Here is a 111,359-nt window from a genome sequence, read left to right as displayed (position 1 = left end):
ATGGTTCAGCTCTTTCAGTGCGAAATCATCCTCGCCCTGCGGATTGGGCAGATAGGAATGGGCCAGATTGTCGAGGGTGATTTTTGCCATCGCGCGCTCCTCCTCAGGCCGCCAGCGCATAGGCGGCGGGCGCGATCAGCCCACCGTCTTCGCCGAAAATGTAGACATGCTTAGGATCGAGATAGACCGGCAGATCTGAGCCGATCGTCAGGTCATGCACCCCGTGCAACAGCCCGACCCAGCGTTCACCATGGTGGTTGAGGTGGACAAAGGTTTCCGAGCCGGTCAGCTCGGTCACCGCCACCTGGGCGGTGAATTCCATCGCCTCGGCGCTGTGTCGGGTGATTTCCAGATGGTTGGGGCGGAACCCGGCGGCATAGCGGCCATCGGGCAGCTTGGACAGATTGCCGGTGGCCGGGGTCGATTGGCCCTTGCCGAACATCAGCCTGGCGCCGGTCTTGCTGATCTGCAGGAAATTCATCGGCGGGTCGCTGAACACCCGGGCGGTGATCGCATCGACCGGCTGGCGATAGACGATTGGTGTCAGTCCGAACTGGGTGACCCGGCCCTCCCAGAGGGTGGCGGTGTTGCCGCCCAGCAGCAGCGTTTCTTCGGGCTCGGTGGTGGCATAGACAAAGATCGACCCGGCCTCTTCGAAAATCTTGGGGATCTCGACGCGCAATTCCTCGCGCAGCTTGTAATCGAGATTGGCCAGCGGCTCGTCGAGCAGCACCAGACCGGCGTCCTTGACCAGGGCCCGCGCCAGCGCACACCGCTGTTGCTGACCGCCCGACAATTCCAGTGGCTTGCGTTTCAGCATCGGTGTCAGCTGCATCAGATCGGCGGCCTTGTGCACCGCAGCGTCAATCTCGGCCGTTGATTTACCCATCAGCCGCAGTGGCGAGGCGATATTGTCGTACACCGTCATTGACGGGTAATTGATGAACTGCTGATAGACCATCGCCACCTTGCGGTCCTGCACCCGCATCCCGGTGACATCGGTGCCATTCCAGATCAGCCGCCCGGTCTGCGGCACATCCAGCCCTGCCATCAACCGCATCAGCGAGGTTTTGCCCGATAGGGTCGGTCCGAGCAGCACATTCATGGTGCCGCTCGCCAGTTCCAGATTGGTCGGATGGATATGTGTCTGGCCCTCCACGACCTTTGACACATTCTCCAATATCAAACTCATTCCCAGTCCTCCCCGACGGGTAAGTTTTTTTATCCGCGCTTTTGGCGGGTATTCTCCACGTCGTTATTCTGCAGCCATTGTTGTGCCATTTCCATTGCCCTTGGCCATCCATTTTTTCAATTCTTCAATTTGTTCGGCGCTCATTCTCAATCCCAGTTTGCTGCGCCGCCAAATCACATCATTCACGCCGCGTGCAAATTCGCGGCTGATTTGCCAGCGCACTTCGGCTTCGGTCAATGTTGCGCCGAAATCCTGGCCGAGATCGGTGAAGCTGTTGGCCTTGCCCAGAACCTGCCAGGCCTCGGTGCCATAGGCGCGGATCAGCCGTTCGGCCCAGAACCCGGTCAGGAATGGATAATCGTGGCGCAGCCGGGCCAGCAGATCGGGGCGCTCGGCCACCGCGAAATCACCGCCGGGCAGGGCGATGCCTGCGGTCCAGGGACCAGACAGGTCGGGCAGGTATTCCGCCACCTTGTCCAGCGCGCTTTCGGCGAGTTTGCGATAGGTGGTGATCTTGCCACCGAAAACGTTCAGCACCGGCGCACCGCCATTGGCATCGGCGACCAGGGTATAATCGCGGGTGGCGGCGGTGGCCGAACTGGCGCCATCGTCAAACAGCGGTCGCACCCCGGAATAGCTCCAGACCACGTCATCGCGGCTGAGCTGGCGCTGGAAATACTGATTCACGAAATCGATCAGGTAGTTCTGCTCGGCGGCACTGCAGACCGGCGCCGTTGAGGGGGCGTCATGGTCTTGATCGGTGGTGCCGATCAGGCTGAAATCCTGCTCATAGGGAATGACAAAGATGATGCGCCCGTCGCGGCCTTGCAGGAAATAGCATTTGTCGTGATCATAAAGGCGCCTGGTGACGATATGGCTGCCACGCACCAGGCGCACGTCACCCTGGGTGTTGCTGCGAATGGTGCTGCGCAGGATGTCACCAACCCAGGGGCCGGCGGCATTGACCAGAATCCTTGCGTGATGAAACCGGCGCTGACCGGTGTCCTGATCCTCGGTCTCGATCCGCCACAGGTCGCCGTCGCGATCCGCCAGCACCACCTTGCTGCGCACCATGATCTTGGCGCCCCGCGCCGCGGCGTCGCGGGCGTTGAGAATCACCAGGCGGCTGTCTTCGACCCAGCAATCGGAATATTCATAGGCCTTGATGAAATGCTTTTTCAGCGGCGCGCCCTCTGGTCCCCGGGTCAGGTCCAGCGTGGTGGTCGCGGGCAGGATGTGACGCCCGCCTATGGTGTCATAGATGAACAATCCCAGCCGGATCAGCCAGGCCGGGCGCCGCCCCTTCATCCAGGGCATCACCGCTTTCAACAGTTTCGAGGTCGGGGTTTCGCTTTCGAAGCGCATATCCCGGTGGTAGGGCAGTACGAACCGCATGGGCCAACTGATATGCGGCATCGCCTTCAGCAGGGTTTCCCGCTCCATCAGCGCCTCGCGGACCAGGCGGAATTCGAAATATTCCAGATAGCGCAGCCCGCCATGAAACAGCTTGGTCGAGGCGCTGGAGGTGGCCGAGGCGAGGTCGTTCATCTCGGCCAGCGCCACCCGCAGACCGCGCCCGGACGCGTCGCGCGCAATCCCACAGCCGTTCACCCCGCCGCCGATGACGAAGAGATCGTAGACATTGGATGTGGCGGACTCCGACACGCAGCCCTCTCCTCGAAGCGCGATGTTGTGCGATTTGTAGTGAATTTTGGGTAAAACGAAAAGAAGTTTGTTTTCGTTTGAGTTCGGTTTTGGTAAGTATACGCATTCATTCACGAAAGTTTCGGGCGCATTGATCTCGAAACGGCGCGGATTGCCCTGGCTGGGCAGAAAAACTCTGCATCGTCGCGAAAACTGCCAAAGCGAATCGAACAGGTTTGCGAATTCGGTGCGACTCGCGCATCTGCCGCTGTGCTCTGGTTTCCGTCCGGTCCAAATCGAAGGGATTTCAAGTATCCGCTGACTTCGCCGCCAGCGTGGGGCGGGGCGTCAGATCGTGCTAGAGAGATCCGACCGCGAAGTGGCACCAGCATCCTCGGGAGGAACGTGCAATGGAAACGAATCGCTTTTGGACCCTGTCAGAGGTGCCGGTGCGCGAGACGCCGGTGCCTGCGAATTTCAACTTCAACGAGGCGCCGATTCCGCAGCCGGGACCGGGCCAGGCGCTGACCCGCACGCTCTATATCTCGCTCGATCCCTACCAATGGGGCTATCGGGTGCGCGGGCTGGAAAAGCCGGGCGAGCTTTGCCATGCCCGCACCGTTGCGCAGGTGATCGAAAGCAATAGCCCGGCCTGGGCCGTGGGCGATTATGTGCATTGCCTGAACGGTTGGGCCGAATACGGGCTGATCGGCGAGGGCATTCCCGAGCATCCCTACATGAAGACTCGCAAGATTGACCCGGATCTCGGCCCGGTGTCGACAGCGCTGGGGGTGCTGGGGATGAACGGGCTGACCGCCTATGCCGGGCTGATGGTGCAATGTCAGCCGAAACCGGGTGAAACCGTGGTGGTTTCGGCAGCCACCGGCGGCGTCGGGCAGATCGTCGGCCAGATTGCCAAGGTCCAGGGCTGCCGCGCCGTCGGCATCGCCGGTCGGCCGGAAAAGCTGCGGGTTGCGGTTGACGAGCTGCGCTATGACGCCTGCGTGTCGCATCTGTCGCCAACTCTGGCCGAGGATCTGGCCGCTGCCTGCCCGGACGGGGTCGACGTCTATTATGAGAATGTCGGCGGCGCCCTGTTCGATGCGACATCGGCATTGTTCAACCAGAACGCTCGCATGACGATTTGCGGACTGATCGGCGAACGGCCTGAGGGCAAATCGGCGCTGGGTAAGGTGGCGATTATGGAACGTTCGGCTGCTCTGCGGGCCGAACGCAATGTCACCGTGCATGAATTGTCGGTGGGCAATTTTGTCGACAGCCATTTCGACCAGTTCCTGCGCGAAATGTCAGCCTGGTATCGGGCCGGGCAGATCACCTACCGCGAGGATATTCGTCGCGGCATCGAAATCGCGCCGGAGTCCTATATCGACATGATGGCGGGCGGCAATCTGGGCAAGACCCTGGTGCAAACCGCCGACGCCATCTGAGTTCCAACCATTAGAACCGCGTGGCCCGTGACCGGGCGGCGCGGTCATTCCTGATTTATCGGCGCCAAGCGCCGCAGACCCGTGCCCGGCTGACCGGTGCGCGGCGTTTTGCATTGTCTGAAGGGGGCAAAAGAAAACGGCGACGCCAGGGAGGAGGAGAGGCGCCGCCGTTCATTTTACGGACGCTCAGGGAGGAGGAGAGAGCGGCCGATCAGTTTGGGTCCTTGCGGGCCCTATGTCTGGCAGAACCGACAGTGTCAGGGAGGAGGAGAGACACTGTCGGCCTTGCAGACGCCAACCAGGGAGGAGGAGAGGTTGGCGAATTCGCGGGGCGTAACCCAGCCCCGGGGAGAAGAGGCGGCAGCGCTGAGGGAGGATCGCGCTGCCGCTAGTTCACAGAAGACCCAGGGAGGAGGAGAGGGCCATCTGATCTCGGAAATTACACCGGGCGGTAAGCCGCCTCGTGGGCCATCGACCGGATCATCGAACGATTGGCACCAATGTCTTTCAGGTCGCGGTCAGACAGGACCGCAAGCTCGGCCAGGTTGCGCCGGTAGGCGGCGTAGTTGTGCAGCCGGGTCGAAATGGTTGCGATCACGCGGCTGAACAAACCCGAACTATGGGTTGCGCCTGCGTGGGTGTCGGTCAACATGGTCATTGTCTTTGCCTTTCATCGTCTGCCGCTGGTGAACCCCTTGGCTCTGCGGCGTCTGTTGATCTAAAGATACGCTAATGCTGCACCTGCACAATGCCCGGTTCGGCAATGCTGCTATGCAGCAATTGCATATGAAGTGTTGACCTAACGGCAATTGAAAACGTTGAGTTTTTTCAGTTCTGTTTGGAAATTGCCGCGATCTTGAGCATCCGGCCTGTGAACTGCTGAGTGAGGGATCATGACGATCACCAAAGACGAGATTTACGCCACGTTATCGAAAATCGAGCTGCCGACCGGCGGCGACCTGACCGCCAGCGGCATGGTCCGGGCGTTGAGTATAGAGGGCGACAAAGTGCGGTTCGTGATCGAGGCGCCGTCGCCCGGACTCGCGGCGCAGATGGAACCGCTGCGTGCGGCGGCGGAGCGGGCGGTGCTGTCGCTGGACGGGGTCAGCGCCGTGGTGGTCGCCCTGACCGCGCATGGGCCCGCAGCGGCGAAAGCCCCGCCGCCCAGCCTCAAGATCGGCGGCCACCCGACTCCGCAGGCAGGACCGACACGGCCTTCGGGGGTGGATCGTATTCTGGCCGTCGCCTCGGGCAAGGGCGGCGTCGGCAAATCGACGGTCAGCGCCAACCTCGCCGTGGCGCTGGCGCGGGCCGGGCGCCGGGTCGGGTTGCTTGATGCCGATATCTATGGGCCGTCGCAGCCCAAGATGATGGGGGTGAACAAACGTCCGGCCTCGCCCGATGGCAAGATCATCGAGCCGCTGCATGCCCATGGCGTCACCCTGATGTCGATCGGACTGATGATGGAGGAGGGCAAGGCGGTGGTCTGGCGTGGTCCGATGCTGATGGGGGCGTTGCAGCAGATGCTGGGGCAGGTGGCCTGGGGCAAGCTGGACGTGCTGATCGTCGATCTGCCGCCGGGCACCGGTGATGTGCAGCTGACCCTGTGCCAACGCACCCAGATGACCGGGGCGCTGGTGGTGTCGACGCCGCAGGACGTGGCATTGATCGACGCCCGCAAGGCGATCGACATGTTCAATACGCTGAACACCCCGGTTCTGGGGCTGATCGAGAACATGGCCAGCTTTACCTGCCCGAACTGCGGCCATGAATCCCATCCCTTTGGTCAGGGCGGCGTGGCGGCCGAGGCGGCGCGGATCGGGGTGCCGTTCCTGGGCGAACTGCCGCTCGACCTGGACACAAGACTGGCCGGGGATGCTGGCACCCCGATTGCGGCAGGCGACGGGCCGATGGCCGAGGCCTATGCGCGACTGGCCGAACGGCTGGTGCAGGGCGGCATAGCCTGACCCGGCGCGTCCTGCACGCCCGGCGCTCATCCGGCTGATTATCGTCCTTTCCGGGGCCAAGATGGCAAAGACCGCCGCTTTGGCCCCGGAAATCCGGCGCAACCGCTGACTCTCCGGTTGGCTGGGATTGCAGGGGATTTTCCAGTCACACCCCCGGTGCCCGGCCTGATCCCGCCGTTCGCGGACGAATCACGGCCGCGTGATTCGCCGGATTCGGCCGGATTCGGTCTGAAAACCGGGGGCGACAGGTCGATTTTCAGCCGCTGCGACCACTCAAACCACAATATTTTGGGAATGCTTGGCCTTTCTTGGGAATGGCCTGGGAATGCCGATTTGCAACTACATGTAGCGTTCTGCCTTCAAACGCCATCCATATAAGCCGGAATTGGCCGCTGTTTGCCATGGATCGCTATCCCCGGATTTCCCCTGTTTCCCCTGATCTCCCAAAGAAAACCGTTGTCACCCAGTAAATCCCATGGAATACATAGTGACAGAGGACGGGAGACGGGGCGGCAGACAAATGACCCCGAAAAACTTCCCTAGAGGCAGTGTTCATACAGGCATACCCCCTTCCTCGTAAAAAGAAGAGTTCCGTGGCGTGCGGCGCAGCAGACATCCCCCCAGGTGGCTACGCGCAAACGGACCAACCCCGGAGACGGGACGAGGGCGGCGGATAGGGCAGTGGCAGCAGCACCTATCCGCCGTTTTCCGTTTTAGGGTCCCCCAAAAGGGAAATCACTTCAAGGGGGGCAAGAGGAACGGTCGAACGCAGTGGCCCAGGCAAGTTTCAGAGGTGAACACCATCTGAAGATGGACGGAAAGGGGCGCATCTCGATCCCTGCCGATTTCCGTCGGGTGCTTGAGTCTGGCGATGCCGACTGGTCCTCGGATCAACCGTCCCGCATGGTCATCAATTACCGAGACGAGCTCGCTGGCGGGTTTGAGATCAACACATACGATGGCCAGGCCGAGAATGAGGCGCTGGTCGCCGCCCTGCCCAAGGGCTCGCTCAGCCGCAAGATGGCGCAGCGCGACTTTATCACCAAAACCAAGGACCTGTCGCTCGACGACACCGGCCGGATCGTGATGCCGCAGTTTCTGCGTGACCGGCTAGGCCTCGCCGAGGGGATGACGATCCTGGCGCTGGGTCTGGGTGAGACCTTCCAGATGTGGAACCCGGACACCTACGAAGCCGTCCATGGCGCTGCATTGGACGATTTCATCGAAGAACAAGGCGAGGATTTCAATTCCGAGATGTTGCTGGAAGAGGGTCGCAAGATCCTGGAGGCGCGTATGCGCCGGGATGCGCGGGAATGAGCCATGGGGCAAGGTGAGCCAAAGGTCGACCAGCCCCATATTCCTGTCCTCCTGCGTCCGCTCATTCGGGCGGTTGCGCCGGTGACCGGGACCTGGCTGGACGGCACCTTCGGGGCCGGGGGCTATTCCCGCGGATTGCTGGCGGCAGGGGCTGACACGGTGATCGGTGTGGATCGCGATCCGATGGTGTTCAAGATGGCCGCGGATTGGGCGGATGACTACGGCGACCGACTGAAGCTGGTCGAAGGCGTGTTTTCCGCGCTCGACACCTACAGCGACGGGTTGCTGGATGGTGTGGTGCTCGATCTCGGGGTCTCTTCCATGCAGCTCGATATCGCAGAGCGCGGCTTTTCCTTTATGAAGCAAGGGCCGCTGGACATGCGGATGGGCGCCAGCGGGCCAAGTGCCGCCGATCTGGTCAACACCGCCTCCGAGGTCGAATTGGCCGATATCCTCTATTTGTATGGTGAAGAGCGCGCCAGCCGACGGATCGCCCGGGCGATCGTCGCGGCCCGCGCGGACAAGCCGTTGGAAACCACGCTGGATCTGGCGCAGATCGTCAGCGCTTGTCTGCCGCGCCCGAAGCCCGGCCAATCGCATCCCGCCACCCGGTCGTTCCAGGCGATCCGCATCGCGGTGAATGACGAATACGGCGAACTGGCCGCCGGGCTTGAGGCGGCGGAACGGGCATTGAAGCCAGGCGGCAAGCTGGCGGTGGTGACCTTTCACTCGGTCGAGGACCGGATGGTGAAACGGTTCCTGCAACAGCGTTCGGGCGGGGCCGGGCGGGCCAATCGCTACGCCCCGGCAACCGAAGAGGACGCGCCGCGCTTTAAGGTGCTGACCCGCAAGGCGGTCGGCGCGGATGAGGATGAATTGGCGCAGAACCCACGCGCGCGCTCGGCCCGGCTGCGGGTGGCGCAACGCACGGAGGCCCCGGCAGGGCCGGTGGACAGATCGGCATTGGGAATGCCGCAATTGAGGGGATCAGCATGAAAAGCCTGCTTTATGTGATGGCCGCCCTGGCAGTTATCGGCCTGGCATTCTGGGCCTATCGTGAGAATTACGAGACTCAGCGGGTGCTGACCCGCGCCGAAAAGGCCCAAAGGCAGATTGGCGATGCAAGGGCGCGTCTGGCGATGCTCAAGGCCGAATGGGCCTATCTGAACCGCCCCGACCGGCTGCGTGATCTGGCCGAGATCAACTTTGGCTCGCTGGCGCTGCTGCCGCTGCGCCCCGATCAATTCGGACGTATCGATCAGGTCGCTTTCCCCGAGGAAGACTCCAAGATCATCTTTAACGCCCCGGTCGAAGTTTCCAGCGATGGGGCAAGCCAATGATCCGCACCCCGCTGCGCCCGCTCGCCCGGATCATTCAAGCCCGCGCCCGGGGGGAAAACCCCGACGCGATCGAGCGTGAAAACCTGCGCCTGCGCCATGAAGAAATGCATGACCGCGACCGCAGCCGCGCCGAAGGGCGGTTGCTGGTGCTGGGGGCGATGTTCTTTTGCGCCTTTACCCTGATCGGTTTCCGGATGGGCGCGCTGGCAAGTTCGGAACCGGCTGAGCCGCGCGCCTCGGCTGCCGGGGCGACGATCCTGGCCGGGCGCGCCGATATCGTTGACCGCAACGGCCGTATTCTGGCAACCAATATCGAAACTCATGCGCTTTATGCGCATCCGCACCAAATGATCGACCCGCAGCGCGCGGCCCGCGAATTGGCTCAGATTTTCCCCGATCTGGATGCCGCCCGGCTGGAACGGGATTTCACCGGGAGCCGCAAGTTTCTGTGGATCAAGAAACGCCTGAGCCCGGAACAGCAGCAAGCGGTGATGGATATCGGTGATCCCGGCCTGTTGCTGGGCGCGCGCGAGATGCGGCTCTACCCGAACGGTCGGATCGCCGCCCATGTGATGGGTGGCTATGGCTTTGGCGAAGAGGGCGTCGCCTCGGCCGAAGTGATCGGTGTCGCCGGGGTCGAGCGCAAGTTCGATTCAAGGCTGCGCGATCCGGCGCAATCGGACAAGCCGCTGGTGCTGTCACTCGACCTCGGGGTGCAGGCGGCGGTGGAACGGGTGCTGCATGGCGGCATGAAACTGATGAACGCCAAGGGTGCGGCGGCGGTGCTGATGGATGTCAAGACGGGTGAGGTGATCTCGCTGGTGTCGCTGCCGGATTTCGATCCCAATGATCGGCCCACCCCGGCGCTGAAAGGCCATCCCGCCGACAGCCCGCTGTTCAACCGCGCCGCCCAGGGGCTTTATGAGCTTGGCTCGACCTTCAAGATTTTCGCCGCCGCGCAGGCCATCGACCTGGGGCTGGTCAATGCCCGGACCGAAATCAACACCGCACCGCCGCTCAAGGTCGGCGGCTATACGATCGGTGAATTCCACAACAAGAATTACGGCAAGCTGTCGGTGGAGCAGATCATCGTCAAGAGCTCGAACCGGGGCAGCGGCAAGCTGGCCCTGGCCATCGGCCATCTGCGCCAGCGTGAGTTCCTGAAATCGCTGGGCTTTCTTGAGCCGTCCCCGGTGGAATTGTCCGAAGCCTCGGGCAGCAATCCGCTGATTCCGGCGCGCTGGACCGAACTGTCCAGCGTCACCATCTCTTATGGTCACGGGCTGAGCTCGACGCCGCTGCACCTGGCCGCGGGCTATGCGACCATCGCCAATGGCGGCATCCGGGTGAGGCCGACGTTGATCAAGCGTGACACCCCGCTCAAGGGCGCGCAGGTGATGTCGAAAAGCACCGCACGGATCGCCACCCAGATGCTGCGCAAGGTGGTCACCGAAGGCACCGCCAGTTTTGGCGAGGTCGAGGGCTATCAAGTGGCAGGCAAGACCGGCACCGCGGACAAGCCAAAACCGTCGGGCGGTTACTACGAGGATAAGGTGATCAACACGTTTGCCGCGATATTCCCGGCCAACGACCCGAAATATGTGCTGGTGTTGACCCTGGATGAGCCCGTGGAAACCAGTGGCCGCCAACCGCGCCGCACCGCCGGATGGACCTCGGTGCCGGTCGCCGCCGAGGTGATCCGCCGGGTGGCGCCGCTGCTGGGGCTGCGGCCACAGATTGAACCCGCCAAGCTGACTGGTATAACGCTGACATCGCAGTAACGCGCAGGGCGCGCAGCCAGGGGCGGACAAGGTATGACGGCAGAGACGCCGGGCAAGACGGCAACCCTGGATCAACTGGGACTGACCGCCATTGGCGGCGCGATGAGAGAGATCAACGCGCTCTGCGTCGATAGCCGCGCGGTTGAACCGGGCAATCTCTTTGCGGCTTTGCCGGGCACTCAGGTGCATGGGGCGCGGTTCATTCCACAGGCGCTGAAATCTGGCGCGGCGGCCATCCTGACCGATGCCGAAGGCGCGCGGATGCATGTGGCGCTGCTGCGCGCCTCGGGTGCCGCGCTGGTCATCGCCGAGGACCCGCGCCAGGTGCTGGCCTATGCCGCCGCCCTCTGGTGGGGCGCGCAGCCGGAAACCATGACGGCGGTGACCGGCACCAATGGCAAGACCTCGGTCGCCACTTTCGCCCGGCAAATCTGGACCTTGCTGGGTCATTCGGCCTGTAATTTCGGCACCACCGGGGTCGAAGGCGCCTATCAGGCGCCGCTGGCCCATACCACGCCGGAGCCGATCACCCTGCACCGGGTTCTGGCCGAGGCCGCCCGCGCCGGCGTGACCCATGGCTGTCTCGAGGCCTCAAGCCACGGGTTGGCGCAGCGGCGTCTGGACGGGGTGCAATTGCAGGCGGCAGCCTTTACCAATTTCAGCCAGGACCACCTCGATTACCACGCGACGTTTGAGGCGTATTTCGACGCCAAGGCCGGGTTGTTCCGCCGCCTGCTGCCGCCTGAGGGCGTGGCGGTGATCAATTTCGACGGGCATCGCGGTGGCGATATGGCGCTGATCGCCGCCGACCGGGGCATTCAGGTGCTTGGCGTCGGTCGCTCGACCCATGCCCAGCTTAGGATGCTGGGGCATCGTTATGAGGCCGATGGCCAGTTGCTGCGCTTTGGCTGGGATGCGCGCGAATACCAGGTGCATTTGCCGCTGATCGGCGGCTTTCAATCGGAAAACGTACTGGTCGCGGCGGGGCTGGCGATTGGCACTGGCGAACATCCTGGTGCGGTGTTTGACACTCTGGCCGAGCTGGAAACCGTGCGCGGGCGGATGCAGCTGGTGGCGCGGCGCGACAATGGCGCGGCGGTCTATGTCGATTTCGCCCATACCCCCGATGCCATCGCCACCGCGCTGAAAGCGATGCGCCCGCATGTAATGGGTCGGCTCATCGCCATTGTCGGTGCCGGTGGCGACCGCGACGCGACCAAGCGCCCGTTGATGGGGCGGGCGGCGGCCGAGAATGCCGATCTGGTCTTTGTCACCGATGACAATCCGCGCTCAGAGGATCCGGCGGTGATCCGTCAGGCGGTGCTGATCGGCGCCCCCGAGGCGATCGAGGTTGGTGATCGGGCCGAGGCGATCCTGCGCGCAGTCGATGCCCTGGGCCCCGGCGACACGCTGCTGATTGCGGGCAAGGGTCATGAGACCGGCCAGGTCGTTGGCGCCAGTGTCTATCCGTTTGACGATGCCGAACAGGCCAGCGTCGCGGTGGCGGCGCTCGACGGGCGGCTGGCATGACGCTCTGGACCGCAGCCGAGGCGGTGGCCGCGACCGGTGGGCGGGCACAGGGCGATTGGTCGGTCAACGGCGTGTCGATCGACACCCGGACCCTGCAACAGGGTGATCTGTTCGTGGCGCTGAAGGCTGTGCGCGATGGCCATGATTTCGTCGCCCAGGCGCTGGAGGCCGGTGCCGGGGCGGCGCTGGTCACCCATCGCCCCGAAGGCGTCGCGGCGGATGCGCCATTGTTGGTGGTGAATGACGTGCTGCGCGCGCTTGAGGCGCTGGGCGTCGCGGCGCGGGCGCGGATGGCGGGCAGGGTGGTGGCGGTGACCGGCTCGGTCGGCAAGACCTCGACCAAGGAAATGCTGCGGGTGGTGCTGGGCCATCAACGCCGCACCCATGTTGCCGAGGCCAGCTATAACAACCATTGGGGCGTCCCGTTGACCCTGGCGCGGATGCCGCGCGACAGCGAACTGGCGGTGATCGAGATCGGGATGAACCATCCCGGCGAAATCGCGCCGCTGGCGCGGATGGCGCGCCCTGATGTGGCGCTGATCACCACGATTGCCCCCGCGCATCTCGAGGCCTTTGCCGATCTGGCCGGGATCGCCCGGGAAAAGGCCGATATCTTTCAGGGCATGGCGCCGGGGGGCGTGGCGGTGATCAATGGTGACCTCGACACCAGCCCGATCCTGCGCGCCGCCGCCACCGCCGCCGGCGCCAGGGTGATCGGCTTCGGCGAGGCGCGCGGCAACCATCACCGGCTGCTGTCGGTTCGCTTTGTTGGCGATGCCACCATCTGCGAGGCGCGCGGCTGGCGGCAACGGCTGCTTTACAAGGTGTCGGCGCCGGGGCGGCATTTCGCACTGAATGCGCTGGCGGTGCTGGCGGTGGCGCAGGCGCTGGGGCTGGACCGGGCGATGGCGCTGGCTGATCTGGCTGGCTGGCACCCCCCCGCCGGGCGCGGCATGCGTGAACGCCTGACCCTCGACCCGCTGGACGCGGCGCAGAGTTTCGAATTGATCGACGATGCCTTTAACGCCAACCCGACGTCGATGCGCGCCGCGCTCGAGGTGCTGGCGGCGGCGCAGCCGCGCGACAATGTCGGTCGGGTGGCGCAGGGCCGCCGGGTGGCGGTCCTGGGCGAGATGCTTGAGCTTGGTCCCGACGAGGCCGCCATGCACCGGGCGCTGGCCGATCTGCCCAGCCTGCGGGCGCTGGATGTGGTGCATTGCGTCGGGGACCGGATGCGCCCCCTCCATGACGCCCTACCCGAGGCGCAGCGCGGCCGTTTTGCCCGAGAAGCCGCCAGCCTGGCCGAGAAGGCGACGCGGCTGGTTGATGCGGGCGATGTGCTGCTGGTCAAGGGATCGAAAGGCAGCCGGGTCAGCCTGGTTGTTGACGCGCTTAGAAAATTGGGCCATCCCGCCGCAGAGTGAACGGGGACACAGCATGCTCTATTGGTTGACCGCATTGTCAGATGGCGGTGATTTCTTTAACCTTTTCAGATACATCACCTTTCGTGCGGGCGGCGCCTTCATGACCGCGCTGATTTTTGGCTTTCTCTTTGGCCGGCCGTTGATCAATGTATTGCGCCGCCGCCAGGGCAAGGGCCAGCCGATCCGCGATGATGGCCCGGCGGGGCATCTGGCCAAGGCCGGCACGCCGACCATGGGCGGGCTGCTGATCGTTGGCGCGCTGGTCACCTCGACATTGCTCTGGGCGCGGCTCAGCAATCCCTATGTCTGGCTGGTGCTGTTCGTCACCCTGTCCTTTGCGCTGATCGGCTTTGCTGACGATTATGCCAAAGTGTCAAAACAGACCACCGCCGGGGTCTCGGGCAAGCTGCGCCTGCTCCTCGGTTTTGTGATTGCCGCAATTGCTGCCGTTTGGGCCACGCATTTCCATCCGCCCGCCTTGCAGATGCAATTGGCCTTTCCGATTTTCAAGGACACGCTGCTCAATCTCGGCTTTCTGTTCGTGCCCTTCGCGATGATCGTGATTGTCGGATCGGCCAATGCGGTGAACCTGACTGACGGGCTCGACGGGCTGGCGATCATGCCGGTGATGATTGCCGCCGCGGCGTTGGGGATCATTGCCTATATGGTCGGGCGGGTCGACTTTTCCGATTATCTCGACGTGCATTATGTGCCCGGCACCGGTGAGATCACCATCTTTGTCGCTGGGCTGGTCGGCGGCGGCCTCGGCTTCCTGTGGTATAACGCCCCGCCCGCAGCAGTGTTCATGGGCGACACCGGATCGCTGGCCCTCGGCGGGGCGCTGGGCGCGATTGCGGTGGCGACCAAGCACGAGATCGTGCTGGCGATCATCGGCGGGCTGTTCGTGGTCGAGGCGCTGTCGGTGATCATCCAGGTGCTCTATTTCAAGCGCACCGGCAAACGGGTGTTCCTGATGGCGCCGATCCATCACCATTACGAGAAAAAGGGCTGGGCCGAGTCGACCATCGTGATCCGGTTCTGGATCATCTCGTTGATCCTGGCGATGATCGGGCTGGCGACGCTGAAACTGCGCTGAACCGCGAACGCGACTGGCGCCAGCCAATCGCGCGCGGCACCCGGTTGAGGTTCTGGAGGCATTCCTGTTTCGCCCGGGGGCACCCCCGGGCGGCGCCCGACCCTCCCCCCGGGAGGGCGCATTGGTGCTGTCGTTTCACGTTCGATCGGCATTTCTATTTCCTGACAACGATCTGACCCCGGATGCGGCGCCAGCGCCCACCCAGGCTCGGGCGCCACCCTTCTCAACGCCATCCGGGTCTCCGTGGGCCAAGAAAACCGCGGCCACTTTTGCGGCCATACCTCGCCAGCCTTCCCCCGTCCTGACCCCAACCCGATCTTGCGCCATCCGGTCCAAGCAGGCAGGTTGCGCGGGATCGGTTCGGGGGCAGGGCGATGATACCAGTGACAGGACTTGACGGCGCGCGGGTTGGCGTGTTGGGGCTGGGGCGCTCTGGCCTTGCCGCCGCGCGGGCGCTGGCGGCGGGCGGGGCGATCCCGGTCTGCTGGGATGACAATCCCGAGGCACGGGGCCGGGCCGAGGCCGAGGGCTTTGCCACCGCCGATCTCAGCCGCGCCAATGCGCTCGATGACATCGCAAGGCTGATCGTCAGCCCCGGCATCCCGCATCTCTATCCCGCGCCGAACCCGGTGATCGCCGCAGCCTATGACGCCGGGGTGCCGGTCGACAATGACATCGGCCTGTTCTTTCGCTCGCTTGCGGTCGGCGGCTGGTCTCGCTTCGACACCGCGCCCAAGGTGATCGCGATCACCGGATCGAACGGCAAATCCACCACCTCGGCGCTGATCCATCACGTTCTTGAGGCCGCCGGGTTCGAGGCGCAGCTGGCCGGCAATATCGGCCGCGGGGTGCTGGATATCGACCCGCCGGGCGATGGCGGTGTCGTGGTGCTGGAACTCAGCAGCTACCAGACCGACCTGGCCCGGGCGCTGACCCCGGATGTGGCGGTGTTCACCAATTTCTCGCCCGATCACCTGGACCGGCACGGCGGCATCGGTGGCTATTTCGCCGCCAAGCGTCGGCTGTTTGCCGAGGGCGGGCCGGACCGCGCGGTGATCGGCGTGGACGAGGATGAGGGGCGCTATCTGGCCGATCAGCTGGGCGAGGGGCCGGGCGATGACCGGGTGATCCGGGTCTCGGTGACCCGCAAGGCGCTGGGGCCGGGCTGGCATGTGGTGGCGCGCAAGGGATTTCTGGCCGAATGGCGCAAGGGGCGGCAGATCGGCTCGATTGATCTGCGCGGCATCGCCGGGCTGCCCGGTGCCCATAATCATCAGAACGCCTGTGCCGCCTATGCGGCGCTGCGCAGCCTGGGGCTGGCGCCACGGGTGATCGAATCCGGGCTGCGCAGCTTTGCCGGTCTGCCGCATCGCAGCCAGGTGATCGCCGACCATGACGGGGTGCGGTTCGTCAACGACAGCAAGGCCACCAATGTCGACAGCGCCGCCAAGGCGCTGGCGGCATTCGAGCGGATCCGCTGGATCTGTGGCGGGCTGGAAAAAGAAGGCGGTCTGGACCCGGTGCTGGCGGTGTCGGAATCGGTGGTGAAGGCCTATGTCATCGGCCGCGAGGCGGCGGGATTCGCCCTGAACCTGCGCGGGGTCGAGGCCGAGGTCTGCGGCGATATGGCGACCGCCGTGCGCCGCGCCATCGAAGATGCGCAGCCGGGTGAAACGGTTCTGCTGGCCCCGGCAGCGGCTTCGTTCGATCAATATGACAATTTCGAACAGCGCGGCGATGATTTCATCGCCCGGGTCCGCGCCCTGGTCGCCTCCTGATCGACGGGCTCATGTCCGGCAAACGGGCGGTTTCGGACTGGCACCAAAGGCCAAAACCGGCTATGCTTGGGGTTGAGACCCCGCAAAGGGGCGAGGCAGAGGCAGCGAGCGGCGGAGTCCCATGACAGATATGGTGCATGGCGCGGTTCCCGTGGCAGCGGGTGAACCGGTATTGCCAAAATGGTGGCGGACGCTGGACAAGTGGACAATGTCCTGTGTCCTGGTGCTGTTCGGTGTCGGAATCCTGCTGGCATTGGCGGCCTCGCCGCCACTGGCGGCGCGCAACCACTTGGACCCTTTCCACTATGTGCAGCGGCAGGCGTTCTTTGGCTCGATCGCGATGATTGCGATGCTCGGCGTCTCGATGATGCCACCGCTTCTGGTGCGGCGGCTGGCGGTCCTGGGGTTCTTTGGCGCCTTTACCGCGCTGGCCCTGCTGCCGGTCTTTGGCACCGATTTCGGCAAGGGCGCGGTGCGCTGGTATTCGCTGGGTTTCGCCAGCGTGCAGCCCTCGGAATTCCTGAAGCCGGTGTTCGTGGTCACCGCCGCCTGGATGATGGCGGCCAGCCATGACCTGAACGGGCCGCCGGGCCGGTTCTGGAGCTTTGTCGTCACCATTGTCATTGTGCTGTTCCTCGCCATGCAGCCGGATTTCGGCCAGGCCTGCCTGATCCTGTTCGGCTGGGGGGTGATGTATTTCGTCGCCGGGGCGCCGATGCTGCTGATGGTGGCGATGGGCGGGCTGGTGGTGCTTGGCGGTATGGTCGCCTATTCCAGCTCTGAACATTTCGCCCGCCGCATCGACGGGTTCCTGTCCAGCGATGTCGATCCGACCACCCAGATCGGCTATGCCACCAATGCCATTCAAGAAGGCGGGTTCTTTGGTGTCGGGGTCGGCGAAGGCCAGGTCAAGATGAGCCTGCCGGACGCCCATACCGATTTCATCATCGCTGTCGCCGCCGAGGAATACGGGCTGCTTCTGGTGCTCTGCATCCTGGCGCTTTACGGCACCGTGGTGATCCGGTCGTTCCTGCGGCTGATGCGCGAACGTGACCCGTTCACCCGGCTCGCCGGCACCGGGCTGGCGGCGGTGTTCGGGGTGCAGGCGATGATCAACATGGGCGTTGCGGTGCGGCTGTTGCCTGCCAAGGGCATGACATTGCCCTTTGTCAGCTATGGCGGTTCTTCGGTGATCGCCAGCGGCATCGCAATCGGCATGTTGCTGGCGCTGACCCGGACCCGGGCTCAGGGCGGCATCGGCGATATCATCGGACGGGGCCGATGAACGACGGCGCTCCACTTCTGATCATTGCGGCAGGCGGCACCGGCGGGCATATGTTCCCGGCGCAGGCGCTGGCCGAGGTGATGCTGCGCCGGGGCTGGCGGGTCAAGCTGTCGACCGACGCGCGCGGCGCCCGTTACACCGGCGGCTTCCCGCATTCGGTCGAGATCGAGACGGTGAGCAGCGCCACCTTTGCCCGCGCTGGTCTGTTGAACAAACTTTTGGTTCCCTTGCGCATCGCCAGCGGCGTGGTGTCGGCGGGCTGGCGGATGCGCCGGGATCGCCCGGCGGCGGTGGTCGGCTTTGGCGGTTATCCGGCAATTCCGGCGATGGCAGCGGCGACCCTGCTGCGGCTGCCCCGGATGATCCATGAACAGAACGGCGTGCTGGGCCGGGTGAACCAGATGTTCGCGCGCCGGGTGCAGGGCATCGCCTGCGGCACCTGGCCGACCGAACTGCCAGATGGGGTCAGTGGCACCCACACCGGCAATCCGGTGCGGATGGCGGTCGCGGACAAGGCCGGTGCGCCCTATATTCCACCGGGCGATTATCCGATGTCGGTGCTGGTGATCGGCGGCTCGCAGGGCGCGCGGATCCTGTCGGATGTGGTGCCGGGCGCGATTGCCGCCTTGCCCGACGGGCTGCGCCGCAATCTGCGGATCAGCCATCAGGCGCGTGAAGAGGATTTGACCCGGGTGGCAGAGGTCTATGCCAATTCAGGCATCGATGCCGAGGTGCAACCGTTCTTTCAGGACGTGCCGCGCCGGATCAGCGAGGCGCAGTTGGTGATCAGCCGCGCTGGCGCCTCGACGATTGCCGATCTGACAGTGATCGGGCGCCCCGCCATCCTGGTGCCGCTGGCCGCCGCGATTCGTGATGAACAGACCGCCAATGCCCGTGGCATGGTCGAGGCGGGCGCGGCGCTGCTGATGCCGGAAAGCCGCTTTGACATCGCGGCACTTTCCGAGCAGGTGGCGCTGATATTGGGTGACCCGGCCGGGGCCGAACAGATGGCCCGGGCGGCGCTGGCATTGGGCAAGCCCGATGCGGCGCAGGTTCTGGCGGATATGGTCGAAGGATTGAGCACAGTGAATTCGAGCTCAGGGAAATCGGGGGAAGCATGAACGCGGCGACGAAACTGCCCGGAGACGTCGGGCCGATCCATTTTGTCGGTATCGGCGGCATTGGCATGTCCGGCATCGCCGAGGTGCTGTTGAACCACGGCTATGTGGTGCAGGGGTCCGACCAGAAACGCTCAAAGATCACCGATCGGCTGGAAGCGCTGGGGGCCCATGTTTTCGAGGGCCAGCGCGCCGAAAACCTTCAGGCGGCCGAGGTGGTGGTGATCTCCTCCGCGATCAAGCCCGGCAATGCCGAGCTGGACGAGGCGCGGCGGCGCGGCTTGCCGGTGGTGCGCCGGGCCGAGATGCTGGCCGAGCTGATGCGGCTGAAATCCAACATCGCGATTGCCGGCACCCACGGCAAGACCACCACCACCACGATGATGGCCGAGGTGATGGTGGCCGGCGGCTTTGACCCCACCGTGGTCAACGGCGGCATCATTCATGCCTATGGCTCAAACGCCCGGATGGGGCAGGGCGAATGGATGGTGGTCGAGGCAGATGAAAGCGACGGCACTTTCAACCGGCTGCCTGCGACGATTGCCATCGTCACCAATATCGACCCCGAACATATGGAACATTGGGGCACTATCGAAAACCTGCGCCAAGGCTTTTTCGATTTCGTCTCCAACATCCCGTTCTACGGTCTGGCGGTCTGCTGTACCGATCACCCCGAGGTGCAGGCGCTGGTCGGGCGCATCGCGGATCGCCGGGTGACGACCTATGGTTTTAACGCCCAGGCTGATGTGCGCGCGCAAAACCTGCGCTATATCAAGGGCGTGGCGCATTTTGACATCGCGCTTCAGGCCGAAGACAAGCTGATCGAGGGCTGCACCCTGCCGATGCCCGGCGATCACAATGTCTCAAACGCGCTGGCGGCGGTGAGCGTGGCCCGGCATCTGGGGATGAAGACCGATGAGATCCGCGCGGCGCTGGCCGCCTTTGGTGGCGTCAACCGGCGCTTTACCAAGGTCGGCGAGGTCAATGGCGTCACCATCATCGACGATTACGGCCATCACCCGGTGGAAATCGCGGCGGTGCTCAAGGCGGCGCGCCAGGCCACCGAGGGTCGGGTGATCGCGGTGCATCAGCCGCATCGCTATTCCCGGCTGCATTCGCTGTTTGACGATTTCTGCGGCTGTTTCAACGAGGCCGATGTGGTGGCGATTTCCGAGGTCTACGCCGCCGGTGAAACGCCGATTCCCGGCGCCAGCCGCGATGACCTGGTCGCCGGTCTGGTGGCGCATGGCCATCGCCATGCCAGTGCCCTGACCAGCGAGGACGATCTGGAACGGTTGATCCGCAAAGAGGCGCGGCCGGGCGATATGGTGGTCTGCCTCGGCGCCGGCACGATTTCCGCCTGGGCCAACAATCTGCCGAAACGGCTGGCAGGCTAAGGCCAACTGACCCAGATCAAGCCATGATCCGGCGCCAGCGGTTAGGTTCGCGTGAATTTGCCAAGGGGACGCCATGACCGATCAACTGAAACGCCGCATCGGGTTGCCGCTGCTGACCGCCTATGGCGTCGGGGTGATGGTCGGCGCGGGGATCTATGTGCTGGTCGGGGTGGTTGCCGGGGCCGCCGGGATCTGGGCGCCGCTGGCGTTTCTGATTGCCGGTTTGGTGGCGCTGCCCTCGGCGCTGTCCTATGCCGAGCTGGCCTCGCGGATGCCCGAAGCGGCGGGCGAGGTCGCCTTTGTCGAGGCCGGGTTTGGCAATCGCACCTTGGGCGAGATTGTCGGGCTTGCGGTGGTTGTGGCGGGGGTCATATCCGCCGCTGCGGTGCTGCGCGGCGGGGTCGGGTATTTCGTGACCCTGGTGCCGCTCGATCCGCGCATCGCCATCGTCGCGGCCGGGGTCTTCCTGACCCTGGTGGCGATCATCGGGGTGCTCGAAAGCCTGACGTTTGCCGCAATCTTTACCCTGGCGGAGGTGGCAGGGCTGTTGCTGGTTGCCTGGGCCGGGTTCAGTGCGGAGCCTTCCGCCGATTGGCTGCTGCCTGCGGCGCCGAACTGGTCCGGTATCGCCGCCGCCGTGGCGCTGTGCTTTTTTGCCTTTATCGGTTTTGAAGATCTTGAAAATTTGGCCGAAGAGGTCCGTGACCCGACCCGGATCATGCCACGCGGCATCCTGCTGGCATTGGCGATCACGGCAGTGCTCTATGCGCTGGTGTCGCTGGCGGCGGTGCGCGCGGTGCCGCTGGCCGATCTCGCGGCCAGTGAACAACCGCTGGCGCTGGTCTGGGAAAACGCCCGTGGCACCGGCGCGGGGTTCCTGTCGGCAATTGCCGTCGCGGCGGCGGTGAACGGGGTGCTGGCGCAGGTCGTCATGGCGGCGCGGGTTCTGTTCGGCCTCGGACGACGGGTGTCTTGGCTGGCGATGTTCACCGAGACCCACCCCCGGTTCGGCACCCCGGTGCGCGCAACCCTGTTGACCGGTGTGGTGGTGATCCTGGCGGCGCTGGCGCTGCCGGTCGCCACCCTGGCCGAAGCGACGGCCTATGTCCTGTTCGCGGTGTTCATTCTGGTCAATATCGCGCTGATCCGGCTGAAGCGACGGCTGCCCGACGCGCCCTTCCGGACGCCATTCTGGGTGCCGGTTGTGGGGCTGGTGCTGGCGCTGGCGGCGCTGACCGCCAGCATCTGGAGCGCGCTGGCATGAGCCTGGCGCTGCTCCTGGGATGTTTCTGGGTGCTGGCGGCGGCCATGGTGGCGCTGCTGCCGATGCGGATGCAATATATCCCCGGGGTGGCGCTGTTGGCCGCCGCGCCGCTGCTGATCGGGGTGATCTGGTGGGATCATGGCTGGTTCTGGGGCGGCTTTGCGCTGTTTGGTTTTCTGTCGATGTTCCGCAATCCGCTGCGCTATCTCTGGGCGCGCTTGAATGGGGGGCCGAAGTGGCGCCCGGATGACAAGGGATGAGCTGGCCGTTGATCCTTGCCTGTCTCTGGGGGTTGATCGCGACGGTGGCGGCGTTGCTGCCGTCACGCGACAATTATTGGAGCCGGGCCTATATGCTGATCGCGCTGGGCCTGCCGATCCTGATCGCGGTGCTCTGGACCGAGGGTTGGGTCATCGGCGCGCTGGTGCTGGCGGGCGGGCTGTCGGTGCTGCGCTGGCCGCTGATCTATCTCGGGCGCTGGCTGCACCGAAAGGTCGGGGCGGGCGGCTGATCCGGAGATGGCGCCGGTCTTGCCGCGCGCCGTCAGAATGACTAACCCAAGGCCACAAAGCGCGGAGACCCGATGACCAGCCCCGACCAGATCGCGACCCGAGGCCGCCTGACCCCGAACCGGGATCTGTCCGAGCTGACCTGGCTCAGGGTTGGCGGCGCGGCGGATTGGATGTTCCAACCGGCAGATATCGACGACCTTGCCGACTTTCTGCGTGCGCTCGACCCGGCGATCCCGGTGTTCCCGATGGGGGTCGGATCGAACCTGATCGTGCGCGACGGCGGCATTCGCGGCGTGGTGATCCGCTTGGGGCGGGGCTTCAACACCATCAGCTGTGACGGATTGCGGGTCAGCGCCGGTGCGGCGGCCCTGGACGCTCATGTTGCGCGCCAGGCGGCCGAGGCCGGGATCGACCTGACCTTTCTGCGCACCATTCCGGGATCAATCGGCGGCGCGGTGCGGATGAACGCGGGCTGCTATGGCAGCTACACCGCCGATCATTTCATTGCGGCAGGCGGCGTGACCCGCGCCGGCGAGATCGTCAGGCTGAAATCCGCCGATATGAGCTTTGCCTATCGTCAGACGAATCTGCCGCCCGACCTGATCCTGACCGGGGCCGAATTCGAAGGCCCCGCAGGCGCGCCTGCCGAGCTGGCGGCGCGGATGGCGGCGCAGCTGGCCAAGCGCGACGAAACCCAGCCGGTGCGCGATCGCACCGCCGGGTCGACTTTTCGCAATCCAGCCGGGTTCTCCAGCACCGGACGGGCCGATGACACCCATGATCTGAAGGCCTGGAAACTGATCCAGGACGCCGGCATGCAGGGGGTGCCGATGGGCGGCGCGGTGATGAATGAGAAACACGCCAATTTTCTGACCAACAGCGGTGGCGCAACCGCCGCAGAGTTGGAAGGATTGGGCGAGGCGGTCCGAAAAAGGGTTTTCCAAAGTACCGGAATAACGCTAGAGTGGGAAATCATGCGTGTCGGCGAACCGGGCTGAAAACCGGACGGCACACTGACCAGCCAAGGCAAGGCTGGAAACCATAAAAAGGGCCAGAACAGGCCCGGGATTTGAGGCACGGAAGTGGGTTTGTCGAGCAGGACAACCCCGTTAGTGGCGGTGCTATTGGGCGGACCCTCGGCAGAACGCGAGGTGTCGCTGTCATCGGGGCGTGAATGCGCCACCGCGCTGCGGGATGAAGGGTTTCAAGTGGTCGAGGTCGATGCGGGCCGCGACCTCTGCACCCGTCTGTCCGAAATCTCTCCTGATGTTGTGTTCAACGCGCTGCATGGCCGTTGGGGCGAAGATGGCTGTGTGCAGGGCCTGCTGGAATGGCTCGGCCTGGCCTATACCCACAGCGGGGTGCTGACCTCGGCCCTGGCGATGGACAAGGCGCGCTGCAAAACCGTCTATGCCGCTGCCGGTCTGCCGATTGCCAGCAGCCTGCTGGTGCCGCGCCAAGAGGTTTCGGCGCGTCACGTCCTGACCCCGCCCTATGTGGTCAAACCCAATAACGAAGGATCCTCGGTCGGAATCTATATCGTCCATGAAAGCACCAACCGCCCGCCGGTCCTGGCCGCCGACATGCCCGCCATCGTGATGGTCGAGGAATACGTTCAGGGGCGCGAGCTGACCACCAGCGTGCTCGGCGACCGGGCATTGGGCGTGACCGACATCATCGTCGACGGCTGGTATGATTACGACGCGAAATACAAGCCCGGCGGCTCGCGCCATGTGATCCCTGCCGATATCCCCGCCGAGATCACCGCCGCCTGTGAGGATTACGCCTTGCGCGCCCATGCGGCGCTGGGCTGTCGTGGCATCAGCCGCACCGATTTCCGTTGGGACGAAAGCCGTGGGCTGGACGGGCTGATCCTGCTGGAAACCAACACCCAGCCCGGCATGACCCCGACCTCGCTGGTGCCCGAACAGGCGGCGGCGGCAGGACTGTCCTTTGGCGCCCTGTGCCGCTGGCTGGTGGAGGATGCGTCATGCGCAAGGTAACCAACCGCGCCGACCCGGCCCCGTCGCGCTGGGCCTTCCGACTGCAACGGATCATGCTGACGCCGACCTATCGGCTGGCGGTGCGGGCCGGTGTGCCCTTTGTGATCTCGGCCGGTCTGGTGCTTGGCTATATGTCCAATGAGGCGCGGCGCGACAATCTGACGATGATGCTGGTCGATCTGCGCCGTGGTTTTGAAACCCAGCCGCAATTCATGGTCAAGATGATGGTCGTCGAAGGCGCCAGCGCCGAGGTTGAAGAGGATATCCGCGAGGTCGCGCAGGTCGATTTCCCGGTGTCCTCCTTTGATCTCGACCTTGAGGGGCTGCGCGCAAGCCTTGCCGAGATTTCGGCGGTCGCCACCTCCAGCCTGCGGGTGCGGACCGGTGGCATGCTGGAAATTCGAGTCAGCGAACGGCAACCGGCGGCGATCTGGCGCTCGTCGGACGGGCTGGCATTGATCGATTCCACCGGGGTTGCCGTGGGCGGTGTGGTCGCGCGCAGCGATCGCCCGGACCTGCCGCTGATTGTCGGCGCCGGTGCCGATGTGGCGGTGTCCGAGGCCCTGGAGATTGCCAATGCCGCTGGTCCGATCAGTGGCCGGGTGCGCGGCATCCAGCGCATAGGGCAACGGCGCTGGGACGTGGTGCTGGACCGCAATCAACGGATCATGCTGCCGGAAACCGACCCGGTGCAGGCGCTGGAACGGGTCATCGCGCTGCATCAGGCCCAAGAAATGCTGGATCGGGATCTGGTCGCCGTCGACATGCGGTTAAGCCGACGTCCGACCATCAGAATGACCGAGGCTGCCGTCGATAACTGGTGGAAAATCAAAGACATCGTAGTGGAGACTAAGGGCGAATGAGGGATCTTTACGAAACCCAACGGGCGATGCGCAACATGCGCAAGGCGGCGATGCAGCGCGGTGTCGTGGCGGTGCTGGACATCGGCAGTTCGAAAATCGCCTGCCTGGTCCTGCGCTTTGACACCACCGAGCGGCGGCAGGGCGGCGACAGTGTCGGCTCGCTGGCCGGGCAGGCCGGGTTTCGCGTGATCGGCGCCGCCACCACCCGGTCGCGCGGCGTTAAATTCGGCGAGATCGACGGGATGCAGGAAACCGAACGGGCGATCCGCACGGCGGTTCAGGCGGCGCAGAAAATGGCCAATATCCGGGTCGATCACGTCATCGCCTGTTTCGCCGGGGCCGGGCCGCGCTCTTACGGGTTGGCGGGCCAGGTCGAGGTCGAAGGCCAGACTGTCAGCGAAAACGATGTCAGCCGGGTTCTGGCCTCCTGCGAGGTGCCCGATTACGGCGAGGGCCGTGAGGTGCTGCATGCGCAGCCGGTGAACTTCGCGCTCGACCATCGCTCGGGCCTGACCGACCCGCGCGGCCAGATTGGCCAGTCGCTGGCCACCGACATGCATATGCTGACCGTTGATTCGTCGGCGATCCAGAATCTGGCGCATTGTGTCAAACGCTGCGACATGGAATTGGCCGGGATCGCGTCTTCGGCCTATGTTTCGGGCGCCTCCAGCCTGGTCGAGGATGAACAGGAACTGGGCGCTGCCTGTATCGACATGGGCGGTGGCGCCACCGGCATTTCGATCTTTTGGCGCAAGCATATGATCTATGCCGATGCGGTGCGGATCGGCGGCGATCATGTGACCGGCGATATCTCGATGGCGTTGCAGATTCCGACCCCGGTGGCCGAACGGATCAAGACCTTTCACGGCGGCGTCATTGCCACCGGCATGGACGACCGCGAAAAGATCGAGATTGGTGGCGACACCGGCGATTGGGAACGTGACCGGCGCACCGTGACCCGGTCGGAACTGATTGGCATCATGCGCCCCCGGGTCGAAGAAATCCTGGAAGAAGTGCGCCATCGCCTTGATGCGGCCGGGTTTGATTACCTGCCCAGTCAGCAGATCGTGCTGACCGGCGGCGCCAGCCAGATCCCCGGACTCGACGGTCTGGCGAGCCGGATTCTGGGCCAGCAGGTGCGGCTGGGCCGCCCGCTGCGGGTGCATGGGTTGCCACAGGCGGCCACCGGCCCGGGATTCGCCAGCGCGGTGGGCATGTGCCTGTTCGCGGCCAATCCACAGGACGAATGGTGGGACTTTGACCTGCCCATGGACCGGTATCCGGCAAGATCCTTGAAACGAGCGGTCAGGTGGTTTCGTGACAACTGGTAGCCGCAACATACGGTGGAATCGGCAAAATCCCGCGTGTCGCGCAGCGGGAACAACCACATTTTGTGGTGTCATGGCAGTTTTTCCGTGACGTTTTTGTTGAGGAACGGTAAAAACAACGCGCGAACTGGCAGAAAAACGCGCCCGACGACCGGGGCGAACATCAGGCGGACAGAAAAATGACATTGAACTTGGGACTGCCGGGAGGCGACGACCTCAAACCCCGGATTACGGTATTCGGCGTAGGCGGCGCGGGCGGCAACGCGGTGAACAACATGATCGAAAAGGCGCTGGATGGCGTCGACTTCGTCGTGGCGAACACCGATGCCCAAGCCCTGGCCCAAAGTCTGGCGCAAAGCAAAATCCAGTTGGGTGTCAAGGTCACCGAAGGGCTGGGCGCGGGCGCCAAGGCTTCGATCGGGGCCGCGGCCGCCGAAGAATCGATTGAACAGATCGTCGATCACCTGGCGGGCGCGCATATGTGCTTCATCACCGCCGGAATGGGCGGCGGCACCGGCACCGGCGCCGCACCGATCATCGCGCAGGCGGCGCGTGAACTGGGCGTTCTGACGGTCGGCGTGGTCACCAAACCCTTTCAGTTCGAGGGTGGCAAGCGGATGCGCCAGGCCGAGGACGGCGTCGAAACCCTGCAAAAGATGGTCGATACGCTGATCATCATTCCCAACCAGAATCTGTTCCGCCTGGCCAATGAGAAAACCACCTTTACCGAGGCGTTTTCGATGGCGGACGACGTGCTTTACCAGGGCGTCAAAGGTGTCACTGATCTGATGGTTCGCCCCGGTTTGATCAATCTCGACTTTGCGGATGTCCGCGCCGTGATGGACGAGATGGGCAAGGCCATGATGGGCACCGGCGAGGCCGATGGCGAAACCCGTGCGATCCAGGCCGCCGAAAAGGCCATCGCCAATCCGCTGCTGGACGAAATCAGCCTGCGCGGTGCCAAAGGCGTGCTGATCAACATCACCGGCGGTCATGACCTGACCCTGTTCGAACTGGACGAAGCCGCGAATCGCATCCGCGAAGAGGTCGATCCGGATGCCAATATCATCGTCGGTTCGACGCTGGATACCGATATGGAAGGCAAGATGCGGGTCTCCGTGGTCGCCACCGGCATCGACGCGGTCGATACCGGGCTCGACATGCCGGTGCCGCGCCGCAAGATGTCACAGCCGCTGAAACAGCCCGAAGCGATGGCACCGCCGCCAGCGCCCGAACTGGTTCAACCGCTGGTTCTCGAATCCGAGTACGAGGATGAAGAGATGGTGCTGGACCGGGCTGAGGAACCGTCGTTCTTCAACGATCTGGACGCCCAGGCCGCCGCCACGGCGGATGAGATGGAAGACATCATGGCCGATGACGGGACCGACGATCTGCCCGCACCCGCCTATCAGCATCAACCGCAGCGCGCCCAGGCGCCCGAAGTGGTCGCTGAAAGCTTTGTCGCACCGCAGCCTCGCAAGGCCGGGACCCCGTCGCCGGAAGCCCTGGCGCGGCTGCAGGCGGCGGTCAATCGTAGCGCTCCGCAATCCGCACCGGTCGAAGCCGAAACCAACGATGGCGAACGCCCGCGCTTTGGGATCAATTCGCTGATCAACCGGATGACGGGCCATGGCGAAGAGCGCGCGGCACCGCAGGCGGCGCGTCCGGCTCCCCGGGTTCAGCCGAGCGTGCAACCGCCCGCCGCGGCACGCTCTGGCGCGCCGAGTTCGGCCGCTGCAACCGCGTCGGAACCACGTCAGCAACCCGCAGCCCGGCAGGTCGATCCCGATCAGGAGCGCATTGAAATCCCCGCCTTCCTGCGTCGTCAGGCCAACTGAGGCGGTAATCCGCCGGTCCTGCTGATCCGCAAGATTTATGAAAGGCCGCTCTTGAGGGCGGCCTTTCTGATTTTCAAACAGCGGCTTGGCGTATCCCGTTCATTCGCGGATCAGATCCGGTCAATCACCGGCTGAGCGTGTTTCAATCAGTTGCAAAGCGTGAATTGAGACGACCGAGCACTGACCCTACCAAGTTATCAGCCCCCGGTTGAAACCGGGCGGGGTGAATTGGGTGTCGGTTTGCAAAACACAGTGAAATCCAGCGTCAGCTTTGCCGGGATCGGTCTGCATAGCGGCCGGGCGGTGCAGGTCACCGTGCATGCGGCCGCGGCCGAGCATGGCTTCTGGTTCCGCCGCTCGGATATCGACCTTGGCGATGCGATGATTCCGGCGCGCTGGGATGCGGTCACCGAGACCCGGCTTTCGACTCGCCTGCAGAACGCCGCCGGTGCGTCGGTCGGAACGGTGGAACATCTGCTGGCGGCGCTGGCCGGTTGCGGCATCCACAACGCGCTGATCGATGTCGACGGGCCCGAGGTGCCGATCCTTGACGGCTCGGCCGCACCATTCGTGCGTGGGCTGCTGGCCCGTGGCCTGCGACCACAGGCCGCGCCTGTCCGGGCCATCGAAATCCTGCGCCCGGTCGAGGTGCAGATCGGCGATGCCAGCGCCCGTCTCGAACCCGCCGCGATGACCGAAATCGACTATCGCATCGAATTCGACGATCCCGGCATCGGGAATCAAGCGCATTTCGTGGCGCTCGGCAACGGCGGTTTCGTCCGGCACCTGTCGGACAGCCGCACCTTTTGTTGTCTGGCGGATGTGGCCGGGCTGCATGACCAGGGGCTGTCGCTGGGCGGCTCGCTCGACAATGCTTTGGTGTTTGACCACGGCCAAGTGCGCAATCCCAGCGGATTGCGGCATCTGAACGAGCCGGTGCGCCACAAGATGCTGGATGCCTTTGGCGATCTGGCGCTGGCCGGGGCACCTGTTCTGGGCCGTTATATCGGCAACCGGGCGGGCCATGCGGTGACTCATGCGTTGCTGCGCGCGGTGTTTTCCGATCCCGCCGCCTATCGGATGGTGGTCTGCACCCGCGAGCAGGCGGCGCGGCTGCCCGGCATCGGCCTGCGCCGGGCCGAGATTCCGGCCGTGGCGTGACTTGGGTGATTCACCTACCATCAAATCCGGCGTAAAGGCGTTTTGCACCGCGATTTTCTGTGCTAGACCAGCGGTCAATCGGGTGTCGCGCGTTGCGCACAGCCATGGAAGAAACGGCAAAAAGGTGAGGGCGAGCATGGCAGGCGGTTTCCGGGCGCGGCTGGCGGCTCCTATTTTGCTAATTGCTTTCTTGTCAGCCTGTGGCGGCGGGCAAAAGAAGGCGACCGAGCTGCCGCTCGAAGATTATACCGCCGAACAGATATTTGGCCGGGGTGAGTATGAACTCAACCGCCGCCGCTATGAGGACGCCTCGGGCTTCTTTGGTGAGGTCGAGCGGCTCTATCCCTATTCAAACTGGGCCAAACGCGCGTTGATCATGAACGCCTATTCGCAGCACAAGGGCCAGAATTACGAGGAAAGCCGCGCCGCGGCGCAACGCTTCCTCGATGTCTATCCGGCGGATGAGGATGCGGCCTATGCGCAATATCTGCTGGCGCTCAGCTATTACGACCAGATCGACGAGATCGGGCGCGATCAGGGCCTGACCTTTCAGGCGCTGCAAGGCCTGCGGGCGGTGATCGAGAATTATCCCGACAGCGAATATGCCCGCTCGGCGATTCTGAAATTCGACCTGGCCTTTGACCACCTCGCCGCCAAAGAAATGGAAATCGGGCGCTACTACCTGCGCCGCGACCATTTCAGCGCCGCGATCAACCGATTCCGGGTGGTGGTCGAGGAATTCCAGACCACGACCCACACCGCCGAGGCGCTGCACCGCCTGGTCGAGGCCTATCTCAGCCTTGGCCTGACCGATGAGGCGCAGACCGCTGGCGCGATCCTGGGCCACAACTTCCGGTCGACCCAATGGTATGAGGACAGCTTCAAGCTGTTGAAAGGGCGCGGGCTCGGGGCTGAGGCGGTGGGCGACAATTGGCTGCGCCAAGTCTATCGCCAGATGATCAAGGGCGAGTGGTTGTAATGGCGGTTCTGCGCCCGGTGCCGGGCGCGGCCGCCGCCAGCTGACAGGGGAACCGGCGGCGATGCTGCGCGGTCTTGAAATCCGCAATATGTTGATCATCGACCGGCTGGACCTCGGGTTTCAGCCGGGGCTCAACGTGTTGACCGGTGAAACCGGCGCGGGCAAGTCTATCTTGTTGGATTCGCTTGGGTTTGTTCTGGGTTGGCGCGGCCGTGCCGATCTGGTCCGCCAGGGCCAGGCGCAGGGTGAGGTCAGCGCCTGGTTCGACATCGGCGCCGATCACCCGGCCCGCGCGGTGCTGGAAGCCGCCGGCCTGCCGGTCGCGGATGAGCTGATCCTGCGCCGGATCAACACCGCTGACGGGCGCAAGACCGCCTGGATCAACGACCGCCGCGCCAGTGGCGAGGTGCTGCGCGCGCTCTCGGATACGTTGGTCGAACTGCATGGCCAGCATGATGACCGTGGCTTGTTGAACCCGCGCGGCCACCGGGCCTTGCTGGATGCTTTTGCCGATCATGACGGGCTGCGTGGCGAGGTGCGGGCCGCCTGGCGGGTGGCGCGGCAGGCCGATACGGCGCTGGCCGAAGCGCGGGCGGTGATGGCTGAACTGGCCAGCGAAGAGGATTTTCTGCGCCATGCGGTGGCTGAGCTGGAGGCTCTGGCGCCAATGCCCGGCGAGGAAGCAAGCCTGGATGCCCGCCGCCGCCAGATGCAGGCCGCTGAACGGCAACGCAGCGACATCGCCCGCGCCGCCTCGGCCCTCGGTCGCGACGGCGCCGAGGGCCCGTTGAACGACGCGTTGCGTTGGCTCGAAGGCGCCTCTGATGCGGTCGATGGGCGGCTTGACGACGCGATTGCCGCTCTGGGCCGGGCTCTGGGCGAATTGGGTGAGGCGGCGGATGGGGTCGAACGCTGCCTGGATGCGCTGGATTTTGATCCGCTGGAACTGGAACGGGTCGAAGAGCGGTTGTTCACGATGCGTGGCCTTGGCCGCAAACATGGTGTTGCCGTCGATGAGCTGGCCGATCTGACCGCGCGCCTCGCGACGCGGCTGGCGACTCTCGACAATGGTGCCCGCGACATCGCCGGGCTGGAACAGGCCGCGGCGGCGGCGCGCGCCGGATTTGATGCGGTCGCCGGGCGACTCAGCGCTCTGCGCCAATCGGCGGCGCAACGGTTGGATCAGGCGGTGGCGGCAGAGCTGGCACCGCTGAAGATGGAGCGCGCCCGCTTTGAAACCCGGCTGAGCGCGGCAGAACCGGGGCCGGAGGGCAGGGACGAGGTGAATTTCACCGTCGCCACCAATCCCGGCGCCCCGGCGGGGCCGCTGGCGCGGATTGCATCGGGTGGGGAATTGTCGCGGTTTCTGCTGGCGCTCAAGGTCTGCCTGACCGGCGGTGGCCGCGATATGACCCTGATTTTCGACGAGATTGACCGTGGCGTCGGCGGCGCCACCGCCGATGCGGTCGGGCGCCGCCTGCGTGCTCTGGCCGATGAAGGTCAGGTGCTGGTTGTCACCCATTCGCCGCAGGTGGCGGCGCAGGCAACACATCACTGGCGGGTGGAAAAACGGGTCAGCGGCGACCAGACCTTTTCCAATGTCCTGGCGCTTGACCTCGACGCGCGGGTTGATGAAATCGCCTGGATGCTTTCAGGTGACAGCATCACCGAAGAGGCCCGCGCCGCCGCCCGCAGCCTGATGGGGTGAGCCGGGAATCGAGGCGGCCCTGCTTTGAAATCCGCCCAGTCTCGAAACCTGCCAGACCCCAGAACCACGGCGTGACTGATAACCAATCAACACGCGGTTTTTAAGAAAACTATGCGCGCCACGGGACCGGCGGCTTGCGACCAAGCCCGGGGTCAGGCTGTGGCTTGGGCCCTCGGCATATCGTTTTCCAAGGCGGTCAGCCCGAACCTGCGTTTCAGCGCCTCGGTTAGCCCTCGGGCCAACGCAATTCCGAGGTGACACCCCCCGCGAACGGCGGCTTGCGCGGCGGCGGGTTGGCCGCGGCTGGCGATGAATTTCAGCCTGCTGGAGGCACCAATTTGCCCGGATTGAGAATCCCCAAAGGATCAAGCGTGGCTTTCAACGCGCCCATCACCTGCCAGGCCTCGCCATGTTCGCGTTGCATATAGCCGCGCTTGCCGATGCCGATGCCATGTTCACCGGTCGCGGTGCCGCCCATCTCCAGCGCCCGGTCGACCATTCGCGCCGCCGCCGCCAGGGCCTGGTCGCGTTCATCTGCGTCACTGGGGTCGAACATCAGGATGGCATGGAAATTGCCGTCGCCGACATGACCCAGGATCGGGCCGTTGACCCCGTGCGCCGCGAGGTCGGCGATGGTCGCCTCGACCGCCTCGGCCAGTCGCGAGATCGGCACGCAGACATCGGTGACAATCGACCGGCAGCCGGGCCGGGCGGCGAGGATTGCGTAATAGGCATTGTGCCGCATATGCCAGAGCGCGGCGCGGTCTTCGGCGCGGGCGGCCCATTCAAAGCCCATGCCGCCATGGTCGGCAACCAGGGCGCCAAAGCTTTCTGCCTGTTCGGCGACGGCGCTGTCCGAGCCATGGAATTCGACCAGCAGATGCGGCAATTCCGGCAGCGCCATCTGCGCATAGGCATTCACCGCCCGGACGCTGGCGGCATCGATGAACTCCATCCGCGCCATCGGAATGCCCATCTGGATGGTCTCGATCACCGTCTGCACCGCATCATCGATCCGCGCGAAGGCGCAGACCGCGGCGCTGATCGCCTCGGGCTGGCCATGCAGGCGCAGGGTCAATTCGGTGATCAGGCCCAGGGTGCCCTCGGCGCCAACGAACAGCGCGGTCAGATCATAGCCCGCTGCGGATTTGCGCGCCCTGGTGCCGGTCCGGATCACCCGGCCGTCGGCCAGCACCACCTCAAGCCCCAGCACATGATCGCGCATGGTGCCATAGCGCAGCGCGGTGGTGCCGCTGGCCCGGGTCGAGGCCATGCCGCCAAGCGCCGCATTGGCGCCGGGATCGACCGGAAAGAACAACCCGGTGGCGCGCAATTCCTGGTTCAGCGCCTCGCGGGTCAGTCCGGGCTGGACGCGCACATCCATATCCGCCTGATTGATCTCCAGAACCTGGTTCATCGCGGAAAAATCCACCACCACGCCCCCCTCGACCGCCTGCGACTGCCCCTCAAGCGAGGTGCCGGTGCCCCAGGCGGTGACCGGGCAGCGGTGTTCGGCGCAGATCCGCAGGATCGCGGCCACCTGATCGGTGGAGGCGGGATAGGCCACCGCATCCGGCAGGGTCAGGGGGAAATGGCTTTCGCTGCGGCCATGCAGGTCCAGATCGGACTTGGACCGGCTGAGTGCATCGCCTAAGACATCAGCAAGTGCGGAGAGGGCGGCGTTATGTGCCATAGTGGCGTTTCCTGAACAATTGGGCGGATCGGATCAAATTAGGGCATGCGCGGCGCGGACGAAAGAGCGGTGAATGACACGGCTGAGGGCGACCAGCCCCCAGGGTCGCGTGGTGCACAGAGTTCGGGGCCGGCTCCGGGACCAATCGCCGCGGCGCTGAGCTTTGCCCTGGCGCATCTGCGACAGGCCTGGAAGGTGCTGCGCTCGCGCGGTCCCAGCCAGTTCCAGTTCTGGCTGATCGCGCTGATCATCGGGATTGCCGCCGGGTTCGCGGCCCTCGGGTTCCGCATGGCGATTGGCTATATCCAGAGCAGCCTCTACGGAGTCGAGGATGTGCATTTGCTGCACTCCTTTGCCGAAACCCTGCCGTGGTTCATGATCCTGCTGATCCCGATCATCGGTGGCCTGCTGGTCGGGGTGATCCTGCATTGGTTCACCCCGGATGGCCGGGTCCGCGCGGTTTCGGACGTGATCGAGGGCGCCGCCCTGCACAAGGGCCGGGTCGAGGGGCGGGCCGGCATCGCCTCGGCTGTGGCCTCGCTGATCACCCTCAGCACCGGTGGATCCTCGGGCCGTGAAGGGCCGGTGGTGCATATGGCCGCGGTGATGTCGACCTGGGTGCTGCGCCGGATTCGCGCCGACGGGGTGACCGGGCGCGATCTGCTGGGCTGCGCGGTGGCGGCGGCGGTCTCGGCCAGTTTCAACGCGCCCATCGCCGGGGCGCTGTTCGCGCTCGAGGTGGTGTTGCGCCATTTCGCCATCCACGCCTTTGCCCCGATTGTCATCGCCAGTGTCGCGGGCACTGTGATCAACCGGCTGAAATTCGGCGGCGTGACCGAATTCGAGCTGCCGACCACTTCGATGTTCGGCTTTTATCAGGAATTGCCGGCCTTTCTGCTGCTCGGGCTGATCTGCGGGATCGTCGCCGGGCTGGTGATGCTGACCATCTTTGCGGCCGAGGATTTTGCCGGCGCCCTGCAAAAACGCGCCGGGATCCCGCGCTGGCTGCGCCCGGCGCTGGCGGGCGGGCTGTTGGGGATGATGGCGATTCCGTTCCCGCATATCATCGGCGTTGGCTATGAGACCACTTCGCTGGCGCTGACCGGCGAATTGCTGTTGTCGCAGGCGATCCTGTTCGCGGTGCTCAAGACCGTGGCGGTGGCGGTCACCTTTGGCGGGCGGATGGGCGGCGGGGTGTTTTCGCCCGCGCTGATGATCGGGGCGCTGACCGGGCTGGCCTTTGGGTATATCGCCACCGGGCTGTTTCCCGAGGTCTCGGGCTCGGCCACCCTCTATGCGCTGGCCGGGATGGGCGGGGTGGCGGCGGCGGTGCTGGGCGCGCCGATTTCGACCACCCTGATCGTGTTCGAACTGACCGGCGACTGGGCCACCGGCCTGGCGGTGATGGTGACGATTTCAACCTCGGTCGCGGTCGGCACCAGGCTGGTCGACCGGTCGTTCTTTCTCAGCCAGCTGGAACGGCGCAATATCCATCTCGCTGCCGGGCCGCAGAGCTATCTGCTGGCGGTTTTTCATGTCTCGGGGACCATGCGCGCGGTCGGGTCAGAGCGGGCCGCGCCCGACGACGCCTGTTGGGAAATGATCGAATCCGGCAGTTATCTGGATGCCTCGGCGACGCTGGAAACCGCGATGCCGATGTTCGAACGCACCGGCGCGGTCTATCTGCCGGTGGTGACACTGGGCGGGGCGGACAAGCCGCCCGAGCTGCTCGGCGCGCTGTTTCATGTCGACGCGCTCAAGGTTTACAACGGTGCGCTGGCGGCGACCGCCGCCGAAGAACACAGCTAGACCCAAAAGCGATGCGCCCAAGGCACATTCCATAACGGAACGCGGGCCGCGCACGCGTCGCTGTTTGTGCCGGCCTGCCGCGCCATTACACTGATCCCATAACAAAAAAATAAATTTACCGAGCAACGGGGTAAGAGCATGTTCGGACTGATGGCGAGAGCCAAGAAGGAGGAGCACCAGCCGCCCGCAGCCTGCTGCATGGGTGTCGATGTGCCCGATTCACCATTTCTCAACGCCAACCGGGTGGCCCGGATCAATGCCGGCCGCTACGAAGAGCAGGAAATCATTGGCGCGCTGCGGGTTGTGCGCGCCGGCGATACGGTGCTGGAACTGGGCGCCGGCCTCGGCATTGTCGGGGCGGTGGTCGCGCGCAACATGCGACCGGCGCGGGTGATGAGCTATGAGGCCAACCCGGACCTGATCCCGCATATTGAGGCCCTTTATACGCGCAACAAGCTGACCGATCGGATTTCGGTGGAAAACCGGATACTCTGGGCCGGTGCGGATCGCCCCGAAGAGGTGACCCTGCATGTGACCAATTCGTTCCTTGGCGCCTCGGTGATCGAGCGGCAAAATCGGGCGACACGCCCGGTCGCGGTGCAGACTGCCGATTTCAACCGCGTCGTCGCCAAGGCCGATGTGCTGATCATGGATATCGAAGGCGCCGAGCTCGACATCCTGCGCAGTGCCGATCTGTCCCGGCTGCGCGCGATGGTTCTGGAATTCCATCCCGAAGCCTATGGTGTCGAAGGCATGCGCGAGGCCAAGGCGATCGTTCGCGACGCCGGGTTCCAGCGCATCGCCCCCTGTTCCAGCCGCACGGTTTGGGCCTGCGAAAAAGTCTACGAAGGATGAGCAAGGCCGCCGTCCAGCCTGCGCTCGATCCTGCCGCTGATCCCGCGGCCGGGGGCCCGGTCCTTGATCCCAGCGATCCGGCGGGCAAGCCCCTGTCGAGTGGTGGCTGGTCAGAGGCCCTGATCCAGCTCGACAATGCCTATGTGGTGCCGCCGCTCGAAAGCGCCTTTGTGCAGCCCGCCGGGGTGTTGCATGCGGATGGGCGCTATTGCCCCGAGGGTGCGCTCTGGCGCAAATGGCGACCGCTGACCACAAAGCCGGAAAAGCCCGGCGGCGCGCTGATCAAGCTCAAGGGCAAGTGGATCTGGGGCGGGGTGCTGTGGCAGCATTTCGGGCATTTCCTGGCCGAAAGCACCACCCGGCTCTGGGCGCTGGATCAGATCGATGACGCTGATGGCATCCTGTTCATTCCAAAGCGACCCGCCGTCGGCGAACATCTGGCCGGGTTTCAGCAGGGGTTTGTCGATCAAATGGGCTGTGACCTGCCGATCCAGGTGGTGACCCAGCCGGTTCGGGTCGAACATCTGTTGGTGCCGGGGCAGGGGTTCGGCCTGGGCGAGATCATTCGTGGCACCGATGCCTATCGGGATGCGGTGCATGCCCGTTTCGCCACCAATATCGCGGCCGAGGGTGGCGAGAAACTCTATATCTCGCGCTCCGAACTCGGGGTTGGTCGCGGCGGGCTGATCGGCGAGACCCGGCTGGAGACCTATCTCGCCGCCGAGGGTTATGAGATTTTTCACCCGCAAAAGCATTCGCTTGACGTGCAGGTGGCGCGCTACAAGGCGGCCACCCATGTGATCGGCGCCGAAGGCTCTGCGCTGCATATGTTCGCGATGGTGGCGCGTCCGCATCAGCATGTGGCGGTGGTCCTGCGGCGCAAATCCTCGGCCTCGAATTTCATCGAACAGCATCTCGCCAGCTTTGGCGGGCGCGAGCCGCTGGCGGTGCAGGCGCTGCGCCGGATCTGGATGCCCGACGGCACCAAGGCCAAGCGGATGGGGCTGGGCGAGCTGGATTTCCCACAGGTCGAACGGGATCTCACGGCGGGTGGGTTCGTCAGCGGCAAAGCCGGTTGGGCGGATATGAGCGACGACGAGGTGGTGGCGCTGATGGGCAAGCGTGCGGAAAAGATGACTGCCGTCGACACCCGAAAACGCCGCCAGCGCCGGGCGCTGCGGGCCGAGTCAGTGGGCGATTCAGCTAGCTGAGCAGCGCCAGAATGCGCTCGGTGACCACCGGCGCAAGCGACACGCCGGGATGTGCCGCCGCGACGTACAGACCTGAAACACCAGCGGTTTCCTCAGCGATCAGACCGGTGTCGGTCTGCGGCATCGGGCGCTGGCCAATGCCGGAACTGGCCACATGCCAATTGCGCAGACCGGGGAACCAGTCCCTGGCGGTCTGGCATTTCTCTTCGGCCAGCGCCTCCAGCGTGGGGCCGTCTTCGCCGCGCAGCGGCGCCGCGACCAGAAAGTGATCCGGGCGCCGGTCCTTGCGGATTTCCAGCCCCGGCCCAGAGAGCGCCAGCGTCGGCGCCGGGCCTTCGGCGGTCAGGGTGATCAGCGCCGAGGGCGAGGTGGTGATCTCCGGGGCGCTGGCGCCCTCGGGCAGCATCCGGTGGGTCATCGCGCCGGTGGCCAGCACCACACTGTCGGCGGGGACGGTGGTTTCGGCCAGATAGACGCCAGTGACCCGGCCGCTCTCGGTGGCAATGCCAAGCGCGGTCTGGTTGGTGACCACCACCGCCCCGGAATCGACAGCGCTATCGGCCAGTCGCCCGGCGGCCATGCCGGGGCGCAGAAAGATGTCATCGGGCGCATGCGCCGCCAGATCGGGAACCACCGCCAGATGCGGCGCCACCCGTTGAATTGCGGCTCGGTCCAGGCCCTGCACATTGGCGCCCAGGGCACGGCGTTCGGCGATCAATGCCTCCGTCGCCTCGGGGCTGTCACGCCAGACCAGCGCGCCGTCGCCGGGCACGAACAGCTTTTCGCGCATTGCGGCGTTCAGCCCGTCATAGGCGCGCCGTCCGGCCAGCAGCAGATCGAATTTCACCTGGGATGGCGGCTGCCATCCGGCCAGCTGGGTGACCCAGCCAAATGACATCGCCGAAACCCCGCGCCCCAGCCCCTGGGTCGCCTCGATCAGGGTCACATCGTGGCGGCCACCCTGCGCCAGCGCGCGGGCGACCATCGTCCCGATCAATCCGGCCCCGATGACCACCACCCGATGTGTCATGTCATGTCACCCTTCGATATGCAGTCAGACCCGTTCGACGGTCACGAATTCACTGGCGTAAAAGGCGAGGTGATCCTTGATCTCGGCGACGCCGGGAAACGGATCCTCATAGCTCCAGGCGGCATTCGCCAGCTCCGTGCTCTTGGTGATGATCGAATAATAGCTGGCATCGCCCTTTTTCGGGCAATGGCTGCTGTGATCGGTCTTGTCCAGAAATGCCATCGCCACGTCACCGCGCGGGAAATAGACCACATAGGGGTGGTCGCCCTCATTCAGTTGCAGCGCGTTGCGGCTTTCGGCGAGAACCGCGCCCCCGGCGCGGACGGTCCAGGTGCCTGCGGCCTTTTGGATCGTGATATCACTCATTTGCTGCCCTCCGCTGAGCCGTCAAAACTTGGTGCCGTGTAAATGTAACAGGCGCATGTCGTGGTGGAAATGCCCGGAAACACGGGCGTTCTGGCCGGTCGTGTCAGATCGGCTCGGTTGCGCGATGCAACCATATTGCAACGCTGTCGTCCAGCCGTGGCGCAATTTTTTCGCGGCAGGCGGCATGGTAGGCGTTGATCCAATCGACTTCGGCGCGGGTCAGCAGGGCCTGATCGATCAGCCTGGTGTCGATTGGTACCCAAGTCAGGGTTTCAAAGTCGAGCATCGCGCGCTTATCGCCGCCGGGCAGGTCCGGTGCGGCTTGCACCACGATCAGGTTTTCAATGCGGATGCCAAAGGCGCCCTCGCGGTAATAGCCCGGTTCGTTGGACAGGATCATCCCCGGTTGCAGCGCCACATCCGACAGCCGCGACAACCGTTGCGGCCCCTCGTGCACGCAGAGATAGGTGCCAACGCCATGGCCGGTGCCATGGTCGTAATCAAGCCCGGCCTCCCACAGCGGGCGGCGGGCGATGGCATCCAGATGCTGCCCCGCCAATCCCCGGGGGAACCGCAGCCGGGAAATCCCGATCATGCCTTGCAACACCCGGGTAAAACAGGCTTTTTCCTCAGGCCCGGGCTGTCCCACCATCAGGGTTCGGGTGATGTCTGTGGTCCCGTCGAGGTATTGGCCGCCACTGTCCAGCACGATCAAATCGCCATCCCGCAGCTGCCGGTTGCTGGCCTGGCTGACCCGGTAATGCGGCAGGGCGCCATTCGGGCCAGAGCCACAGATCGTGTCGAATGAGATATCGCGCAGCGCATTGGTCTCGGCGCGGAACCCTTCCAGCGCGGTGACGATATCGACCTCGTGCAGGGCGGCTTTGTCAGCGGAATCGAACCAGGCCAGCAACCGGCACATCGCCACCGCGTCGCGCAGATGGGCGCTGCGGCTGCCCTCGATCTCGGCGGTGTTCTTGCAGGCTTTGGGCAGGATGCAGGGATCGGCGGCGCGGGCGATGCGGATATCGGCAGCGCCGAGCTGCATCTGCACCCAGACCGGACAGCTGGCCGGGTCAATCCGCACCGGGCCGGTCAGGGCCTGCAGGCGGGGGCCGAAATCGCCGGGCGCGCAGAGGCGAACCCCGGCGCCCAGATGTTCGCGCAGGGCCGAATCCAGTTTTTCCGGGGCGGCGAACAGATCGACGGCACCGGACTCGTGCAAAATCGCAAAGCAATGCGGCACCGGATTGCGCGGAATGTCAGTGCCACGGATGTTCAGCAGCCAGGCGATGCTGTCGGGCAGGGTGATCACCGCCGCGCGATGTCCGGCCTCGGTCAGGGTCCTGGCCAGCCGGGCGCATTTGTCTGCCGCGGTCTCACCGGCGAAGTCCAGCGGGTAGGGGGTGATGGCGCCCAGCGGCGGGGCAGGTTGGTCGGCCCAGCAGCGATCCAGCAGATTTGCACTCGCGCGCAGCCCGATCCCGGATCCGTCCAGCGATCTTTGCAGCGTCTCGATCTCGCTCACCGCATGCAGCCAAGGATCAAACCCGACCACGCCACCGGGCAGCTGGGTCTTGAGCCAGTCGCCCGGCTTGGTCTCGGGCCAGTCGACCGGGGTGAAATGCCCCAGATCGACCTGCGCCTTGACCTGCACCCGGTAACGGCCATCGACAAAGACCCCGGCGACCTTCTCCAGCGCGATGCAAAAGCCTGCCGACCCGGTAAAACCGGTGAGCCAGGCCAGCCGGTCGTCGCGCGGCGCAACATATTCGCCCTGATGCGCATCGGCGCGCGGGATCAGGAAACCCTGCAGACCCTCGTGGGCCAATTCACCGCGTAGTGCGGCCAGACGCGGCGGCCCCGCTTCGGGCGAAGTGGGGCTGTCAAAGCTTTGAAACATCAAGACGCCTTCTTGATCCCCAGGAACCGGGCACGGGCGCGCGGGTCGTGATCGAACAGCGACGCCAGCTGTTCGGTGATCGCCCCGGCCAGCTGTTCGGCATCGGTGATCGTCACCGCGCGTTCGTAATAGCGGGTCACGTCATGACCGATGCCGATCGCCAGCAATTCGACAGCCTTGCGTTTCTCAACCATGGCGATGACATCGCGCAGGTGTTTTTCCAGGTAATTCGCCGGATTTACCGACAGGGTGGAATCGTCGACCGGGGCGCCATCGGAAATCACCATCAGGATCTTGCGGGCCTCGCGGCGGTTGACCATCCGGCGATGCGCCCATTCCAGCGCCTCGCCGTCGATGTTTTCCTTGAGCAATCCCTCTTTCATCATCAGCCCCAGATTGGGGCGCACCCGGCGCCAGGGCGCGTCGGCGGATTTATAGACGATGTGGCGCAGGTCGTTCAGGCGGCCCGGTTGTTGTGGACGGCCATCGGCCAGCCATTTCTCGCGCGCCTGTCCGCCTTTCCAGGCCTTGGTGGTAAAGCCGAGGATTTCGACCTTGACCGAACAGCGCTCCAGCGTCCGGGCCAGAACATCGGCGCAGATCGCCGCGATCGAGATCGGGCGGCCCCGCATCGAGCCGGAATTGTCGAGCAGCAGGGTGACGATGGTGTCGCGGAATTCAGTGTCTTTCTCGACCTTGAAACTCAGCGGCGTGGTCGGGTTGGCGACCACCCGGGCCAGCCGCCCGGCATCCAGCGTGCCCTCTTCGAGGTCAAATTCCCAGCTGCGGTTCTGCTGCGCCTGCAACCGGCGCTGCAGCTTGTTGGCCAGTCGCGACACGGCCCCTTTCAGCGGTTCCAGCTGCTGGTCCAGATAGGCGCGCAGCCGCTCCAGCTCGACCGGGTCGGCCAGATCTTCGGCGTTGATTTCTTCGTCGTTGTGATTGGAATAAACCAGATAATTCGGATCGGCATCCGAGGCGGCGGGCGGCGGCGGCTCCAACGGCGCCTCGCCTTCGGGCATTTCGGTTTCCTCGCCCATCTCCTGATCGGCCATTTCGTCGCTGCTGACGCTGGCCTCGCTCGGATCCTGCTGGTCGTCCTGACTTTCCTCGGGATTGGCCTCGGCCTCGTCATCCTGATCGTCGCTGCCGCTGCTGTCGGGCTGTTCCTCTTCTTCGGCGCCCTCGGTGGCGTCGTCGGGGGCATCATCATCGGTGCCATCCGGGTCTTCACCAAGCTGATCACCAAAGCCCAGATCCTCGATGACCTTGCGGGCGAAGCGGGCGAAATCGGCCTGGCTGGACAGCTTGTCGCCGAGATCATCCAGCGTCTGCCCGGCGTGATCCTCGATAAAGCCGCGCCACAGATCCATCACGTTCTGTGCCCCGGCCGGCATCGGGCGGCCGGTGGCCAGATGGCGCACCAGATAGCCGGCGGCCACCGGCAGTGGCGCATCGGCGGTCTGGGTGATGCTGTCATAGCCCAGGCGCCGGGCCTCGGACAGGATCTTGGCGTCGATATTGCCAGCGGTGCCGGGCATGTCGCGCGCGCCCATCGCTTCGCAGCGGGCGGTTTCCATCGCCTCGTACAGCTCGCGCGCCATCTCGCCGGGGGGGGCAAATTTCGAATGGGTCTTGGCGTCGTGATAGCGGTGGTGCAGGGCCAGCGCATCGGCGGTGCCACGCGCCAGCAGCACCTCGTCACGGGTCATCCGGCGGCTGACCTGGGGCAGGCGCACGGTATCGGCGGTCTTTCCCGCAGGATCAACAGTGTAGGTCACCGTCAATTCGGGATCGTTGGCCATCACCTTGGTGGCTTCGGTCAGCGCCTTTTTGAACGGATCGGCGGGATTGTCATTCGGCTTGTTCATGCCTGAGGTAAAGCACTCCGTACCGCCCCCGGCAAGAGGGGTTTGACGGCTCCAGGGCTGTCCCAGGCCGCTCATTCCGCCTCGCGGGCGTCATAGACGGCGCGGGCGGCGTCGATGCGGCCCAGATTGTCGACGGTCCAACAGGCCAATTGGCTGACCGGCACCTGCAGGCAGCGGCCCAGGTCGGTCAGCGCATATTCGACCTGTGGCGGGCGGGTTGGCGTCACCGTGCGGCTGACAAACCCGTCGCGTTCCAGATTGCGCAGAGTCGCGGTCAGCATCTTTTGGCTGATGTTGCCAATCCCGCGGCGCAGCGCGTTAAAGCGCATCGGTTGTTCGCCGAGATAGGCAATGACCAGCATCGTCCATTTGTCACCGATCCGCGACAGCATGTCCGAAACGGCGGAACAGCTGCCTTCGGGGCCGTGGAAACGCTCCATACTTTGCGCGCAGGGGCGGGTGTCTGTGCCCAGATGCGCAAGCTCTGTGCAGCCAGAGGGGGGAGTTTCGGGCGGTTTCAAAAAGGTGCCTCCTTGCGACTCAAGTCGGGAACCATTGTATCTCAGGTTACCAAAAGAAACCATCTATCCAATGGAGACCGAAATGACCACCCAACCCCGTATCGCCATCATCCTTGGCAGCACCCGCGCCAGCCGCTGGGGCGCGAAGCCCGCCGAATGGATCAAGTCCAAGCTTGATGCAGACGGTCGGATGCAGGCCGATATCCTGGACCTGGCCAGCTATGACCTGCCGTTCTTCGATGAACCGGCGTCGAACAGATGGATGCCATCCAAGGATCCCAAGGCGCTGAAATGGCAGCAGGATCTGGCCAATTATGACGGCTTTGTCTTTGTCGTGGCGGAATACAATCACTCGATTTCCGGCGCCCTGAAAAACGCGCTGGATCAGGCGTTCAACGAATGGAACCACAAACCGGCGGCCGTGGTCGGCTATGGCGGAGTCGGCGCGGCGCGGGCTGTTGAGCATCTGCGCGCCATCGCGGTCGAGCTGCATATGGCGAATGTGCCGAGCGCGGTGCATATCGGTGGCGGTGAGCTGCGTCAGGTGCATCCGATGGCCGGTGGCAGCGCCGAGATCGAAACCATCGAGGACAAGCTGAATGCGCAGGCAATGATCGACGATCTCTACTGGTGGTCTCTGGCGCTGAATGCGGCGCGGGAAGAGGCGGCGCCGAAAGCCGCCTGATCAGAGCAGCAGGGCGTTGCAGGCGGCAAGCTCGCGCCGCGCCAGCCGCGCGGCATAATCCGCCTCGCGACGTTCCGATGAATTCAGGGCGCGGGCCAGCAATTGGGTCTGCGCCTGTTTCGCCTCGATCCGCCAGTTCAGCGCCTGCGGCCCCTGTTCGGGCAACAGCACCGCATCCAGCAGCGCCAGCATCCGCGCCCGCTGGGACCGGGTCGCGTCCGAGGCGGGCGGATCGACGATCCATTGATGTTCCATCTGCGCAGACAGGCGCCCGGTGCAGACGGCAAAGGTCATCACCGGATCCGCAGCCGTGGTCGGCATGGCCCGGGCCGCGCCAGAGATCAGCGGCAGGCTCAGGCCGATGGCGACAAGAAAAGTTTTTGGATCGCCCATAAATAGGACGATACGCAGATTTATGCGCCGATCAATTGTGCGTTTTGAAAACTTTCGCTGATGACATCACGGCGATGGCGGCTTTGCCACAGATGCCTGAGTGGCCTTCGCGTCGGTTCAGCCCATTTCCGGTGTTCGACCTCGGGTCCGATACCCGCAGACAGCGGCGCCTCTCCGATGGCATTCCGACCGGCAGATCGACAAGCGGACCCAGAGCAAGATCATCGGAAAACCGGGGTCATCTGCATAGGCCTGCGCAGATCGGCGACCCCGGGGCGGCAAGGTGATAAGGCTAGACCGGACTGACGGCAACAGCGATGCCGCCAATCAGGTCTATATGCAGGCGCTCAGCTCGCCAGTGAGGCGGCGCTCTCCGGCAGTTCCTCGTCAAAACAGCGCTGATAGAACTCGGCCACCGTCTGGCGCTCAAGCTCGTCACATTTGTTGAGGAAGGTCAGCCGGAAGGCATAGCCGATGGAGCGGAAGATCTCGGCGTTTTGCGCCCAGGTGATCACCGTCCGGGGGCTCATCACCGTCGACAGATCGCCGTTCATAAAGGCGGTTCGGGTCAGGTCGGCGACCGTGACCATCTGCTTGACCGTCCGGCGGCCCTTGTCGTTGTTGTAATGCGGCGCCTTGGCCAGAACGATCGCGGTCTCGGCTTCGATCGACAGATAGTTCAGGGTCGCGACCAGGGACCAGCGGTCCATCTGCGCCTGGTTGATCTGCTGGGTGCCGTGGTAGAGGCCGGTGGTGTCACCGAGGCCAACCGTGTTCGCGGTGGCGAACAGGCGGAAATACTTGTTCGGGGTGATGATCTCGTTCTGATCGAGCAGCGTCAGCTTGCCGTCATGTTCCAGCACCCGCTGGATCACGAACATCACATCGGCGCGGCCGGCGTCATATTCGTCAAACACGATGGCGACCGGGTTGCGCAGCGCCCAGGGCAGGATGCCTTCGTGGAATTCGGTCACCTGTTTGCCGTCGCGCAGCTTGATCGCATCCTTGCCGATCAGGTCGATCCGGGAGATGTGGCTGTCGAGGTTGACCCGCACGCAGGGCCAGTTCAGATGTGCCGCCACCTGTTCGATATGGGTCGATTTGCCGGTGCCGTGATAGCCTTGGATCATCACCCGGCGGTTGTGGCCGAAGCCGGCCAGGATCGCCAGTGTGGTGTCGGGGTCGAACTTGTAGGTCGGGTCGATTTCGGGAACCCGGTCGCTGCGATCCTCAAATCCCTTGACGATCATATCACTGTCGATGCCAAAGACATCGCGGATCGAGACTTCCTCGGTCGGTTTGGCGTTGATATCGATCATTCCCTCAGCCATGGTCGGCCCGTCCTTTTGTCCCGCTCAGAATTGCAGGCCCGTCGTGCCCGATATCTTTGACGGGCACAAGGGTAAGGGCGGAAATGGCCCGGCATGTGGCGCCTGAAGTGGAGATCAGGGAAGCGAATGACCACGCGCGACGAAATCGACGCCCTGATCGCGCGCACCGCCCTTGGGGACCGCGCTGCCTTTGCCGCGCTTTATCAGGCGACATCGGCGAAACTGTTCGGGATCTGCCTGCGTGTCTTGAATTCCACCGCCGAAGCCGAAGACGCTGTGCAGGAGGTTTATGTAAAGGTCTGGCGCAATGCGGATCGCTATCAGGCGGGTGGCTATAGCCCGATGACCTGGCTGATCACCATTGCCCGCAACCATGCGATCGATCGGATCCGGGCGCGGCGCAAATCCGCCGACGGGCTGGACGAAGCCAAAGACCTGCCGGATGCGGCACCGGGACCAGAGGCCCTGGCGGTTGCCTCGGACGAGGCGGCGCGGCTTTATGCCTGTCTGGCGGAATTGCCGGAGGATCGGTGCGACGCCGTGCGCCTGGCCTATCTGCAGGGCGAAACCTATGCCGATCTGGCGACGCGTTTTGATGTGCCGCTGAACACGATGCGAACCTGGTTGCGGCGCAGCCTGCTGAAATTGAGGGAGTGCCTGCTGCGATGAGCGCGCAGGGCGACATAAGCCAAGAGGATCGGGCCCTGGCGGGGGAATACCTGCTGGGGGTGTTGGAACCGCCCGAAGCCCGGGCCTTTGAGGCGCGGCTGAACGTCGAGCCAGCGCTGCGCGCCGAGGTCGCCGCCTGGGCTGACAGCTTTGCCGGGATGACCGAGGCCATCGCGCCGCAGATGCCGCCATCGCGGGTCTGGGACGCGGTGTCGGATGACGTGTTCGGCAAGACCCGCGGCGGCTTCTGGTCGCGGATCGGGGTGATGCCGACGCTGATCGGCGCCGCTGCAGCTGCCGCGATTGCCTTTGCGGTGGTGCAATCCGGTCTGCTGGTCCCCGAATTCGCCCCGGAATTCCGCGCCGAGGTGACGGCCTCTGACACCGACCTGCGGTTCCGCGCCGATTACGATGCCGAGTCCGGGCGTTTGCAACTGACCCATCTGGCCGGTGAGGTCGCGCCCGGCCGCTCGCTGGAACTCTGGCTGATTGCCGCGGACGCGGCACCGGTCTCGGTCATTGTCTGGCCCACCGGCGCCCATCAGGAGGCGATCATCCTGCCCGCCGCAATGGCCGCCGCCCTGCCGGGCGCGCTGCTGGCGATCTCTGACGAACCCGAGGGCGGCTCGCCCACCGGCGCCCCGACCGGCGCGGTTCTGGCCACCGGTGACGTGCGCGCCATCTGACGCCCGCCCCATCCGTTTCGGGCTCACACCGCTGTGATCCACCGTGATCGCGCCTTTCGAAACCATAGCCCTGTTGGCTGCGTAGCTGTTCATGTGACCGGGCGGAAATCCCCCGGCGTTTACATGAGACGGAGAGTATGATGACCTTCAAAACCACCCTGACCGCCGGCGCAGCCGCCCTTGCCATTGCAACCGGTGCCTTCGCCGCCAACCACGCCAGCAACCCGATGGTGGGGGGCGCGGAAATGTTCCCGACCAATAACATCATCGAAAACGCGGTGAATTCCGCCGATCACGAAACCCTGGTTGCGGCGGTCAAAGCGGCGGGTCTGGTCGACACGCTGATGGGCGCGGGGCCGTTCACCGTTTTCGCCCCGACCGATGACGCCTTTGCCAAATTGCCCGCCGGCACCGTCGAAACCCTGCTCAAGCCGGAAAACAAGGACACGCTGGTCAAGATCCTGACCTGCCACGTGGTCGGCACCAATGCGATGTCGGCGGCGCTCAAGGGGATGATCGACGATGACGCGGGCACGCACCCGGTGTCGACCCTGGGCGGCTGCACCCTGCAGGCCAGCTATGAGGGCGACAAGATCATGCTCACTGACGAGGCCGGCAATGTCGCGCATGTGACGATCGCCGATGTGGCCCAATCCAATGGCGTGATCCATGTGATCGACACGGTGATGCTGCCGAAGATGTAAACCTCTGAGACCGGCCTGCGGCGGGGCGCTTGCCCCCCCCCCGCTGCAGGCAGACCCGTTCACAGACTGTTGTGCCTGGCACGCTGGACGCGCCAGGCGCAGCGCAGGCATTCTGTAGCCATCTTCAGGAGACCCGCCATGAACCGCCGCACCGCCATGTTCAGCGCCGCCGCCGCCAGCCTTGTCGGCGCCGCGCCGCTGCGCGCCGCCAACAATTTCGAAATCACCCGCAGCGATGCGGAGTGGCGCAGGATGCTGACACCGCAGCAATATAAGGTGATGCGCCAGGAAGGCACCGAACCGGCCGGATCCTCGCCGCTGAACAAGCTCACCGCAGAGGGGCGCTATCTTTGTCGGGGCTGCGACCTGCCGCTCTATTCCAGCGCCACGAAATACGACAGCGGCACTGGCTGGCCCAGCTTCTGGCAGGCGCTGCCCGGCGCCATTGCCACCAAATCCGACCGCAACCTGTTCCAGCTGCGCATCGAATGCCATTGCCGCCGCTGCGGATCGCACCTTGGCCATATCTTTGACGACGGCCCGAAACCGACTGGCAAACGCCATTGCCTGAACGGCGTCTCACTGAAATTCGCAGCCGCCTGACCCCGAAAAACCGCCTCCGGCTTCCTCTGGTCCAAAATATCCTCGGGGGTGAATGGACCGAAGGTCCAGAGGGGGCAGACAGCCCCCTGCCTGGGCCGGTCGCGGGCGACCGGCCACACACTTGATCCCGCGCAATCCGTTATTTGAAGTTCCGGCTGTCCTTGATCTGGTCCCAAGCCCAGACCACCTGTTGCAGCTGCTCTTCCTGGCTGCGGTCGCCGCCGTTCATATCCGGGTGCAGCACCTTGATCAGCAGCTTGTAGGCCTGGCGCACCTCGGCCTTGGACCAATGATCCTTGGCTTCCAGAATATCCATCGCCTGGCGCTCCTTCGGCGGCAGCCGCCGGGGGCTGCCATTCGACTTGCCGGGATTGCGGGTGGCATTGACCCCCAGCACCTGGTGCGGGTCCTCGATCCCCAGCCGCGCCCAGGCCCGCGCTTCGGGATCGCCCATCGGCTTGGTCTGGCGTTCCCAGACCTTGTCCTGCGACAGCTTCGCGTTCAGCTCTGCCTCGGTGGTGCCGTCAAAGAAATTCCATTTGAGGTTATATTCGCGGACATGGTCCCGGCAGAACCACAGATAATCGTCGAGCACATCCGGCGCCCGCGGCGCGCGGTATTTTCCGGCCTCCTCACAGCCCGGATGCTCGCAGATCCGGGTCGAGGTTTCGGACGCCCCAGACATCCCACGCCGACCGCGCGTGTTCTTCTTCTTGGCAGATGAAACGGACATATCGAATCCGAATGGGTCAGACTTGGCCATAGTGCGTCCTTTCCGAGTCAGGCCCAACAGTTTAAGCTTTGCGCACCAGGTTTGAAGGGGTTGACAGCAAAATATGTCGAGAATTTCCGAAATCCGCAGCCGACTTGAGACCGCCTTCGATCCAAGTCGGCTGGAAGTCGAGGATGAAAGCGAAAAACACCGCGGCCATGCCGGCTATCAGGACGGTGGCGAAAGCCATTTCCGGGTGTTGATGCGTGCCGAGGCGATGGCCGGGCTGGGCCGCCTGGCGCGGCACCGGGCGGTGCATGCGGCGCTGGGCGCCGATCTGATCGGGGCGATTCACGCGCTGTCGCTCGACCTCGACGCGTAAATCAACCGCGCCAGCCCGTCACATCGCGATCAGCGGCGGGCGCGGGTCAATTCTTGCGCGGGGTCTCGTCAGGTTCGGCGCTGGCGCTGCCATTCAGCAATTGCGCGGCACGGCGGCGCAGGGCTTCGGCGAGCGAGGCGTCGACGCGCTCTGACTCGTCCTCGCCGGTGTCAGCGGTGCTGCCGGGCTGGCGGCTGCGGTCAGGCAGGGCCAGCGGGCGCTGTGCATCGCTTTCCAGCAGGCGCGGCTGGAACGGCGCCGGGTCGCTGACTGCCGGACGGCGAAAGATTAGCAGGTTGCGAAAGCTGGTGCTGGTCTGGGTCAGCCCTTGACGTTCCTCTGATGGCAGGGTCTCGGCGCGTTGGTATTCCCAACCCTCGGCCGCCATCTGGTTCATCAGCTCTTCGATCGCATGGGCAAAACGGCCTTCGGGCCCCTTGGCGCCCTTGGCTTTCACTCCGCGAGTCGGGGCGGGAACCACCCGGTATTCATAGCGCGTTGGCATCCTGTGTCTCTCACTGCTCGTGGCCTTGGCGAGTTTGACCCGTTGGCTCTTGTGCGTGAATATCGCCAAGCAAAGCGGCAAGACAATGACGGTCAGGGGGCGGGTTGGTGACAGGGCGCGCCGTCACGCCGGGCTTGCGAATGATCCCCGGGGCCGGGGTTTCAGCCCTTGACCACAGGGGACTCAGCCGCCGCCGGATCCGCCTCGGCGCCAGGGTCGGCAGCAACCACTGCGCGATGCGGATCGTTCAAGGCCGGCACCACATCGCACCAGCCAGCATAGGGCTGCGCCAGCGCGGCCTGCGCCGCGGCGGTCCCGACGCTGACCCCGGGGGCGGCTCACCGCGTCGCCTGCATCGATCCGCGGCCTCAGATCTGAGCCGGGCCGGGGCGCTGCCCGCCGCTATTTGAACTCAGGGTGACGGCGCAGCTCAGGCCGCGTCGAATTTCGGTCGGACTTGCCTTTGCTGGCGGGACCGACGGGCTGAAAAATGCTTGCATCTCGATCATCGCGCGGTTTCCTGGCGAAATGACCAAGCTCATTCTCTTGCACAAGGCTGACTCGATCTATGAGGACGAGCCGGACGTGGTTTACGATTTTCCGCGCTCCTACCTGAAGGCCGCGCAGGAAGCGGTGGGCGACTGGGTCATCTATTACGAGCCGGTCAAGGCGGGTCCGCGCGGCTACTTCGCGGTCGCCAAGATTCAGCAGGTCATTCCGAAACCCGGCGTCGAGGGGCGCTACCTCGCGCTGATCGAGCCGGGCAGTTACCTTCCCTTCGATACCGAGGTGCCGCGCCTTGTGGATGGCCGCCCGCTCGAGGCGTCTTTGACCGAAACGGACGGAACACCGAAGAAGGGCGGGGCAGTGCAACGCGCGGTGCGACGGTTGCCCGAAGCCGATTTTGCCAGGATCGTTGACCTTGGGTTGCCGCAGGACCTCGAGCGCCGCGAAGAGACCCGCTATGACCCGGTGATGGATCACATGGCGGAGGATGCGGCGCCCTTCCAGCGCCCGGTTCTTGAGCGTCTGACGCGGCGCCGCTATCGCGACGTTGCCTTTCGCCGGAAGGTTCGGGCGGCCTATGATTATCGCTGTGCGATGTCCGGCCTGCAGCTCCGCAATGGCGGCGGACGACCCGAAGTCCAGGCCGCGCATATACGTCCGGTGGAGCGGCAGGGGAGCGATTCCACCCGCAATGGGCTGGCGTTATCCGGCACCCTGCACTGGATGTTCGATCGTGGCCTGATTTCGGTCGCCGAGGATTGCGAGACAATTCTCGTGTCGCGCAACAAGGTGCCGGGCGAGGTCGTGAACCGGCTCTTGCGACCGGATGGAAAGCTTTGGAAACCGGCGGCCCGGAAGGATTGGCCGAGCCCGGTGAACCTGAGGTGGCACCGCGAGAATGTCTTTGGCCAGGTGATGAGCGACGCGCCGATCAACTGGGGCTGAGACGTCCCGAAAGGCTTCACCGGGTTGCCTCTGCATGAACCCATGCGCCGAAAGTTCGAATGTGGCTGGGGGCGCTGCCCCCTCGGCCTTTGGCCTCACCCCCGGGATATTTTCGACCAGAGGAAGCCGGGAGCGGTGGTTCAGGTGGCGGGTGGTTTTTCCTTGCTGCCGAACAGCCCGGTCAGGGCACGGCGGATTGTGCCGGTGACCGAGGGGCGGCGACCGGCGCCAAAGGGCAGGGGGCGGCAGACCTCCATCGCGGCGATTCCAACCCGGGCGGTCAGGGCGCCGTTCACCAGCCCCTCGCCAAAGCGGCGCGACAGCCGGGCCAGCATGGTGCCGCCAAGGATCGAGCCGATGGTGTCATCGCCGACCGCGACCACCCCGGTGGCCACCAGATGGGTCATCACCGCCCGGGTCAGCCGCCAGGAGCCGAGGGTGCCGGAGCGGCCACCATAGATCTCGGCGATCCGGCGGATCATGCGCAGATTGGTGGTCAGCGCCACGATCACATCGGCAAAGGCCAGCGGCACCAGCGCGGTGACCGTGGCCACCTGCCGCGCCGCCGCCTCGGCCTCGCGCAGGGCGGCGGCGTCGAGCGGTGTCAGGATCTCGGTCTCGGCCAGCGCGATCAGCGCCTCGGCGTCGAATTGTTCCTCGGCGCGGTCGTGAAACCGTTGCAGGCCCCAGGCCAACTCGCCGCGCCGCCCATAGAGCGCGGTGAGCTGTGTCGTCAGGGCGCGAGCGCCGACAAGGTCTCGATCGAGCAAAACCTGCTTGGCATCCGATTGCAGCCGGTCCATCCGCGACAGGCGCGAGAAGGCGACGATTTCCTTGACCACAATGGCCAGGCAGACCAGCGCAAAGGCGGCGATCAGCGCAGTGACGGCATAGCCGAGCAGCGGAGTCGCCGCGATCAGCCCGGTCACCGCATTCCAGGCGGCCAGCGACAGGAAGGCGCCGAACAGCGCCAATGCCAACCCCCAGAACCAGCGTGCCAGCCGTGACGGGTGCCGGGCGCCCAGGGTGGCGACAATCTGCATCGCGCGCCCGGTTTCGGGGCCGATGTCAGGGGCGAGATCCGGCACCGGCGGCGCCTCGGCCGGGCTGGCCGGTTCGGCGCTGTCGTCGAGGTCGATCAGCACCGGGGCTTTCGACGGCGGCGATTTCGGCGGGGTATCAGGCATTGGTCGGACCTCCTTGCCAGAGGAATTGGATATCGGGCAGGCCTTCGTCATTGCCGGCGCCATCGCTGCGCGCCGCCTCGTGGAATCCCAGCGCCAGATAGAAGGACCGGGCGGCGGCATTGGCCTGAAAGCACCACAGGCTCAGCCGGTCGGTTTCGGCCTGCGCCGCCTCGATCAGCCGCCGTCCGATGCCGCGCCGCCGGGCGGTCGTGGCGAGGTAAAGCGCCACCACCTCTGCGCCATCGCGCGACAGGAACCCGGCGACCCGACCCTCCAGCAGCGCAACCTGTGTCCAGCCAAGGGCGATCAGGCGATCGGCAAAAGCGATCTCTTCGGCCCGGGTGTGGACCCGCGGCATCCAGTCGGTCTGATCGATGAAATCCGACATGATCGCCCCGATGCGGCCCGCATCGAGCGGATAGGCCGGTCGCAGCTGCAGCGCACCGCCACTCACAACCGGTCGCCGATCAGGAATTGCGCCGCCCGGTCGAGCCGGATGTGCGGCGGGCCTTCGCCCGGTTTCAGATGCAGCGCCGCCGGGGCAAAGGCCATGACGTTGTAATCGGCATCCAGCCAGCGCTCGGCCCCGGCCCGGGCCGGGTTCAGCAGGCGGTTGGGATCCTCGGGCAACTCACCGGGATAGAGCGCCGCCTGCTTGCCGCTGGACAAGAGCCGCCCGCGCACGCAATCGAGCTGGGCGCCGTCATGGCGAATGCTGTCCTCGACCGTGGCGCGCAACGCGGCAATCGCCATTGCGGCGGTGGTGGCCCCGGCAAAGGCGGCGCGGTCGACGGCGTCGCGCAGCAGCGCCTGCATGATGGCGCTGAGCCGGTCATGCTGCAGGTGATGCAGGTGATCGGCCTTGGTGGCGGCAAACAGGATCTTCTCGACCCGCTGACCGCTCAGAACCCGGCTGAGGAGGCCGTTGCGCCCGGGCCGAAAGGCGCCGAGGATACCGGCCATGGCGCGGCGCAGCTCCTCTACCGCCTGCGGCCCGTTGTGGATCGCGGTGAGCGCATCGACCAACACGATCTGGCGGTCGATACGGGCGAAATGGGTGCGAAAGAACGGCTTCACCACCCGGTCCTTGTAGGACTCGAACCGGCGCTCCATCTCGCGCCAGAGCCCGCGCCGGGACGGGCTGGCCTCGGAATGCAGCGGCGCAAAGGTGAGGGCAGGCGATCCGGCCATCTCGCCGGGCAGCAGGAACCGGCCCGGGGTGATATCGGCATGGCCAGCATCGCGGGCCGCGATCAGATAGGCGCGATAGGCGCTGGCCAGGGCGGTGGCGGTGGGCTCGTCCCATTTGCCGGTGTCGCGGGCGGCTTCGGCGGCGGCGCTGAACGCGGCGCCGAAGGGGCGTTTCGCGGCCCAGCCCAGCACCTCGGCGGACCAATCGGCATAGCTCTTGTCGAGCAGCGCCAGATCCAGCAGCCATTCGCCGGGGTAATCAACGATGTCCAGATGCAGGGTGCGCGGCCCCTGCAGCCCGCCAAGCAGCCCGGAGGGGCGCAGCCGCAGCGACAGGCGCAGCTCGCTCACTGTGCGGGTGCTTTCGGGCCAGTGCGGATCGGCGGCGGTGATTGCGGCCAGGTGGTCCTCATAATCGAAACGCGGCACCAGGTCGTCGGGCTGCGGCTGCAGATAGGCCCCGAGAATCCGCCCCTCGGCATTCGCTGCCAGTTGTGGCATCCGCGCCCGGTCCATCAGATTGGCAACCAGCGAGGTGATGAACACCGTCTTGCCCGCCCGCGCCAGGCCGGTCACCCCGAGCCGGATCACCGGGTCAAAGAACAGGCCCGAAACCTGATCGCCCACCGCTTCGACCCGGCGGCTCACGCCTTGGGTCAATGTCCCGATCACCACCTTGCCGATCCTGCCGCTGTTTGCCTCGTTCCCCGCAAGATAGACATGCGGCGCGGCACTTGCCAGTGCGGGGCTGGACGGGCTATCCGGGCGCATGCCTCGCTATGCCCTGAAAATTGAATATAATGGCCGGCCCTTCTGTGGCTGGCAGCGCCAGGTCGATCACCCCTCGGTGCAGGCAGTGATCGAGGCGGCGCTGGCCCGGCTGGAGCCGCGGGTGCATAATATCGCCGCCGCCGGACGCACCGACACCGGGGTGCATGCGACCGGGCAGGTGGCACATTGCGACATGGACCGGGACTGGGACCCGTTCCGGCTGTCCGAGGCGCTGAACCACCACCTGAAACCGCATCCGGTGGCGATTCTGGCGGTGGCGCGGGTGGCCGAGGATTGGCATGCCCGGTTTTCGGCGCAGCAACGCCAATATCATTTCCGCCTGCTGATGCGCCGCCCCCCGGCGACGCTGGACCCCGGTCTGGTCTGGCAGGTGAAGCGTCCGCTTGATCCCGAGGCGATGCGCGCGGGCGCCGCCTATCTGATCGGCACCCATGATTTCACCACCTTCCGCAGCACCATCTGCCAGGCCAAAAGCCCGATCAAGACGATGGACCGGATCGAGATTGTCGAGGCGACGGGTATTTCCGGGCCGGAATTGCACTTTCACCTCGCCGCCAGATCGTTTCTGCACAATCAGGTGCGCTCGATTGTCGGCACCCTGGAACGGGTCGGCGCCGGTGGCTGGCGCCCGGAGCAGGTGAAGGCCGCTCTGGCCGCATGCGATCGCGCCGCCTGCGGCCCGGTCTGCCCGCCGCAGGGGCTCTATCTCTCGCATGTCGTCTATCCCGGCGATCCCTTCGCCGATTGACGCCCCTCGCCCCGGTGAAATCTCCCCGCGCTTCCTCTGGTCGAAAATATCCCGGGGGTGAGGCCGCAGGCCGAGGGGGCAGCGCCCCCTGCGACGCCAGGCCCCGGGGCGCAGGCTCTGGACCCCTGCGCCGCAGCAGCCTATAAGCCGCGCATGGTCCGGGACATGGCATATCGCATACGAATTAGCCGCCCGGCGGCCTGACACGCGTCGGGACGCCGGGACAAGGCGCATGGGGTCTCCCGCGCTGCATCCTCCGCCAATCCCCCGAGCAATGAAGGACCGGATATGTCCGCAGACACCCCCGAGACTCTCGATTACAAAGACACGCTGAACCTGCCGAAAACCGGTTTTCCGATGCGCGCAGGTCTGCCCAAACGCGAACCCGAATGGCTGGATCGCTGGGCCAGGATCGGCATCTACGACCGGCTGCGCGAAAAAACCGGGCGCACGCCCTTTACCCTGCATGATGGCCCGCCCTACGCCAACGGCCATCTGCACATTGGCCACGCGCTGAACAAGACGATCAAGGACATGATCGTGCGCAGCCATCAGATGATGGGCCATGACGCGCGCTATGTCCCCGGCTGGGATTGTCACGGCTTGCCGATCGAATGGAAGATCGAGGAACAATACCGCGCCAAGGGGCGGGACAAGGACGCCGTCCCGGTCGTGGATTTCCGCCAGGAATGCCGCAAATTCGCCGAAGGCTGGGTCGATATCCAGCGCGAGGAGTTCAAACGCCTCGGCATCACCGGCAATTGGGCCGATCCCTATCTCACCATGAATTTCCACGCCGAACGCGTCATCGCCGAGGAATTCATGAAATTCCTGATGAACGGCACACTCTACCAGGGCTCGAAACCGGTGATGTGGAGCCCGGTCGAAAAGACCGCGCTGGCCGAGGCCGAGATCGAGTATCACGATCACAAGAGCCACACGATCTGGGTGCCGTTCCGCGCCAGCAATGGCACGGGGGATCTGGATGGCGCCAAGGCGGTGATCTGGACCACGACTCCCTGGACGATCCCCTCGAACAAGGCCGTCGCCTATAATCCCAAGATCGCCTATGGTCTCTATGAGGTTACCGGCACGCCGGACGAATGCTGGTGCGTGGTTGGCGATCGCTACCTCCTGGCTGACACGCTGGCGAGCGAAGTTCTGGGCAAGGCGCGGCTGGAACCAGGCATGTGGACGCGTCTGCGCGACGTGAGCAATGATGAACTCGCCGCTCTGATGCTGTCCCATCCCTTCGCCGGTCTGCCCGGCGCCGATGGCTTCTGGGATTACGATGTCCCGATGATCGACGGCGATCATGTCACCGATGATGCGGGCACCGGCTTTGTCCATACCGCGCCCTCGCACGGCGCCGACGATTACGATTGTTTCGTCAAGCGCAACTGGCTCGACCGGATGACCCATAATGTCGGCGAGGAAAGCGAATTCCTGCCGCATGTGCCGTTCTTTGGCCCGAAGATCCACCCGATCGGCGGCGACGGCGTTGCCCTCAAGGTGTTCGATCGCAAGGGCAAAGAGGGCAAGGCCAATACGGCGGTCATCGACAAGCTGGTCGAGGTCGGCGGGCTGATCGCCCGGGGCCGGGTCAGCCATTCCTACCCGCATTCCTGGCGCTCCAAGGCGCCAGTGATCTTTCGCAACACCCCGCAATGGTTCGCCGCCATCGACCGCCCGCTTGGTGATGGGCTCGACACCTATGGCACCACCATCCGCGAGCGGGCGCTGACCAGCATCGACAAGCTGGTCGACTGGACCCCGCAGACCGGCCGCAACCGGCTCTATTCGATGATCGAGACGCGGCCCGACTGGGTGCTGTCGCGGCAACGCGCCTGGGGTGTGCCGCTGACCTGTTTCGTGAAGAAGGGCGCGTTGCCCACCGATCCTGATTTCCTGCTGCGCGACGCGGGCGTGAATGCCCGGATCGCCGCGGCGTTCGAGGCCGAGGGCGCGGATTGCTGGTATCTCGATGGCGCCAAGGCGCGGTTCATCGCCGATGCCGCCGACCCGGAGGCCTATGAGCAGGTGTTTGACGTGCTCGACGTCTGGTTTGATTCCGGCTGCACCCATGCCTTCGTGCTGCGCGACCGGCCCGATGGCACCCGTGACGGCATCGCCGATGTCTATATGGAAGGCACCGACCAGCACCGTGGCTGGTTCCATTCCTCGATGCTGCAGGCCTGCGGAACCCTGGGCCGCGCGCCCTATCGCAACGTGGTCACCCATGGCTTCACGCTGGACGAGAAGGGCAACAAGATGTCCAAATCGCTCGGCAATACGATTGTTCCCGAGACGGTGATCAAACAATACGGCGCCGACATTCTGCGGCTCTGGGTGGCGCAATGCGATTTCACCGCCGACCAGCGGATCGGACCGGAGATCCTGAAAGGCACCGCCGACAGCTATCGCCGGTTGCGCAATACCATGCGCTTCCTGCTCGGCGCACTCAATGATTTCGACGCCGCGGACAGGGTTGCGCCCGACGACATGCCAGAGCTGGAGCGCTGGGTGCTGCACCGGGTGGCCGAGCTCGATGAACGGGTGCGGTCGGGCTACAAAGCTTACGATTTCCAGGGTACGTTTCAGGCGGTGTTCAATTTCGCCACCATCGAATTGTCGGCATTCTATTTCGATATTCGCAAGGATGCGCTCTATTGCGACGGCGATACGGCGCGGGCACGGGCGGCGCGCTCCGTGCTTGATATCCTGTTCCACCGGCTGACCAGCTGGCTGGCGCCGATCCTGGTGTTCACCATGGAAGAGGTCTGGCTTGAACGCTTCCCGGGCGAGGACAGCTCGATCCATCTGATGGATTTCCTCGACACGCCCGCTGCATGGCGCAACAACGACCTGGCGGCGAAATGGGCCGGGATCCGGCAGGCCCGCCGGGTGGTGACCGCCGCGCTGGAAGTGCAGCGGGTCGACAAGGTGATCGGCGCCTCTCTGGAAGCGGCACCGGTGGTGCATGTCGAGGACAAGGCCCTGCTGGCGGCGCTGAAATCGGTGGATTTCGATGATATCTGCATCACCTCGGCACTGTCGCTGAGCGGCGATCCGGCCCCGTCCGAGGCGTTCCGCCTGCCCGAGGTCGCCGGGCTCGGCGTGGTGTTCGAGATGGCGGAGGGCGAGAAATGCCAACGCTGCTGGAAGATCCTGCCCGATGTCGGCCAGCATGCCCATGCCGGGGTCTGCGGGCGGTGCGACGCGGCGCTGGGCTGAGCCAACCCTCCTGGGGCGCGCGGGGGTGAGGGCCGAGGAGGGGGCGCTGCCCCCACCGCGCTGCGCGCGGCCCCCCGGAATATTTTTGGCAAGATGAAGCCCGGGGGTGGGCTTGCCATCGGCGATGTTGCGGGTCAGGCTGAGGCGATGAATGTGGCGACCCTGGACAGTCCTATCGGGCCGATGTCGATCACCGAAACCGATGGGATGATCACCGATATCGGCTGGACCGAGAGCGGCGGCGCGCGCGGCGCTTCGGCGGTGCTGGATGCGGCTGTGGCGCAATTGACGGAATATTTCGCCGGGGTGCGGCGGGTGTTTGATCTGCCGCTGGCGCTGCAGGGCGGTGAGCTGCAACGTGCTGTCTGCGCCGAGATGCTGGCGATTCCGTTTGGCGAAACCGTGACTTATGGTGATATCGCCAAGCGGCTGGGGGCACCGGCCCAGGCCATTGGCCAGGCCTGCGGCGGCAACCGGATTCCGGTGGTGATCCCCTGCCATCGGGTGCTGGGCGCTGCGGGGCTGGGCGGGTTTTCGGCGCGCGGCGGGGTGGAAACCAAGGTCGCCCTGCTGCGCCATGAGGGCGCGGCCGGGTTGCTGATCTAGGCGTCGGGGAAATGCCGGGCGCGGGCGGCGTCGAGGTCGAGCGTCGCCATGCGCAGCAGCCCCTCGGCCCTCAGCGCCTGGCTGAGCGCCGGGGTGGCGGTGCAGACATGCTCAAAGAAGCGACGCAGCCCGGCCTCGCCCTCAGCCGCCTCGATGCTGGCCAGCATCTGGTGCAGGGTCAGCCCGCCATCCTTGGCCGGGCGCGGCGGTTTCAGATCGGGGCGATAGGAGCCGCGTTCATGCCGGAATCGGTAATGCGCCAGCCAGGTTTCGGCATCGGGCGCATGCATGTGGCAGAGGCCGATCGCAGCCAGTTCGGCATGGCCGGGGTTCTGGGTGCCATCCTGAAACAGGTTGTGAATGCGAAACTCCGCCCCGGCCAGGGTGGTGCGCACAAAGAGCTTGCCCGCCACATGGCTGAGGAAACCGCCATCAAGGCCGCGGGCATAATCCGGGAACAGCCGCTCGGTCTGCGCCCGCCGGGTCGGGCGATCCAGATGCATCGCCTTCAGCGCCCAGAGCGGGCCGGGCGCAGCGCCTGGGGCAGGTGCCAGCGCTTCAAGCGGGCGCATCCGGGCACATTGAATGGTGTCGGGCAGAGCCGCCAGAGTGCTGGCGACCTCCTGATCCGGCAGCAGGAATTCATCGACGTCGATATGCGCCAGCCAATCGACTTCGGCCGGGGTCCGGGCCAGAACCCGGCTGGCGTTCCTGGTCTGGCGGACCTGGTGCTTCACCGGTCGCCGGCCGCCGTTGTTTTGCCAGTAGCGATCACCGGTCTGGGTGACCCTGATCCGTGGATGTGCCTTCAACAGGTGCATCACCACCGGATCCGGGGCGTCGAGATGCAGGTAAATCCGCGCCGCCCCCAGTTCGAGATGCCAGGCGGCGAAATTCGCCACCGCCCGCAGCGGCGCCTTTACGGTGGTGACGATGCCCCAGCTGACCATCTCAGGCGATGTCCGGTGGCAGCGTGCCGAACACATCCTCGACCGCGGCGTCGAGATCCATTTCCACGCTCACCAGCATATCGTGATCGGCGAGTGCCTGCACCAGCCGTGGCGTGGCAGTGCAGACCTCTTCGTAAAAATGGCTGAGGCCGTTTTCGCCCTCGGTCTCGCGCAGGAAATCGATGATGTCGGACAATCGGAAATCGGTGCTGTCCTTCTTGCGATAGGAGCCGTGGTCGAGCCGATAGTCGAGCTTGCTGCGAAAGGCCTCCCAAGTCGCAGCATGGGCATGGCCAAGATAGGTGCCGTTCACCGTCACCCGATTGCTGACGCCCGTGCCGTCCAGGTTCAGGGAATGGATGCCAAGCCGGACCTCGGGAATGCCGGTGCGCACGATGCACTTGCCCTCAAGATGGCTGACATAGCCGCCACGCAGATGGGCGCCATAGGTCGGATAGATCTCGGGCAGCACTGATTTGGTCTGCCCCCCCATCCGCGCGGTGGTCTTGAATCGCGCCGGGGCACCCGGATCGGTGTCCGCCAGGCGCTCCACCGGCGGCACAAGGATCACCGCGATATCCTCAGGTGCTTGGGTCAGAACCTCGGCCAATGGTCTGTCAGGCATCAGAAATTCATCGACGTCGATATGGGCAAGCCAGTGCAGGTCACTGCCTTGATAGCAATGGGTGGCATTGGCGGTCTGGCGCAGTTGATGCGCCTTGGGGCGGCGGCCGATGACCTGCCAATAGAGCGTATTGCAAAGGACCACCTCGACCCCGGGATGCGAGGTCAGCCACGCCGCCTTGGCCTCGTCGGCGTCGTCGAGATAGATCGACACCCGCGCCGCGCCCAGTTGCAGATGCCAGGCGGCAAAGCGGGCGATGTCGGCCAGCGGCGCCATCTGCGTCGAAACCACGCCCCAGCGCAGCAGGCCCGGGTCGGGTTCCACCCTCTCCGGGTTGACCGGGGCCGGGTGTTGCCACAGTTTGGCACGCGAGTTGAACAAGGTCTCTTGCCGTTGTTTCTTCGGGTGTTTCGGCGTCGGGCCGGGATCGGGCCTTGTGCCTTCGCGGGCTTCGCGCATCAGCCGCAGGCGGCGAAACAGGTTGCGGTCATCGCGGTTCAGCGCCTCAAGCAGGTGATGCGCCAGCGGTGCAACAACCGGATCCTCGGCCGCATCCATCCAGATCCGCCCCAGCATGTTCACATCCAACCCGCCGCCAACGATCGCATAAGGATCCATCTGCAAGGGCAGCTTGCTGCTGGATTTCTTGCCCTTCTGGAATATCACTTCCGGGGTCACGCCGGAAAACAGCCGCTCGGTCTCGTACAGCTTCATCGTGTTGAACAACACGCTGAGCACATGGCCGACCCGGCGCTGCGCGTCGGTGGCGCCGTGGTCGCCAAAGGTGGTGATCGATGAGACCAGCCAGCGGGCATCGAGGTTGGCGATCAGGAAGTCTGCATGTTCGCGCCACAGGCGCAGGAACAGCGGCGCGGCTTGTGGCGGTTGATCGCGGCGGCGCAGATTGGCGATCAGCAATCCATTCAGATAGCACAGCGCCGGTTGCCCGGCGAATTCCCGGTGCAATTGTCGGCATTTTGAGCCGAAACCGGATTTCGAGGTTCTCAGCTCTGCCGGGATGGTGCCGATCAATTGGTCGCGCAGCTGGATCAGGTCGCAATCGAGCGGCGGCAGGCCTTCGCCCTCGTCATAGGTCATCGGCTCGCGGCGGCCCTCCATCTGGGCCAGAACCGCCTGAAATCCGCCCGCGTAGGTCAGCCTGCCTTCGGTGTCGTTTCCGTCCTGCATGGGCGCAGAATGCGTGTGGCGGGGACGCCGCACAAGTTGTCGGAGCGGCGGCGCTCAAATGCCTCAGCCGGTGGCGCTTTGGTGCAACTTTGGTGAAAAACCGGAGGCCAGAACGGCGAGGCTGGGGCGCGGGGTCAGCACCGTGACTTCACGCTTTGGTAAGGTCAGGATCGCGTCATATCCATCTGGAGTATAGTGATAAAGCTGGCCATCATGGATCAGATGCGGGGCGTCATTCCAGAGGATGAAACTGCCGGATGGCAGGTCTTGCGCCGGGGCCTGAACGCGGATCTGACTGCGGTCGCGCCGCACCCGATTGGCGTGCAGGGCCTGGTCCATTTCGGGCGCCGAGGGCTGCACGCCGGTCGCGGCACTCCAAGCGGCGCGATAGGCGTTGTAATCGGCGCGGCGGCAATAGGCGCAGGGACGGTGCCCGGCGGCCAGCGCCACCGCCTCGTCCAGAAAGAACAATTCGGTCCAGCGGCCTGGGGTCATCGGGATCCGGTGGACATCCTTGAACTGCAACGCACAGATGATCCAGGCCTTGTGCCGCCAGCGGGCACGGCCCAGGCGGCGTTGATCGTCATGCAGGACACCGCGGTTACCGGTGAAGGTGCCGCGCGCCGGGATGGCGACGATCTCTCCACTCGGCAGCACCCGGTTTTGCAGTGTCACACCATCATTTCCTTGGTCGCGGTCAGTTTCAGCTCAGGATGGTCGCGTTCCACCCGATCGATATCCCATTGCAGTCGGGTCAGGAAAACCGGGTCGCCGTCATGGTCATAGGCGATGTGCTGTTTGTTGGTATTCGAAAATTTTTCAATGTCTTGTGCGGTGCCGTTGATCCATCTGGCGCTGATGAACTGACTCGGTTCAAAGCGCACCGGCAAGCCATATTCCAGCTCGATTCGGCTGCCCAGAACCTCGAATTGCAGCGCCCCGACGACGCCGACGATAAAGCCCGCGCCGATCATCGGCTTGAACACCTTGGCGGCGCCTTCTTCGGCGAATTGCATCAGCGCCTTTTCCAGGTGCTTGGCCTTCAGCGGATCACCGGCCCGAACGTTTTGCAGCAATTCCGGCGCAAAGGACGGGATCCCGGTGACGCGCAGCGCCTCGCCCTCGGTCAGGGTGTCGCCGATGCGCAATTGGCCATGGTTGGGAATGCCGATGATGTCGCCGGCCCAGCCTTCTTCGGCCAGCTCACGATCCGAGGCGAGGAATAGAACCGGGCTGGAAATTGTCATTGATTTCTTTGATCTTACATGGGTCAACTTCATCCCTCGCATGAAGTGACCTGAGGCGAGGCGGACAAAGGCGACGCGGTCGCGATGCTTGGGATCCATATTCGCCTGAACTTTGAAGACAAACCCGGAAACATTTGTTTCTTCGGGTGAAATCTTGCGCGGCTTGGCGTTTTGAATCTGCGGCTCCGGGCCATAGATGCTGATCCCGTCCATCAATTCCTTGACGCCAAAGGAATTGATCGCCGAGCCGAACCAGATCGGGGTCATATGCCCCTCAAGCACCGATTGCGGGTTCAGTGTCGGCAGCAATTCCCGTGCCATTTCAACATCTTCGCGTAACTTGCTCAACAGATGCGCCGGCACATGTTCGGCCAGTTTCGGGTCATCCAGACCGCTGATCTTGACGCTTTCTCCGACCTTGTTGCGGTCCTTGCGGTCCATCAGCTCCAGCCGGTCGTTCAGGATATCATAGCAGCCCATGAAATCCTGCCCGACGCCGATCGGCCAAGAGGCCGGGGTCACGTCGATGGCCAGGTTTTCCTGAATTTCATCAATGATATCAAACGTGTCCCGACTTTCCCTATCCATCTTGTTACAGAAGGTCAGGATCGGCAGGTCGCGCATGCGGCAGACTTCGAACAACTTCCTTGTCTGGCTCTCCACGCCCTTGGCGCCGTCAATCACCATCACCGCGGCATCGACCGCCGTCAGGGTGCGATAGGTGTCTTCGGAGAAATCCGAGTGCCCGGGCGTATCGACAAGGTTGAACCGGAAGTTTTTGTAATCAAACGACATTGCCGAAGCTGAGACCGAGATGCCGCGGTCCTTTTCCATCTGCATGAAATCGGATCGGGTGCGTCGTGCCTCGCCCTTGGCGCGCACCTGTCCGGCCATCTGGATGGCGCCGCCGAACAGCAGGAATTTTTCGGTCAGTGTCGTCTTGCCCGCATCCGGGTGCGAGATGATCGCAAAAGTGCGGCGACGCGCGATTTCGGGCGGCAAGGCGGGGCGGTTGGTTGCGGTGTCCAGCATGGGCGCTATGTATCAGCCCGCCGGAAAACGGCAAGATGGCACGTCACTGCAGCGCGTTTGAGGATCTGGCGATGGCGGGGCGCCGAACCCCTAGCGTTCCGACGCCGCCCGCAGCAACCGCGCCGCATCGGGCCGGTCGAGCAATGATTTCTGCACTTCGAAATCCAGATGCGGACGCCCGGAATGGCCCGGAAGCGCAGCCGACAGTTTGGCGTCCAGTTCGGGCGGCAGGGCCGCGCGGGTGCGGGTGTCGATCAGCAGGGTCTCGGCGGCGATGCCTTCGGCATAGATGATCTGATGGCTGTCAAACAGCAGCTGGTAATATTCGACGAACCCCCCCTGTTGCTGCAGGATCGACTCACCATTCACCAGATGCCGGGCGCGCACCAGAACCTCGTGGCGCCCGGCGCCCAGGGTGTCCTGGCGTTGATAGATGAACAGCCGGTGATCCGGGCTGACGATCAGGTCGTGGTCGTTGTTCAGAATGCCGGCGGAAATCAGGATCGGGGCGAATTCACCAACCGCACGGACGGTGGAATGACCGATCCAGCGCACCGCCTGCACCCCGTCGTCGCGGGTCAGCACCCGGTCGCCGATGCTGAGATCCTCGATCGCCATCTGCATGCCCGAGGCCATGGTGATCCGCGTGCCCCGGGTGAAGGAGACGCAGGCGACCTCGGCAAAGCGCCGGGCCTGGGTCTCGGTGTCGATGCGGACCAGCCGGTAATCGGTGCGCGGCAGCATCGGTGCAAAGGGCAGGGCAAAGATCTCGCTGACATGGCCCAGGCTGTCGACCTCGACCAGCACCAGCATTTCGGCGGTCTCGCTGTTGTCACCCATGAAGGTCAGGCAGGAATCAAGGTGGATCACCGATCCCGGGGTGCCGGCCTCAGTATCCTCCCCGACGCGAATGGTGCCGTCGGCTTCGGTTTCCAGTGCCAGACGCACCGGTTCGGTGGCTTTGCACCAATAGATATCGTCCGGAATCACCTCAGCCGCAAAGGACAGCTCGTCCCCCATGTTCGCACCATGTTCGACGAAAAAGTCTGCGGCCCGGAAAACCGGGACAGAGGCGGCGGGTTGGGCAATCGCACTGGTCATTCGGTCTGCTCAATTTTCTATCTGTCTCACCCCTCCAGGGGGCGTTAAGCTCCGGTCTAGCGATCAAATGCGGCGGCATACGGGCAAGTTTTCGGAACTTTCCCGGCAATCATGCGCCCGATGTGGTCAGAAAATGCAGGAAATCCGGGAGGAACGGTAAATGGATCTGGGTATCAAAGGCAAGACGGCGCTGGTTTGCGCGTCATCCAAGGGGCTGGGGCGCGGCTGTGCGATGGCGCTGGCCGCCGAGGGGGTCAATCTGGTGATCAACGCCCGTGGTGCTGAGGCGCTTGAGGCGACGGCGGCCGAGATTCGCGCTGCCCATGGCGTCGAGGTGGTCGCGGTGGCTGCCGATATCACCAGCGACGAGGGCCGCGCCAAGGTGCTGGCCGCCTGTGGTCAGATCGACATCCTGGTCAACAACGCCGGTGGCCCGCCGCCGGGATTCTGGCCGGATTGGGAGCGCGCGGATTTCATCGCGGCGCTGGATGCCAACATGCTGACCCCAATCGCGCTGATCAAGGCGCTGGTGCCGGCGATGATGGAACGCGGCTGGGGCCGGGTGGTCAATATCACCTCGGCCTCGGTGCGCAGCCCGATCGCCCAGCTTGGCCTGTCCAATTCCGCCCGCGCCGGGCTGACCGGCTATGTCGCGGGCACCTCCCGGCAGGTCGCCAAGAGCGGGGTGATCATGAACAACCTGCTGCCCGGCAGCCATGACACCGACCGGATCAAGGCGCTGACCGAATCCACCCGCCAGCGCGAGGGCATCAGCATGGAAGACGCGATTGCCCGCCGCAACGCCACCAATCCCACCGGCCATATCGGAACGGCCGAGGATTTCGGCGCCACCTGTGCCTTCATGTGTTCGCAATTCGCGAATTTCATGGTCGGGCAGAATATCCTGCTGGACGGTGGAGCCTTTAACTCGACTGTCTGATGGCCGCGGGGTTTTCGCTCAAGGGTCCGCTGTTCAATCCGGCCAGGGTCGCAAGCCTTGGCCGGGAACTGGCCCGGGCCTGGCCGGATTTCGACGCCGCCCTGTTCGAGGCGCGGGGCGGTGCGCGCCGCGCCACGCCGGTGCAGGTCAACCGGGGCCGGCGCGCCAGTGGCGAATTTGACCTGCGTTGACACGGGCGGTTGCATGGCGGGCGAGCCGAGGCTAAGCCTGCCCGAACCCGAGCGTTTTCGTCAGAAGAGGGACGAACGGCCTTGACCGCGCAGACCCCGCGCCTTGAGATCCGCAACCTGACCCGCCGTTACGGCGGGCGCGCGGTGGTGGACGATGTTTCACTTTCGGTGATGCCAGGGCAGGTGACCTGCCTGCTCGGGCCTTCGGGCTGCGGCAAATCGACGACCCTGCGGATGATTGCCGGGGTCGAGATGCAGGACAGCGGCAGCATCTGGGTGGATGGCGCGCTGATCTGCGACACGGTGTTCCGGGTGCCGCCGGAGCGGCGCCATATCGGGCTGATGTTTCAGGATTTTGCACTGTTCCCGCATCTCAGCGTCGCCGACAACGTCGCCTTTGGCCTGACCGGCGATCGCGCCAGCAATCGCGCCCGGGTGGCCGAGATGTTGCAGCGGGTCGATCTTGGCCGCTTCATCGACGCCTGGCCGCATGAGCTGTCGGGCGGCGAACAGCAGCGGGTGGCGCTGGCCCGGGCGCTGGCACCGCGCCCGCGCATCATGTTGATGGACGAACCCTTCTCCGGCCTCGACAACCGGCTGCGCGACGGTATCCGCGACGCCACCCTCGATGTGCTCAAGGACGAGGGCACCGCGGTGCTGCTGGTCACCCATGAGCCGGACGAGGCGATGCGGATGGCCGATAACATCGCGCTGATGCGCGACGGGCGGATCGTGCAGCGTGGCGCGCCCTACAACATCTACAACGCGCCGGTGGACCGCGACTCGGTGGCGTTCTTCAGCGATGTGAATGTGATTCGGGGCCGGGTGCAGGGGGCGCTGACCACCACCCCCTTCGGCCAGTTCCTGGCCCCCGGGGTGCCAGACGGGGCCGAGGTCGATATCGTGATCCGCCCGCAGCACCTGAAGATCGACTTTGACCGCGACGGACGCGGCCCGATGCCGACGCCGCAGGACGGCACCCCGGCGCGCGGCGTGGTGCAGCGCGCCCGGTTCATGGGCAATGAAAGCCTGGTGGAATTCCAGATGGATCACGATGGCTCGACCCTCCGCGCCACCGTGCCCAATGTGTTCCTGCCCAAACCCGGCAAGCCGCTGTGGCTGACCATCCGCCGTGACCGCTGTTTCGTGTTCCCGGCCAGCTAAAGCCCGCCGCTTCCTCTGGTCAAAAATATCCCGGGGGGGCCGCAGGCCGGGGGCGGCGCCCCCTCCGCAGATGCCAGCGGCGCCTAACTCAGCAGTTTATCCACCACCCGGCCCGACACCGAATGTTGCAGCCCGGCGAAACTGCCGCTGGTCAACATCTCTTCGGCGGCGTCGATCAGCACCCGATGGGTGATCCGTGCCAGCGATGAGCCGAGCGAGATCCGGGCCACCCCGATCCGGGCGAAGTCCGCGCGGCTGTGATTGGCCATTGTTCCGGCGACAAGGACGTTCACCGGTGCCGTGACCGCGCCGCAGATCCGCGCCAGCCCGTCGAGGTCCGGCGGGGCAGACGCATAGAGGCAATCGGCACCGGCAGCTTCAAACGCCTGCAACCGCCGTATTGCCTCATTCAGGTTATAGCTGCCCCGCAACATGCCATCGGCGCGGGCGACCAGTACGAAATCGCGGGGCAGGATGCGGGCGGCGGCGACCGCGGCCTTGATCCGCTCGACCGCCAGATCGAACGCATAGGCGCCGGATCCGGGCAGCATCGTGTCCTCGATCGAAATCCCGGCCAGCCCGGCCTCGGCGGCCAGCCGCACGGTTTCGGCGCAGATCTCGGGCGTGTCACCAAAGCCGTTTTCGAAATCCCCTGACACCGGCAGCGGGGTTGCCGCGACGATGGCCTGGGCATGGGCCAGGGCCTCGTCCCGGCTGATACCGCCATCGGGCCGTCCCAGGGTAAAGGCATGCGCCGCGGATGAGGTCGCCAGCGCCTGCGCCCCCTTGGCGGCCAGCACCCTGGCCGATCCGATGTCCCAGGCATTGCAGAGGATGAAGGGGTTGCCCTTTTTGTGCAGGGCGCGGAAGTCAGGGGCAGGATCGTGCATTTTGCTCTCCATAAAAGCCGATGCGGTGGCATTGGTGGGCGATCTCCGGCCGAACGCAAGGCCCCCTGGTCAGAACCGCTCTGGCAGCGCCGCCCCAGGGGTCCGACACCTCGGCCCCGGGCAGGGTTGCGCAGATCGTTCGGATCAGGGCGCGGCTCATCGCGGCAGGATTGGTCGGGGCGGGCAAAAAATCAAGGCTTGGCAGATCCGCGCTTTCGGTCTAGTGCTGACACCCATGAACCGGATTTGCATCATCATCTGCTGCATTATTCCCTGCTGACATAGTCACGCGGGCCGGTCATTTCGTTTCCAAATCAAGACGATCCTGATAGGTCCGCGGCCAAGCCGCGTGAGGACGCCTGTTATGGTCGAGATAAAGCTGACGAATACGATGACGCGAAAGAAAGCCATCTTTCGCCCGATCGACCCGTCGAATGTGCGGATCTATGTCTGTGGTCCGACGGTCTATGACCGCGCCCATCTGGGCAATGCCCGCCCGGTGGTGGTGTTTGACGTGCTGAACCGGCTGCTGCGCCATGTCTATGGCAACGATCACGTCACCTATGTGCGCAACTTCACCGATGTCGATGACAAGATCAACGCGCGGGCGGCGCGCGATGGGCGCTCGATCCGCGAGATCACCGATGAGACCATCGGCTGGTATCACGATGATATGGACGCGCTGGGCAATCTGCGCCCGGATCATGAGCCGCGCGCCACCGATTTCATCCCGCAGATGGTGGCGATGATCGCCGGGCTGATCGAGGCGGGTCATGCCTATGCCGCCGAGGGCCATGTGTTGTTTGCGGTCGAGTCCTACGCCGAATATGGCCGCCTGTCCGGCCGCTCCATCGATGACATGATCGCCGGGGCGCGGGTCGAGGTGGCGCCCTACAAGCGCAACCCGATGGATTTCGTGCTGTGGAAACCCTCGAGCGCGGATCTGCCCGGCTGGGACAGCCCCTGGGGCCGCGGGCGGCCGGGCTGGCATATCGAATGTTCCGCCATGGCCCAGGAGCTTTTGGGCGATCATTTCGACATTCACGGCGGCGGCAATGACCTGATGTTCCCGCATCACGAGAATGAAATCGCCCAGAGTTGCTGTGCCCATCCCGGCGCCGGCTTCGCCAATGTCTGGCTGCACAACGAGATGCTGCAGGTCGAGGGCAAGAAGATGTCAAAGTCGCTGGGCAATTTCTTTACCGTCCGCGATCTGCTGGATCAGGGCGTCCCGGGCGAGGTGATCCGCTTCGTGTTTCTGGGCACCCATTACCGCAAGCCGATGGATTGGACGGACGGAAAGCGGCAGGAGGCGGAGGCGACTCTGCTCAACTGGCGGTCGCTCGTAGCAAGACTTGGTGAGAGTGCGACGAAGGAAATTCTTTCGGACTCTCAAACCGACGACGAAGTCGTTGCAGCCCTGGCCGATGATCTAAACTCGGCGGGAGCGATCACGGCGCTGCACAGGCTCGCACGGCGTGTGCGAGGCGGGGATGTTGAAGCCGCTAAAAAGCTTGCCGGTTCCTGTGCGATGTTGGGACTGGACTTGAATGCTGACCAGGTGATTGAGCGTTTGGTTGCCCAAATCCAAATGGGTCGTACTCGAATTTCCATCCAGCAGGATCATGCGCCACTCATCGGGCGCCTATTGGAGTTGAGAGCCGAAGCCCGTGCGAAGAAGGATTTCGAAACGGCGGATCGCATACGGGACGCATTCGTAGCGGCGGGAGTAGAGGTGGTGGACACAAAGGAAGGCCCGATGTGGACTCTCAAAGCTGATTTCGACCCCACCAGGCTGGAGGGGTTGAAATGAGCGCTGATTTAAACGGAACACAGGTTCGCCCACGGCCCGAGGGTGGGGGCGAAATCGCCCCCGCCCTGGGGGGCGGGTCGGGGGCGAACCGGGCCGCAAACGGCCCGGTGGTACTCGGGAATGGTAACGCTTTGCTGGGGCGGGTCGGCGCAGCCCGGCGTGCCAGCGGGCGGGTGCCTTTTTATGAAAACCAGCGCAGCCTATGCGCCGGGGAGACGATGCGATGAAACAGAAACTCTATCTCTACGACACCACCCTGCGCGACGGGCAACAGACCCAGGGCGTGCAATTCTCGACGCCCGAGAAGATCCGCATCGCCGAGGCGCTGGATCATCTCGGCATCGATTATATCGAAGGTGGCTGGCCCGGGGCCAACCCGACCGACAGCGCGTTTTTCGACGCGGCGCCGCAGACCAGGGCGCGGATGACCGCCTTTGGGATGACCAAACGCAGCGGCCGCTCGGTGGAAAATGACGATGTGCTGGCGGCGGTTCTGAACGCCGCCACCGGCTCTGTCTGCCTGGTTGGCAAGACCCATGATTTCCACGTCACCACGGCGCTGGGCATCACCCTTGAGGAAAACATCGACAATATCCGCGACAGCCTTGCCTACCTGGTCGCCGAAGGCCGCGAGGCGCTGTTTGACGCCGAGCATTTCTTTGACGGCTGGAAAGCCAACCGCGCCTATGCGCTGGAGACCATCCGCGCCGCCTATGACGCGGGCGCCCGCTGGGTGGTGCTCTGCGACACCAATGGCGGCACCCTGCCGGTCGAAATCGGCCAGATCGTCGCCGAAGTGATCGCCGCAGGTATCCCCGGCGAGAGGCTGGGCATCCACACCCATAACGACACCGCCAATGCGATTGCCGGATCGCTGGCGGCGGTGGATGCCGGGGCGCGCCAGGTGCAGGGGACGCTGAACGGGCTGGGCGAACGCTGCGGCAATGCCAATCTGATCACCCTGATCCCGACCCTGATGCTGAAAGAACCCTATGCCAGCCGCTATGAGATCGGGGTCAGCACCGAGGGGCTGGCCGGGTTGACGGCGCTGTCGCGTCAGCTTGACGATATCCTGAACCGGGTGCCGACCAAACAGGCGCCCTATGTCGGGGCCTCGGCTTTTGCCCATAAGGCCGGGCTGCATGCCAGCGCCATCCTGAAAGCGCCGGAGACCTATGAGCATATCGACCCGGCCCTGGTCGGCAATGAACGGGTGATCCCGATGTCGAACCAGGCCGGGCAGAGCAATCTGCGCCGCCGCCTGGCGGATGCCGGTATTGCGGTGCCCAAGGGCGATCCGGCGCTGGGGCGGATGCTGAACGAGGTCAAGGGACGCGAGGATCGCGGCTATACCTATGACAGTGCCCAGGCCAGTTTCGAACTGCTGGCGCGCGAGGAACTGGGGCAGATGCCACAGTTCTTTGAGGTCGAACGCTATCGGGTGACCATCGAGCGGCGCACCAATGCCGTCGGCAAACGGGTGAGCCTGTCAGAGGCGGTGGTGGTGATCGTGGTCGATGGCGAGCGGCGGATGTCGGTTTCGGATTCGCTGGATGAGGACGGCTCGGATCGCGGGCCGGTGAACGCGCTGGCGACGGCGCTGGCCAAGGATCTGGGGCCGCTGCAGGAAAAGATCGCCGATATGCGGCTGGTCGATTTCAAGGTGCGGATCACCCAGGGCGGCACCGAGGCGGTGACCCGGGTGATTATCGACAGCGAGGATTCCGCCGGGCGGCGCTGGTCGACGGTCGGGGTGTCACCGAATATTGTCGATGCCAGTTTCGAGGCGCTGATCGACGCGATTCACTGGAAGCTGCTGCGCGAAGGCGCAGAGACGCGCCCGTGAGGTCTGGGGGAGGGGGCTGTCTGCCCCCGCCGCCTGCGGCGGCCCCCCGAGGATATTGTTGACCAGAGGAAGCGGGGGACGCGGCCCTAGGCCGGGGTTTTCAGCGCTTCTTCGGGGGGGTGATAATCATAGCCGAGGTCGCGGGCCACCGCCTCAAAGGTGACCTGGCCGTTGTGGATGTTGAGCCCGGCGCGCAGATGCGGATCGCGGGTCAGCGCCACCGAGAGCCCGTGATCGGCCAGCGCCAGCGCATGTGGCAGGGTGGCGTTGTTCAGCGCATAGGTCGAGGACCGCGCCACCGCGCCGGGCATGTTGGCGACGCAGTAATGCACCACGCCCTCTTCGACAAAGGTCGGGGCGTCATGGGTGGTCGGGCGCGAGGTTTCAAAGCAGCCGCCTTGATCGATTGCCACATCCACCACCACCGCGCCGGGGTTCATCGTGGCAAGCAGGGCCCTGTTGACCAGCTTTGGCGCCGCTGCGCCGGGGATCAGCACCGCGCCGATCACCAGATCGGCCTGGGCCACCGCCTCGGCCAGCACGGTGCGGGTGGAATAGAGGGTGCGAATGCGACCGTGATAGAGGTGGTCGATCCGCTCCAGCGCCTCGGCAGAGCGGTCGAGCACGGTGACATCGGCGCCCAGCCCCGCCGCCATCTGTGCGGCGTTGAAGCCGACAACGCCGCCGCCGATCACCACCACCCGGCCCGGCGCGATCCCCGGCACCCCGCCCAGCAGCACGCCGCGTCCGCCATGGGCCTTTTCCAGCGCCGTCGCCCCGGCCTGGATCGCCATCCGCCCGGCCACCTGACTCATCGGTTTCAGCAGCGGCAGGCCACCGTTGGCGCCGGTCACCGTCTCATAGGCAACGCAGCTGGCGCCAGAGTTCACCAGGTCGCGGGTCTGGTCCGGGTCGGCGGCCAGATGCAGATAGGTAAAGAGGATCTGACCGGGCCTGAGCATCGCCCGTTCCGCCGCCAGCGGCTCTTTCACCTTGATCACCATATCCGCAGCGGCAAACAGTGCCGCCGCACTGTCGGCAATCGTGGCCCCGGCGGCGCGATATTGGTCGTCACTGGCGCCGATGCCGTCGCCCGCGCCGGTTTCGATCATCACCTGATGCCCATGCGCCACCAGTTCCGAGGCGCTCTCTGGGGTCAGTCCGACACGATATTCATGGGTCTTGATCTCTTTCGGGCAGCCGATGTGCATGGGATCCTCCGCAGGTTTGTCTGGACATCAGAGCAGGTCTTGCGTCGAATGTAATCGCGGCTTGGGGCGAAATTTCCGGATTGGGGTGAAATACTGCCACGCATTGACGGAATTGACGCCGGATTCTTGCATGTCTGGCGGGAAAACCGGAGCAAGCTCCCGAGGCATTTGCGGGAAGAGACAGACGATGAGGTAACCTTGACGTTACCTGCCTGCAGATTTATGTAACCCAGAGGTTACCATTTGCCGCAGAGTCCCAATGGCCACCAACCCGATCACATCCCCCCATTTTGCCACTATCCGGCTGGCGGTTCTGACGCTTACCGGCCTGGTCTGTCTGTCCCAAGCGGCGCTGGCGCTGCCGGCGATGGGCGCCCTGCTCGGCGGCACCGGGCTGATCCTGTTCGCGCTGTTCGATCGGCGGGGGCGCTGAGCATGGGCCTGCGCAATCATCTGAAAGAGGCGCGGGCGGCGCGGGGCCTGACCCAGGCGGCGTTGGCCGAGGCGACAGGGGTGTCGCGCAAGACCATCAACACCATTGAAAACGCGGTGTTCGTGCCCTCGACCCTGCTGGCGCTGCGCCTGGCGCGGGTGCTGGACCTGTCGGTGCATGACCTGTTTGAACTGGAAGAGGACGCGAGATGAATTCGCTGATGATATCGGTGATTGCCACGGTGACAATGCCTGCGGTGATAGCGCTGGGGCTGATCGCCTCACAGCGCCCGGGCGAGGTCGATCCGGGCAGAACCGGCGCCGGTCTGGATTTTTCCGGGGTGGTCGCCGGCGAGGCGGTGCCGCTGCCGGTGACACAGGTGAAGAAGCGTGATGGCACGGAACTGGCGGTGCGGCATCTGCCCGGGCCGCCGGGGGCGCCGCTGTTGATCCTGGTGCATGGCTCGGGCTGGCACGGCGGCCAGTTCGACGGGCTGGCCCGGGTGCTGGCCGAGCGGGCCGAGGTGCTGGTGCCGGATCTGCGCGGCCATGGCGCGGCACCGGTGCGGCGCGGCGATGTCGATTACATTGGCCAGCTTGAGGATGATCTGGCCGATCTGATCGCCGCCTATCGCCAAGAGGGGCAAAAGGTCGTGCTCGGCGGCCATTCCTCGGGCGGCGGGCTGGTGGTGCGCTTTGCCGGTGGGACGCAGGGCGGGATGCTGGACGCGGCGGTGTTGATGGCGCCGTTCCTGCAATATGACGCGCCGGTCACCCGGCCAAATTCCGGCGGCTGGGCGCATGTGCTGACCCGGCGGATCATCGGGCTGAGCATGTTGAATGCGGTGCGGATTCGGGCGCTGAACCACCTGACGATCATCGAATTCAACATGCCCGAAGCGGCGCGCAACGGGCCGCAGGGGCATCTGGCGACGCTGGCCTATTCCTACCGGATGAACACCTCATACGGGCCGCGCCGCGACTACAAGGCCGATATCGCGGCGCTGCCGGACTTCGTGCTGATCGCAGGGGCCGAGGATGAGGCGTTTGTGGCTGATGGTTATGAGCCGTTGATGTCCGAAGTGACCGACAAGGGCCATTATTTGCTGGTGCCCGGCACCGGGCATCTGGATATTGTCGACCATCCTGCCACGGCGCAGGCCATTGCTGAGGTTCTGGATGGGCTTGACTGAATTTGACGGTGATCTCACCGCCTGCGCGGCGCTGGTCGAGCGGGCAGATCCGCACCGGTTTCGCGCAGTGATGGCGGCGCCGCTGGCGGCGCGCCCGACGCTGTTTGCGCTCTATGCCTTCAATGTCGAGGTCAGTCGCGCGCCCTGGGTCACCGGCGAGGCACTGATCGCTGAAATGCGGTTGCAATGGTGGCACGATGCGCTGGAGGAGATTGCCAGCGGTGGCAATGTGCGCCGTCACGAGGTGGTTACGCCGCTGGCCGCTGTGCTGGATCCTGCAGCAGCCGAATTGCTGACCGGGCTGGTCAGCGCCCGACGCGCCGATATCGAAGCGGCGCCATTCGATGACACCGAAGCGCTGCTTGCGTATCTCGATGCCACCTCGGGCCATCTGCTCTGGGCCGCTGCCGGGGCGCTGGGCGCCACTGCAGCCAGCGAGGCCACGGTGCGCGACGCGGCGCTGGCCCTGGGTCTGGCGAATTGGCTGCGCGCGATCCCGGCGCTTGAGGCGGCAGGCAAGCAGCCCTTGCCGGACGGGCGGCCGGAAGCGGTGGCCGATCTGGCGCGGCTGGGGCTGGCGCGGCTGGCGCAGGCCCGCAAAGCCCGGGCCGGGGTGCCGGTGGCGGCCATGTTGCCGCTGGCCGGGGTGCGGGCGGCGCTGGCGCAGGCGGCGCGGCGGCCCGGCGATGTCGGCGCCAGCCGTTTGCCGACAGAGGGGCTGAGGATCAGCGCAGCGATGGGCTGGGCCGCGGCGACCGGGCGCTGGTAGCGCAGGGCGCTTAGCTGGAAAACTCGTCCTTGGGTCGCAGCACCAGCCAGATCAGCGCCGCCCCGGCAAGGGTCAGGAACGGCACCATCGCCAGGTTCACCGCGGTCCAGCCCTGTTGCGCCGATCCGCCTGAGCAATTCATCAACCCGCCCGAGGCCAGCGAGGCCAGGGTGACGCCGCCGAACACGATCAGATCGTTGAGGCCCTGAACCCGCCCCCGTTCTTCTGGTCGGTGTGCCCCGGCCAGCATGGCGGTGGCGCCGATAAAGCCAAAGTTCCAGCCTATGCCGAGCAGCACCAGGGCGACAAAGAAATGCTCAAGATCGACGCCGCTCAGCGCCACCAGCCCGGCGGCGGCGAGGATCGCAAGGCCAAGCGCCATGATCTTTTCCACCCCGAAGCGGGCAATCAGATGGCCGGTAAAGAACGACGGCACGAACATCGCCAGCACATGGCTGGTGACCACATCCGCGGCGTTGGACTTGGCATAGCCGCAACCGACCACCGCCAGCGGCGTCGAGGTCATCACCAGATTCATCAGCGCATAGCTGACCATGGCGACGATCATCGCCACCGCGACACGGGGCGTTGCCAGCAATTGACGCCGGGTGCGGCCGCGCGGCGCATCATGCGCCGGCACCGGCGGGCGCGGAATGTCGAGCAGCAGGAACAGGAACGAGCCGAGAACATTGATCGCGATCACTGTCAGATAGGTGCCCAGGAACGGCACCACCATCGCATCGGCGGTGACCTTGACCAGCTGCGGCCCGATGATCGCCGAGGCCAGGCCACCGGCCATCACGTAGGAAATCGCCTTGGGCCGGAATGCGTCAGACGCGGTGTCGGCGGCGGCAAAGCGATAGAACCCATGCGCCGACATATAGATGCCGGTCAGCAGGCTGCCCAACAGGAACACCGGAAACGACGCGAGATAGAGACCATAGGCGCCGATGATCCCGCCCAGGGTGCCGCCGGTGGCCCCGACATAAAACCCGACCCGGCGCCCGTATTTCTGCATGATCGCTGACATTGGCGTCGCCGTCAGCATCGAGCCGAGCACGATCAGCGAAATCGGCAGGGTCGCGAAACAGGCATTGCTGGCCAGCGATTGCCCGGCCAGCCCGCCGATGGTGAAGATCATCGGCATCTGTGCCCCGAGGATCGCCTGGGCCAGAACCAGCACCATCACATTGCGCTTGGCGCGGGATTCGTTCACTTGGATCGTGTCGGACATTGCTGCAGGCTCCTGAGGTGCGACAAGCCCTAGATCCACGCGCCGGGAGTGGCAACCTGGGTTCGTGTCCGTATCTGTGCGCTGGGGCGCGATGTCGCGGTGCGATGTGCCGGGATAGGGCGCTCAGCCGGTGTCTCGGTCGATCACATGCGCGAATGAGCCGCAGACGTTTCCGCGCCGCAGACCCATCGCGGGCAGGGCCCGGCCTTCGGCATCGCGGACGTCAAACAGCGGCGCGCCCTCGGCTCTGAGCGTGGTGGCATAGTGAAACTCGTGGCCGCGCAGCGCAGTCGGAAACGGGCCGTGTTCGGCACTCAGATAGCGATAGCCGAGGTGCAGGCGTCGTTCAGCGAATGAACAGTCTAGCCCCAGAAGTCCGGCCATTTCATGCACCTGCCCGGCGGCATCGGTTAGACTGCGCCCCAGCAGCATGTAACCGCCGCATTCACCGTAGATCGGCGTATCGGCGGCGCGGGCGCGCAGGCTGTTCAGGAACTTGGTGTTGGCGGCGAGCCGCCCGGCATGCAATTCGGGATAGCCGCCAGGCAAATAAACAAACCCCGCCTCGGGCACCGGATCATCGGCGAGCGGTGAGAAAAAGGTGATTTCAGCCCCGGAATCGTGCCATTCCTGCAACAGATGCGGATAGGCAAAGGCAAAGGCGGCGTCCCGGGCCACGGCGATGCGCTGGGCAGGCGGGGCAAGGCGCGGCGCGGCGTCGGCTGCGGGCGCGGGCAGCGGCTGCGCCAGGTTGAGCAGCGCGGTGAGGTCGATTTCGGGGGCCAACCAATCGGCGGCCTGATCGAGAAAAACCTCCAGATCCGCGTGCTCCTCGGCCTGAATCAGCCCCAGATGGCGCGACGGCAGCGCCAGGCTTGGATCACGGGGCAGGGCGGCCAGCACCGGCAGCCCCAGCGGGCGCAGCGCTTGCCGCAGCATCGCGCCATGGCGCGGACTGCCGACATTGTTCAGGATCACCCCGGCCAGGCTGACCTCGGGGTCGTGATTGGCAAAGCCCGCGCACAGCGGCGCGACGGACTGCGCCATCCGCGCCGCATCGACCACCAGCAGCACCGGCAGGCGCAGGATCCGCGCCAGATCGGCGACCGAGCCACGCCCGTCCGGCGGCGCACCGTCAAAGAGGCCCATCGCGCCCTCGATCAGGAGCAGGCCGTCGCCCGCCGCCAGGGCGGTGATCCGCTCAGGCGACATCGCCCAAGCGTCGAGATTTACGCAAGACTGGCCACAGGCGGCCTGGTGAAAGCGCGGATCGATGTAATCGGGGCCGGATTTGGCGCCACGCACCGCAAGGCCCTGGCGCGTCAGCAGTCGCAGCAGGGCCAGGGTGACGGTGGTCTTGCCCGCACCCGAAGCTGGCGCCGCCAGGATCAGCCCGCCGCTGATGCCAGACCCGTTCATGCCTGATCCGCCGGGCGCCCCCGTCCGAGCGGGTCGAGGTTGCGCGGCGCCTCACCGCGCGCCAGCGCCTGCCAGTCCAGCACCTGCCGCATCAGCACCGAGCGCCCGACGCAGAGGATCGCCGGCGGCTCGAACCCGCCGCGAGCAATGTCGTCGGCGAGGCGGCCAAGGGTGGTTTCCAGAACCTTTTCCTCGGGCGTGGTCGCCGAACAGACAACAGCGCAAGGTTCATCCGCCGGACGCCCCGCCGCCAGCAGCGCATCGGCGATGCGCGCGGCATGTTTCATGCCCATGTAGATCACGATCACCTGGCTGCCGCGGGCAATCGCCTGCCAATCCAGCGAGGAGGGCGCGTCGCCGGTCTGGTCATGGCCGGTGACAAAGGTGACCGACTGGTTGACATCGCGGTGGGTGACCGGGATTCCGGCATAGGCCAGACCGCCGATCCCGGCGCTGATTCCGGGGATGATCCGGACATTGACGCCGTGCTGGATCAGGGTTTGCGCTTCTTCTCCACCCCGGCCAAAGACAAAGGGATCGCCGCCCTTCAGCCGCAGCACCCGCTTGCCCGCGCGCGCCAGATCGACCAGCCGCAGGGAAATGTCGCGCTGCTTGGCCGAGGGTTTGCCGCCGCGCTTGCCGGCATAGATATGTTCGGCCTGCGGCGCCCAGTCGAGGATCGCGGCCTGCACCAGCGCGTCATAGATCACCACATCGGCCTGGTGGAGTGCGTTCAGCGCATGCAGGGTCAACAGCCCGGGATCGCCGGGGCCAGCGCCACAGAGCCAGACCCAGCCGGGCTGCAGAACCGGCCAGCCGGCAGTGAGGGGGGGGAGCGATTCGGTCATCCGGCACTTTATGCGCGGATGACCGGGCCGAGGGAAGTGCGGCAGGCAGGGGGGCGCTGCCCCCCTCACCCCCCGGAATATTTTTGGCAAGATGAAGCGGGTGCGGCGTGTCCGGGCTTGTCCGGCAACCTCCTGCCTCAGATATGGGCCTTGGGCGGTGGTGAATCCTCTGGCGTGTGCAGGGTGGCGGTTTATGCTTGGCGGGATGAGCCGAAAACCCGAAGGAGCTTTGCGCCGCGGCTGGACCACGGGCGCCTGTGCCACCGCTGCGGTGCGGGCGGCGCTGATGGCGCTGTGGGGTGAGGGCCGGGCAGAGCGGGTGCGCATCACCCTGCCGCGCGGCGAACGGCCGGTGTTCGCGGTGGCCGAGCTGAGCAACGGGCCGGGCTGGGCCGAGGCGGGCATCATCAAGGATGCCGGCGATGATCCGGACGTGACCCATGGCGCCTTGATCCGGGTGCGGGTCGAGGCCTCGGGTGGCGGTGTGCAATTCGCCGCGGGCGAGGGCGTCGGGACGGTGACCAAGCCGGGCCTGCCGGTGCCGGTGGGGGAACCCGCGATCAACCCGGTGCCCCGGCAGATGATGCGCGACACGGTTGCGGAGATGGCGGCGCGGCTGGGGCAGGCGGCGGATGTGAAGATCACCATTTCCGTGCCCGGCGGCGCGGCGCTGGCGGCGCAGACCTGGAACCCGCGGCTGGGGATCCTCGGCGGCTTGTCGATCCTTGGCACCACCGGCATCGTGCGGCCGTTTTCCTGTGCCGCCTGGATCGCCTCGATCCATCGCGGGGTCGATGTCGCCCGCGCCACTGGCCAGGCGCATGTGGCGGGCAGCACTGGCGCGACATCGGAGCGGGTGGTGCAGCATCTGCATGGGCTGCCGGATCACGCGATGCTGGATATGGGCGATTTCGCCGGTGGCATGTTGAAATACCTGGCCGCGCATCCGGTGGCGCGGGTCACTCTGGGCGGCGGACTTGGCAAGTTGACCAAATTCGCCCAGGGCGCGGTCGATCTGCATTCGGGCCGCTCGCAGGTCGATTTCGCGGCGCTGGCCGAACGGTTTGCAAGGCCGGAGGTTGCAAAGGCCAATACGACAGCCGAGGTGCTGGCGCAGGTGGGGCTGGCCTATCCCGACTGGGTGGCTTCTGAGGCGCTGCGGCGGATGCGGGCGCGGCTGGGCGCGGACATCGCCGCCGATGTTGTGGTGATCGACCGTGCCGGTGCGATCCTGGCGCGGGCATGATCCTGCTGTTGGCCGGAACCGCCGAGGCGCGGCATGTGGCGCGGGCGCTGGCCAGCGCGGGAGTGCCCGCCATCGCCAGCCTGGCCGGGGCGGTGCGGGGCCCGGCGGAGCTGGCGGTGCCGACCCGGATCGGCGGGTTTGGCGGCGCGGCGGGGTTTCGCCGGTTTCTGGTGGACCAGGGGATCGCTGCGGTGCTGGACGCGACCCATCCGTTCGCGGCGCGGATCACCGCGCGCACGGCCCTGGTTTGTGATGAACTCGGGCTGCCCTATCTGCGGGTGCAGCGCCCAGCCTGGCAGGCTGGGCCGGGCGACGTGTGGCACGAGGTTGCGCAGCCGGAGGAGGTGCCGGGCCTGATCCCGGCAAAGGCGCATCTGTTCCTGGCGGTTGGACGCCAGCAGCTGGCGCGATACGCCGGGCTGGCGGGGCGCCAGATCGTCGCGCGCAGCATCGAGCCGGTCGCAAGCGATTTCCCCTGGCCCGGCGGGCGGTTTCTGACCGGGCGACCGCCGTTTTCGGTGGCCGATGAAATCGCGCTGTTCCGGCGGCTTGGCACCGAATGGCTGGTCACCAAGAACGCCGGCGGCAGCGGCGCTGCGGCAAAGCTGGAGGCGGCGCGGGCGCTGGCGCTTCCGGTGGCGATGATCGTCCGGCCATTGCCGCCCGAGGGGGTGGAGATCGTCGAGACGGTGGATGCGGCGCTGGACTGGGCGTTGGCGCTGTGAGCGGGCGGATCATCGCAACTTTGGAGGATGTGGCCGAGGGCGCCGAATGGCTGGCGGCGCGGGATGCGGGCATGGCGCGGGCCTATGCGCGCTGCGGGCTGCCGCCGCTGCGGCGCCGCGACCCGGGCTTTCAGACCTTGCTGCATGCGGTGGTCGGACAGCAGGTCTCGACCGCGTCAGCTTCGGCGATCTGGGGGCGGATGCAGGCGGCGGGGCTGGTCGAAGCTGAGGCGATCGGCGCTGCGACAGAGGACGATTTGAAGGCGGTGGGGCTGTCACGGCCAAAGATCCGTTATGCGCGCGGCATCGCAGGGGCCGGGGTCGATTTCGACGGGCTGGCGGGGCTCGACGATGACGCGGTGCTGGCGCGGCTGGTGGCCTTGCCGGGAATCGGGCCCTGGACGGCGGAGGTCTATGCGCTGAGCGCGCTGGGCCGTGCCGACGTTCTGCCCGCCGGTGATCTGGCCTTGCAGGAAGCGGCGCGAATCCTCTACGGCTTGGCGGATCGACCGGATGCGGCGGCGTTTCGGCGCATGGGCGCGGCCTGGCAGCCCTGGCGGGCGGTGGCGGCGCGGCTGCTTTGGGCTTATTACCGGGCCGAAACCAAACGGGAAGGAATGGCATGACACGGGTATTGAACGCGGAGCGCCGGGCGCCGGTATCGGGTGACATCCGCTCGATCGTGGTGTTCCTGCATGGCTATGGCGCCAATGGCGCCGATCTGCTGGGTCTGGCCGATGTGCTGGGCGAGCATTTGCCGGACACGCTGTTCGTGGCGCCGGATGCGCCGGAAAGCGTACCGGGCGCGCCGGGCGGTTATCAGTGGTTTCCGATCCCCTGGATGGATGGATCCTCGGAAGAAGCGGCCGAAGCCGGACGGCAGCAGGCGCTTGAGGATATCAACGCCTTTCTCGACGCGCTGATGGTGGATGAAGATGTGATGCCCGAGCAGGTGGCCCTGTTCGGTTTCAGCCAGGGGTCGATGATGTCGCTGCATGTGGCGCCGCGCCGCGAGGATCCGATGGCCGGGGTGGTGGCGTTTTCGGGCCGGTTGCTGGAACCCGAGGCGCTGATCGACGAGGTGGTCAGCCGGATGCCGATCCTGCTGGTGCATGGTGATGTCGATGAGGTGGTGCCGCCGCAATCGCTGCCGGCCGCCGCCGAGGCGCTGCAGGCCGCCGGGTTCAAGGAGGTGTTTGCGCATATCCAGCAGGGCACCGGCCACGGCATCGCGCCGGACGGGCTGTCGGTGGCGCTGGCGTTCCTGCGCGACAAGCTGAGTTTCTGAGCGAGGGGGCGCTGCCCCCGCCACGGCTGTGCCGTGGCCCCCCCGGAATATTTTTGGCAAGATGAAGCCCGGTGCGGCGTGACCGCGGCGTTCACCGCTTTACCGACCGGTAAGTCTGTGGAAAGATCGGTGCCGGATCACGACAGGGGAGGAAAACCAATGATCATCATCAGCGGCACCATGGAAGTTGCAGCGGGCAACGAAGAGCAGGCGAAGGCGAATTTCGCCCTGGCGCAGGCGGCCACCAAATCCGAACGTGGCTGCATCGATTACCGGTTCTGGCAGAGTGTCGACCAGCCGCATGTCTTTCGCGTCTATGAGGAATGGGAAGACAAGGATTGTCTGAAAGAGCATGGCGCGCATCCGAATATGGCCGCGCATCGTGAGCGGATGGCGCCTCTGGGTGTCACCAACCGCAAGTTGAAGCTGATCGAGCCGGAGCGGATTCGCGATCTCGGCTGAACCGGGAGGCTAGCGCGCGAGCCCCTGCCGATAGCTGGGGTAATGTGGTTGCCAGTCGAGCAGATCGCGGGCGCGGGCGTTGGACACCCGAAATGACGCAAAGCGCGGCGGGCCGCCCTGGATCGGGGCCGGGCCGCCGCTGAGCGTGGCGATATGGCCGAAGATATCGCGCCAGCGCACAGGCTCGTCATCGCTGATCGCCAGGATCTGGCCCGGATTGCTGCGGCTGACGGCGCGGCGGGTCGCCTCGGCCATATCGGCGATATGGACCAGCGACAGGAAATCAGCGCCCGCGCCAGCCATCAACAGCTTGCCCGCAGCGGCCTGGTCGAACCAGGTGTCGTCAAGGCCGGTGCCGGGGCCGTAGAACAGCCCGCCGCGCAGGATCGTCCAGTCGAGCGGCGCGGCCTGCACCGCCGTCTCCATCGCCAGGGCCGCGCGCAGGGTCTTGGCGGCAAGCCCGTCGCCCTGTGGCACCGGGCTGATGGTGCCGTCATTCAGGTCTTCGCCGGAGGTTGCGATCAACGCGATGCTCTGTTGCAGCAACCGGGTGACACCGGCGTTCTGCAGTCCCCGCAGCAGCACCGGCACGCCGTCGCGGCGCAGCTGGTCATTGGCCTCGAACGAGCCGCGCCCGGAAGGGCCGGGCAGGGCGGTGGCGAGGTTCAGGCAGAGTTCGGCACCGGCGAGCGCCTCTGTCAGGCTGGTCTCGTCAAAGATATCACCGGCGCGTTGCTCGATCCCGAGGGCCTGGGCGGTTGTCGCCCGGTTCGGATCGCGGGCAATCGCGATCAGCTCATGCCCGTCGGCCGCGAGGCGCGGCAGCAGGTGGCGGGCGAAAACCCCGGTCGCGCCGAGGATGGCGATGCGCATGCGGACTCCCCTTTCGTATCGATCAGATTGCCGATTTGCCGCCGCGCTGGCAAGGGGGCGAGCGGGCGGTGAATCGGGGCCGATCTGGCGAAAGCGGGGCGCGCGTCAGGCGGTCAACCGCCCGATTGGGATTTCTTGCGCTCGCCCAGTGTGATGCCGCCCTTGGCCCAATCGTGCGGCTGCACATCGCGCAGGATCACGCTGATCGACTCAGGCTTCGAGCCGAGCGCCTCGACGGTGGCTTCGGTCAGTTTTTCGATCAGCTTCTGTTTCAATTCCGGGCTGCGCCCGGCAAGCAGTGAGACTTCGATAAGTGGCATTTGGGGTTCTCCTGAGGGGCCGCATTCCGGCGGTTGCTGGAGCGTATCGGGGCGAATGCCGCCTGTCACCGCAATAGCCATGCAATTCGCCAATGTGGCGCCGAAACGATGCCGGGCGGTGATCATCATCTGCCCGTTACACCGACATTCTAAGTTTATCTCGTTGTCGCGCATATCGTGGGGCTTGCCCCTTGGTCGCCGCGATATATAGTAAAGCTATCGCCGGGGCGGGGTATCCCACCCCCCCGCCGCAGCAGGCAGCTCGAATCGGAGAGCTTTCACGATGGATGGAGATTTCAGGACCGAATTTGTTCGCGACCCGGCGGCGCTGAAAAAGCATCCGGCGCTGGTGTTGAATGCGGATTACCGGCCGTTGTCCTATTACCCGCTCAGCCTCTGGCCTTGGCAGGAGGCGGTCAAGGCGGCCTGGCTGAACCGGGTGGATATCGTTGCCGAATACGACGCCTGGGTGCGCAGTCCGAGCACCGAGATACGGATCCCCTCGGTGGTGGTGCTGAAAGATTATGTGAAACCCCAAAAGCGCGTGGCTTTCACGCGCTTTAATTTATTCCTGCGCGATGAATTCTGTTGCCAATATTGCGGCGCCCGCGGCGACCTGACCTTTGATCATGTGGTGCCACGCGCCAGTGGCGGCATCACCTCATGGGAAAACGTGGTGGCGGCCTGTTCACCCTGCAACCTGCACAAGGGGTCGAAATCCCTGCGCCGGGCCGGGATGTCGTTGCGCCGGGCGCCACGGCCACCAGCGGCCGAAGAGCTGCGCAACATGGGACGAAAGTTTCCGCCGAACTACCTGCACGGCTCTTGGATGGATTTTCTTTACTGGGATGCCGAGCTGGAGGCGTAGCGCCGCGCGCTCTACGGCGCTGGCGGGTCGACTGAGTCGGCGGGCGCACAGCGCCCACCCGGTAGCTCGACATGAAAAAGGCCGCCCCGGGGCGGCCTTTGATCTCTCACAGCATGAGGAATGACTTAGACGTCGTCGCTTTTCTGCGGCTGCGGGGTCAAGCGATGCGGGCCCTTGTCCGCCGATTTGTTGCCCGACAACGGGTCTTCCTGACGCTGTACCGAACCCTCAAAATGGGCGCCGGATTCGATCGCGATGGTCTTGTGGATGATGTCGCCCTCGACCCGGGCGGTCGAGGTCAGCCGCACCTTGAGGCCACGCACCCGGCCAACAATACGGCCATTCACCACCACGTCGTCGGCGGTGACTTCGCCCTTGACGGTGGCGGTTTCGCCGACGGTCAGCAGATGGGCGCGAATGTCGCCCTCGACCGTGCCTTCGATCTGGATGTCGCCGGTCGTTTTGACGTTGCCGGTGATGTGCAGATCGGGCGACAGCACCGACGCTGGCGGCTTGGCCTTGGGCGTCGACGGTTTGAAATCGCCAGAGGTGGACGGGTAAGGGCTTCCGGTTTTGGGCGCCGTATCGGTGGCGGCAGGCGCCTGCGGTTCGGTGCCCTTGCTGCCGGGCTCGTTGATTTTGCTTTTAGAAAACATCTTTTGCAGCCTTGATATATATCATTGGGTTCACGGCCTGACCGCCGACGCGCACTTCGTAATGAACATGCGGCCCGGTCACGCGTCCAGATGCTCCCATATCACCGATCCGATCTCCGCGCGAGACTCTTTGACCAACCTTCACGGCAATGCGAGACATGTGAGCATAGCGGGTTTCGATACCGAACTCATGTTTGATCTTGACCAACCGCCCGTAGCCCGACAGCCAACCGGCGTGCACCACCACCCCGTCGCCAGTGGAGTAGAGCGGGGTGCCGACCGGCCCGGCGAAATCGACGCCGGCATGCATCCGGCGCCCGCCAGTCTTGGGATCGCGGCGATAGCCGAAGCCACTGGTGAAGCGATAGGCCTTTTTCACCGGCAGCGCGAAGGGGGCTTTTTCAGCGGCGATGCGATACAGATTCAGCCGGTCCATCTGATCGAGAATCTGATTGGCGCGCGAGGCGTCCGGCGACGGCGCTTCACCCATCGTCGACAGCGAGATCGGGGTGAGCGGGCCACCCTGGCCGGAATAACCACGGCGCACCTGCGAAATCAGGCTGTCGGTGTTCATCCCGGCGGCGCGGAACATCTTGTCCAGCGGCGCCACCGAAACCGTCATCGCCTCTTCCAATTGCCGAAAGATTGCGTCGTTGCGGTCGTGCAGCAGCGCCAGTTCAGTGGTCATTTCATCGGCGTGCAACAGGGCATCCTGAGCATCGCTCGAAATCTTGTCGCGCTCATCGGCGGTGTCGCTCAGCGCGGCAGAGAGAAATTCGAGGGTGCGTTCGCCGATCTTGCCGTCCGTAACCCCGGGGGTGTCGCCGCTGGCCGCCATCGCCAGCTTCAACTCCGCCAGCTGGTCACGGGCGGCGTCGCGGGCTTTCATCGTCTGACGCAGGGTGGCCTGGATCACGCCGATCCCGGTCTCAAGCTCGCGGCCACGGGTTTGGGTGGCCAGCAGTTCCGATTGCATTTCGGATATTCGAGCCAGGGCGGTGTTGAACCGCTGTTGCGCCGCCAGCGCCTCATCGGCGCGGGTGTCGCGTTCGGCGGCCAGGGCGTTCAGCCGGGCCTGATAGACCTGTTGATCGCGGCGGGCCTGATCGCGGAAATTCCCGGCGCCGATGGAATCCATCAGCAGGATCGCGGTGGCGATGATCGACCAGGTGACGACGACGCCGGCACCGGCAACGGCAATGAATTGGGTTTCGGGTTTCAGCCGGATAAAACGGGTGTCGGCGTCGGATTTCAAAAACAACCGACGTTCTGGAAAGTATCGCTCCAGCCGCGCATGCAGCTTTTGTATCACTTTATTATGCACTAGGACATGCCCTTTGCCCGAATTCCCCACCATAGCATTCCCGCTCCCCAACGGATGCTCCGAATGGTGTTAACCGCCGATCCCCATCGGTTCAAGACTTATGGCCGGTAAACCGCCGCCATTGGCGGGTTCATGTTGGAACTGGCGAGATTCCGCCGAGTTTCGGCATGTTAGCGCTGAGACTTCAGGTGGCGCGCGGGCCCCGGATCAGGCCGGATCCTCGGTCAGTGGCCAGTAGAAATCCGGTGGCAATCCGGCCTCGCCCGCTTCTCTTCGTTAAAGGGCGGTTTCAGCAGCCCATGAAAATACTGACGCACCCGCGCGTGAAACAATGGCTTGGGGTCCTTGTCATGGCGCCCGCAGAGGAAGTGGAACCATTTCGAACCATAGGCGACATGGCTGACCTCTTCGCCATAGATGGTGTTCAGTGCGGCGACCACTTGCGGCAGGTCCGCCTTTTTAAAAACCTATATCATTCCGGGGGTTACGTCCAATCCCCGGGCCTCAAGCACCATCGGGACGACCGCCAGGCGACCAAAGATATCGGTATTGGTGTCCTCGGCGGCGCGCCACATCCCGGCATGGGCAGGCAGGGCGCCGTAATGCGATCCCAGCGCTTCAAGACAGTCGCACATCAGGTTGAAATGCTTGGATTCCTCATCCGCCGCCTTCACCCAGTCGTCATAGAATCCCATCGGCATCGGCACCGCGGCGAACCGGGCGATGATATCCCAATGCAGATCGACCGCGTTCAGCTCGATATGGGCCACCGCATGCAGCAAGGCGATGCGGCCTTGCGACGATCCGGGGCGGCGGCGTGGCAGCTCGCGCGGGTCGAGCAATTCCGGACGCTCGGGGCGGGCGGGGTGCAGTGGTGGCTTGGTCTCGCCGATCGGAATCACCTCACCCGCCGCGCGGGCCGCGCGCCAGGTCGCGGCATGGGCATGGCTGAGCGCGGTCTTGGCGCGCCCGTCGGCGGTGTTCAGCACCTCGACCGCCATCGCGGAAAGGCTGCGCGGCGCGTGCATCCGACCGGGCCTCAGCTGGCCGTGACCTCCAGCGCCTGAACCGCCGCCAGCACCTCGTCGACATGGCCGGGCACTTTCACATTCTTCCAGGCCTGGGCGATGGTGCCGTCCGGCCCGATCAGAAAGGTGGCGCGGGTGATGCCCATGAAGGTCTTGCCATACATGTTCTTTTCACCCCAGACGCCGTAATCCTCGCAGGTGCTGCCGGTCTTGTCCGAGAGCAGGATCACGGACAGATCGTGTTTGTCGCGAAACTTGTCATGGCTTTCGACACTGTCCTTGCTGACCCCCATAACCACCGCGCCGGCGGCGGCAAAATCATCGGCAGCACAGGTGAAATCCTTGCCCTCGGTGGTGCAACCCGGCGTGTCGTCGCGCGGATAGAAATAGAGCACCACCGACCGTCCGGCGTAATCGGTGAGCGAGATTTCGCCGCCGCCGTCGCGTGGAAGTTTGAAAACTGGTGCTTTTCCACCGGTATCGGGCATGGTCGCGCCTCTCTCTGCCTGAAATGTGAATTCCAATGTAACCGAATGGCGGCGAGAATAAAGCCCGTCCATTCGAGGCAGGCGACAATAAGGGGACGGGCCGAAGGGCCAAGCGATGACACCGAAAACCGAAGACCCGATAGACGCCCCCGCGGCGGCGACTGGCGGCGCCAAAAGGCGTCGGCGTTCGCTGTGGCGGATCCTGGCGCGCTCGGGGCTGACACTGGTGTCCGCGTTCAGCTTTGTGTTCCTGGCGTTGTTCGCCGGGGTGATCCTCAGCGAACGGCCCTTTGTCGCGCCGCCCTGGCTGAAAGAGCTGATCACGACCCGGCTCGACGGGTCGATGGAGCGGCTGTCGGTGGATTTCGGCGAGGTGGCGCTGATCGTCGAGGATGGCTGGAAGCCGCGCCTGCGGCTGCGCGATCTGACCATCCAGCGGGTCGGCAGCAACGCCAGGCTCAGCCTGTCGGAGATTCAGGGCGTGCTGTCTGTCGCCGCGCTGCTGGAGGGCAAGGCGCGGCCCAGCTCGATCTATCTGACCGGCGCGCAGATGCGGCTGCGACGCGATGCCGATGGCGGCTTTGACCTGGCATTGGGCGAAGTTGGCGCGGCGCAGGCCGAGGGCAACCTGCCGCGCCGCGCCCGGGGCAGCGATCTGGGCGCCCTGGCCGACGAGATCGAGGCGCTGCTCGATCTGCCGGATCTGCGCTCACTCGAACGGATCGAGGCGACGGCGCTGACCCTGCGCTATGAGGATTCCCGATCCGGGCGCGCCTGGACCGTCGATGGCGGCCGTGCGGTGTTGGAACGCCACGGCAATGACCTGAGCCTGCGCGGCGATTTCGCGCTGCTGTCGGGGCGCGCCTGGGCGACGGTCCTGTCGGTCAGCTATGCCAGCAAGATCGGCAGCAAGGCCGCGCAATTCGGGATGAAATTCGAAGACATGGCGGCCGAGGACCTGGCCACCCAGAGCGCGGCGCTGGCCTGGCTCGGGGTGCTGGACGCGCCGATTTCCGGGGCGTTGCGGGCCGGGGTCGACAGCACCGGCAGGCTGGGGCCGCTGAACGCCACCTTGCAGATCGGCGAGGGGGTGTTGCGCCCCAATGACGGCACCGCGCCGCTGCCGTTTCGATCAGCGGGCAGCTATTTCACCTATGACCCGTTCAAACAGGCGCTGACCTTTGACGAGCTTTGGGTCGAGAGTGTCTATCTGACCGCCCGGGCCGAGGGCGATCTGCATCTGCTTGGCACCAACCAGGGCCGCCCGTCGGAAATGGTCGGCCAATTGCGGATGACCGAATTTTCCGCCCAGCCCGGTGATCTGATCCCCGAACCCGTGGCCTTTAACGATGTGCGCGCCGATCTGCGGCTCAAGCTTGATCCTTTCGTGCTGGATGTCGGGCAGTTGAGCCTGGGTCGTGGCGACGAAAGGCTGACCCTGCAGGCCAAGGTCCGGGCCTCGCCCGAGGGGTGGGACATCACCGCAGAGGGCGCGATGAACCAGATCGGGCGCGACGCGGTGCTGGCGCTCTGGCCCAAGGCGATGGCCATCAAGACCCGCGACTGGATCGAACAATCGGTCTTTGCCGGGTCGTTCCATTCGATCCAGACCGGGTTTCGACTGCGCCCAGGAGGCAAGCCCGACATCTATATCGGCTTTGGATTTGCCGAGGCCGAGATCGAGGTGGTGAAGGGCTTGCCTCCGGCCAAAGGGGTATCGGGCCATGCCAGCCTCTATCGCAATCGATTTGTCGCGGTGACCGAGACCGGCAAGATCACCGCGCCGCAGGGCGGGCGGGTCGATCTGGGTGGCACCACCTTTGTGGTGCCGGATCGGCGGATCAAACCGGCCCCGGCGGAAATCCATCTGCGCAGCGACGCCACCATCACCGCCTCGCTGGCGCTGCTTGATCTTGAACCGTTTCGGATGATGGCCAAGGCTGGGCGCCCGGTGACCCTGGCGGACGGGCGGCTGACGCTGGCTGGGATCATCGAATTCGTGCTGAAAAAGGGGCGCACCCTGGCCGATTACGATATCGCGCTCAGCGGCAATCTGCGCGATGTGCGCAGCGATATCCTGTTGCCGGGGCGCGATTTCGCGGCACCGGATTTGCAGGTTGCACTGGTTGGCGATGACCTGAGCATCACCGGCACGGGCCGGATCGGCACGGTGCCGGTGGGCGGCGACTATCATGCCAATATCGCGCCGGGCGGTGCGGGCGGGGCACGGATTGACGGCTGGGTCGAAATCTCAGAACGCTTTGCCGATGAATTCCGCCTCGGCCTGCCACCCGGATCGTTAAACGGCAAGGGCCGGGCCGAGGTGGCGGTGCGCATAGCGCGCGGCGCGGTGCCGGAATTCACCATGACCTCGGATCTGGCCGGGATCGGTCTGCGGCTGACGGCGCTGAACTGGTCATTGCCACAGGCCGCGCGCGGCCTGCTCAAGGTCGACGGCAGCTTTGGCGCCCCGGCCAGGATCGACAGCATCGCGATCGAGGCGCCGGGGCTGAGTGCGGATGGCAAGGTGACCTTGACCGAGGCCGGCCAGTTGCAGACCGCGCGGTTTGATCGGGTGAAGATCGGCACTTGGCTGGACGCGCCGGTGCAGCTGTCCGGGCGTGGCAAGGGCGCGACTCCGCTGGTCGCGGTCACCGGCGGCTGGCTCGATCTGCGCCGGACCGAGTTGAACGGCGGCGGCTCTGGCAGCGCTGGCCCGATCCAGCTGGCGCTGGACCGCCTTCAGGTGTCCGACACCGTCGCGCTGATGGATTTTCGCGGCGATCTGACCACCGTGGGCGGGCTGCAGGGCCGCTTCACCGGCTTGGTCAATGGCAGCGCCCAGGTCGCCGGTCAGCTGATCCCGCAGGGCAAACGCAGCGCGGTGCGGATCACCTCTGCGGATGCCGGGCGGGTGTTTTCGGCGATGAAGCTGCTGAAACAGGGCCGCGACGGCGCGATGGATCTGGTGCTGAAACCGACCGGCGGCGAGGGCACCTATGACGGCCAGCTCAACGTGCGCAACATGCGGGTCATCGAAGCCCCGGTGATGGCGGCGCTGCTGAACTCAATCTCGGTGGTCGGGCTGGTTGATGAAATGGCCGGGCGCGGCATCACCTTCAGCGATGTCGAGGCGCAGTTCCGCCTGACCCCGCGCCAGCTGATTGTCACCCAATCCAGTGCGGTCGGCGCCTCTTTGGGGATTTCAATGGACGGGGTCTATGATCTCGAGGCCGGGCGGATGCGCATGCAGGGGGTGATTTCACCGATCTACATGCTGAACGGACTCGGCTCGGTGTTCACCCGCAAGGGCGAGGGGCTGTTCGGCTTTTCCTACACCCTGAGCGGCGCCGCGGCCTCGCCAAAGGTCGGGGTGAATCCGCTGTCGCTGTTGACACCCGGCATGTTCCGCGAGATTTTCCGCAGCCCGCCCCCCAAGATCAGCCAGGCCCCCAGCCAGTGAAACTTTCCGATTTCGATTTCGACCTGCCCGAGCGACTGATCGCCACCCGGCCAGCAAAGCCGCGCAGCGCCGCGCGTTTGCTGGTGGCCGAGGGCGATACCATCACCGACGCAACGGTCAGCGATCTGACCCGCTGGCTGCGCCCCGGCGACCGGCTGGTGCTGAACGACACCAAGGTGATCCCGGCGCGGCTGTCCGGCCAGCGCGCCCGGCAGGGGGCCGAGGGGCTGACCCAGGCGCGGATCGAGGTGACCCTGCTTGAGCCGCGTGCGGGCGGTGACTGGGCGGCGCTGCTGAAACCGCTGAAAAAGATCCGTGAGGGCGAGGTGATCGTGTTTTCCGACGCGCTCTCGGCGACGCTGGTGGCCAAGACCGAGGGCCAGGGGCTGATCCGGTTTAATCTGACGGGCGAGGATTTCGATGCGGCGCTGGCAGCGGCGGGGCAGATGCCATTGCCGCCCTATATCGCCGCGAAACGCCCGGCAGATGCGCAGGATCGCGAGGATTATCAGACCATCTGGGCCCGCCATGCCGGGGCGGTTGCAGCCCCCACCGCATCGCTGCATTTCGATGCGGCGCTGCTGGCACGGATTGCCGAAATGGGGGTCGGGATCACCCATGTCACCCTGCATGTCGGCGCCGGAACCTTTCTGCCGGTCAAGGTCGAGGATGTGACCAGCCACCGGATGCATGCCGAATGGGGCGAGGTCACCGCGACCGCCGCCGCCGAGATCGCCGCCACCAAATCGGCAGGCGGGCGGGTGATCCCGGTCGGCACCACCGCGCTGCGGCTGATCGAAAGTGCGGCCCGCGACGGCACCATTGCGCCCTGGCGGGGCGAGACCGATATCTTTATCTATCCCGGCTTTGCCTTTCATGTCACCGATGCGCTGATGACCAATTTCCACCTGCCGAAAAGCACCCTGATGATGCTGGTCTCGGCGCTGATCGGTCAGGATCGGGTGCGGCGCATCTATGACCATGCGGTGGCGGGTGACTATCGGTTCTTTTCCTACGGCGACGCCTCATTGCTGCTGCCCTGAGGCCTGCCAGCCCGGCGTCAGATCACCAGAAGTTTCTCGCCGATTTGCGGCTGCCGGGGTTGTGGCCCGGCTGGATCGGATGCGAGTAGGCGCTAACACTCGGTAGATGTCGCATTCAGGCCCGACGGGGCAGGCGACGGGTGGTCAATCTGGCCAGAACTTCAGGAGATGCGTGATGCTACAGGTTCTTGGCTCGGCTTGGCCGCTGTTGTTCGGCCTGATGCTGCTGATGCTGGGCAACGGGGTGCAGGGCACCCTGCTGGGGGTGCGTGGCGGAATCGAGGGTTTTTCGACCCTGCAGATGTCGGTGGTGATGTCGGGCTATTTCGTCGGCTTTCTCGGCGGCTCGCGCATGGCGCCCGAGATGATCCGCCGGGTCGGCCATGTCCGGGTGTTCGCGGCGCTGGGGTCCTTTATCTCGGCGGTGTTGATTCTTTACCCGACCTTCGCCCACCCTTGGGCCTGGACCCTGGGCCGGGTGTTGATCGGGTTCTGCTTTTCGGGTGTCTATGTCACCGCCGAAAGCTGGCTGAACAACGCCGCCAGCAATGAGAACCGGGGCAAGGCGCTGTCGCTCTACATGATCGTGCAGATGATCGGGGTGATTCTGGCGCAGGGGCTGTTGCTGCTTGGTGATCCGTCCGGATTCGTGCTGTTCGTGATCCCCTCGGTGCTGGTTTCGATCTCATTTGCACCGATTCTGCTGTCGATTTCACCAACCCCGGCGTTTGACACCACCAAACCGATGTCGCTGCGCGAGCTCTACGGAGTGTCGCCGCTGTCCTGCGTCGGGGTGTTCCTGCTCGGCGGGGCGTTTTCGGCGCAATTCGGCATGGCGGCGGTCTATGGCGCTGAAATCGGGCTGACCCTGCCCAAGATTTCGCTGTTCGTGGCGATGTTCTATTTCGGTGCGACGATTGCCCTGTTTCCCCTGGGCTGGCTGTCGGATCGGATGGACCGGCGATTGTTGATCCTGGTGGTGGCGGCGGTGGGTGGTATCGGTGCGGCGCTGGGCAGCGGTCTGGGCACCTATTACACCGCACTTCTGATCGCCGCGCTGGTCGTCGGCAGCATGTCCAACCCGCTATATTCCTTGCTGATATCCTACGCCAATGACTTTCTAGACGGCGACAATATGGCCGCCGCCTCTGGCGGGATGATATTCATGAATGGGCTGGGGGCGATCTCCGGCCCACTGATCACCGGCTGGATGATCGGCGTCTTCGGGCCGCCGGGCTATTGGCTGTTCATCTCGATCATGCTGTTCAGCCTGGCGGGCTACGCCGCCTGGCGGATGACCCAGCGTCCATCGCTGGCGGTCGAGGACCAGAGCAGCCATGCGCCGGTGTTGATGCAGGCCTCTACTGTGACACTTGAGGCGGCAGCGGAATGGGGTGTCGAGCATGGCGAAGAGGCGAAAGATCCCGAAAGCTAGACAGTTTTCGGGTGATATTCCCTGATGTTAGCGACGAAGGTAGGGATATCCGCCATTTATCGAATGTGCATTCTGTGCGAGGCTGTGGATAAGTGAGCCGTCGAACACGGGGGAAACTGCGATGGTGAGTTCAGACGAAGTGTTGAAGTTCTGGCTGGACGAGGTCGGGCCGAAGGGCTGGTACCAGCCTTGGGATAGCCTGGATGGCGACATCCGCGCCCGGTTCCTGCCCGCCTGGCAGGCTGCCTGTGAAGGCACCTACGGGCTGTGGCTGACCCATCCCTCGGGGGTTCTGGCCTATCTCATCCTGCTGGATCAGTTTCCGCGCAATATGTTTCGGGACGAGGGCCGCGCCTTTGCTTCGGACAAGCTGGCGCTGGCGGCGGCCAAGATGGCGGTCGACCGGAAATGGGACCTCAAGATTGATCCGCCCGCGCGGCAATTCTTTTACCTGCCGATGATGCATTCGGAATGCCTGTCGGATCAGGAGCGCTGTGTGCGGCTGATGAAAGAGCGGATGCCGGAAGCCACCAATAACCTGCTGCATGCCAAGGCCCATCGCGAGGTGATCCGGCAATTCGGGCGCTTCCCTTATCGCAACGCGGCGCTGGATCGGACGGTTACCCAGCCCGAGGCGCATTATCTAGAGCGGGGCGGCTATGGCGAAACCCTGCGGCAGTTGGAGGCTGGCTGACCGGCCTAAATTTTAGTGTTCCGTAACAACGGCATGGATATCGGCCCCGCAACAGGACGTTGCGGGGCCTGTTTGTTTGGTGTAGCGATTGCAGGGATAGTTTAACGTCAAACTATCCGGAATCGGAGGGGCAGATGGCCGCGCAAACATTTGATATGATCGTGATCGGGGCAGGCCCCGGTGGCTATGTGGCGGCGATCCGTGCGGCGCAGCTGGGGCTGAAGGCCTGCGTCGTCGAACGCGAAAACCTCGGCGGCATCTGCCTGAACTGGGGCTGTATCCCGACCAAGGCGCTGCTGCGCTCGGCCGAGGTGTTTCACCTGATGGGCAAGGCGGGCGATTTCGGCCTCAGCGCCGACAAGATCGCCTTTGACCTCGACGCGGTGGTGAAACGCTCGCGCGGGGTGGCCAAGCAGATGGAAGGCGGGGTCAAGCACCTGCTGAAAAAGAACAAGGTGACGGTGGTGATGGGCGAGGCCAGCCTGCCCGGCAAGGGCAAGGTCAGCGTCAAGACCGCGAGTGGCACCGAAGAGCTGACCGCCAAGCATATCGTGCTGGCCACCGGCGCCCGGGCACGGGAATTGCCGGGGCTTGAGGCCGATGGCGATCTGGTCTGGACCTATCGCCACGCGCTGGCGCCGAAACGGATGCCGAAAAAGCTGCTGGTGATCGGATCCGGCGCGATCGGCATCGAATTCGCCAGCTTCTTCAACACGCTGGGCGCCGATACCACGGTGGTCGAGGTCATGGACCGGGTGTTGCCGGTCGAGGATGAAGAGATCAGCGCCTTCGCACGCAAGCAATTCGTCAAGCAGGGCATGACGATCCTTGAAAAGGCGGCGGTGAAACAACTCGACCGCGCCAAGGGCAAGGTGACCGCGCATATCGAAAGCGCCGGCAAGGTCGAGAAACTGGAATTCGACACGGTGATTTCCGCCGTCGGCATCGTCGGCAATATCGAAGGGCTGGGATTGGAGGCGCTGGGGGTCAAGATCGACCGCACCCATGTCGTGGTCGATGAATTCTGCCGCACCGGGGCCGAGGGGCTGTATGCCATCGGCGATATCGCCGGGGCGCCCTGGCTGGCGCATAAGGCCAGCCATGAGGGCGTGATGGTCGCCGAGCTGATCGCGGGCCAGCATCCGCATCCGATGCGCCCCGGCGCCATCGCGGGCTGTACCTATTGTCAGCCGCAGGTGGCCTCTGTTGGGCTGACCGAGGCCAAGGCGATTGCCGCCGGGCATAAGGTTAAGGTTGGCCGGTTCCCGTTCATCGGCAACGGCAAGGCGGTGGCCCTGGGCGAGCCCGAGGGGATGGTGAAAACCGTGTTCGACGCAAAGACCGGTGAATTGTTGGGCGCGCATATGGTGGGGGCCGAAGTGACCGAGCTGATCCAGGGCTATGTGATTGGCCGTCAGCTTGAGACCACCGAAGAGGATCTGATGCACACCGTGTTCCCGCATCCGACGCTGAGCGAGATGATGCATGAATCAGTGCTGGCCGCCTATGGCCGGGCGATCCACATCTGAAACGGGCCTATCTAGGAGCTACGCGCCTGTCAGCCCGTCGGTGAATTGCAGCCGGGCGAGGCGGGCGTACAGCCCGTTTTGCGCCACCAGCTCATCATGAGTGCCGGTCGCGACGATCCGGCCCTGGTCCATCACCACGATCCGGTCGGCCTTTTTCACCGTCGCCAGACGGTGGGCGACAATGATCGTGGTGCGGCTGCGCGACACCCGGTCGACCGCCTCTTGCACCAGGCGCTCGCTTTCGGCGTCCAGCGCCGAGGTCGCCTCGTCCAGCAGCAGCACCGGCGCGTCGCGCAGGATGGCGCGGGCGATGGCAATGCGCTGTTTCTGCCCGCCTGACAGCATCACCCCGCGTTCGCCGAGCTGGCTGCCATAGCCATCGGGCAATTGGGTGATGAAGTCATGGGCGGCGGCGGCCTGAGCGGCGGCTTCGACCTCTTCGTCGCTGGCGTCGGGCCAGCCGAAACGGATGTTGTCGCGGGCCGACCCGGCAAAGATCACCGGGTCTTGCGGCACCAGCGCGATATGGCTGCGGAAATCGGCGCGCGGCACCTGCGACAGGTCCACGCCATCCAGCAGCACCGCGCCGCTGTCGGGATCATAAAACCGCAGGATCAGCTGGATCATCGTCGATTTGCCTGCGCCTGAGGGGCCGACCAGGGCAACGGTCTCACCCGCCGGTATGTCGAGGCTGACGTGATCCAGCGCCGCCATCTTGGGCCGGGCTGGATAGCGAAAGGTGACATCCTCAAACCGGATCGCGCCACGCGTCGGGCTGGGCAGCGCCAGCGGCGTGGCCGGATCGTTGATCCGGTCCTCGGCATCCAGCAATTCGACCAGGCGCTCGGTGGCCCCGGCGGCGCGCTGCAATTCGCCCCAGATCTCGGACAGGGCACCGACCGCCCCGGCGACCATCACCGAATAGATGACGAATTGCACCAGTGCGCCGGTGGACATCACGCCGTCGCGCACATCATGGGCACCGATCCACAGCACCCCGACAATGCCGGTGAAGATCAGGAAAATCACGATGATCGTCATCGCTGCCCGGGTGGTGATCCGGCGGCAGGCCGAGAGAAAGCTTTCCTCGGTCACATAGTCGAAATCGTCGCGCGACAGATCCTCGTGGGTATAGGCCTGCACCGTCTGCACCGAGAGCAGCGCCTCAGACGCCTTGCCGGAGGAGGCGGCGATCCAGTCCTGGTTCTCGCGGCTGAGGCCGCGCAGCCGTCGTCCAAGGACAAAGATCGGCACGATGATCGCTGGCACGATCAGCAACACCAGCCCGGCGAGTTTCGCCGAGGTGAGCAGCATCAGCGCCAGCCCACCGATCAGAATCAGCACATTGCGCAGCGCCACCGAGACCGAGGACCCGATCACCGATTGCACCAGGGTCGTGTCCGTGGTGATCCGGCTCAGCACCTCGCCGGTCATCAGGTTGTCGTAAAACCCCGGACTCATCGAGATCATCCGGCCAAAGACCGCCTTGCGGATATCGGCCACCACCCGTTCGCCCAACCGGGTAACCAGCGCGTAGCGCAGCCCGGTGCCGAGGGCGAGAAGTGCCGCAAAGCCGAGCGCGGCGGCGAAATACTTGTCCAGCAACTGGGTCGCGTCGCCGCCGAAATTGTCCACCACCCGGCGCACCGCCATCGGCAGTATCAATGACACCGAAGCGGTCAGGATCAGCGCCAGAAGCGCCAGAAACATCTGGCCGCGATAGGGCGCAAGGAAGGGCCAGAGCCGGGTCAAGGTGCCGACCTGACGCGACTTGGGTCGGTTGCGGGCATCGTCCGGCGATTGGGTGGGGCTGCGGGCCATGACTGTCCTCTTCGCGTGTTGCCGGGGTTCTGGCGGGCAGATCGGTGCGGGTCAAGGCGTTAACCCGACGCAGGCCGGGTGGGGCCGGATCCGCTGCCCCGGTGCTCAGAGGTTAATCGCGATGCCCCGGCACCTTGCCCGAGGGCGCGACATAGGGGCGGGTGACATCGCGCAGCCGCAGTTCGAGCGCCTCGACCTCCAACCGGATCGCACCGTCCCCGGCCAGGGTCAGCACCACCTGACCGCCCGGTGCCTCGTCCCCCGGTTCAAAACTGACCGAGAGCAGCGACAGGATCGTGCCTTTGTCCGAACGGTCGATGCCCTGGCTGGCGACGCTGAGCACATTGTCGGCGACCAGCACCGCGCGCACCCGTTCGGCGCCATGCCGGTCGCGGTCGCTGTCCTCCCAGCGGAACCGGTTCAACAGCAGGGCAAAGCGCCGTTCGCGCGGCCGCCACAGCATGTCGGTGACCGGAAACACCGCATCCTGGGCCAGCGCCGACAGCACCGTCAGATCCTCGGCATCCATCGCGCCGAGGTTCAGCGGGCTTTCGCCACCATCCTCGAACCGGGCGTCCTCGCTCATCTGTCTGACACCCGTTCGATCTTGGCCCCGACGGCCGAGAGTTTCTCCTCGACCCGCTCATAGCCGCGATCCAGGTGATAGACCCGGTTGACCACGGTTTCGCCCTCGGCGGCCAGCCCGGCCAGGATCAGCGAGACGCTGGCGCGCAGATCGGTGGCCATCACCGGCGCGCCCTTCAGCCTGTCGACACCGGTGACCGTGGCGCTGCCGCCATGCACCTCGATCTTCGCGCCCATGCGCTGCAATTCCGGTGCATGCATGAAGCGGTTTTCAAAGATCTGCTCTTCCAGCACCGAAACCCCCTCGGCGGTGCAGAGCAGCGCCATCATCTGCGCCTGCAGGTCGGTGGGAAAGCCGGGGAAGGGCTCTGTCTTTACATCGACCGCCCGCACCCGGCCATTCTTGCGCGCCACGCTCAGCCCGTTGCCGGTCTCACTGACCGAAATCCCGGCGGCGTCGAGTTTCTCGCAAAAGGCGCCGATCAACTCGATCCGGCCACCGAGCAGCTCGACCTCGCCGCCGCTGATCGCCGGGGCCAGCATATAGGTGCCGAGCTCGATCCGGTCGACCACCACCGGATGGGTGGCCCCGCCAAGGCGATCGACACCCTGAATGGTGATTTCTGAGGTGCCTTCGCCATCGATCTGCGCGCCCATCCGCCGCAGGCACTGCGCCAGATCGACGATCTCGGGCTCTCGCGCCGCGTTCTTGATCACCGTCGTGCCCTTGGCCAGGGTCGCTGCCATCAGCGCGTTTTCGGTTGCCCCAACCGAAACAAAGGGGAAATCCACCACCCCGCCTTTCAGCCCGCCGGGCGCCTTGGCATGGACATAGCCATCGCGCAGTTCCATCTCAGCGCCCATCGCCTCCATCGCCTTGAGGTGGAGGTCGACCGGCCTTGCGCCGATTGCGCAGCCGCCGGGCAGCGACACCACCGCATGGCCATCGCGCGCCAGCATCGGGCCCAGCACCAGGATCGAGGCGCGCATCTTGCGCACGATGTCGTAATCGGCGGTGTGGTTGTCGATCCGGTAGCTCGACAATGCCAGAACCTTGCCATCCTGCATCTTGGTGACCTCGGTCCCCAGCGATTGCAGCAGTTGCGTCATCGTGGCGATATCCGACAGGCGCGGCGCGTTGGTCAGGGTCAGCGGCTCTTCGCTCAGCAATGTCGCAGGCATCAGTGTCAGGCAGGCGTTTTTGGCGCCGGCAATCGGAATCTGCCCTTTCAATGGGCCATTGCCCGTCACCACGATCCTATCCATCGCCATTCTCCTGCCTGTCGTCGGTTTGATCCGCCTCGTCGTCGCGGACGCGCGCTTTGGCCTGCGCTTTGCGACGCGCGATATTTGCCTTCAGCGCCTGTTTCAGGCGCTCTTCTCGTGTCGCTCCGGACCTGTCGTTGGTGCTCATGCCGCTGGTGTAAGCCAGCGCCACGCCAAGATCCAGATGGCGCTGGAACAACGGTGCGTCGTTATGGCCGCCGCGCCGCAGGCCCGCCCGCAGGGTGTCTGGGATTTTCCCCGAAATTGCCCCAGCAAAGCCCTTGCACTCCGGTCATCTTGCGGTAAAAGGCCTGCACCCACGCGCTCCTTTGGTATTGGGGCGGATGTGCGGTGAAGACGTGAACAGACGGGGCCTTCCAGTCCCCTCTTGCCACGGGGGAAGCCCCGGGGTTACCAACTGGAAAACGAGATGCTGTGGTAGCTCAGTGGTAGAGCACACCCTTGGTAAGGGTGAGGTCGAGAGTTCAATCCTCTCTCACAGCACCATCTCGCTTTTCATTTGAAAAGTGGCCGACATCAGGGGCAGAGAATTGGGTGACAGCGGTTTCGAAGAACCGCGAGAACATCCGGCGTTCGAGCTTTCTCGCTCCGGCTGCACCACGGATTTTCTGCAGGGAAGTCGACAATATTTACCAAGTGGCGGCCGCTTGCGGCTTGGGCTTGCCGCCCGGACATACCCCTATTTCCCATCCTGCAACCCTATCGGGCCCATTGTAGAGCATTGGACAAGCTGCACCGGTTTCTGCTATGCCGGTGTCAGATTTCGATTTGCAACTGGCGGGATCATGGCGGGCAAGCGGTTCTACAACGATGGCTGCGGCGTGGCACAGGCGCTGGATTTGGTCGGCGAACGCTGGGCCTTGCTGGTGGCGCGTGAATTGCTGTTTGCGCCGCGCCGGTTCAGCGATCTGAAGTCCGACCTGCCCGGCATCGCCACCAATATCCTGTCGCAGCGGCTGAACGATCTGGCGGAGGCCGGGATTCTGGCCCATTGCGACATGGACGATGGCAAGCCGACCAAGGGCTATCAACTGACCGATTGGGGCCGTGAGCTGGCACCGGTGTTCAAGGTGACCGGGCGCTGGATGGCGCGCTCGCCCCGTGGCCTGGCCGAGCAGGCGATGTCAGCGACGGCGGTGATCCTGAGCCTGGCGTCGCATTTCCGGCCGCAACGGGCCAAGGGGCTGACCCTGCGGGTCGCCTGTGTCCTGTCGGGGCGCGAATTCACCCTGGTTGTCGCCAATCGCCAGCTTGAGGTGTCGGGTGGGCGTCCGATCAGTGCCGATTTGATCCTGAGCGGCGACCAGAACGCCTTGTTGTGGATGCTGTTGGACGATGAACCGGACCCGGCGGTGACGATCGACGGCGACCCGATCATTTTCGATCAGTTCGCCGCCTGTTTTCAACGCTTTCAGACCGGTTGAACCGGCTCAGAGCCGGGCGGGGATCCGCACCGGCAGCGTCTCATAGCCCTTGACGAACACCGAATGGGTGCGCTGCGGTTCGTCGACCAGGTCGATTGAGGGAAAGCGTTTCAGGATCTCGTCCCAGAGGATGGTCAATTGCAACTCGGCCACCCGGTTGCCAAGGCAGCGGTGAATGCCGAAGCCAAAGGACAGATGCGCCTTTTTGATATCGCGACCGATCAGGTAATTGTCCGGATCCTCGATCCGGTCGGTGTCACGGTTGCCCGAGGCATACCACATCACCACCCGGTCGCCCTTGCGGATCGTCTGGCCGTGCATCTCGACATCTTCCAGCGCCACCCGGGCCATATGCGCCAGCGGCGTCTGCCAGCGAATGGTTTCCGACACCATCGCCGGGATCAGCGAGGGATCGGCACGCAGCCGGTCATATTGGTCGGGGAATTTGTTCAACGCGTAGACCGACCCGGACAGGGTGTTGCGGGTGGTGTCATTGCCACCGACGATCAGCAGCACGACATTGCCGTGGTAAATCTGTGGCGGCATGTCGCGGGTGCCCTCACCATGGGCGAGCATCGAGATCAGGTCAAAGGACGGCGGCTTGCTCTTGCGGTCTTCCAGAAGCTTGTCGAAGGCATCAAAGCATTCGTTGGTTTCCTTGAACTTCTGATCCCAATCTTTCACCGGGCCGTGGCCGGGCGTATTGGTGATGATATCCGACCAGTGGGTCAGCTTGCGGCGGTCCTCGAACGGGAAATCGAACAGCGTCGCCAGAGTCATCGCGGTGTATTCCTTGCTGACCAGATCGACCCAGTCAAAGGTCTCACCGATCGGCAGAGAGTCGAGCAGATTGCCCGCCCGTTCGCGCAACAGCCCGCTCAGCTTGTCGAGGCTGGGCGGGGTGAAGGCGGGTGAGACCTGTTTGCGCTGCTGGTTGTGCTCGGGGTTGTCCATGGTGATGAACCCGGCACCCTTGGCGCCGCGGGTTTCGGAATAGACGCGCCCCTCGGGGGTTTGCAGGGTGATGCCCCCGGCGTTGGAAAACCGGCGGTGGTCGGTGTCGACCGCCATGATGTCCTCATAGCGGGTGATCGACCAATGCGGTTCATACTCGCCGGTATCGCACCAATGCACCGGCGCCTCTTCGCGCAGGCGCTGGAACCAGGGCCAGATGGTTTCATCGGAAAACCGTGCCGGCTGGGCGACGGAATAGGCGTCCAGCGGCGTGGCATAGGCCGCCTCTCGGCTTTCGTCCAGATCGGAAATATGGATCGCATCTTTCATTGCAGGCCTCCCCTCCAGCAACACCCTCGCGATGGGGCATGCACATAGTGAACCCGCTCAGCGCCGTGGTGGCAAGTGGTTAGGGGTGCGACAATAGATGACCATGGATCAGAGAAGCGAAGTCACGCCGAACAGCAAAGAGGGTCGGCAGAAACATCTGCCCTTGTGGCTGCACGCCGATCAAGATCGACAAGCTGCGCGGCATCGCATCGGGAAAATCGCGGGGCGCGCGCGCCATCCCTCGCCATGGCGATGCCGGTCCCCGTGCTGGACTGGAGTAAGGTGAGGAACAGGATGGCCGTGGCGACCTTGGGCAGGGTCGGGGGGCTGCGTTACAGAAGCTTTTCCATCAGAAAGGCCGCATCGGCCTCGGGTGCCCAATAGGAGGGCAGCAGCGCCGCCTGGGCGATGTCGCGATAGCCGATATCGGCATAGAGCGGCCGGGCGGCGGTGTTTGATGACAGCGCGATCAGCGTCAGCCGGGGCTGGCCGAGGGCGCGGGCGCGGATTTCAGCCGCATTCAGCAGCGCTCGGGCCAGACCCTGCTGGCGATAGTCGGCACTGACCGCGATGCTGTCGATATAAAGAGAGCCGGGGGTCGCACGCAGCAATCCGCGGAGCGGAACCAGGACCGCCGGGGTGTCGGGGCCTGGCGGGCTCACCTCGGTCTGGACATAGGCAATGACGCAGCCAGCCGGGTGTCCGGCGACCTCGGCCAGTTGGCAATTGCGGTGACTCATCTTGTCGTCTTCGCCGGCGAAAGCGGCGCGGGCCTCGTCCCACCAGGCCTGTTCGGCCTGATCGGGATTGGCGGCGCCCTGGCGACGAGTCAGACGCGGCAAGCCCTCGGTTGCCGCGTCCTTGACCCAGGCCAGAAACCCCGCGTCCCGCGGTTTGGCGTCGCGGATCAATCCGCCCATTCCCAGGGCCGGGTAAAGCTGCCCAGGACCGCAGTGATGGCATCATCATCGACGCTGCCGGTCTTTTCCAGTCGCGCGGTCAGGCCACGTTTCTTGTCGTCGACGACCTCGATCACCCGTACCGCAACCCCGGCCTTGTCCAGCGCCGCGTTATAGACCCGTTTGATCGCCCGTTTGCGCAGGTCCGGCTTGAACACCTTGCCGACGGCGGTTTTTGGCAATTCGGCAAGGATCTCGACATGCTTCGGATAGGCCGCGCGTTCGTGAATATGCCGCTCGGCGTGGTCCAGAAGCTCGGCCTCGGTGACGTTGGCGCCTTCGACCAGTTCGACATAGGCGCAGGGCAATTCACCGGCATGGGCATCGGGCTGGCCGATGGCCCCGGCAAAGGCGACGGCGGGATGCGACAGCAGCGCATCCTCGATTTCCGCCGGATCGATATTATGGCCGCCGCGAATGATCAGGTCCTTGGCCCGGCCGGTGATCCAGAGATAGCCATCGGCGTCGATCCGGCCCAGATCGCCGGTGCGCAGGTACAGCTGGTTGATCTCGACCCCCGGATGATAGAGGTCGCGGTTCTTGATCTCTTCGGTATAGGTCGATCCCGGGCTGACGCCGGGGTTCGAGACGCAGATTTCGCCGACCTCATCGACCTCACATTCGCGAAGTTCAGGCTGTGAATGGTCGAAAATCCGAATGTCGGTATAGGGAAAGGCGATGCCGACCGACCCGATTTTCTTGACCCCGTCGGTCGGGTTGCAGGACACCAGACAGGTCGCCTCGGTCAGGCCATAGCCTTCGATGATCTCGATTCCTGCCGCCTTTTCAAAGCGATGGAACAATTCTTTCGGCAGCGGCGCCGAGCCCGAGAAAGCGGTCTTGACGGTTGAGACATCGGCATCGACCGGGCGTTGCATCAGCGCGGAAATCGCGGTTGGCACGATGATGATAAAGCTGATCTTCCAACGCTCGCAGAGCTTCCAGAAATTCTGAAACACGCCGTCGCCGCGATAACCGGCAGGCGTCGGAAACACCACATGCGCGCCCGAGGCTACGGCGGCCATCAGGATCACATGGCAGGCAAAGACATGGAACAGCGGCAGCGGACAGATGATGTTGTCGTCTTCGGTATAGAGCAGGGTGTGGCCGATCCAGCCGTTGTAAATCATCCCGGAATAGCTGTGCTGCGCCACTTTCGGCATGCCGGTGGTGCCACCGGTATGGAAATAGGCCGCAACCCGGTCACCGGCGCTGTCGGGAAAGCTCAGCTCGGTCGGTTGCTTGGCGATTTCCTTGTTGAAGCTGCGCACATCGGCATGGTGATTGCCGTGCACCGCAGGTCGGATCAGCGGCACGATCCAGCTTTTTGGCGGTTTCAGATAGCGGTTGAGGTCAACCGTCAGGATGGTGTGCACATTGGGTGCATGGCGCACCGCTTCGGCGGTTTTCTGGGCGACGTCGGTCTTCGGGAAATTCTTCAGCGTGACAACGACCTTGGCGTTGGTCTCGCGCAGGATGGCGCCGATCTGTTCCGGTTCCAGCAGCGGGTTGATCGGATTGACGATGCCCGCGATCATCCCGCCGAGGATGGTCAGCACGGTTTCGGTGGCATTCGGCAACACCAGCGCGACCACATCGGTTTCGCCAATGCCGAGCGAGCGGAACAGGTTGGCGGTCTGACAGACCTTGGCCTTCAGCTCCGACCAGCTCAGGGTTTCGGCCGGGTCGGTCGGGCCTGATTCCAGCTGATAGGTGATGGCGTCATGGTTCGGAAACGCGGTTGCTGTCCGATTGAGCAAGCCATAGATCGTGCTCGGAACGTCGCGATCCTCCCATGGCATTTCCAGTTCGTAGGCGAAGGCGTCCGCCTTGGTTGCGAATGTCATGGTCTTCCTCCCCATCCTCCCAATATCCTGATACGCTGGACTCTTTAAAAATGCGCGACAGCCAGCGGTAATGCAAGGACAACGCCAAGGCAGGCGCAGATCGGGGGGCGGGGCAGATGTCGACAAACGCGCAAGTGTTGGAACGCAACAAGGCCAATGTGATCTGGTTCTACCAGATGATGTTCAACGAATGTCGCCCGGGCGAGGCGATGCGGCGCTATGGCGGCGCCAGCTATACCCAGCACAATCCGCATGTCAGCGACGGCAAACAGGGGTTCATCGCTTATTTCGACCGGATGGCGGCGGAATATCCTGGCAAGCATGTCGAGGTGAAGCGCGCCTTTGCCGAGGGCGATCACGTGATCCTGCATTGCCACCAGACCTGGCCGGGCGGGTTGGAATATGCCGGGATCGACATTTTTCGGCTGGATGGCGCGGGCAAGATTGTCGAGCACTGGGATGTGCTGCAGCAGCTGCCAAGCGAAAGCGCCAATTCAAACGGGATGTTCTGATCGCCATTTGGCGATGGAGCGGGCGACGGGAATCGAACCCGTATCATCAGCTTGGAAGGCTGAGGTCTTACCATTACACAACGCCCGCGCGCCTGACCGCTGGGTAAGACATGGGCGCGATCTGGTCAAGGGCCGGGGTGCTGCAAGATCCATGCAATCAGCCGCCGACGCGACAGCGTTTCACGCTGCCAACCATCGCACAGCCTGAGGCATTCGCAACACCGATAAAGCGGATCCCGCCAGAGCCAGTCGCCATCGCACCGGTCGTCGCCTGGCCGCTCTCGGGCTTGGCGCTATCGACGGATTTGAACTCGGGCATCGTCGGGGCAACGCCATTCAGCTTTTCAACACTGAAGGCGACGGCGGGCGCTGCCTTGGCGGCCTCGATGGCCCGGCGTTCGCGGCGCATTGCAGCGGCGTCCTGGCGCCCCGCAAGCCGGTTGCCGAGCGATTTGGCGTAATCCTGAATGGCAAATTCTTCGCCCACGTCATGGGCCGATTTCATATATGTATAGCAATCCGCCCAGAACAGGGCGCAGACCGCGAACAGGACCAGACCGACAATTGAAATAATGCGACTTTTCACACCCATCCTCCTGCTGTTGCGGGCTGCCTTGGGGTTGATCTAGAGGATAACCCGGGCGGCAATATGGCGTGCAGGGGGCAGGCTGGTGCCAGGTTGTGGCACTGGACAGGCGATCGCGACCGCCTGTCCATTTGCGAGTGATGGCAGCTGGCTCAGGCCACCAGAGATTGCAGACGGCCCTTGATCACCGCCTCGGCGTCACTGACGATGCGCTCGATCAACTCTTTGCAGCTCGGCACATCATGGATCACCCCGGCGACCATGCCGGCCGACCACATACCCTGTTCGGAATCGCCATCGTCATAGACATGGCGCCCGCGCGCGCCGGCAACCAGATGGGCGACGTCCTCGATCTTGAAGTTGAGGCCCTTTTCCTTTTCGATCCGGGCGACCTCTTCGGCGACCTCGTTGCGGAACACCCGGCTGGTGTTGCGCAGGGCGCGCATGATCAGCAGGCTGTCGCGTTCGCCGGCATCGACCAGGCGCTGTTTCACCTTGTCGTGGATCGGCGCCTCTTTGGTCGCCATGAAGCGGGTGCCCATGTTGACCCCTTCGGCCCCCAGCGCCAGCGCTGCGGCCAGTTGCCGCCCCTCGCCAAAACCACCGGAGCCGATCACCGGGATATCCAGCGCGTCAACCGCCAGCGGGATCAGAATCTGGTTGGTGATGTCATCCTCACCGACATGGCCCGCGCATTCGAACCCGTCGATGGAAATCGCATCGACCCCCAGCCGTTGCGCGGTCAGCGCGTGGCGGACAGCGGTGCATTTGTGAACCACCTTGATTCCGGCGGCCTTGAACATGTCGATGAATTCACCGGGGTTGTTGCCAGCCGTCTCGACGATCTTGACGCCGCTGTCGATGATCGCCTGGGCGTATTCCTTATGCGGAATCGGGCGCAGCGACGGCAGGATGGTCAGGTTCACCCCGAACGGTTTGTCGGTCATCGTGCGGCAGCGCGCGACCTCTTTAATCAGGTCATCCGGGGTTGGCTGGGTCAGCGCGGTCATGATGCCCAGGCCACCGCCGTTGGAGACACCGGCAGCCAGTTCGGCCCGTGCCACCCATTGCATCCCGCCCTGAACGATTGGATGCTCGATCCCCATCAATTCGGTAAAGCGTGTCTTGAGCATTGTGACTCCTCCCTTTGGTCGGGGCCGATATACCGGGTAATGCCGGGCAAGGGGAAGTCAACGGAGACGATTTAGCACGAGCATGAAACCAATTGGCACGAGCATGAAAACAAGCCGCCCCCGGCCCTTGTGGGCGCGGGGGCGGCAGATGGTTTAAATGGGCAATGTTTACGAGACGTCTTTGTAAGAAATCTCTTTGGCGTCGGACCCGGCCTTGCCGCGCCGCACCAGCAGCCGGTTCAGCGCGTGGATATAGGCCTTGACGCTGGCCACCACGGTGTCGGTATCCGCCGACTGGCCGGTGACGATGCGGCCATCCTCGGCCAGACGCACCGAAACCGTCGCCTGGGCATCGGTGCCCTCGGTCACCGCATGCACCTGGTAGAGCTGCAGGCGCGCCTCATGCGGAAAGATCGCCTTGACGCAGTTGAACGCGGCATCGACCGGGCCATCGCCGGAGGAGGAGAAGGATTTTTCCTCTCCGTCCACGATCATCGTCATCTCGGCCTCCTGGCCTTCGGTGCCACAGACCACCCGCAGGCGTTTCAGCGACAGCCGGTCGGCGCCGGCATCCTCGGCCACCTGCACCAGCGCGATCAGGTCCTCGTCATAGACCTCTTTCTTGCGGTCGGCCAAATCCTTGAACCGGACAAACACGTCCTTCAGCTGGTTCTCACCCATCTCGATGCCGAGGTTCTTCAGCTTGGAGCGCAGGGCGGCGCGGCCCGAATGCTTGCCCAGAACGATATTGTCCTCGTTCAGGCCAATATCCGACGGCTTCATGATTTCAAAGGTTTCGACGTTCTTCAGCACCCCGTCCTGGTGGATGCCGCTTTCATGCAGAAAAGCGTTCTTGCCGACGATCGCCTTGTTGAACTGCACCGCAAAGCCCGAAACCGCCGCCACCCGGCGGCTGAGGTTCATGATCTTGGTGGTGTCGATCTTGGTCTGATAGGGCATGATGTCATTGCGCACCTTCAGCGCCATCACCACCTCTTCCAGCGCGGTATTGCCGGCCCGTTCGCCCAGGCCATTGATCGTGCATTCGATCTGCCGCGCCCCGGCCTCGACCGCGGCCAGGCTGTTGGCGGTCGCCATGCCCAGATCGTTGTGGCAATGGGTGGCAAAGACCACCTGGTCGGCGCCCGGCACCTTTTCGATCAGCATCCGGATCAGATCGGCGCTTTCACGCGGCGCGGTATAGCCGACGGTGTCGGGGATATTGATGGTGGTTGCCCCGGCCTTGATCGCGATTTCGACGACGCGGCAGAGGTAATCATGCTCGGTCCGGGTCGCATCCATCGGCGACCATTGCACATCGTCACAGAGGTTGCGGGCGTGGGTGACGGTGCCGTGAATCCGCTCGGCCATCTCGTCCATGCTCAGGTTCGGGATCGACCGGTGCAGCGGCGAGGTGCCGATAAAGGTGTGGATCCGGGGCTGGCGGGCGTGCTGGATCGCCTCCCAGGCGCGGTCGATATCGGGCAGCTGGGCCCGGCTCAGCCCGCAGATCACCGAATTCACCGAATTCTTGGCGATCTCTGCGACCGCGCGGAAATCGCCCTCAGAGGCGATCGGGAACCCGGCCTCGATCACATCAACGCCCATCTCGTCGAGCAGGGCTGCGATCTCCAGCTTTTCCTCATGGCTCATCGTCGCGCCGGGGCTTTGTTCGCCGTCACGCAGAGTGGTGTCGAAAATCAGGACGCGGTCCTGTTTGGATGTCTTGGTCATTTTGAAATCTCTCTATTCTCCAGATGCCTTGGCGCGAAAAGGCGTCCCCTCTGAGCGGTCGCGCCGAAAGGCACGCTCAGAGGCGGATTAGGAGAAGCAGGCCAGCCAGCAACAAACCGCCGGAGAGGCGGGCAGGGGTCGCGATATGGGCCAAAGTCATCATGCGGCTTCTATAACGCGGGGCGGCGGGCTTGAGAAGGCGAAAAAGATGCTGCGGTGCGGCGGGGGCGGGCATTTGTGCGGCACCGGTTTCACGGCAATGCTCGGCCCTGAGCCGACCTCGCCGATGCCGTCAATCGCCGCGCTGCCGCTTCACCAGATCAGACTTTCGCCGCACGGGCAAAATCTGGTGGCCAACGAATTCGCTGTCTGCGACCATCACAACAATGAAGCACATCTGCAAGGTGCCTAATCTGACAGCATTCGCTCAAAGGAGAATAATTCGCGGACTTCCTTATCGCTCATCACCTTCGCATACTTCCCGATCCTGCCCGCAAGCGTCGCAAGTTTAGGATCATCGATTTTTGCGATGAAGGCATCGTAAGCGCAGCCAGCGAGAAGTCGATTAATCGTTTTCAACTCCATTGGCCTTTGCTTTCCTTTCTTACCAAAGATTGCAACCTCAGCTGAAATTGGAATGATCACTGTTTGCATGTCGTCTTTTGGTTGAGTAAATGGAGCGACATTTTTAGGCCCAATAAAGGCAACGCATGTATCGGGAAGCACTAACTGCCCACTATGGGGGCGGTATACTGTGTAGGTAAACTCCTCCAACGCTTTGATGCGTGGGCTGTTTGGCTCGATCGAGAGGATCGCTTTGTTATGGGCCTCTTTGATTCCATCAGGCACAAGCTGCGCCATATTGAAAATTTCATCTATTTTTCCATCAAACAGGTCGCTCGCTGTATTGGGTGGAAGATTGTCAATATACGTATCGAACAGTTCTGACACATAGTCGCGTTGATCTACGGGCACGAAATTTTTGCCTAGAAATGCGTCAACCTTCTTCGGGTTTTTCCCCAAATAGTTCTTCATCATGGCCTGCACTTTCGTCGTTGAGCTAAAGTGCTCGTCCAACGCCATGAACATTCGTTCAGTCATGTTCGACAATTCTGACCGCAGAAAGTTTGACCTAATCTCAAGATGCGCGATTAGCGGGGCGACAAACGCCGCATCTAACTCTGCTCCGTTTTCCAATTTCCGCGCATCCTGAATGTCACTTTGCACAGAGTTTTCAAACTCAGTGATGCGTTTATCTGTCTCCGATCCCTCTGGGCCGTAAAAGAACCTATCGACACCGAAGTTGCCTGTGCCCTTTGGACTTGGCTTTTCACCTTTACGGTAAATCCAGATATGATGATCCTTACCTCTTTTTTCGCCAAACCCGCGTTGCAACATACGCCAGACGTGGTGGTTTTTTCTCCCAGCCATCCAATAGCTCCTTGCTTCTACTCACGACGTCACCAGTAAAAGAAACTCCATTTTCTTAAAGCGTCCCGCCAAAAACCTGAATCGCGGGGATTCCCACACGCATGATTTT

Annotated in this window: 103 protein-coding genes, 2 tRNA genes and 1 pseudogene (1 of these 106 running past the window's edge); 61 read left to right on the top strand and 45 right to left on the bottom strand. The window is 64.5% G+C overall.

The window, feature by feature from the left end; translation table 11 throughout:
- From P1U48_RS02980 to glpD, 3 genes are all read right to left on the bottom strand, one after another.
- Positions 1–90, bottom strand: the start of a protein-coding gene (locus P1U48_RS02980; RefSeq protein ID WP_301067037.1) for an ABC transporter ATP-binding protein. Its footprint begins 987 nt before the window's first position; the window shows 90 of its 1,077 coding nt (coding positions 1–90); its start codon is at positions 88–90; its stop codon lies off the left edge, out of view.
- A gap of 13 nt (positions 91–103) precedes the next feature.
- Positions 104–1,192, bottom strand: a complete 1,089-nt coding sequence (locus P1U48_RS02975; RefSeq protein WP_301067035.1) for an ABC transporter ATP-binding protein — start codon at positions 1,190–1,192, stop codon at positions 104–106.
- Positions 1,193–1,255: 63 nt separating this feature from the next.
- A complete protein-coding gene (gene glpD, locus P1U48_RS02970; protein WP_301067032.1) occupies positions 1,256–2,857 on the bottom strand; it encodes a glycerol-3-phosphate dehydrogenase in 1,602 nt (533 codons plus the stop codon).
- A gap of 389 nt (positions 2,858–3,246) precedes the next feature.
- On the opposite strand from glpD, the gene P1U48_RS02965 reads away from it, so the two are divergent.
- A complete protein-coding gene (locus P1U48_RS02965; protein WP_301067030.1) occupies positions 3,247–4,284 on the top strand; it encodes an NADP-dependent oxidoreductase in 1,038 nt (345 codons plus the stop codon).
- A 439-nt stretch (positions 4,285–4,723) separates the two neighbouring features.
- Here the strand turns inward: P1U48_RS02965 and P1U48_RS02960 are convergent, their stop codons facing one another.
- Positions 4,724–4,942 carry a DUF1127 domain-containing protein gene (locus P1U48_RS02960; RefSeq protein ID WP_301067028.1) on the bottom strand — a complete coding sequence of 73 codons (219 nt, stop codon included), beginning with the start codon at positions 4,940–4,942 and terminating at the stop codon, positions 4,724–4,726.
- Positions 4,943–5,177: 235 nt separating this feature from the next.
- On the opposite strand from P1U48_RS02960, the gene P1U48_RS02955 reads away from it, so the two are divergent.
- The 23 genes from P1U48_RS02955 to recN all read left to right on the top strand — a co-directional run bounded on the left by P1U48_RS02955 (position 5,178) and on the right by recN (position 31,973).
- Positions 5,178–6,251: an Mrp/NBP35 family ATP-binding protein gene (locus tag P1U48_RS02955; protein ID WP_301067026.1), complete on the top strand. Its 1,074-nt coding sequence runs from the start codon at positions 5,178–5,180 to the stop codon at positions 6,249–6,251.
- Positions 6,252–7,022: 771 nt separating this feature from the next.
- On the top strand, positions 7,023–7,568 hold the full coding sequence (locus P1U48_RS02950; protein ID WP_301067023.1) for a hypothetical protein: 546 nt from the start codon (positions 7,023–7,025) through the stop codon (positions 7,566–7,568).
- Positions 7,569–7,571: 3 nt separating this feature from the next.
- Positions 7,572–8,564 carry a 16S rRNA (cytosine(1402)-N(4))-methyltransferase RsmH gene (gene rsmH / locus P1U48_RS02945; protein ID WP_301067020.1) on the top strand — a complete coding sequence of 331 codons (993 nt, stop codon included), beginning with the start codon at positions 7,572–7,574 and terminating at the stop codon, positions 8,562–8,564.
- On the top strand, positions 8,561–8,908 hold the full coding sequence (locus P1U48_RS02940) for a cell division protein FtsL (protein ID WP_301067018.1): 348 nt from the start codon (positions 8,561–8,563) through the stop codon (positions 8,906–8,908). The genes rsmH and P1U48_RS02940 overlap by 4 nt, the downstream gene beginning before the upstream one ends.
- Entirely contained in the window at positions 8,905–10,689 is a 1,785-nt protein-coding gene (locus P1U48_RS02935) for a penicillin-binding protein 2 (protein ID WP_301067015.1), read from the top strand. Before P1U48_RS02940 ends, P1U48_RS02935 begins: the two co-directional genes overlap by 4 nt.
- A gap of 33 nt (positions 10,690–10,722) precedes the next feature.
- Positions 10,723–12,219, top strand: a complete 1,497-nt coding sequence (locus tag P1U48_RS02930) for a UDP-N-acetylmuramoyl-L-alanyl-D-glutamate--2,6-diaminopimelate ligase (RefSeq protein ID WP_301067012.1) — start codon at positions 10,723–10,725, stop codon at positions 12,217–12,219.
- Positions 12,216–13,643, top strand: a complete 1,428-nt coding sequence (gene murF / locus P1U48_RS02925) for a UDP-N-acetylmuramoyl-tripeptide--D-alanyl-D-alanine ligase (protein ID WP_301067010.1) — start codon at positions 12,216–12,218, stop codon at positions 13,641–13,643. The genes P1U48_RS02930 and murF overlap by 4 nt, the downstream gene beginning before the upstream one ends.
- A gap of 13 nt (positions 13,644–13,656) precedes the next feature.
- Positions 13,657–14,739 carry a phospho-N-acetylmuramoyl-pentapeptide-transferase gene (gene mraY, locus P1U48_RS02920; protein WP_301067008.1) on the top strand — a complete coding sequence of 361 codons (1,083 nt, stop codon included), beginning with the start codon at positions 13,657–13,659 and terminating at the stop codon, positions 14,737–14,739.
- A 374-nt stretch (positions 14,740–15,113) separates the two neighbouring features.
- On the top strand, positions 15,114–16,517 hold the full coding sequence (gene murD, locus P1U48_RS02915; protein ID WP_301067006.1) for a UDP-N-acetylmuramoyl-L-alanine--D-glutamate ligase: 1,404 nt from the start codon (positions 15,114–15,116) through the stop codon (positions 16,515–16,517).
- Positions 16,518–16,638: 121 nt separating this feature from the next.
- Positions 16,639–17,802 carry a putative lipid II flippase FtsW gene (gene ftsW, locus P1U48_RS02910; protein WP_301067003.1) on the top strand — a complete coding sequence of 388 codons (1,164 nt, stop codon included), beginning with the start codon at positions 16,639–16,641 and terminating at the stop codon, positions 17,800–17,802.
- Positions 17,799–18,923, top strand: coding sequence for a UDP-N-acetylglucosamine--N-acetylmuramyl-(pentapeptide) pyrophosphoryl-undecaprenol N-acetylglucosamine transferase (locus tag P1U48_RS02905; protein ID WP_301067002.1), 1,125 nt, complete (start codon positions 17,799–17,801; stop codon positions 18,921–18,923). The genes ftsW and P1U48_RS02905 overlap by 4 nt, the downstream gene beginning before the upstream one ends.
- A complete protein-coding gene (gene murC, locus P1U48_RS02900) occupies positions 18,920–20,317 on the top strand; it encodes a UDP-N-acetylmuramate--L-alanine ligase (protein ID WP_301067000.1) in 1,398 nt (465 codons plus the stop codon). The genes P1U48_RS02905 and murC overlap by 4 nt, the downstream gene beginning before the upstream one ends.
- Before the next feature lie 73 nt (positions 20,318–20,390).
- Positions 20,391–21,581: an APC family permease gene (locus tag P1U48_RS02895; RefSeq protein WP_301066999.1), complete on the top strand. Its 1,191-nt coding sequence runs from the start codon at positions 20,391–20,393 to the stop codon at positions 21,579–21,581.
- The gene (locus tag P1U48_RS02890; protein ID WP_301066998.1) at positions 21,578–21,841 is read left to right on the top strand and encodes a DUF2484 family protein; all 264 of its coding nucleotides are present in this window, start codon (positions 21,578–21,580) and stop codon (positions 21,839–21,841) included. Before P1U48_RS02895 ends, P1U48_RS02890 begins: the two co-directional genes overlap by 4 nt.
- Positions 21,838–22,092: a DUF2484 family protein gene (locus P1U48_RS02885; protein WP_301066995.1), complete on the top strand. Its 255-nt coding sequence runs from the start codon at positions 21,838–21,840 to the stop codon at positions 22,090–22,092. The genes P1U48_RS02890 and P1U48_RS02885 overlap by 4 nt, the downstream gene beginning before the upstream one ends.
- Before the next feature lie 72 nt (positions 22,093–22,164).
- Complete coding sequence (murB, locus tag P1U48_RS02880; protein WP_301066993.1) at positions 22,165–23,091, top strand: UDP-N-acetylmuramate dehydrogenase; 927 nt, start codon at positions 22,165–22,167, stop codon at positions 23,089–23,091.
- A gap of 84 nt (positions 23,092–23,175) precedes the next feature.
- On the top strand, positions 23,176–24,096 hold the full coding sequence (locus P1U48_RS02875) for a D-alanine--D-alanine ligase (protein WP_301066992.1): 921 nt from the start codon (positions 23,176–23,178) through the stop codon (positions 24,094–24,096).
- Positions 24,084–24,959, top strand: a complete 876-nt coding sequence (locus tag P1U48_RS02870; protein ID WP_301066991.1) for a cell division protein FtsQ/DivIB — start codon at positions 24,084–24,086, stop codon at positions 24,957–24,959. The genes P1U48_RS02875 and P1U48_RS02870 overlap by 13 nt, the downstream gene beginning before the upstream one ends.
- Positions 24,956–26,290, top strand: coding sequence for a cell division protein FtsA (gene ftsA, locus P1U48_RS02865; RefSeq protein WP_301066990.1), 1,335 nt, complete (start codon positions 24,956–24,958; stop codon positions 26,288–26,290). The genes P1U48_RS02870 and ftsA overlap by 4 nt, the downstream gene beginning before the upstream one ends.
- Before the next feature lie 176 nt (positions 26,291–26,466).
- On the top strand, positions 26,467–28,125 hold the full coding sequence (gene ftsZ, locus P1U48_RS02860; protein ID WP_301066988.1) for a cell division protein FtsZ: 1,659 nt from the start codon (positions 26,467–26,469) through the stop codon (positions 28,123–28,125).
- Positions 28,126–28,365: 240 nt separating this feature from the next.
- On the top strand, positions 28,366–29,286 hold the full coding sequence (lpxC, locus tag P1U48_RS02855) for a UDP-3-O-acyl-N-acetylglucosamine deacetylase (RefSeq protein WP_301066986.1): 921 nt from the start codon (positions 28,366–28,368) through the stop codon (positions 29,284–29,286).
- A gap of 136 nt (positions 29,287–29,422) precedes the next feature.
- Positions 29,423–30,265, top strand: coding sequence for an outer membrane protein assembly factor BamD (locus P1U48_RS02850; RefSeq protein WP_301066985.1), 843 nt, complete (start codon positions 29,423–29,425; stop codon positions 30,263–30,265).
- A 61-nt stretch (positions 30,266–30,326) separates the two neighbouring features.
- The gene (gene recN / locus P1U48_RS02845) at positions 30,327–31,973 is read left to right on the top strand and encodes a DNA repair protein RecN (protein ID WP_301066984.1); all 1,647 of its coding nucleotides are present in this window, start codon (positions 30,327–30,329) and stop codon (positions 31,971–31,973) included.
- 316 nt (positions 31,974–32,289) lie between these two features.
- On the opposite strand, the gene P1U48_RS02840 is transcribed toward recN, so the two are convergent.
- Entirely contained in the window at positions 32,290–33,666 is a 1,377-nt protein-coding gene (locus tag P1U48_RS02840) for an FAD-linked oxidase C-terminal domain-containing protein (protein WP_301066983.1), read from the bottom strand.
- Positions 33,667–33,711: 45 nt separating this feature from the next.
- Between P1U48_RS02840 and P1U48_RS02835 the strand changes: the two genes are divergently transcribed.
- From P1U48_RS02835 to P1U48_RS02825, 3 genes are all read left to right on the top strand, one after another.
- On the top strand, positions 33,712–35,475 hold the full coding sequence (locus tag P1U48_RS02835; RefSeq protein ID WP_301066981.1) for a chloride channel protein: 1,764 nt from the start codon (positions 33,712–33,714) through the stop codon (positions 35,473–35,475).
- Positions 35,476–35,613: 138 nt separating this feature from the next.
- Positions 35,614–36,330: an FkbM family methyltransferase gene (locus P1U48_RS02830; protein WP_301066979.1), complete on the top strand. Its 717-nt coding sequence runs from the start codon at positions 35,614–35,616 to the stop codon at positions 36,328–36,330.
- Positions 36,327–37,541 carry a glycosyltransferase family 61 protein gene (locus tag P1U48_RS02825; protein WP_301066977.1) on the top strand — a complete coding sequence of 405 codons (1,215 nt, stop codon included), beginning with the start codon at positions 36,327–36,329 and terminating at the stop codon, positions 37,539–37,541. Before P1U48_RS02830 ends, P1U48_RS02825 begins: the two co-directional genes overlap by 4 nt.
- Here the strand turns inward: P1U48_RS02825 and P1U48_RS02820 are convergent.
- The 5 genes from P1U48_RS02820 to P1U48_RS02800 all read right to left on the bottom strand — a co-directional run bounded on the left by P1U48_RS02820 (position 37,534) and on the right by P1U48_RS02800 (position 43,151).
- Complete coding sequence (locus tag P1U48_RS02820) at positions 37,534–38,571, bottom strand: FAD-dependent oxidoreductase (RefSeq protein ID WP_301066975.1); 1,038 nt, start codon at positions 38,569–38,571, stop codon at positions 37,534–37,536. The two genes, P1U48_RS02825 and P1U48_RS02820, sit on opposite strands and share 8 nt — an antisense overlap.
- A gap of 24 nt (positions 38,572–38,595) precedes the next feature.
- Positions 38,596–38,937: a DUF427 domain-containing protein gene (locus tag P1U48_RS02815; RefSeq protein ID WP_301066974.1), complete on the bottom strand. Its 342-nt coding sequence runs from the start codon at positions 38,935–38,937 to the stop codon at positions 38,596–38,598.
- Positions 38,938–39,040: 103 nt separating this feature from the next.
- On the bottom strand, positions 39,041–40,840 hold the full coding sequence (locus P1U48_RS02810) for an aminopeptidase P family protein (RefSeq protein WP_301066973.1): 1,800 nt from the start codon (positions 40,838–40,840) through the stop codon (positions 39,041–39,043).
- Entirely contained in the window at positions 40,840–42,711 is a 1,872-nt protein-coding gene (gene cobT / locus P1U48_RS02805) for a cobaltochelatase subunit CobT (RefSeq protein WP_301066972.1), read from the bottom strand. Before cobT ends, P1U48_RS02810 begins: the two co-directional genes overlap by 1 nt.
- 71 nt (positions 42,712–42,782) lie before the next feature.
- Complete coding sequence (locus tag P1U48_RS02800; protein WP_301066971.1) at positions 42,783–43,151, bottom strand: helix-turn-helix domain-containing protein; 369 nt, start codon at positions 43,149–43,151, stop codon at positions 42,783–42,785.
- 163 nt (positions 43,152–43,314) lie between these two features.
- Between P1U48_RS02800 and P1U48_RS02795 the strand changes: the two genes are divergently transcribed.
- Positions 43,315–43,917 (top strand): NAD(P)H-dependent oxidoreductase, encoded by a 603-nt coding sequence (locus P1U48_RS02795; protein ID WP_301066969.1) that lies wholly within the window; start codon positions 43,315–43,317, stop codon positions 43,915–43,917.
- Here P1U48_RS02795 and P1U48_RS02790 read toward each other — a convergent pair whose 3' ends face one another.
- Positions 43,918–44,310, bottom strand: coding sequence for a hypothetical protein (locus tag P1U48_RS02790; protein WP_301066968.1), 393 nt, complete (start codon positions 44,308–44,310; stop codon positions 43,918–43,920).
- Positions 44,311–44,657: 347 nt separating this feature from the next.
- Complete coding sequence (cobS, locus tag P1U48_RS02785) at positions 44,658–45,641, bottom strand: cobaltochelatase subunit CobS (RefSeq protein ID WP_301066967.1); 984 nt, start codon at positions 45,639–45,641, stop codon at positions 44,658–44,660.
- A gap of 126 nt (positions 45,642–45,767) precedes the next feature.
- Between cobS and P1U48_RS02780 the strand changes: the two genes are divergently transcribed.
- The 4 genes from P1U48_RS02780 (at position 45,768) to msrB (ending at position 48,303) form a co-directional block, all read left to right on the top strand.
- On the top strand, positions 45,768–46,310 hold the full coding sequence (locus P1U48_RS02780; RefSeq protein ID WP_301066966.1) for a sigma-70 family RNA polymerase sigma factor: 543 nt from the start codon (positions 45,768–45,770) through the stop codon (positions 46,308–46,310).
- Complete coding sequence (locus tag P1U48_RS02775; RefSeq protein WP_301066964.1) at positions 46,307–46,996, top strand: anti-sigma factor; 690 nt, start codon at positions 46,307–46,309, stop codon at positions 46,994–46,996. Before P1U48_RS02780 ends, P1U48_RS02775 begins: the two co-directional genes overlap by 4 nt.
- 140 nt (positions 46,997–47,136) lie before the next feature.
- Positions 47,137–47,700, top strand: coding sequence for a fasciclin domain-containing protein (locus P1U48_RS02770; RefSeq protein ID WP_301066963.1), 564 nt, complete (start codon positions 47,137–47,139; stop codon positions 47,698–47,700).
- Between the two features lie 138 nt (positions 47,701–47,838).
- The gene (msrB, locus tag P1U48_RS02765) at positions 47,839–48,303 is read left to right on the top strand and encodes a peptide-methionine (R)-S-oxide reductase MsrB (protein ID WP_301066961.1); all 465 of its coding nucleotides are present in this window, start codon (positions 47,839–47,841) and stop codon (positions 48,301–48,303) included.
- Between the two features lie 139 nt (positions 48,304–48,442).
- Here the strand turns inward: msrB and P1U48_RS02760 are convergent, their stop codons facing one another.
- Complete coding sequence (locus P1U48_RS02760) at positions 48,443–49,066, bottom strand: J domain-containing protein (protein WP_301066959.1); 624 nt, start codon at positions 49,064–49,066, stop codon at positions 48,443–48,445.
- A gap of 73 nt (positions 49,067–49,139) precedes the next feature.
- On the opposite strand from P1U48_RS02760, the gene P1U48_RS02755 reads away from it, so the two are divergent.
- Positions 49,140–49,397 carry a BolA family protein gene (locus P1U48_RS02755; RefSeq protein WP_301066958.1) on the top strand — a complete coding sequence of 86 codons (258 nt, stop codon included), beginning with the start codon at positions 49,140–49,142 and terminating at the stop codon, positions 49,395–49,397.
- A 46-nt stretch (positions 49,398–49,443) separates the two neighbouring features.
- Here the strand turns inward: P1U48_RS02755 and P1U48_RS02750 are convergent, their stop codons facing one another.
- Positions 49,444–49,902 (bottom strand): DUF4177 domain-containing protein, encoded by a 459-nt coding sequence (locus P1U48_RS02750; protein ID WP_301066956.1) that lies wholly within the window; start codon positions 49,900–49,902, stop codon positions 49,444–49,446.
- 528 nt (positions 49,903–50,430) lie between these two features.
- On the opposite strand from P1U48_RS02750, the gene P1U48_RS02745 reads away from it, so the two are divergent.
- A complete protein-coding gene (locus tag P1U48_RS02745; protein ID WP_301066954.1) occupies positions 50,431–51,354 on the top strand; it encodes an HNH endonuclease in 924 nt (307 codons plus the stop codon).
- Between the two features lie 140 nt (positions 51,355–51,494).
- Here P1U48_RS02745 and P1U48_RS02740 read toward each other — a convergent pair whose 3' ends face one another.
- The 3 genes from P1U48_RS02740 to P1U48_RS02730 are packed head-to-tail and all read right to left on the bottom strand — an operon-like array spanning position 51,495 to position 54,407.
- A complete protein-coding gene (locus P1U48_RS02740; RefSeq protein WP_301066952.1) occupies positions 51,495–52,541 on the bottom strand; it encodes a TIGR01620 family protein in 1,047 nt (348 codons plus the stop codon).
- Complete coding sequence (locus P1U48_RS02735) at positions 52,534–52,995, bottom strand: GNAT family N-acetyltransferase (RefSeq protein WP_301066950.1); 462 nt, start codon at positions 52,993–52,995, stop codon at positions 52,534–52,536. The genes P1U48_RS02740 and P1U48_RS02735 overlap by 8 nt, the downstream gene beginning before the upstream one ends.
- Positions 52,992–54,407 carry a YcjX family protein gene (locus P1U48_RS02730; protein WP_301067299.1) on the bottom strand — a complete coding sequence of 472 codons (1,416 nt, stop codon included), beginning with the start codon at positions 54,405–54,407 and terminating at the stop codon, positions 52,992–52,994. Before P1U48_RS02730 ends, P1U48_RS02735 begins: the two co-directional genes overlap by 4 nt.
- Before the next feature lie 94 nt (positions 54,408–54,501).
- Between P1U48_RS02730 and truA the strand changes: the two genes are divergently transcribed.
- The 3 genes from truA (at position 54,502) to P1U48_RS02715 (ending at position 59,112) form a co-directional block, all read left to right on the top strand.
- On the top strand, positions 54,502–55,272 hold the full coding sequence (gene truA / locus P1U48_RS02725) for a tRNA pseudouridine(38-40) synthase TruA (protein WP_301066948.1): 771 nt from the start codon (positions 54,502–54,504) through the stop codon (positions 55,270–55,272).
- A gap of 288 nt (positions 55,273–55,560) precedes the next feature.
- A complete protein-coding gene (gene ileS, locus P1U48_RS02720) occupies positions 55,561–58,506 on the top strand; it encodes an isoleucine--tRNA ligase (protein ID WP_301066946.1) in 2,946 nt (981 codons plus the stop codon).
- A 147-nt stretch (positions 58,507–58,653) separates the two neighbouring features.
- Positions 58,654–59,112, top strand: a complete 459-nt coding sequence (locus P1U48_RS02715; RefSeq protein WP_301067297.1) for a methylated-DNA--[protein]-cysteine S-methyltransferase — start codon at positions 58,654–58,656, stop codon at positions 59,110–59,112.
- Here P1U48_RS02715 and P1U48_RS02710 read toward each other — a convergent pair.
- The 5 genes from P1U48_RS02710 to P1U48_RS02690 form a co-directional block, all read right to left on the bottom strand.
- Positions 59,109–60,062 (bottom strand): glycosyltransferase family 2 protein, encoded by a 954-nt coding sequence (locus P1U48_RS02710; protein ID WP_301066944.1) that lies wholly within the window; start codon positions 60,060–60,062, stop codon positions 59,109–59,111. The genes P1U48_RS02715 and P1U48_RS02710 overlap by 4 nt on opposite strands.
- A 1-nt stretch (position 60,063) precedes the next feature.
- Entirely contained in the window at positions 60,064–61,875 is a 1,812-nt protein-coding gene (locus P1U48_RS02705; RefSeq protein WP_301066943.1) for a glycosyltransferase family 2 protein, read from the bottom strand.
- A 63-nt stretch (positions 61,876–61,938) separates the two neighbouring features.
- A complete protein-coding gene (locus P1U48_RS02700; RefSeq protein WP_301066941.1) occupies positions 61,939–62,550 on the bottom strand; it encodes a hypothetical protein in 612 nt (203 codons plus the stop codon).
- Positions 62,547–64,154 carry a peptide chain release factor 3 gene (locus P1U48_RS02695; RefSeq protein ID WP_301066939.1) on the bottom strand — a complete coding sequence of 536 codons (1,608 nt, stop codon included), beginning with the start codon at positions 64,152–64,154 and terminating at the stop codon, positions 62,547–62,549. The genes P1U48_RS02700 and P1U48_RS02695 overlap by 4 nt, the downstream gene beginning before the upstream one ends.
- A 90-nt stretch (positions 64,155–64,244) precedes the next feature.
- Positions 64,245–65,255: a Hint domain-containing protein gene (locus tag P1U48_RS02690; protein WP_301066937.1), complete on the bottom strand. Its 1,011-nt coding sequence runs from the start codon at positions 65,253–65,255 to the stop codon at positions 64,245–64,247.
- Positions 65,256–65,415: 160 nt separating this feature from the next.
- Between P1U48_RS02690 and P1U48_RS02685 the strand changes: the two genes are divergently transcribed.
- From P1U48_RS02685 to P1U48_RS02675, 3 genes are all read left to right on the top strand, one after another.
- A complete protein-coding gene (locus tag P1U48_RS02685) occupies positions 65,416–66,195 on the top strand; it encodes an SDR family oxidoreductase (RefSeq protein WP_301066935.1) in 780 nt (259 codons plus the stop codon).
- The gene (locus P1U48_RS02680) at positions 66,195–66,386 is read left to right on the top strand and encodes a hypothetical protein (RefSeq protein WP_301066934.1); all 192 of its coding nucleotides are present in this window, start codon (positions 66,195–66,197) and stop codon (positions 66,384–66,386) included. Before P1U48_RS02685 ends, P1U48_RS02680 begins: the two co-directional genes overlap by 1 nt.
- 81 nt (positions 66,387–66,467) lie before the next feature.
- Positions 66,468–67,550 carry an ABC transporter ATP-binding protein gene (locus tag P1U48_RS02675; RefSeq protein ID WP_301066933.1) on the top strand — a complete coding sequence of 361 codons (1,083 nt, stop codon included), beginning with the start codon at positions 66,468–66,470 and terminating at the stop codon, positions 67,548–67,550.
- 83 nt (positions 67,551–67,633) lie between these two features.
- Here the strand turns inward: P1U48_RS02675 and P1U48_RS02670 are convergent, their stop codons facing one another.
- Positions 67,634–68,440 (bottom strand): isocitrate lyase/phosphoenolpyruvate mutase family protein, encoded by an 807-nt coding sequence (locus P1U48_RS02670; protein ID WP_301066932.1) that lies wholly within the window; start codon positions 68,438–68,440, stop codon positions 67,634–67,636.
- 364 nt (positions 68,441–68,804) lie between these two features.
- Here P1U48_RS02670 and cysS point away from each other — a divergent pair, with 364 nt between their 5' ends.
- Positions 68,805–70,253, top strand: coding sequence for a cysteine--tRNA ligase (gene cysS, locus P1U48_RS02665; protein WP_301066930.1), 1,449 nt, complete (start codon positions 68,805–68,807; stop codon positions 70,251–70,253).
- Positions 70,254–70,476: 223 nt separating this feature from the next.
- Positions 70,477–72,099 carry a citramalate synthase gene (gene cimA, locus P1U48_RS02660; protein ID WP_301066928.1) on the top strand — a complete coding sequence of 541 codons (1,623 nt, stop codon included), beginning with the start codon at positions 70,477–70,479 and terminating at the stop codon, positions 72,097–72,099.
- A gap of 86 nt (positions 72,100–72,185) precedes the next feature.
- Here cimA and ald read toward each other — a convergent pair whose 3' ends face one another.
- The gene (ald, locus tag P1U48_RS02655; protein ID WP_301066926.1) at positions 72,186–73,310 is read right to left on the bottom strand and encodes an alanine dehydrogenase; all 1,125 of its coding nucleotides are present in this window, start codon (positions 73,308–73,310) and stop codon (positions 72,186–72,188) included.
- A 259-nt stretch (positions 73,311–73,569) separates the two neighbouring features.
- On the opposite strand from ald, the gene P1U48_RS02650 reads away from it, so the two are divergent.
- Genes P1U48_RS02650 through P1U48_RS02635 form a run of 4 tightly spaced genes read left to right on the top strand, consistent with a single transcriptional unit; the run spans position 73,570 to position 75,704 of the window.
- Positions 73,570–73,743: a hypothetical protein gene (locus P1U48_RS02650; protein ID WP_301066924.1), complete on the top strand. Its 174-nt coding sequence runs from the start codon at positions 73,570–73,572 to the stop codon at positions 73,741–73,743.
- 2 nt (positions 73,744–73,745) lie between these two features.
- Positions 73,746–73,955, top strand: a complete 210-nt coding sequence (locus tag P1U48_RS02645; RefSeq protein WP_301066923.1) for a helix-turn-helix domain-containing protein — start codon at positions 73,746–73,748, stop codon at positions 73,953–73,955.
- Positions 73,952–74,935: an alpha/beta fold hydrolase gene (locus tag P1U48_RS02640; protein ID WP_301066922.1), complete on the top strand. Its 984-nt coding sequence runs from the start codon at positions 73,952–73,954 to the stop codon at positions 74,933–74,935. The genes P1U48_RS02645 and P1U48_RS02640 overlap by 4 nt, the downstream gene beginning before the upstream one ends.
- The gene (locus P1U48_RS02635; RefSeq protein ID WP_301066921.1) at positions 74,922–75,704 is read left to right on the top strand and encodes a squalene/phytoene synthase family protein; all 783 of its coding nucleotides are present in this window, start codon (positions 74,922–74,924) and stop codon (positions 75,702–75,704) included. Before P1U48_RS02640 ends, P1U48_RS02635 begins: the two co-directional genes overlap by 14 nt.
- Positions 75,705–75,714: 10 nt before the next feature.
- Here the strand turns inward: P1U48_RS02635 and P1U48_RS02630 are convergent, their stop codons facing one another.
- The 3 genes from P1U48_RS02630 to cobA form a co-directional block, all read right to left on the bottom strand.
- A complete protein-coding gene (locus tag P1U48_RS02630) occupies positions 75,715–76,938 on the bottom strand; it encodes an MFS transporter (RefSeq protein WP_301066920.1) in 1,224 nt (407 codons plus the stop codon).
- Between the two features lie 123 nt (positions 76,939–77,061).
- Positions 77,062–78,357 (bottom strand): cobyrinate a,c-diamide synthase, encoded by a 1,296-nt coding sequence (locus P1U48_RS02625; protein ID WP_301066917.1) that lies wholly within the window; start codon positions 78,355–78,357, stop codon positions 77,062–77,064.
- Positions 78,354–79,205 carry a uroporphyrinogen-III C-methyltransferase gene (gene cobA, locus P1U48_RS02620; protein ID WP_301066915.1) on the bottom strand — a complete coding sequence of 284 codons (852 nt, stop codon included), beginning with the start codon at positions 79,203–79,205 and terminating at the stop codon, positions 78,354–78,356. The genes P1U48_RS02625 and cobA overlap by 4 nt, the downstream gene beginning before the upstream one ends.
- 205 nt (positions 79,206–79,410) lie before the next feature.
- On the opposite strand from cobA, the gene P1U48_RS02615 reads away from it, so the two are divergent.
- From P1U48_RS02615 to P1U48_RS02595, 5 genes are all read left to right on the top strand, one after another.
- The gene (locus tag P1U48_RS02615; protein WP_301066912.1) at positions 79,411–80,451 is read left to right on the top strand and encodes a cobalt-precorrin-5B (C(1))-methyltransferase; all 1,041 of its coding nucleotides are present in this window, start codon (positions 79,411–79,413) and stop codon (positions 80,449–80,451) included.
- Positions 80,448–81,176 carry a cobalt-precorrin-6A reductase gene (locus P1U48_RS02610; RefSeq protein WP_301066910.1) on the top strand — a complete coding sequence of 243 codons (729 nt, stop codon included), beginning with the start codon at positions 80,448–80,450 and terminating at the stop codon, positions 81,174–81,176. Before P1U48_RS02615 ends, P1U48_RS02610 begins: the two co-directional genes overlap by 4 nt.
- A complete protein-coding gene (locus P1U48_RS02605; RefSeq protein WP_301066909.1) occupies positions 81,173–81,802 on the top strand; it encodes a DNA-3-methyladenine glycosylase 2 family protein in 630 nt (209 codons plus the stop codon). The genes P1U48_RS02610 and P1U48_RS02605 overlap by 4 nt, the downstream gene beginning before the upstream one ends.
- The gene (locus P1U48_RS02600; protein WP_301066907.1) at positions 81,799–82,464 is read left to right on the top strand and encodes a prolyl oligopeptidase family serine peptidase; all 666 of its coding nucleotides are present in this window, start codon (positions 81,799–81,801) and stop codon (positions 82,462–82,464) included. The genes P1U48_RS02605 and P1U48_RS02600 overlap by 4 nt, the downstream gene beginning before the upstream one ends.
- 159 nt (positions 82,465–82,623) lie before the next feature.
- The gene (locus P1U48_RS02595; RefSeq protein ID WP_301066904.1) at positions 82,624–82,926 is read left to right on the top strand and encodes a putative quinol monooxygenase; all 303 of its coding nucleotides are present in this window, start codon (positions 82,624–82,626) and stop codon (positions 82,924–82,926) included.
- A 9-nt stretch (positions 82,927–82,935) separates the two neighbouring features.
- Here the strand turns inward: P1U48_RS02595 and P1U48_RS02590 are convergent, their stop codons facing one another.
- Complete coding sequence (locus tag P1U48_RS02590) at positions 82,936–83,799, bottom strand: NAD(P)-dependent oxidoreductase (RefSeq protein ID WP_301066902.1); 864 nt, start codon at positions 83,797–83,799, stop codon at positions 82,936–82,938.
- A 113-nt stretch (positions 83,800–83,912) separates the two neighbouring features.
- Entirely contained in the window at positions 83,913–84,248 is a 336-nt protein-coding gene (locus tag P1U48_RS02585; RefSeq protein WP_301066901.1) for a tautomerase family protein, read from the bottom strand.
- A 154-nt stretch (positions 84,249–84,402) separates the two neighbouring features.
- On the opposite strand from P1U48_RS02585, the gene P1U48_RS02580 reads away from it, so the two are divergent.
- The gene (locus tag P1U48_RS02580) at positions 84,403–84,987 is read left to right on the top strand and encodes an HNH endonuclease (protein ID WP_301066900.1); all 585 of its coding nucleotides are present in this window, start codon (positions 84,403–84,405) and stop codon (positions 84,985–84,987) included.
- Positions 84,988–85,112: 125 nt separating this feature from the next.
- Here the strand turns inward: P1U48_RS02580 and P1U48_RS02575 are convergent, their stop codons facing one another.
- From P1U48_RS02575 to P1U48_RS02560, 4 genes and pseudogenes are all read right to left on the bottom strand, one after another.
- On the bottom strand, positions 85,113–85,643 hold the full coding sequence (locus P1U48_RS02575; protein ID WP_301066899.1) for a polymer-forming cytoskeletal protein: 531 nt from the start codon (positions 85,641–85,643) through the stop codon (positions 85,113–85,115).
- Entirely contained in the window at positions 85,633–86,967 is a 1,335-nt protein-coding gene (locus P1U48_RS02570) for a M23 family metallopeptidase (protein WP_301066898.1), read from the bottom strand. The genes P1U48_RS02575 and P1U48_RS02570 overlap by 11 nt, the downstream gene beginning before the upstream one ends.
- A 207-nt stretch (positions 86,968–87,174) precedes the next feature.
- A pseudogene (locus P1U48_RS02565) lies at positions 87,175–87,995 on the bottom strand (ferritin-like domain-containing protein).
- A gap of 11 nt (positions 87,996–88,006) precedes the next feature.
- Positions 88,007–88,483, bottom strand: coding sequence for a peroxiredoxin (locus P1U48_RS02560; RefSeq protein WP_301066897.1), 477 nt, complete (start codon positions 88,481–88,483; stop codon positions 88,007–88,009).
- 115 nt (positions 88,484–88,598) lie between these two features.
- Here P1U48_RS02560 and P1U48_RS02555 point away from each other — a divergent pair, with 115 nt between their 5' ends.
- From P1U48_RS02555 to lpdA, 5 genes are all read left to right on the top strand, one after another.
- A complete protein-coding gene (locus tag P1U48_RS02555; RefSeq protein WP_301066895.1) occupies positions 88,599–91,946 on the top strand; it encodes a hypothetical protein in 3,348 nt (1,115 codons plus the stop codon).
- Entirely contained in the window at positions 91,943–92,989 is a 1,047-nt protein-coding gene (queA, locus tag P1U48_RS02550) for a tRNA preQ1(34) S-adenosylmethionine ribosyltransferase-isomerase QueA (RefSeq protein WP_301066893.1), read from the top strand. Before P1U48_RS02555 ends, queA begins: the two co-directional genes overlap by 4 nt.
- 175 nt (positions 92,990–93,164) lie before the next feature.
- On the top strand, positions 93,165–94,424 hold the full coding sequence (locus P1U48_RS02545; RefSeq protein ID WP_301066891.1) for an MFS transporter: 1,260 nt from the start codon (positions 93,165–93,167) through the stop codon (positions 94,422–94,424).
- Between the two features lie 121 nt (positions 94,425–94,545).
- Positions 94,546–95,118 (top strand): DUF924 family protein, encoded by a 573-nt coding sequence (locus P1U48_RS02540; RefSeq protein WP_301066890.1) that lies wholly within the window; start codon positions 94,546–94,548, stop codon positions 95,116–95,118.
- 134 nt (positions 95,119–95,252) lie between these two features.
- Positions 95,253–96,647: a dihydrolipoyl dehydrogenase gene (gene lpdA, locus P1U48_RS02535; protein WP_301066888.1), complete on the top strand. Its 1,395-nt coding sequence runs from the start codon at positions 95,253–95,255 to the stop codon at positions 96,645–96,647.
- 18 nt (positions 96,648–96,665) lie between these two features.
- Here the strand turns inward: lpdA and P1U48_RS02530 are convergent, their stop codons facing one another.
- From P1U48_RS02530 to P1U48_RS02515, 4 genes are all read right to left on the bottom strand, one after another.
- The gene (locus tag P1U48_RS02530; protein WP_301066887.1) at positions 96,666–98,468 is read right to left on the bottom strand and encodes an ABC transporter transmembrane domain-containing protein; all 1,803 of its coding nucleotides are present in this window, start codon (positions 98,466–98,468) and stop codon (positions 96,666–96,668) included.
- Between the two features lie 112 nt (positions 98,469–98,580).
- The gene (locus tag P1U48_RS02525; protein WP_301066886.1) at positions 98,581–99,054 is read right to left on the bottom strand and encodes a DUF2948 family protein; all 474 of its coding nucleotides are present in this window, start codon (positions 99,052–99,054) and stop codon (positions 98,581–98,583) included.
- Positions 99,051–100,319, bottom strand: a complete 1,269-nt coding sequence (murA, locus tag P1U48_RS02520; RefSeq protein WP_301066885.1) for a UDP-N-acetylglucosamine 1-carboxyvinyltransferase — start codon at positions 100,317–100,319, stop codon at positions 99,051–99,053. The genes P1U48_RS02525 and murA overlap by 4 nt, the downstream gene beginning before the upstream one ends.
- Positions 100,312–100,518, bottom strand: a complete 207-nt coding sequence (locus P1U48_RS02515; protein WP_301067305.1) for a hypothetical protein — start codon at positions 100,516–100,518, stop codon at positions 100,312–100,314. Before P1U48_RS02515 ends, murA begins: the two co-directional genes overlap by 8 nt.
- 233 nt (positions 100,519–100,751) lie before the next feature.
- On the opposite strand from P1U48_RS02515, the gene P1U48_RS02510 reads away from it, so the two are divergent.
- Together P1U48_RS02510 and P1U48_RS02505 are read left to right on the top strand one after the other, a co-directional pair.
- Positions 100,752–100,826 (top strand) — tRNA-Thr (locus P1U48_RS02510).
- A gap of 299 nt (positions 100,827–101,125) precedes the next feature.
- On the top strand, positions 101,126–101,764 hold the full coding sequence (locus P1U48_RS02505; protein ID WP_301066884.1) for a helix-turn-helix domain-containing protein: 639 nt from the start codon (positions 101,126–101,128) through the stop codon (positions 101,762–101,764).
- Between the two features lie 6 nt (positions 101,765–101,770).
- Here P1U48_RS02505 and P1U48_RS02500 read toward each other — a convergent pair whose 3' ends face one another.
- The 3 genes from P1U48_RS02500 to P1U48_RS02490 form a co-directional block, all read right to left on the bottom strand.
- The gene (locus tag P1U48_RS02500) at positions 101,771–103,048 is read right to left on the bottom strand and encodes a cytochrome P450 (RefSeq protein WP_301066882.1); all 1,278 of its coding nucleotides are present in this window, start codon (positions 103,046–103,048) and stop codon (positions 101,771–101,773) included.
- A gap of 332 nt (positions 103,049–103,380) precedes the next feature.
- Positions 103,381–103,968 (bottom strand): N-acetyltransferase, encoded by a 588-nt coding sequence (locus tag P1U48_RS02495; RefSeq protein ID WP_301066881.1) that lies wholly within the window; start codon positions 103,966–103,968, stop codon positions 103,381–103,383.
- Positions 103,956–105,854, bottom strand: coding sequence for an acyl-CoA synthetase (locus P1U48_RS02490; RefSeq protein ID WP_301066879.1), 1,899 nt, complete (start codon positions 105,852–105,854; stop codon positions 103,956–103,958). The genes P1U48_RS02495 and P1U48_RS02490 overlap by 13 nt, the downstream gene beginning before the upstream one ends.
- 116 nt (positions 105,855–105,970) lie before the next feature.
- Here P1U48_RS02490 and P1U48_RS02485 point away from each other — a divergent pair, with 116 nt between their 5' ends.
- Positions 105,971–106,366 (top strand): ester cyclase, encoded by a 396-nt coding sequence (locus P1U48_RS02485; protein ID WP_301066877.1) that lies wholly within the window; start codon positions 105,971–105,973, stop codon positions 106,364–106,366.
- A 14-nt stretch (positions 106,367–106,380) separates the two neighbouring features.
- Here the strand turns inward: P1U48_RS02485 and P1U48_RS02480 are convergent.
- From P1U48_RS02480 to P1U48_RS02465, 4 genes are all read right to left on the bottom strand, one after another.
- Positions 106,381–106,454, bottom strand: a tRNA-Gly gene (locus P1U48_RS02480).
- 69 nt (positions 106,455–106,523) lie between these two features.
- Positions 106,524–106,952 carry a hypothetical protein gene (locus tag P1U48_RS02475; protein WP_301066876.1) on the bottom strand — a complete coding sequence of 143 codons (429 nt, stop codon included), beginning with the start codon at positions 106,950–106,952 and terminating at the stop codon, positions 106,524–106,526.
- A gap of 152 nt (positions 106,953–107,104) precedes the next feature.
- On the bottom strand, positions 107,105–108,085 hold the full coding sequence (locus P1U48_RS02470) for a nitronate monooxygenase (RefSeq protein WP_301066874.1): 981 nt from the start codon (positions 108,083–108,085) through the stop codon (positions 107,105–107,107).
- A 168-nt stretch (positions 108,086–108,253) separates the two neighbouring features.
- A complete protein-coding gene (locus P1U48_RS02465) occupies positions 108,254–109,819 on the bottom strand; it encodes a 2-isopropylmalate synthase (protein WP_301066873.1) in 1,566 nt (521 codons plus the stop codon).
- A gap of 145 nt (positions 109,820–109,964) precedes the next feature.
- On the opposite strand from P1U48_RS02465, the gene P1U48_RS02460 reads away from it, so the two are divergent.
- The gene (locus P1U48_RS02460) at positions 109,965–110,231 is read left to right on the top strand and encodes a hypothetical protein (protein ID WP_301066871.1); all 267 of its coding nucleotides are present in this window, start codon (positions 109,965–109,967) and stop codon (positions 110,229–110,231) included.
- On the opposite strand, the gene P1U48_RS02455 is transcribed toward P1U48_RS02460, so the two are convergent.
- Positions 110,228–111,250, bottom strand: a complete 1,023-nt coding sequence (locus P1U48_RS02455) for a hypothetical protein (RefSeq protein WP_301066870.1) — start codon at positions 111,248–111,250, stop codon at positions 110,228–110,230. The two genes, P1U48_RS02460 and P1U48_RS02455, sit on opposite strands and share 4 nt — an antisense overlap.
- Between the last annotated feature and the right edge of the window lie 109 nt (positions 111,251–111,359).

The sequence above is a fragment of the Pseudooceanicola sp. genome (assembly GCF_029213205.1).
GTDB lineage: Bacteria > Pseudomonadota > Alphaproteobacteria > Rhodobacterales > Rhodobacteraceae > Pseudooceanicola.
This window is presented reverse-complemented; position numbering and strand designations above follow the sequence as displayed.

What these genes read in the sequence shown, in the direction of transcription:
- P1U48_RS02975 (WP_301067035.1), bottom strand. Translation starts at nt 1,192, where the DNA reads ATGAGTTTGATATTGGAGAATGTGTCAAAGGTCGTGGAGGGCCAGACA.
- P1U48_RS02965 (WP_301067030.1), top strand. Translation starts at nt 3,247, where the DNA reads ATGGAAACGAATCGCTTTTGGACCCTGTCAGAGGTGCCGGTGCGCGAG.
- P1U48_RS02960 (WP_301067028.1), bottom strand. Translation starts at nt 4,942, where the DNA reads ATGACCATGTTGACCGACACCCACGCAGGCGCAACCCATAGTTCGGGT.
- P1U48_RS02955 (WP_301067026.1), top strand. Translation starts at nt 5,178, where the DNA reads ATGACGATCACCAAAGACGAGATTTACGCCACGTTATCGAAAATCGAG.
- rsmH (WP_301067020.1), top strand. Translation starts at nt 7,572, where the DNA reads ATGGGGCAAGGTGAGCCAAAGGTCGACCAGCCCCATATTCCTGTCCTC.
- P1U48_RS02940 (WP_301067018.1), top strand. Translation starts at nt 8,561, where the DNA reads ATGAAAAGCCTGCTTTATGTGATGGCCGCCCTGGCAGTTATCGGCCTG.
- P1U48_RS02935 (WP_301067015.1), top strand. Translation starts at nt 8,905, where the DNA reads ATGATCCGCACCCCGCTGCGCCCGCTCGCCCGGATCATTCAAGCCCGC.
- P1U48_RS02930 (WP_301067012.1), top strand. Translation starts at nt 10,723, where the DNA reads ATGACGGCAGAGACGCCGGGCAAGACGGCAACCCTGGATCAACTGGGA.
- murF (WP_301067010.1), top strand. Translation starts at nt 12,216, where the DNA reads ATGACGCTCTGGACCGCAGCCGAGGCGGTGGCCGCGACCGGTGGGCGG.
- mraY (WP_301067008.1), top strand. Translation starts at nt 13,657, where the DNA reads ATGCTCTATTGGTTGACCGCATTGTCAGATGGCGGTGATTTCTTTAAC.
- murD (WP_301067006.1), top strand. Translation starts at nt 15,114, where the DNA reads ATGATACCAGTGACAGGACTTGACGGCGCGCGGGTTGGCGTGTTGGGG.
- ftsW (WP_301067003.1), top strand. Translation starts at nt 16,639, where the DNA reads ATGACAGATATGGTGCATGGCGCGGTTCCCGTGGCAGCGGGTGAACCG.
- P1U48_RS02905 (WP_301067002.1), top strand. Translation starts at nt 17,799, where the DNA reads ATGAACGACGGCGCTCCACTTCTGATCATTGCGGCAGGCGGCACCGGC.
- murC (WP_301067000.1), top strand. Translation starts at nt 18,920, where the DNA reads ATGAACGCGGCGACGAAACTGCCCGGAGACGTCGGGCCGATCCATTTT.
- P1U48_RS02895 (WP_301066999.1), top strand. Translation starts at nt 20,391, where the DNA reads ATGACCGATCAACTGAAACGCCGCATCGGGTTGCCGCTGCTGACCGCC.
- P1U48_RS02890 (WP_301066998.1), top strand. Translation starts at nt 21,578, where the DNA reads ATGAGCCTGGCGCTGCTCCTGGGATGTTTCTGGGTGCTGGCGGCGGCC.
- P1U48_RS02885 (WP_301066995.1), top strand. Translation starts at nt 21,838, where the DNA reads ATGAGCTGGCCGTTGATCCTTGCCTGTCTCTGGGGGTTGATCGCGACG.
- murB (WP_301066993.1), top strand. Translation starts at nt 22,165, where the DNA reads ATGACCAGCCCCGACCAGATCGCGACCCGAGGCCGCCTGACCCCGAAC.
- P1U48_RS02870 (WP_301066991.1), top strand. Translation starts at nt 24,084, where the DNA reads ATGCGCAAGGTAACCAACCGCGCCGACCCGGCCCCGTCGCGCTGGGCC.
- ftsA (WP_301066990.1), top strand. Translation starts at nt 24,956, where the DNA reads ATGAGGGATCTTTACGAAACCCAACGGGCGATGCGCAACATGCGCAAG.
- ftsZ (WP_301066988.1), top strand. Translation starts at nt 26,467, where the DNA reads ATGACATTGAACTTGGGACTGCCGGGAGGCGACGACCTCAAACCCCGG.
- P1U48_RS02850 (WP_301066985.1), top strand. Translation starts at nt 29,423, where the DNA reads ATGGCAGGCGGTTTCCGGGCGCGGCTGGCGGCTCCTATTTTGCTAATT.
- recN (WP_301066984.1), top strand. Translation starts at nt 30,327, where the DNA reads ATGCTGCGCGGTCTTGAAATCCGCAATATGTTGATCATCGACCGGCTG.
- P1U48_RS02840 (WP_301066983.1), bottom strand. Translation starts at nt 33,666, where the DNA reads ATGGCACATAACGCCGCCCTCTCCGCACTTGCTGATGTCTTAGGCGAT.
- P1U48_RS02835 (WP_301066981.1), top strand. Translation starts at nt 33,712, where the DNA reads ATGCGCGGCGCGGACGAAAGAGCGGTGAATGACACGGCTGAGGGCGAC.
- P1U48_RS02830 (WP_301066979.1), top strand. Translation starts at nt 35,614, where the DNA reads ATGTTCGGACTGATGGCGAGAGCCAAGAAGGAGGAGCACCAGCCGCCC.
- P1U48_RS02825 (WP_301066977.1), top strand. Translation starts at nt 36,327, where the DNA reads ATGAGCAAGGCCGCCGTCCAGCCTGCGCTCGATCCTGCCGCTGATCCC.
- P1U48_RS02820 (WP_301066975.1), bottom strand. Translation starts at nt 38,571, where the DNA reads ATGACACATCGGGTGGTGGTCATCGGGGCCGGATTGATCGGGACGATG.
- P1U48_RS02815 (WP_301066974.1), bottom strand. Translation starts at nt 38,937, where the DNA reads ATGAGTGATATCACGATCCAAAAGGCCGCAGGCACCTGGACCGTCCGC.
- P1U48_RS02810 (WP_301066973.1), bottom strand. Translation starts at nt 40,840, where the DNA reads ATGTTTCAAAGCTTTGACAGCCCCACTTCGCCCGAAGCGGGGCCGCCG.
- cobT (WP_301066972.1), bottom strand. Translation starts at nt 42,711, where the DNA reads ATGAACAAGCCGAATGACAATCCCGCCGATCCGTTCAAAAAGGCGCTG.
- P1U48_RS02800 (WP_301066971.1), bottom strand. Translation starts at nt 43,151, where the DNA reads ATGGAGCGTTTCCACGGCCCCGAAGGCAGCTGTTCCGCCGTTTCGGAC.
- P1U48_RS02795 (WP_301066969.1), top strand. Translation starts at nt 43,315, where the DNA reads ATGACCACCCAACCCCGTATCGCCATCATCCTTGGCAGCACCCGCGCC.
- P1U48_RS02790 (WP_301066968.1), bottom strand. Translation starts at nt 44,310, where the DNA reads ATGGGCGATCCAAAAACTTTTCTTGTCGCCATCGGCCTGAGCCTGCCG.
- cobS (WP_301066967.1), bottom strand. Translation starts at nt 45,641, where the DNA reads ATGGCTGAGGGAATGATCGATATCAACGCCAAACCGACCGAGGAAGTC.
- P1U48_RS02780 (WP_301066966.1), top strand. Translation starts at nt 45,768, where the DNA reads ATGACCACGCGCGACGAAATCGACGCCCTGATCGCGCGCACCGCCCTT.
- P1U48_RS02775 (WP_301066964.1), top strand. Translation starts at nt 46,307, where the DNA reads ATGAGCGCGCAGGGCGACATAAGCCAAGAGGATCGGGCCCTGGCGGGG.
- P1U48_RS02770 (WP_301066963.1), top strand. Translation starts at nt 47,137, where the DNA reads ATGACCTTCAAAACCACCCTGACCGCCGGCGCAGCCGCCCTTGCCATT.
- msrB (WP_301066961.1), top strand. Translation starts at nt 47,839, where the DNA reads ATGAACCGCCGCACCGCCATGTTCAGCGCCGCCGCCGCCAGCCTTGTC.
- P1U48_RS02760 (WP_301066959.1), bottom strand. Translation starts at nt 49,066, where the DNA reads ATGGCCAAGTCTGACCCATTCGGATTCGATATGTCCGTTTCATCTGCC.
- P1U48_RS02755 (WP_301066958.1), top strand. Translation starts at nt 49,140, where the DNA reads ATGTCGAGAATTTCCGAAATCCGCAGCCGACTTGAGACCGCCTTCGAT.
- P1U48_RS02750 (WP_301066956.1), bottom strand. Translation starts at nt 49,902, where the DNA reads ATGCCAACGCGCTATGAATACCGGGTGGTTCCCGCCCCGACTCGCGGA.
- P1U48_RS02745 (WP_301066954.1), top strand. Translation starts at nt 50,431, where the DNA reads ATGACCAAGCTCATTCTCTTGCACAAGGCTGACTCGATCTATGAGGAC.
- P1U48_RS02740 (WP_301066952.1), bottom strand. Translation starts at nt 52,541, where the DNA reads ATGCCTGATACCCCGCCGAAATCGCCGCCGTCGAAAGCCCCGGTGCTG.
- truA (WP_301066948.1), top strand. Translation starts at nt 54,502, where the DNA reads ATGCCTCGCTATGCCCTGAAAATTGAATATAATGGCCGGCCCTTCTGT.
- ileS (WP_301066946.1), top strand. Translation starts at nt 55,561, where the DNA reads ATGTCCGCAGACACCCCCGAGACTCTCGATTACAAAGACACGCTGAAC.
- P1U48_RS02715 (WP_301067297.1), top strand. Translation starts at nt 58,654, where the DNA reads ATGAATGTGGCGACCCTGGACAGTCCTATCGGGCCGATGTCGATCACC.
- P1U48_RS02710 (WP_301066944.1), bottom strand. Translation starts at nt 60,062, where the DNA reads ATGGTCAGCTGGGGCATCGTCACCACCGTAAAGGCGCCGCTGCGGGCG.
- P1U48_RS02705 (WP_301066943.1), bottom strand. Translation starts at nt 61,875, where the DNA reads ATGCAGGACGGAAACGACACCGAAGGCAGGCTGACCTACGCGGGCGGA.
- P1U48_RS02695 (WP_301066939.1), bottom strand. Translation starts at nt 64,154, where the DNA reads ATGCTGGACACCGCAACCAACCGCCCCGCCTTGCCGCCCGAAATCGCG.
- P1U48_RS02690 (WP_301066937.1), bottom strand. Translation starts at nt 65,255, where the DNA reads ATGACCAGTGCGATTGCCCAACCCGCCGCCTCTGTCCCGGTTTTCCGG.
- P1U48_RS02685 (WP_301066935.1), top strand. Translation starts at nt 65,416, where the DNA reads ATGGATCTGGGTATCAAAGGCAAGACGGCGCTGGTTTGCGCGTCATCC.
- P1U48_RS02680 (WP_301066934.1), top strand. Translation starts at nt 66,195, where the DNA reads ATGGCCGCGGGGTTTTCGCTCAAGGGTCCGCTGTTCAATCCGGCCAGG.
- P1U48_RS02670 (WP_301066932.1), bottom strand. Translation starts at nt 68,440, where the DNA reads ATGCACGATCCTGCCCCTGACTTCCGCGCCCTGCACAAAAAGGGCAAC.
- cysS (WP_301066930.1), top strand. Translation starts at nt 68,805, where the DNA reads ATGGTCGAGATAAAGCTGACGAATACGATGACGCGAAAGAAAGCCATC.
- cimA (WP_301066928.1), top strand. Translation starts at nt 70,477, where the DNA reads ATGAAACAGAAACTCTATCTCTACGACACCACCCTGCGCGACGGGCAA.
- ald (WP_301066926.1), bottom strand. Translation starts at nt 73,310, where the DNA reads ATGCACATCGGCTGCCCGAAAGAGATCAAGACCCATGAATATCGTGTC.
- P1U48_RS02650 (WP_301066924.1), top strand. Translation starts at nt 73,570, where the DNA reads ATGGCCACCAACCCGATCACATCCCCCCATTTTGCCACTATCCGGCTG.
- P1U48_RS02645 (WP_301066923.1), top strand. Translation starts at nt 73,746, where the DNA reads ATGGGCCTGCGCAATCATCTGAAAGAGGCGCGGGCGGCGCGGGGCCTG.
- P1U48_RS02640 (WP_301066922.1), top strand. Translation starts at nt 73,952, where the DNA reads ATGAATTCGCTGATGATATCGGTGATTGCCACGGTGACAATGCCTGCG.
- P1U48_RS02635 (WP_301066921.1), top strand. Translation starts at nt 74,922, where the DNA reads ATGGGCTTGACTGAATTTGACGGTGATCTCACCGCCTGCGCGGCGCTG.
- P1U48_RS02630 (WP_301066920.1), bottom strand. Translation starts at nt 76,938, where the DNA reads ATGTCCGACACGATCCAAGTGAACGAATCCCGCGCCAAGCGCAATGTG.
- P1U48_RS02625 (WP_301066917.1), bottom strand. Translation starts at nt 78,357, where the DNA reads ATGAACGGGTCTGGCATCAGCGGCGGGCTGATCCTGGCGGCGCCAGCT.
- cobA (WP_301066915.1), bottom strand. Translation starts at nt 79,205, where the DNA reads ATGACCGAATCGCTCCCCCCCCTCACTGCCGGCTGGCCGGTTCTGCAG.
- P1U48_RS02615 (WP_301066912.1), top strand. Translation starts at nt 79,411, where the DNA reads ATGAGCCGAAAACCCGAAGGAGCTTTGCGCCGCGGCTGGACCACGGGC.
- P1U48_RS02610 (WP_301066910.1), top strand. Translation starts at nt 80,448, where the DNA reads ATGATCCTGCTGTTGGCCGGAACCGCCGAGGCGCGGCATGTGGCGCGG.
- P1U48_RS02600 (WP_301066907.1), top strand. Translation starts at nt 81,799, where the DNA reads ATGACACGGGTATTGAACGCGGAGCGCCGGGCGCCGGTATCGGGTGAC.
- P1U48_RS02595 (WP_301066904.1), top strand. Translation starts at nt 82,624, where the DNA reads ATGATCATCATCAGCGGCACCATGGAAGTTGCAGCGGGCAACGAAGAG.
- P1U48_RS02590 (WP_301066902.1), bottom strand. Translation starts at nt 83,799, where the DNA reads ATGCGCATCGCCATCCTCGGCGCGACCGGGGTTTTCGCCCGCCACCTG.
- P1U48_RS02585 (WP_301066901.1), bottom strand. Translation starts at nt 84,248, where the DNA reads ATGATGATCACCGCCCGGCATCGTTTCGGCGCCACATTGGCGAATTGC.
- P1U48_RS02580 (WP_301066900.1), top strand. Translation starts at nt 84,403, where the DNA reads ATGGATGGAGATTTCAGGACCGAATTTGTTCGCGACCCGGCGGCGCTG.
- P1U48_RS02575 (WP_301066899.1), bottom strand. Translation starts at nt 85,643, where the DNA reads ATGTTTTCTAAAAGCAAAATCAACGAGCCCGGCAGCAAGGGCACCGAA.
- P1U48_RS02560 (WP_301066897.1), bottom strand. Translation starts at nt 88,483, where the DNA reads ATGCCCGATACCGGTGGAAAAGCACCAGTTTTCAAACTTCCACGCGAC.
- P1U48_RS02555 (WP_301066895.1), top strand. Translation starts at nt 88,599, where the DNA reads ATGACACCGAAAACCGAAGACCCGATAGACGCCCCCGCGGCGGCGACT.
- P1U48_RS02545 (WP_301066891.1), top strand. Translation starts at nt 93,165, where the DNA reads ATGCTACAGGTTCTTGGCTCGGCTTGGCCGCTGTTGTTCGGCCTGATG.
- P1U48_RS02540 (WP_301066890.1), top strand. Translation starts at nt 94,546, where the DNA reads ATGGTGAGTTCAGACGAAGTGTTGAAGTTCTGGCTGGACGAGGTCGGG.
- lpdA (WP_301066888.1), top strand. Translation starts at nt 95,253, where the DNA reads ATGGCCGCGCAAACATTTGATATGATCGTGATCGGGGCAGGCCCCGGT.
- P1U48_RS02530 (WP_301066887.1), bottom strand. Translation starts at nt 98,468, where the DNA reads ATGGCCCGCAGCCCCACCCAATCGCCGGACGATGCCCGCAACCGACCC.
- P1U48_RS02525 (WP_301066886.1), bottom strand. Translation starts at nt 99,054, where the DNA reads ATGAGCGAGGACGCCCGGTTCGAGGATGGTGGCGAAAGCCCGCTGAAC.
- murA (WP_301066885.1), bottom strand. Translation starts at nt 100,319, where the DNA reads ATGGATAGGATCGTGGTGACGGGCAATGGCCCATTGAAAGGGCAGATT.
- P1U48_RS02505 (WP_301066884.1), top strand. Translation starts at nt 101,126, where the DNA reads ATGGCGGGCAAGCGGTTCTACAACGATGGCTGCGGCGTGGCACAGGCG.
- P1U48_RS02500 (WP_301066882.1), bottom strand. Translation starts at nt 103,048, where the DNA reads ATGAAAGATGCGATCCATATTTCCGATCTGGACGAAAGCCGAGAGGCG.
- P1U48_RS02495 (WP_301066881.1), bottom strand. Translation starts at nt 103,968, where the DNA reads ATGGGCGGATTGATCCGCGACGCCAAACCGCGGGACGCGGGGTTTCTG.
- P1U48_RS02490 (WP_301066879.1), bottom strand. Translation starts at nt 105,854, where the DNA reads ATGACATTCGCAACCAAGGCGGACGCCTTCGCCTACGAACTGGAAATG.
- P1U48_RS02485 (WP_301066877.1), top strand. Translation starts at nt 105,971, where the DNA reads ATGTCGACAAACGCGCAAGTGTTGGAACGCAACAAGGCCAATGTGATC.
- P1U48_RS02470 (WP_301066874.1), bottom strand. Translation starts at nt 108,085, where the DNA reads ATGCTCAAGACACGCTTTACCGAATTGATGGGGATCGAGCATCCAATC.
- P1U48_RS02465 (WP_301066873.1), bottom strand. Translation starts at nt 109,819, where the DNA reads ATGACCAAGACATCCAAACAGGACCGCGTCCTGATTTTCGACACCACT.
- P1U48_RS02460 (WP_301066871.1), top strand. Translation starts at nt 109,965, where the DNA reads ATGGGCCAAAGTCATCATGCGGCTTCTATAACGCGGGGCGGCGGGCTT.
- P1U48_RS02455 (WP_301066870.1), bottom strand. Translation starts at nt 111,250, where the DNA reads ATGGCTGGGAGAAAAAACCACCACGTCTGGCGTATGTTGCAACGCGGG.